This window comes from uncultured Aquimarina sp., from assembly GCF_947500065.1.
Classification (GTDB): Bacteria; Bacteroidota; Bacteroidia; order Flavobacteriales; family Flavobacteriaceae; genus Aquimarina.
On sequence record NZ_CANMQT010000006.1, the window covers coordinates 115,343 to 230,685 of the forward strand.

109 protein-coding genes (2 of these 109 running past the window's edge) are annotated in these 115,343 nt (G+C 32.6%); 79 read left to right on the forward strand and 30 right to left on the reverse strand.

The features are described 5' to 3' along the window. From Q0975_RS17660 to Q0975_RS17805, 30 genes are all read left to right on the forward strand, one after another. Window positions 1-725 carry the 3' portion of a beta-ketoacyl-ACP synthase III gene (locus tag Q0975_RS17660; protein ID WP_299439074.1) on the forward strand. The gene continues 412 nt to the left of window position 1, outside the view, so only the last 725 of its 1,137 coding nucleotides appear in the window; its start codon lies off the left edge, out of view; its stop codon occupies window positions 723-725. Further along, window positions 725-1,180, forward strand: coding sequence for a hypothetical protein (locus Q0975_RS17665; protein ID WP_299439076.1), 456 nt, complete (start codon window positions 725-727; stop codon window positions 1,178-1,180). The genes Q0975_RS17660 and Q0975_RS17665 overlap by 1 nt, the downstream gene beginning before the upstream one ends. A gap of 34 nt (window positions 1,181-1,214) precedes the next feature. After that, window positions 1,215-1,616 (forward strand): hypothetical protein, encoded by a 402-nt coding sequence (locus Q0975_RS17670; RefSeq protein ID WP_299439078.1) that lies wholly within the window; start codon window positions 1,215-1,217, stop codon window positions 1,614-1,616. Then, window positions 1,613-2,611, forward strand: a complete 999-nt coding sequence (locus Q0975_RS17675; protein ID WP_299439080.1) for a BtrH N-terminal domain-containing protein — start codon at window positions 1,613-1,615, stop codon at window positions 2,609-2,611. The genes Q0975_RS17670 and Q0975_RS17675 overlap by 4 nt, the downstream gene beginning before the upstream one ends. A 7-nt stretch (window positions 2,612-2,618) precedes the next feature. Then, on the forward strand, window positions 2,619-3,377 hold the full coding sequence (locus tag Q0975_RS17680) for an ABC transporter ATP-binding protein (protein WP_299439082.1): 759 nt from the start codon (window positions 2,619-2,621) through the stop codon (window positions 3,375-3,377). Beyond that, a complete protein-coding gene (locus Q0975_RS17685) occupies window positions 3,370-4,659 on the forward strand; it encodes an ABC transporter permease (protein ID WP_299439085.1) in 1,290 nt (429 codons plus the stop codon). The genes Q0975_RS17680 and Q0975_RS17685 overlap by 8 nt, the downstream gene beginning before the upstream one ends. Then, window positions 4,637-5,083, forward strand: a complete 447-nt coding sequence (locus tag Q0975_RS17690; protein ID WP_299439087.1) for a thioesterase family protein — start codon at window positions 4,637-4,639, stop codon at window positions 5,081-5,083. The genes Q0975_RS17685 and Q0975_RS17690 overlap by 23 nt, the downstream gene beginning before the upstream one ends. Continuing rightward, window positions 5,080-6,219 carry a beta-ketoacyl synthase N-terminal-like domain-containing protein gene (locus Q0975_RS17695; protein WP_299439089.1) on the forward strand — a complete coding sequence of 380 codons (1,140 nt, stop codon included), beginning with the start codon at window positions 5,080-5,082 and terminating at the stop codon, window positions 6,217-6,219. The genes Q0975_RS17690 and Q0975_RS17695 overlap by 4 nt, the downstream gene beginning before the upstream one ends. Beyond that, window positions 6,216-6,830, forward strand: coding sequence for a 3-oxoacyl-ACP synthase (locus tag Q0975_RS17700; protein ID WP_366889073.1), 615 nt, complete (start codon window positions 6,216-6,218; stop codon window positions 6,828-6,830). The genes Q0975_RS17695 and Q0975_RS17700 overlap by 4 nt, the downstream gene beginning before the upstream one ends. Window positions 6,831-6,832: 2 nt before the next feature. Next, a complete protein-coding gene (locus tag Q0975_RS17705) occupies window positions 6,833-7,090 on the forward strand; it encodes a phosphopantetheine-binding protein (protein WP_299219033.1) in 258 nt (85 codons plus the stop codon). Between the two features lies 1 nt (window position 7,091). After that, complete coding sequence (locus Q0975_RS17710) at window positions 7,092-8,288, forward strand: beta-ketoacyl-[acyl-carrier-protein] synthase family protein (RefSeq protein WP_299439091.1); 1,197 nt, start codon at window positions 7,092-7,094, stop codon at window positions 8,286-8,288. Next, window positions 8,288-9,349: a beta-ketoacyl synthase N-terminal-like domain-containing protein gene (locus tag Q0975_RS17715; protein ID WP_299439093.1), complete on the forward strand. Its 1,062-nt coding sequence runs from the start codon at window positions 8,288-8,290 to the stop codon at window positions 9,347-9,349. Before Q0975_RS17710 ends, Q0975_RS17715 begins: the two co-directional genes overlap by 1 nt. Continuing rightward, window positions 9,343-10,116 (forward strand): polysaccharide deacetylase family protein, encoded by a 774-nt coding sequence (locus tag Q0975_RS17720; protein WP_299439095.1) that lies wholly within the window; start codon window positions 9,343-9,345, stop codon window positions 10,114-10,116. The genes Q0975_RS17715 and Q0975_RS17720 overlap by 7 nt, the downstream gene beginning before the upstream one ends. Beyond that, on the forward strand, window positions 10,109-10,738 hold the full coding sequence (locus Q0975_RS17725) for an outer membrane lipoprotein carrier protein LolA (protein ID WP_299439097.1): 630 nt from the start codon (window positions 10,109-10,111) through the stop codon (window positions 10,736-10,738). Before Q0975_RS17720 ends, Q0975_RS17725 begins: the two co-directional genes overlap by 8 nt. Then, window positions 10,719-11,342 (forward strand): hypothetical protein, encoded by a 624-nt coding sequence (locus tag Q0975_RS17730; RefSeq protein ID WP_299439099.1) that lies wholly within the window; start codon window positions 10,719-10,721, stop codon window positions 11,340-11,342. Before Q0975_RS17725 ends, Q0975_RS17730 begins: the two co-directional genes overlap by 20 nt. Window position 11,343: 1 nt before the next feature. Continuing rightward, complete coding sequence (locus Q0975_RS17735) at window positions 11,344-11,709, forward strand: 3-hydroxyacyl-ACP dehydratase (RefSeq protein WP_299439101.1); 366 nt, start codon at window positions 11,344-11,346, stop codon at window positions 11,707-11,709. 10 nt (window positions 11,710-11,719) lie between these two features. After that, window positions 11,720-12,190 (forward strand): hypothetical protein, encoded by a 471-nt coding sequence (locus Q0975_RS17740; RefSeq protein WP_299439103.1) that lies wholly within the window; start codon window positions 11,720-11,722, stop codon window positions 12,188-12,190. 78 nt (window positions 12,191-12,268) lie between these two features. Beyond that, window positions 12,269-14,755 (forward strand): T9SS type A sorting domain-containing protein, encoded by a 2,487-nt coding sequence (locus tag Q0975_RS17745; protein WP_299439105.1) that lies wholly within the window; start codon window positions 12,269-12,271, stop codon window positions 14,753-14,755. Between the two features lie 78 nt (window positions 14,756-14,833). Further along, window positions 14,834-15,274: a hypothetical protein gene (locus tag Q0975_RS17750; RefSeq protein ID WP_299439107.1), complete on the forward strand. Its 441-nt coding sequence runs from the start codon at window positions 14,834-14,836 to the stop codon at window positions 15,272-15,274. Window positions 15,275-15,331: 57 nt separating this feature from the next. Continuing rightward, window positions 15,332-16,540, forward strand: a complete 1,209-nt coding sequence (locus Q0975_RS17755) for a DUF2062 domain-containing protein (RefSeq protein ID WP_299439109.1) — start codon at window positions 15,332-15,334, stop codon at window positions 16,538-16,540. Further along, window positions 16,533-20,210 (forward strand): 1-acyl-sn-glycerol-3-phosphate acyltransferase, encoded by a 3,678-nt coding sequence (locus Q0975_RS17760; protein WP_299439111.1) that lies wholly within the window; start codon window positions 16,533-16,535, stop codon window positions 20,208-20,210. The genes Q0975_RS17755 and Q0975_RS17760 overlap by 8 nt, the downstream gene beginning before the upstream one ends. 6 nt (window positions 20,211-20,216) lie before the next feature. After that, window positions 20,217-21,758, forward strand: coding sequence for an NAD(P)/FAD-dependent oxidoreductase (locus tag Q0975_RS17765; RefSeq protein WP_299439113.1), 1,542 nt, complete (start codon window positions 20,217-20,219; stop codon window positions 21,756-21,758). Beyond that, entirely contained in the window at window positions 21,758-23,425 is a 1,668-nt protein-coding gene (locus tag Q0975_RS17770) for a C45 family autoproteolytic acyltransferase/hydolase (protein ID WP_299439115.1), read from the forward strand. Before Q0975_RS17765 ends, Q0975_RS17770 begins: the two co-directional genes overlap by 1 nt. A gap of 238 nt (window positions 23,426-23,663) precedes the next feature. Next, on the forward strand, window positions 23,664-24,047 hold the full coding sequence (locus Q0975_RS17775) for a hypothetical protein (protein WP_299439117.1): 384 nt from the start codon (window positions 23,664-23,666) through the stop codon (window positions 24,045-24,047). A gap of 80 nt (window positions 24,048-24,127) precedes the next feature. Next, on the forward strand, window positions 24,128-25,429 hold the full coding sequence (locus tag Q0975_RS17780) for an AMP-binding protein (RefSeq protein WP_299439119.1): 1,302 nt from the start codon (window positions 24,128-24,130) through the stop codon (window positions 25,427-25,429). 141 nt (window positions 25,430-25,570) lie between these two features. After that, window positions 25,571-26,302 (forward strand): hypothetical protein, encoded by a 732-nt coding sequence (locus Q0975_RS17785; RefSeq protein ID WP_299439121.1) that lies wholly within the window; start codon window positions 25,571-25,573, stop codon window positions 26,300-26,302. Between the two features lie 409 nt (window positions 26,303-26,711). Beyond that, window positions 26,712-27,152, forward strand: a complete 441-nt coding sequence (locus Q0975_RS17790) for a hypothetical protein (protein WP_299439123.1) — start codon at window positions 26,712-26,714, stop codon at window positions 27,150-27,152. Window positions 27,153-27,275: 123 nt separating this feature from the next. Continuing rightward, window positions 27,276-27,698 (forward strand): hypothetical protein, encoded by a 423-nt coding sequence (locus Q0975_RS17795; RefSeq protein ID WP_299439125.1) that lies wholly within the window; start codon window positions 27,276-27,278, stop codon window positions 27,696-27,698. A 611-nt stretch (window positions 27,699-28,309) separates the two neighbouring features. Then, the gene (locus tag Q0975_RS17800; protein ID WP_299439127.1) at window positions 28,310-29,116 is read left to right on the forward strand and encodes a sensor histidine kinase; all 807 of its coding nucleotides are present in this window, start codon (window positions 28,310-28,312) and stop codon (window positions 29,114-29,116) included. After that, a complete protein-coding gene (locus Q0975_RS17805) occupies window positions 29,113-29,781 on the forward strand; it encodes a response regulator transcription factor (protein WP_299439129.1) in 669 nt (222 codons plus the stop codon). Before Q0975_RS17800 ends, Q0975_RS17805 begins: the two co-directional genes overlap by 4 nt. 78 nt (window positions 29,782-29,859) lie before the next feature. Here the strand turns inward: Q0975_RS17805 and Q0975_RS17810 are convergent, their stop codons facing one another. The 4 genes from Q0975_RS17810 to Q0975_RS17825 are packed head-to-tail and all read right to left on the reverse strand — an operon-like array spanning window position 29,860 to window position 33,309. Further along, window positions 29,860-31,041: a class I SAM-dependent methyltransferase gene (locus Q0975_RS17810; RefSeq protein WP_299439131.1), complete on the reverse strand. Its 1,182-nt coding sequence runs from the start codon at window positions 31,039-31,041 to the stop codon at window positions 29,860-29,862. Between the two features lie 3 nt (window positions 31,042-31,044). Beyond that, the gene (locus tag Q0975_RS17815) at window positions 31,045-32,133 is read right to left on the reverse strand and encodes an AI-2E family transporter (protein ID WP_299439133.1); all 1,089 of its coding nucleotides are present in this window, start codon (window positions 32,131-32,133) and stop codon (window positions 31,045-31,047) included. A gap of 2 nt (window positions 32,134-32,135) precedes the next feature. Then, a complete protein-coding gene (locus tag Q0975_RS17820; protein ID WP_299439135.1) occupies window positions 32,136-32,657 on the reverse strand; it encodes a TrmH family RNA methyltransferase in 522 nt (173 codons plus the stop codon). 4 nt (window positions 32,658-32,661) lie between these two features. Continuing rightward, on the reverse strand, window positions 32,662-33,309 hold the full coding sequence (locus Q0975_RS17825; RefSeq protein ID WP_299439571.1) for a DUF4159 domain-containing protein: 648 nt from the start codon (window positions 33,307-33,309) through the stop codon (window positions 32,662-32,664). A 43-nt stretch (window positions 33,310-33,352) separates the two neighbouring features. Between Q0975_RS17825 and Q0975_RS17830 the strand changes: the two genes are divergently transcribed. From Q0975_RS17830 to Q0975_RS17855, 6 genes are all read left to right on the forward strand, one after another. Next, entirely contained in the window at window positions 33,353-34,072 is a 720-nt protein-coding gene (locus Q0975_RS17830) for a thioredoxin family protein (protein WP_299439137.1), read from the forward strand. A 389-nt stretch (window positions 34,073-34,461) separates the two neighbouring features. Beyond that, window positions 34,462-35,781 carry a dicarboxylate/amino acid:cation symporter gene (locus tag Q0975_RS17835; RefSeq protein WP_299439139.1) on the forward strand — a complete coding sequence of 440 codons (1,320 nt, stop codon included), beginning with the start codon at window positions 34,462-34,464 and terminating at the stop codon, window positions 35,779-35,781. A 298-nt stretch (window positions 35,782-36,079) separates the two neighbouring features. Continuing rightward, window positions 36,080-37,966, forward strand: coding sequence for a DUF885 family protein (locus Q0975_RS17840; RefSeq protein WP_299439141.1), 1,887 nt, complete (start codon window positions 36,080-36,082; stop codon window positions 37,964-37,966). Window positions 37,967-37,972: 6 nt separating this feature from the next. Beyond that, window positions 37,973-38,416 (forward strand): GNAT family N-acetyltransferase, encoded by a 444-nt coding sequence (locus Q0975_RS17845; protein WP_299439143.1) that lies wholly within the window; start codon window positions 37,973-37,975, stop codon window positions 38,414-38,416. Window positions 38,417-38,425: 9 nt separating this feature from the next. Beyond that, complete coding sequence (locus Q0975_RS17850; RefSeq protein ID WP_299439145.1) at window positions 38,426-38,803, forward strand: nuclear transport factor 2 family protein; 378 nt, start codon at window positions 38,426-38,428, stop codon at window positions 38,801-38,803. A 55-nt stretch (window positions 38,804-38,858) separates the two neighbouring features. After that, the gene (locus Q0975_RS17855; RefSeq protein WP_299439147.1) at window positions 38,859-39,596 is read left to right on the forward strand and encodes an N-acetyltransferase; all 738 of its coding nucleotides are present in this window, start codon (window positions 38,859-38,861) and stop codon (window positions 39,594-39,596) included. 107 nt (window positions 39,597-39,703) lie between these two features. On the opposite strand, the gene Q0975_RS17860 is transcribed toward Q0975_RS17855, so the two are convergent. The 4 genes from Q0975_RS17860 to tsaD all read right to left on the reverse strand — a co-directional run bounded on the left by Q0975_RS17860 (window position 39,704) and on the right by tsaD (window position 44,995). Beyond that, window positions 39,704-41,827 carry a lamin tail domain-containing protein gene (locus tag Q0975_RS17860; RefSeq protein ID WP_299439149.1) on the reverse strand — a complete coding sequence of 708 codons (2,124 nt, stop codon included), beginning with the start codon at window positions 41,825-41,827 and terminating at the stop codon, window positions 39,704-39,706. Between the two features lie 156 nt (window positions 41,828-41,983). Further along, window positions 41,984-43,126 carry an esterase-like activity of phytase family protein gene (locus tag Q0975_RS17865; protein ID WP_299439151.1) on the reverse strand — a complete coding sequence of 381 codons (1,143 nt, stop codon included), beginning with the start codon at window positions 43,124-43,126 and terminating at the stop codon, window positions 41,984-41,986. 43 nt (window positions 43,127-43,169) lie between these two features. Continuing rightward, complete coding sequence (locus Q0975_RS17870; RefSeq protein ID WP_299439152.1) at window positions 43,170-43,874, reverse strand: 16S rRNA (uracil(1498)-N(3))-methyltransferase; 705 nt, start codon at window positions 43,872-43,874, stop codon at window positions 43,170-43,172. Between the two features lie 98 nt (window positions 43,875-43,972). Further along, a complete protein-coding gene (gene tsaD, locus Q0975_RS17875; RefSeq protein WP_299439154.1) occupies window positions 43,973-44,995 on the reverse strand; it encodes a tRNA (adenosine(37)-N6)-threonylcarbamoyltransferase complex transferase subunit TsaD in 1,023 nt (340 codons plus the stop codon). Window positions 44,996-45,076: 81 nt separating this feature from the next. On the opposite strand from tsaD, the gene Q0975_RS17880 reads away from it, so the two are divergent. Both Q0975_RS17880 and pfkA read left to right on the forward strand, forming a co-directional pair. Next, on the forward strand, window positions 45,077-49,504 hold the full coding sequence (locus tag Q0975_RS17880) for a translocation/assembly module TamB domain-containing protein (protein WP_299439156.1): 4,428 nt from the start codon (window positions 45,077-45,079) through the stop codon (window positions 49,502-49,504). Window positions 49,505-49,529: 25 nt separating this feature from the next. Further along, a complete protein-coding gene (pfkA, locus tag Q0975_RS17885; protein WP_299439158.1) occupies window positions 49,530-50,516 on the forward strand; it encodes a 6-phosphofructokinase in 987 nt (328 codons plus the stop codon). A 7-nt stretch (window positions 50,517-50,523) separates the two neighbouring features. Here the strand turns inward: pfkA and Q0975_RS17890 are convergent, their stop codons facing one another. Next, entirely contained in the window at window positions 50,524-50,862 is a 339-nt protein-coding gene (locus Q0975_RS17890) for a cupin (protein ID WP_299439159.1), read from the reverse strand. A 116-nt stretch (window positions 50,863-50,978) separates the two neighbouring features. Here Q0975_RS17890 and Q0975_RS17895 point away from each other — a divergent pair, with 116 nt between their 5' ends. The 3 genes from Q0975_RS17895 to Q0975_RS17905 all read left to right on the forward strand — a co-directional run bounded on the left by Q0975_RS17895 (window position 50,979) and on the right by Q0975_RS17905 (window position 54,096). Further along, the gene (locus tag Q0975_RS17895; protein WP_299439161.1) at window positions 50,979-51,296 is read left to right on the forward strand and encodes a 2Fe-2S iron-sulfur cluster-binding protein; all 318 of its coding nucleotides are present in this window, start codon (window positions 50,979-50,981) and stop codon (window positions 51,294-51,296) included. A gap of 98 nt (window positions 51,297-51,394) precedes the next feature. Further along, window positions 51,395-53,644: a nitric-oxide reductase large subunit gene (locus Q0975_RS17900; RefSeq protein WP_299439163.1), complete on the forward strand. Its 2,250-nt coding sequence runs from the start codon at window positions 51,395-51,397 to the stop codon at window positions 53,642-53,644. Beyond that, window positions 53,641-54,096: a hypothetical protein gene (locus Q0975_RS17905; RefSeq protein WP_299439165.1), complete on the forward strand. Its 456-nt coding sequence runs from the start codon at window positions 53,641-53,643 to the stop codon at window positions 54,094-54,096. Before Q0975_RS17900 ends, Q0975_RS17905 begins: the two co-directional genes overlap by 4 nt. A gap of 464 nt (window positions 54,097-54,560) precedes the next feature. On the opposite strand, the gene Q0975_RS17910 is transcribed toward Q0975_RS17905, so the two are convergent. The 3 genes from Q0975_RS17910 to Q0975_RS17920 form a co-directional block, all read right to left on the reverse strand. Beyond that, window positions 54,561-55,121, reverse strand: coding sequence for a hypothetical protein (locus Q0975_RS17910; RefSeq protein ID WP_299439167.1), 561 nt, complete (start codon window positions 55,119-55,121; stop codon window positions 54,561-54,563). 65 nt (window positions 55,122-55,186) lie between these two features. Then, the gene (locus tag Q0975_RS17915; protein WP_299439169.1) at window positions 55,187-55,567 is read right to left on the reverse strand and encodes a RidA family protein; all 381 of its coding nucleotides are present in this window, start codon (window positions 55,565-55,567) and stop codon (window positions 55,187-55,189) included. 44 nt (window positions 55,568-55,611) lie between these two features. Continuing rightward, a complete protein-coding gene (locus Q0975_RS17920) occupies window positions 55,612-58,386 on the reverse strand; it encodes a putative LPS assembly protein LptD (protein WP_299439171.1) in 2,775 nt (924 codons plus the stop codon). 199 nt (window positions 58,387-58,585) lie between these two features. On the opposite strand from Q0975_RS17920, the gene Q0975_RS17925 reads away from it, so the two are divergent. The 10 genes from Q0975_RS17925 (at window position 58,586) to Q0975_RS17970 (ending at window position 69,291) form a co-directional block, all read left to right on the forward strand. Next, window positions 58,586-59,719 carry an N-acetylmuramoyl-L-alanine amidase gene (locus tag Q0975_RS17925; RefSeq protein ID WP_299439173.1) on the forward strand — a complete coding sequence of 378 codons (1,134 nt, stop codon included), beginning with the start codon at window positions 58,586-58,588 and terminating at the stop codon, window positions 59,717-59,719. Between the two features lie 86 nt (window positions 59,720-59,805). Next, window positions 59,806-60,756 (forward strand): MlaD family protein, encoded by a 951-nt coding sequence (locus Q0975_RS17930; protein ID WP_299439175.1) that lies wholly within the window; start codon window positions 59,806-59,808, stop codon window positions 60,754-60,756. A 13-nt stretch (window positions 60,757-60,769) separates the two neighbouring features. Next, on the forward strand, window positions 60,770-62,095 hold the full coding sequence (locus Q0975_RS17935) for a (Fe-S)-binding protein (protein WP_299439177.1): 1,326 nt from the start codon (window positions 60,770-60,772) through the stop codon (window positions 62,093-62,095). Window positions 62,096-62,168: 73 nt separating this feature from the next. Then, window positions 62,169-62,615, forward strand: a complete 447-nt coding sequence (locus Q0975_RS17940) for a phosphoheptose isomerase (protein WP_299439179.1) — start codon at window positions 62,169-62,171, stop codon at window positions 62,613-62,615. A gap of 64 nt (window positions 62,616-62,679) precedes the next feature. After that, on the forward strand, window positions 62,680-63,471 hold the full coding sequence (locus Q0975_RS17945) for a (Fe-S)-binding protein (RefSeq protein ID WP_299439181.1): 792 nt from the start codon (window positions 62,680-62,682) through the stop codon (window positions 63,469-63,471). Between the two features lie 122 nt (window positions 63,472-63,593). After that, window positions 63,594-64,079 (forward strand): ABC transporter ATPase, encoded by a 486-nt coding sequence (locus Q0975_RS17950; RefSeq protein WP_299439183.1) that lies wholly within the window; start codon window positions 63,594-63,596, stop codon window positions 64,077-64,079. A 136-nt stretch (window positions 64,080-64,215) separates the two neighbouring features. Further along, window positions 64,216-67,098 carry a glycoside hydrolase family 3 N-terminal domain-containing protein gene (locus Q0975_RS17955; RefSeq protein ID WP_299439573.1) on the forward strand — a complete coding sequence of 961 codons (2,883 nt, stop codon included), beginning with the start codon at window positions 64,216-64,218 and terminating at the stop codon, window positions 67,096-67,098. 52 nt (window positions 67,099-67,150) lie between these two features. Continuing rightward, window positions 67,151-68,053 (forward strand): aldo/keto reductase family oxidoreductase, encoded by a 903-nt coding sequence (locus Q0975_RS17960; protein ID WP_299439185.1) that lies wholly within the window; start codon window positions 67,151-67,153, stop codon window positions 68,051-68,053. A gap of 511 nt (window positions 68,054-68,564) precedes the next feature. After that, on the forward strand, window positions 68,565-69,017 hold the full coding sequence (locus Q0975_RS17965; protein WP_299439187.1) for a hypothetical protein: 453 nt from the start codon (window positions 68,565-68,567) through the stop codon (window positions 69,015-69,017). A gap of 142 nt (window positions 69,018-69,159) precedes the next feature. Then, a complete protein-coding gene (locus Q0975_RS17970) occupies window positions 69,160-69,291 on the forward strand; it encodes a hypothetical protein (RefSeq protein ID WP_299439189.1) in 132 nt (43 codons plus the stop codon). A gap of 78 nt (window positions 69,292-69,369) precedes the next feature. Here Q0975_RS17970 and Q0975_RS17975 read toward each other — a convergent pair whose 3' ends face one another. From Q0975_RS17975 to Q0975_RS17990, 4 genes are all read right to left on the reverse strand, one after another. Beyond that, window positions 69,370-69,564 carry a hypothetical protein gene (locus Q0975_RS17975; protein ID WP_299439191.1) on the reverse strand — a complete coding sequence of 65 codons (195 nt, stop codon included), beginning with the start codon at window positions 69,562-69,564 and terminating at the stop codon, window positions 69,370-69,372. Between the two features lie 146 nt (window positions 69,565-69,710). Continuing rightward, window positions 69,711-70,256 (reverse strand): RsmD family RNA methyltransferase, encoded by a 546-nt coding sequence (locus Q0975_RS17980; protein ID WP_299439193.1) that lies wholly within the window; start codon window positions 70,254-70,256, stop codon window positions 69,711-69,713. Window position 70,257: 1 nt separating this feature from the next. After that, window positions 70,258-71,085 (reverse strand): DUF3822 family protein, encoded by an 828-nt coding sequence (locus Q0975_RS17985; RefSeq protein WP_299439195.1) that lies wholly within the window; start codon window positions 71,083-71,085, stop codon window positions 70,258-70,260. Then, window positions 71,060-71,713, reverse strand: coding sequence for a hypothetical protein (locus tag Q0975_RS17990; protein WP_299439197.1), 654 nt, complete (start codon window positions 71,711-71,713; stop codon window positions 71,060-71,062). Before Q0975_RS17990 ends, Q0975_RS17985 begins: the two co-directional genes overlap by 26 nt. A 136-nt stretch (window positions 71,714-71,849) precedes the next feature. Between Q0975_RS17990 and Q0975_RS17995 the strand changes: the two genes are divergently transcribed. The 4 genes from Q0975_RS17995 (at window position 71,850) to Q0975_RS18010 (ending at window position 76,357) form a co-directional block, all read left to right on the forward strand. Beyond that, complete coding sequence (locus Q0975_RS17995) at window positions 71,850-73,277, forward strand: AAA family ATPase (protein ID WP_299439199.1); 1,428 nt, start codon at window positions 71,850-71,852, stop codon at window positions 73,275-73,277. 11 nt (window positions 73,278-73,288) lie between these two features. After that, the gene (locus tag Q0975_RS18000; protein ID WP_299439201.1) at window positions 73,289-73,852 is read left to right on the forward strand and encodes a DUF4126 domain-containing protein; all 564 of its coding nucleotides are present in this window, start codon (window positions 73,289-73,291) and stop codon (window positions 73,850-73,852) included. A gap of 78 nt (window positions 73,853-73,930) precedes the next feature. Beyond that, entirely contained in the window at window positions 73,931-75,775 is a 1,845-nt protein-coding gene (gene kdsB, locus Q0975_RS18005; protein WP_299439575.1) for a 3-deoxy-manno-octulosonate cytidylyltransferase, read from the forward strand. Window positions 75,776-75,799: 24 nt separating this feature from the next. Then, window positions 75,800-76,357: a 1-acyl-sn-glycerol-3-phosphate acyltransferase gene (locus Q0975_RS18010; protein WP_299439203.1), complete on the forward strand. Its 558-nt coding sequence runs from the start codon at window positions 75,800-75,802 to the stop codon at window positions 76,355-76,357. Here the strand turns inward: Q0975_RS18010 and Q0975_RS18015 are convergent. From Q0975_RS18015 to Q0975_RS18040, 6 genes are all read right to left on the reverse strand, one after another. Further along, window positions 76,354-76,860, reverse strand: coding sequence for a hypothetical protein (locus tag Q0975_RS18015; RefSeq protein WP_299439205.1), 507 nt, complete (start codon window positions 76,858-76,860; stop codon window positions 76,354-76,356). The two genes, Q0975_RS18010 and Q0975_RS18015, sit on opposite strands and share 4 nt — an antisense overlap. 102 nt (window positions 76,861-76,962) lie before the next feature. Beyond that, the gene (locus tag Q0975_RS18020) at window positions 76,963-77,688 is read right to left on the reverse strand and encodes a YebC/PmpR family DNA-binding transcriptional regulator (RefSeq protein WP_299439207.1); all 726 of its coding nucleotides are present in this window, start codon (window positions 77,686-77,688) and stop codon (window positions 76,963-76,965) included. Window positions 77,689-77,770: 82 nt separating this feature from the next. Beyond that, window positions 77,771-78,055 (reverse strand): 4a-hydroxytetrahydrobiopterin dehydratase, encoded by a 285-nt coding sequence (locus Q0975_RS18025; protein WP_299439209.1) that lies wholly within the window; start codon window positions 78,053-78,055, stop codon window positions 77,771-77,773. A gap of 42 nt (window positions 78,056-78,097) precedes the next feature. Continuing rightward, window positions 78,098-79,042 (reverse strand): septum formation inhibitor Maf, encoded by a 945-nt coding sequence (locus Q0975_RS18030; protein WP_299439211.1) that lies wholly within the window; start codon window positions 79,040-79,042, stop codon window positions 78,098-78,100. Between the two features lie 41 nt (window positions 79,043-79,083). Beyond that, the gene (locus Q0975_RS18035) at window positions 79,084-79,671 is read right to left on the reverse strand and encodes a Maf-like protein (protein WP_299439213.1); all 588 of its coding nucleotides are present in this window, start codon (window positions 79,669-79,671) and stop codon (window positions 79,084-79,086) included. 3 nt (window positions 79,672-79,674) lie between these two features. Then, window positions 79,675-80,577, reverse strand: a complete 903-nt coding sequence (locus Q0975_RS18040) for a geranylgeranylglycerol-phosphate geranylgeranyltransferase (protein WP_299439215.1) — start codon at window positions 80,575-80,577, stop codon at window positions 79,675-79,677. A 200-nt stretch (window positions 80,578-80,777) separates the two neighbouring features. Here Q0975_RS18040 and Q0975_RS18045 point away from each other — a divergent pair, with 200 nt between their 5' ends. The 10 genes from Q0975_RS18045 (at window position 80,778) to Q0975_RS18090 (ending at window position 92,690) form a co-directional block, all read left to right on the forward strand. After that, a complete protein-coding gene (locus Q0975_RS18045) occupies window positions 80,778-81,965 on the forward strand; it encodes a S41 family peptidase (protein ID WP_299439217.1) in 1,188 nt (395 codons plus the stop codon). Beyond that, on the forward strand, window positions 81,965-83,362 hold the full coding sequence (locus Q0975_RS18050) for a HAMP domain-containing sensor histidine kinase (RefSeq protein WP_299439219.1): 1,398 nt from the start codon (window positions 81,965-81,967) through the stop codon (window positions 83,360-83,362). Before Q0975_RS18045 ends, Q0975_RS18050 begins: the two co-directional genes overlap by 1 nt. Before the next feature lie 2 nt (window positions 83,363-83,364). Continuing rightward, window positions 83,365-84,045 carry a response regulator transcription factor gene (locus Q0975_RS18055; RefSeq protein ID WP_299439221.1) on the forward strand — a complete coding sequence of 227 codons (681 nt, stop codon included), beginning with the start codon at window positions 83,365-83,367 and terminating at the stop codon, window positions 84,043-84,045. A 29-nt stretch (window positions 84,046-84,074) separates the two neighbouring features. Further along, window positions 84,075-85,286, forward strand: coding sequence for a serine hydrolase domain-containing protein (locus Q0975_RS18060; protein ID WP_299439222.1), 1,212 nt, complete (start codon window positions 84,075-84,077; stop codon window positions 85,284-85,286). 52 nt (window positions 85,287-85,338) lie between these two features. Next, window positions 85,339-85,788, forward strand: coding sequence for a hypothetical protein (locus Q0975_RS18065; protein WP_299439224.1), 450 nt, complete (start codon window positions 85,339-85,341; stop codon window positions 85,786-85,788). Between the two features lie 73 nt (window positions 85,789-85,861). After that, entirely contained in the window at window positions 85,862-86,281 is a 420-nt protein-coding gene (locus tag Q0975_RS18070) for a hypothetical protein (RefSeq protein ID WP_299439226.1), read from the forward strand. 11 nt (window positions 86,282-86,292) lie between these two features. Then, entirely contained in the window at window positions 86,293-87,870 is a 1,578-nt protein-coding gene (locus tag Q0975_RS18075; protein ID WP_299439228.1) for a S41 family peptidase, read from the forward strand. A 91-nt stretch (window positions 87,871-87,961) separates the two neighbouring features. Then, window positions 87,962-88,087 (forward strand): hypothetical protein, encoded by a 126-nt coding sequence (locus Q0975_RS18080; RefSeq protein ID WP_299439230.1) that lies wholly within the window; start codon window positions 87,962-87,964, stop codon window positions 88,085-88,087. A gap of 140 nt (window positions 88,088-88,227) precedes the next feature. Beyond that, window positions 88,228-90,795, forward strand: coding sequence for an RICIN domain-containing protein (locus tag Q0975_RS18085; RefSeq protein ID WP_299439232.1), 2,568 nt, complete (start codon window positions 88,228-88,230; stop codon window positions 90,793-90,795). A 206-nt stretch (window positions 90,796-91,001) separates the two neighbouring features. After that, window positions 91,002-92,690, forward strand: coding sequence for a M1 family aminopeptidase (locus Q0975_RS18090; protein ID WP_299439234.1), 1,689 nt, complete (start codon window positions 91,002-91,004; stop codon window positions 92,688-92,690). Here Q0975_RS18090 and rlmH read toward each other — a convergent pair whose 3' ends face one another. Further along, the gene (gene rlmH, locus Q0975_RS18095; protein ID WP_299439236.1) at window positions 92,691-93,164 is read right to left on the reverse strand and encodes a 23S rRNA (pseudouridine(1915)-N(3))-methyltransferase RlmH; all 474 of its coding nucleotides are present in this window, start codon (window positions 93,162-93,164) and stop codon (window positions 92,691-92,693) included. Between the two features lie 152 nt (window positions 93,165-93,316). On the opposite strand from rlmH, the gene nadC reads away from it, so the two are divergent. The 7 genes from nadC (at window position 93,317) to priA (ending at window position 100,176) form a co-directional block, all read left to right on the forward strand. Beyond that, complete coding sequence (nadC, locus tag Q0975_RS18100) at window positions 93,317-94,174, forward strand: carboxylating nicotinate-nucleotide diphosphorylase (protein WP_299439238.1); 858 nt, start codon at window positions 93,317-93,319, stop codon at window positions 94,172-94,174. Between the two features lie 3 nt (window positions 94,175-94,177). Then, complete coding sequence (locus tag Q0975_RS18105; RefSeq protein ID WP_299439240.1) at window positions 94,178-95,095, forward strand: YihY/virulence factor BrkB family protein; 918 nt, start codon at window positions 94,178-94,180, stop codon at window positions 95,093-95,095. Window positions 95,096-95,131: 36 nt separating this feature from the next. Then, a complete protein-coding gene (locus tag Q0975_RS18110) occupies window positions 95,132-95,695 on the forward strand; it encodes a chalcone isomerase family protein (protein ID WP_299439242.1) in 564 nt (187 codons plus the stop codon). Window positions 95,696-95,844: 149 nt separating this feature from the next. Beyond that, a complete protein-coding gene (locus tag Q0975_RS18115; protein ID WP_299439244.1) occupies window positions 95,845-96,408 on the forward strand; it encodes a chalcone isomerase family protein in 564 nt (187 codons plus the stop codon). Between the two features lie 110 nt (window positions 96,409-96,518). Beyond that, window positions 96,519-96,947 (forward strand): DUF2147 domain-containing protein, encoded by a 429-nt coding sequence (locus tag Q0975_RS18120; RefSeq protein ID WP_299439246.1) that lies wholly within the window; start codon window positions 96,519-96,521, stop codon window positions 96,945-96,947. 105 nt (window positions 96,948-97,052) lie between these two features. Continuing rightward, a complete protein-coding gene (locus Q0975_RS18125; protein ID WP_299439247.1) occupies window positions 97,053-97,619 on the forward strand; it encodes a chalcone isomerase family protein in 567 nt (188 codons plus the stop codon). A gap of 103 nt (window positions 97,620-97,722) precedes the next feature. Continuing rightward, the gene (priA, locus tag Q0975_RS18130) at window positions 97,723-100,176 is read left to right on the forward strand and encodes a primosomal protein N' (RefSeq protein ID WP_299439577.1); all 2,454 of its coding nucleotides are present in this window, start codon (window positions 97,723-97,725) and stop codon (window positions 100,174-100,176) included. A gap of 100 nt (window positions 100,177-100,276) precedes the next feature. On the opposite strand, the gene Q0975_RS18135 is transcribed toward priA, so the two are convergent. Then, window positions 100,277-100,990, reverse strand: a complete 714-nt coding sequence (locus tag Q0975_RS18135; protein ID WP_299439248.1) for a LytTR family DNA-binding domain-containing protein — start codon at window positions 100,988-100,990, stop codon at window positions 100,277-100,279. A gap of 160 nt (window positions 100,991-101,150) precedes the next feature. On the opposite strand from Q0975_RS18135, the gene rpsF reads away from it, so the two are divergent. The 5 genes from rpsF (at window position 101,151) to Q0975_RS18160 (ending at window position 106,161) form a co-directional block, all read left to right on the forward strand. Continuing rightward, window positions 101,151-101,489 (forward strand): 30S ribosomal protein S6, encoded by a 339-nt coding sequence (rpsF, locus tag Q0975_RS18140; protein ID WP_299439249.1) that lies wholly within the window; start codon window positions 101,151-101,153, stop codon window positions 101,487-101,489. Beyond that, window positions 101,489-101,788 carry a 30S ribosomal protein S18 gene (gene rpsR, locus Q0975_RS18145; protein ID WP_174412104.1) on the forward strand — a complete coding sequence of 100 codons (300 nt, stop codon included), beginning with the start codon at window positions 101,489-101,491 and terminating at the stop codon, window positions 101,786-101,788. The genes rpsF and rpsR overlap by 1 nt, the downstream gene beginning before the upstream one ends. A gap of 16 nt (window positions 101,789-101,804) precedes the next feature. Further along, complete coding sequence (gene rplI / locus Q0975_RS18150; protein ID WP_299439251.1) at window positions 101,805-102,257, forward strand: 50S ribosomal protein L9; 453 nt, start codon at window positions 101,805-101,807, stop codon at window positions 102,255-102,257. Between the two features lie 112 nt (window positions 102,258-102,369). Beyond that, window positions 102,370-105,582, forward strand: a complete 3,213-nt coding sequence (locus Q0975_RS18155; RefSeq protein WP_299439253.1) for a carboxypeptidase regulatory-like domain-containing protein — start codon at window positions 102,370-102,372, stop codon at window positions 105,580-105,582. Window positions 105,583-105,681: 99 nt separating this feature from the next. Beyond that, on the forward strand, window positions 105,682-106,161 hold the full coding sequence (locus Q0975_RS18160) for a DUF6495 family protein (RefSeq protein WP_299439255.1): 480 nt from the start codon (window positions 105,682-105,684) through the stop codon (window positions 106,159-106,161). A 533-nt stretch (window positions 106,162-106,694) separates the two neighbouring features. Here Q0975_RS18160 and Q0975_RS18165 read toward each other — a convergent pair. After that, complete coding sequence (locus Q0975_RS18165; RefSeq protein ID WP_299439257.1) at window positions 106,695-107,936, reverse strand: ABC transporter permease; 1,242 nt, start codon at window positions 107,934-107,936, stop codon at window positions 106,695-106,697. 221 nt (window positions 107,937-108,157) lie between these two features. Here Q0975_RS18165 and hisS point away from each other — a divergent pair, with 221 nt between their 5' ends. Then, window positions 108,158-109,528, forward strand: a complete 1,371-nt coding sequence (gene hisS, locus Q0975_RS18170) for a histidine--tRNA ligase (RefSeq protein ID WP_299439259.1) — start codon at window positions 108,158-108,160, stop codon at window positions 109,526-109,528. Between the two features lie 62 nt (window positions 109,529-109,590). Then, a complete protein-coding gene (locus tag Q0975_RS18175; protein WP_299439261.1) occupies window positions 109,591-110,061 on the forward strand; it encodes a hypothetical protein in 471 nt (156 codons plus the stop codon). A gap of 190 nt (window positions 110,062-110,251) precedes the next feature. Here the strand turns inward: Q0975_RS18175 and Q0975_RS18180 are convergent, their stop codons facing one another. The 5 genes from Q0975_RS18180 to Q0975_RS18200 all read right to left on the reverse strand — a co-directional run. Further along, a complete protein-coding gene (locus Q0975_RS18180; RefSeq protein ID WP_299439263.1) occupies window positions 110,252-110,917 on the reverse strand; it encodes an ion channel in 666 nt (221 codons plus the stop codon). A gap of 9 nt (window positions 110,918-110,926) precedes the next feature. Continuing rightward, window positions 110,927-112,111, reverse strand: a complete 1,185-nt coding sequence (locus tag Q0975_RS18185; RefSeq protein ID WP_299439265.1) for a DUF2235 domain-containing protein — start codon at window positions 112,109-112,111, stop codon at window positions 110,927-110,929. Between the two features lie 37 nt (window positions 112,112-112,148). Further along, complete coding sequence (locus tag Q0975_RS18190) at window positions 112,149-112,814, reverse strand: hypothetical protein (RefSeq protein WP_299439267.1); 666 nt, start codon at window positions 112,812-112,814, stop codon at window positions 112,149-112,151. Window positions 112,815-112,987: 173 nt separating this feature from the next. Next, window positions 112,988-113,689: a DUF3575 domain-containing protein gene (locus tag Q0975_RS18195; RefSeq protein WP_299439269.1), complete on the reverse strand. Its 702-nt coding sequence runs from the start codon at window positions 113,687-113,689 to the stop codon at window positions 112,988-112,990. Between the two features lie 80 nt (window positions 113,690-113,769). After that, window positions 113,770-115,343, reverse strand: the 3' portion of a protein-coding gene (locus Q0975_RS18200; RefSeq protein WP_299439271.1) for an efflux RND transporter permease subunit. Its footprint extends 1,537 nt past the window's final position; the window shows 1,574 of its 3,111 coding nt (coding positions 1,538-3,111); its start codon lies off the right edge, out of view — the gene reads right to left on this strand; it ends in the stop codon at window positions 113,770-113,772.

Genomic DNA, 115,343 nt, shown 5'->3' on the forward strand with positions numbered 1-115,343 from the left:
CAGTTAAATCTGATAGTACTAAAAATGCCGTATGTACAGGAACGGAAAGAGTTTCTACCTGGATGCAGTCTAGAAAATTTGATAAAGAAGTAGAGAATTTGAAATCTTTAGAGGAGCAACCTATTATTGGTTTTAAGAAAGATTTTCTACGTTGGATGTTGTCTGATGGAGGAGGAGCATTTTTATTAGAAAGTGAACCGAAAGGAGAGAGCCCACTTAGGATTGATTGGATGCAAGCGTATTCATATGCCCATGAATTGGAATCTTGTATGTATGCAGGAGGAGATAAAAATGATGATGGAAGCCTTAAACCCTGGAGCGAATATGAACCCGAAGAATGGTTGTCAGAATCTGTTTTTTCGCTAAAACAAGATGTCAAAATATTAGATAAGTACGTGGTGCCGAAAGCAGTTTTAAGTATGAAAGATGCTTTTCAGAAAAACAACCTAAATGAAGAAGAGGTGGATTATTTTTTACCACATATTTCTTCATTTTATTTTGAAGAAAGATTAAATGCCGAAATGAAGAATCAAGGAATTGCAATTCCTAAAAATAAATGGTTTACTAATCTGGAAAAAGTTGGTAATGTTGGTTCGGCATCTATTTATTTAATGATTAATGACCTTAAAAAATCAGGGAAATTAAAAAAAGGAGATAAAGTTTTGGCAATGGTACCGGAAAGTGGTCGTTTTACATATTTTCACATTTTATTTACTGTGTGTTAATGGATAATCAATTAGAAGATAAAATAACAGATATTGATTTCATAAAAAAGCTGATCCCTCAGAAGGATCCTTTTGTAATGATTGATAAATTGTTATACTTTGATTTAGATAAAGTTATTTCTGGATTGACAGTTACATCTGATAATATACTTACTTCTGGTAATTATTTTACGGAAGGAGGCTTGGTAGAAAATATGGCACAGAGTATAGCCTTACATAGAGGATATAGAGGGTATATAAATAAAGGATCAGAAGAAAAACCTAAAACTGGTTTTATTGGATCTATAAAACACGCTACAATACATATTTTACCAAAAGTGGGTACCGAGTTAATAACTACTGTGAAAATCGTTGCAGAAATTATGATGGTGAGCTTAGTCGAAATAGAGGTGAAAGATGTAGAAGGAAACTTAATAGCGTCTTCAGAGATGAAAACGATTATCGTAGATTCTTAATTGTAATAAACCTTAAATTTTATTTTTTTAAAGTATGAAGAAAGAAGACGTACCTCAGGATGAAAGTGGTCTTTCTAAAGCCAATATAAGAGAAGTTGTATATGCGGTTGATAAAGATGGAAAGTACGGTAAGGCATTAAGTTCTGGTTGGGAAGCAAAAACTATTGCGCTTAACGAATCTTTAGAATTAATAGAAGAACAGCTTCAGGAAACTATTCAAAAAATAAAACAAGGAGAACTTAGTCCAATTGCTTATTATATGGAGTTACAGCGAATGGATGTTGTAGTCCTATCAGGTTATGTAGGCTTATGGCAATGGAGAGTGAAAAGGCATTTAAAAGCTAAAACGTTTAAAAAACTAAGCGAAAAAATATTAAAGAAATACGCCGAAGCTTTCGAGATCTCTATAGAAGAACTTAAAAATCCAAAGATTTGAAAATAAACTTTGAACACAATCAATCTGCCCATTGCGAAAATGGAGTGGTTTCTAATTTGTTGAATTATAACGGACTTAAAGTAAGCGAACCAATGGTTTTTGGTATCGCTTCTGGAGTTTTCTTTATATATATACCTTTTGTAAAGGTAAATTTCGCACCAATGTTTAGTTTTAGACCTGTTCCTGGATTTATTTTTTCTAGAGTAAGTAAAAGACTAGGTTTTAAAATTAGACGACATAAGTTTAAATCCACAGAGAAGGCGCAACAGACTTTAGATGCTGAACTAGCTAAAAATAACCCTGTAGGGTTACAAGTGGGGGTATATAACCTAACATATTTTCCTGATGAATATCGTTTTCATTTCAATGCTCATAATTTAGTTGTTTATGGAAAAGAAGGAGATGATTATCTAATAAGTGATCCTGTAATGCCTGATGTAACGACTTTGTCTTCTAAGGAATTAGAAAAAGTACGTTTCGCTAAAGGGCCTTTTGCTCCTAATGGTCATATTTATTATCCTACACAATTACCAAATGATATAGATCTAAAAAAAGCAATTACCAAAGGGATAAAACAAGCGTATAGGCATATGTTAGCACCTGTTCCTGTTGTTGGATTTAGAGGAATTAGGTATGTAGCAAAACGAATTCGTAAGTGGCCTGATAAGATTGGCGTAAAAAAGACAAATCACTACTTAGGTCAATTAGTTCGTATGCAAGAAGAAATAGGAACTGGTGGAGGAGGTTTTCGATTTATTTTTGCGGCATTTTTACAAGAAGCTTCCGTAATTATGGAAAACCCCAGACTCGCTGAGTTGTCTAAAGAAATGACCGTAATCGGTGATCAATGGAGAGATTTTGCAATAGATGCATCAAGACTTTATAAGAACAGAAGTAGAGAGACCGATGCTTATAATAAAATTGCAGATAAGTTAGATGCCATAGCTTTAGCAGAGAGAGATTTCTTCTTAGATCTTAAGAAAGCTGTTAAATAATTACGAGATGGATAAGACTCCTCTGATTGAAATAAAAAGCATTTCTAAACAATACAAAGGAGCTACTTTTCTTTCTTTAGATACTATAAACTTGCAAATAAGCAAAGGAGAAATATATGGACTTCTTGGGCCTAATGGGGCTGGAAAAACTACACTTATATCCATTTTATGTGGACTGATTAAGCCTACTTCTGGAGAGGTATTGGTTTCTGGAAAGAGTTTTAAAACACATGCTAAAGAAATTCAGAAAGCAATTGGGGTAGTGCCACAAGAATATGCTTTATATCCAAAACTTACCGCAAAAGAGAATTTATTATATTTCGGAAGTATGTTCGGAATGACAAAATCCGAACTAAAACCAATTGTTTTATCGCACTTGGATCAATTAGGATTATTACCTTTTGCGGATAAAAAAATTAAAACATTTTCTGGGGGAATGAAAAGAAGAGTAAACCTTATAGCAGGAATACTTCATAATCCAGAACTATTGTTTTTAGATGAACCAACTGTAGGAGTGGATGTACAGTCAAAACAAGCAATTACTAAAAAGCTTAAAGAACTTAATGAGGCCGGCACTACTATAATCTATACGTCTCATCATCTTAGGGAAGCACAGGATTTATGTTCTTTGGTGGGAATTATTGATTCTGGTAAAATTATTGCTGAAAATACTCCTTCTAAGTTAATTTCAAATACTAAAGAAGCAAGAAATTTAGAAGATGTGTTTATAGAGCTTACAGGAAGAGAACTACGTGATTATGCATAGATTTTTAGCTTCCATAAAAAAAGAGTTTTTATTGCTTCTAAGGGATCCTGGAGGGTTGATTATTTTGTTTATAATGCCAATTGTGTTAGTAGTTGCAATTACATTGATTCAGGATGCCACCTTCAAATCAATTTCTAGCAATTCTATCGAAATTCTATTAGTAGATAAAGACAATGGAAAGTTATCGCAAGAAATTCAAAAAAGTTTTTCTGAAATAGAATTTCTAGAGCCAATTTCAGAAGTAGATAATATTCCTTTAACAGAAGAGAAAGCGAGCCTTTTGGTTGCTTCTGGAGATTACCAGCTGGCAGTTGTGATTCCTGAGGGATTGAGTGATGGACTTCAGAAACAAATTGATAAAAATATAACTAAAATTCTTGAAGAATTTGAAGGTTCGGTAGATTCTTTAAAAGTAGAAAATGTTCAAGAGAAACTATCAGGTAAAGTAGTGAAGTTGTATTTTGACCCAATAACACAAGAAACCTTTAGGAGTTCTGTGATATTTGCAGTGGATAAATTGGTGGCAAGTATTGAAACTAAGTCGATTTACGAAGCTTTCGAAAAAGAGTTAGGAGAATCAGAAAGCCTTAAATCTTTTAATCGAGATAATTTTGTAAAGTATGAGCAAATTAATCCTTCTTTATCCGGTGAATCAATTCTTCCTAATTCAGTACAACACAATATTCCGGCTTGGACGCTCTTTGCAATTTTCTTTATGATTTTACCATTATCATTGAATCTTGTTCATGAAAAAGGACAAGGTACATTTGTTCGTTTACAAACAACACCTATCAATTATTCAACAATTATAGCGGGTAAAGCATTTTTATTTCTATTAGTTAGCTTATTGCAGTTTACCTTGATTTTGCTATTAGGGATTTATGTATTTCCAAAATTAGGGTTACCAGTTTTAGACCTGGGTAATAATCTGGGATTGTTATATATTGTAGCCTTATCTTCGGGACTAGCTTCTATTGGCTTAGGAATTTTGTTAGGAACAGTGTTTAATTCACACGAACAAGCAGCTCCTTTTGGAGCCGTATTGGTAGTTTTGTTAGCGGCAATTGGAGGGGTTTGGGTACCTGTATTTGCAATGCCTGATACAATGCAACTCATAGCAAAAGTTTCTCCCATGAACTGGGGGTTAGAAGCTTTTTATGATTGTTTTTTAAGAAAAGGTAGTTTGATAGATATTCTTCCCGAAATTGGTTTGCTTATTGGGTTTTTTATTAGTACTATCGTAATCGCTATATTATACTATGAAAAGAAAAAGGCGGTCTAAAGAAATTATAACAGACATCAAACATGTTCACGAGGTGAGAGTCAGATTTAACGATTGTGATCCTTTAAGTATTGTTTGGCACGGTATATATATAACTTATTTCGAAGAAGGAAGAGAGGCCTTTGGTCGAAGCCATGGGATTTCTTATCTCCATGTGAAAGATAATGATTACGTAACACCGATCGTTAATTCTAATTGTGATCATAAGTTACCGCTTAAATATGGTGATATTGCAACAGTAGAAACAGTGTATGTAGATAGTCCCGCTGCGAAAATGATTTTTAGATATAATGTATATAATCAAAATAAAGAATTAGTTTGTGTAGGTGAGACTACACAGGTGTTTTTAGATATGGATGGTAATATGTCTCTAAGTATTCCGGAGTTCTTTCTGGATTGGAAACGTAAAGTAGGACTACTATGAAAAAAGTCTATTTAGTTGCGGATAATATAATTTCTCCTATTGGATTTTCTACTGAAGAAAATATAGAAAACCTTCGATTAAACCAGACTGGAATCAAAAAAGTAGATGATGATTATATCTGGTCAGAACCATTTTTTGGTGCAGTGGTTAATAATGATAAGCTTTCTAAAGCTTGGGAATCGATTTCGAGTGATTTAGGATATACAAAGTTAGAAAAGATGATGTTACTATCTGTTTCTAAGATGATAGTCGAGAACCCTTCTTTGGATATAGTTAAATGCGGAATTGTTGTTTCTACTACAAAAGGAAATATAAATAACCTGAAAGGTGGTTTAGATAAAAAAGCCTATCTAAGCAGTATTTCCGAAACGATACAAAACTATTTTAAATTAGACCATACACCTATTGTATTATCCAATGCTTGTATTTCTGGAGGATTGGCTTTGGCAGTTGGAAAACGAATGATTCAGTCTGAGCTTTTTGAAGATGTAGTGGTGATAGGAGGTGATTTGCTTTCTGAGTTTACACTTTCTGGGTTCTTTTCGTTTCAAGCGGTAAGTAATGAGCCTTGTAAGCCTTTTTGTAAAAATAGAACGGGTATTAGTTTAGGAGAAGCAGCCGCTAGTGCTTGGTTAAGTTCTAAAAAAGATACTACTAAAAAAGAAATAATCGAGATTACAGGAGATGCGTCAGCTAACGATGCTAATCATATTTCCGGACCTTCACGAACAGGAGAAGGATTGTATATAAGTATAGCAAAAGCATTAAAAGAAGCTGGGTTAGATAGTACTCAGGTTGATTATATTACCGCGCATGGAACTGCTACTCCTTTTAATGACGAAATGGAAGCTATTGCTTTTAATAGAGCTGGGCTACAAAATGTTCCGTTAAATAGTCTAAAAGGATATTATGGGCATACTCTGGGAGCTTCTGCTTTAATAGAAAGTATTGTGGCAAGACATTGCTTGATTAATAATGAGGTATTCACATCTCTAGGCTTCGAAGAATTAGGAGTATCTCAGTCGATCAATGTAATTACTAAGAATGAGAAAAAAGAATTGAATAGGGTTCTGAAAACAGCTTCTGGTTTTGGAGGGTGTAATGTGGCATTGATTATTGAAAAAGTTGCATCGTGATTAAAGAAAAATATTACATATCAGGTTTTTGTTCCATTAAAGAAAAGAAGGTTTTTAAAAATGGGAATCAATTATATGTCGATTCAGAATCTGATAATCTAAAAGATTTTGCAAAAGGAATTTATAAGTACTTGGAATTAAAATACCCGAAATTTCACAAAATGGATGAATTGTGTAAATTGGGTTTTTTAGCTTCAGAAGTGTTGATAAAGGACATGAAAGAAGTGGATCAAGATACTGCGCTGGTATTATCAAATAAATCATCAAGTCTTGATACGGATAGAAAACATCAAGAAAGTATTCAAGATAGGGAAGATTTTTACCCATCTCCGGCAGTGTTTGTATATACGCTTCCTAATATAATTATGGGGGAGATAAGTATTAAAAATAAACTGAAAAGTGAGAATGCCTTTTTTGTTACCGAAAGTTTTGATGCAGAGTTTGTGTCAAGGTATTCTGAAATTTTAATAAATACAGGAAAAGCAAGTAATGTTATTTGTGGTTGGGTAGATTTGGATAATGACAAATATGACGTATTTTTGGCTTTTCTTTCGAAAAAGGGCAAAATAGAGCTAACAAAAGAAGAATTAAATAATTTATACAATCAATAGTTATGGCTGAATTAAGAGAAGAGCTAAAAGAAAAATTAATAGAGCAACTAAGTCTTGAAGATGTAGAAGTAAGTGAAATAGGAGATAATGATCCTCTTTTTGGTGATGGTTTGGGGTTAGATTCTATTGATGCTCTTGAGTTAATTGTATTATTAGAAAAAGACTATGGAATTAAGTTAAAAGATCCTAAGGAAGGTAAAGCTATATTTGAGTCTATTAGTGTTATGGCAGATTATATTTCAAAACATCGTACAAAATAATATGAATAAAGGCATTGCCATTACTGGTATGGGAATAATTTCTTCTATCGGGAATACGGTGGAGGAAAATTTTGATGCTTTAAAGTCAGTATCTCATGGAATTTCCAGAATTGAGATGTTGAAAACTCGTCATAGCGAAGAAATCATGGTTGGTGAGATTAAGAAAACCAATAATGATTTGGAAAAAGTATTGGGTTTAAAACCTTTGCATACTTTTTCTAGAACTGCTATGATTGGAACTATTGCGGCAAAGGAAGCATTACAAAATGCTCAGATTTCTGATGTAAATGAATATAGAACTGGTTTTGTTTCAGGTACCAGTGTAGGTGGAATGGATACTACAGAAAAGTATTACCTTGAGTATGCCGAAAGAGAAGAAAATAGAAGGTTTATTCAGGCGCAACATGCTGGGTTTACTACACTGTCTATTTCTAATTATTTAGGGATTAATGGATACGTTTCTACAATAAGTACAGCGTGTTCTTCTGCAGCAAATGCAATAATGCTCGGAGCTCGTATGATTCAAGCAGGTAAAATTGATAGAATGGTTGTTGGAGGGACAGATGCGTTATCTAAGTTTACTATAAATGGATTTGGGACTTTAATGATTTTATCGGATGCTGAGTGTACTCCTTTTGATGATAACAGAAAAGGATTAAATCTAGGAGAAGCTGCTGCGTATTTAGTACTGGAGAGCGATGCTATTGTGAAGAAAGAAAATAAAAAAGTGTTGGGCCGGGTTGCCGGTTGGGCAAATGCAAATGATGCGTATCATCAAACAGCCTCATCATCTGATGGTGAAGGAGCATATCTAGCTATGAGAAAAGCACTGAAGGTTGCCGATATGACTGCAAAAAATATAGATTATGTAAACGCTCACGGAACTGCAACGCCTAATAATGATTTGTCTGAAGGTGTCGCTATGACTAGAATTTTTGGAGAAGAGAATACTCCGGTTTTTAGTTCAACGAAAGCATTTACAGGACATACTTTAGCTGCAGCAGGTTCAGTAGAAGCGGTATATTCACTTTTGTCCCTTCGGGAAAATTTAATTTTTCCGAACCTGAATTTCAAAACTAAAATGAAAGAGTTTTCTTTAGTGCCACAAACTGAATTGGTTGCCAAAGAAGTAAATACTATTTTATCAAATTCTTTTGGTTTTGGAGGCAATTGTTCCACTTTAATCTTTACAAAATAATGAGCGATTGTTTTATTAATGGTATTGCCAGTATTTCGGCACAACCTACGACCGATCCAGATACCTTTTTAGAGGATATAATTTCTCACAAGGAAGCTATATTCAGATCTCATGATCCTAACTATAAAGAATATATAAAGCCTGCGGCTATGAGACGTATGTCTAAATCTGTAAAAATGGGAGTTACTACTGCTTCCATGGCTCTTAATAATTCTGGAGTAGAAATGCCTGATGCTATTATTACAGGCACAGGAATGGGATGTAAACAGGATTCTGAGAAGTTTCTGGAAAACATTCTTAATAATGATGAACAATTTTTAACGCCAACTCTATTTATTCAATCTACACATAATACTGTTGGAGGTCAAGTAGCATTGGGATTAGGATGCAAAGCCTATAACGTTACTTACGTACAGGGAGCGGCTTCGTTTGAAACTTCTGTAATGGATGCTCAGTTGATGTTGTCAGAAGAATCTGAAATAAATATCTTGGTAGGAGGGATCGACGAAATAGCAAAAAATTCTACCCTTTTACATAAATTAGATGGCCAAATTAAGGAAGATGATATTGATGTAATCAAATTGCTAGACTCAGATACTCCAGGTACAGTTGCTAGTGAAGGTGCTACATTTATGGTTTTGGGTGCAGAAACAGATAAAAGCCTAGCTAAAGTTATTAATGTAGAAACGATAAGTGAAGGAACTCCGCTTGAAATAAAAGCGAGTATCGAAAAATTTATTTTAAATCAAGGGTTGTCGGTAGAAGATATAGATGCTGTGGTTTTAGGTAATAATGGAGATGTAGGATATGATAATTATTATAATAATTTGCAATCTTCGATTTTTTCAGATAAAGAACAGCTATGCTATAAACACCTGATAGGTGATTTTCATGTTGCCTCTAGCTTTGGTTTTTGGATTGGTTGCAAAATTTTTGAAACTAATCAAGTGCCTGCTATCTTGAAAGTTAATGATATTAGTGCAAAGAAATATAACAACATACTTTTGTATAATCAATATCTTGGAAAAAATCATAGTATTGCATTGTTACAACGATGCTAATTAGAAAAATAGTTAATATTACATCTACGATTGCTGGTGTTCTTATGATTGCAGCAGTTAGTTTCAATAAACTTCCCTGGTGGAGTTTACTTGTATTAGCTTTTCTTTGGCTATTTATAACTGCTTATGGAGTTGCTAATATACGATCAGGATATTTTCTTAAAAGCTTAAATAATAATCCAAAGTTTACAGAGAAAAAGATAGCAATTACTTTCGATGATGGTCCAGACCCCAATACGCTAAAGATTCTCGAAGTATTAAATACGTATAATGTTAAAGGAACTTTTTTTTGTATTGGAAAACAAATTGAAAAGTATCCAGATATATTACTCAGAATTATAGAAGAAAATCATATAATTGGCAATCACACCTTTACTCATGATAAGCTTATCGATATATATAGTACGGATAAGTTTACTAAAGAAATTGAAGATGCAGATACGATTATAGAAAAAATATCAGGAAAAAAACCACTATTGTTTAGACCTCCTTATGGAATCACGAATCCTAAGATAGCAAGAGCTGTTAAAAAGACTGGACACTCTGTAATAGGATGGAATAAACGATCATTCGACACTACAATTCCTTCAGAAAAAGTAATTCTAAAAAGGATTACAAAAAACCTAAAAGGAGGAGATGTTATACTACTTCATGACACAAAAATAATTACTGTAGCAGTATTGGAACAATTGTTGCTATTTTTGCAAAGTAATAATTTCACAACCGTTACTATAGATGAACTATTTTCAATACAAGCGTATGCTTAGATTTTTATTATTAGGTTGCCTTTTTATAAACCTTTCTTGGTTACATGCTCAAGAAGTGGCGCTTTCTGCTCAAGAAACAGAAACTTTTAAGAATGATGTAAGTGCTAGTGCAAAGCAGTCTAAAACAATTGTTAATACATTTACTCAATTAAAGCATATTGATTTTCTTTCTAATGATATAGAGAGTAGTGGAGATTTATATTTCAAATCACCCAATATCATCAAATGGTCATATACAAAACCATATCAATATAGTGTGATTTTTAAGGATAAGAAATTGTTTATTAATGATGCTGGAAAAAAGAGTGATATTAATTTAGCCTCTAACAAAATATTCAAAAAGTTGAATGATTTGATAGCAAAAAGTGTGAGTGGTGATATGCTAGATGATACTCAATTCTCCATGAGTTTCTTCAAAGGTAATGATGTCTACGTGGCAAAGTTATCTCCAAAAGATGATACATTGAGAGAAATGTTTAAGCAGATTGTTTTAAGTTTTGGATCAAAAAACTATTTAGTATCCAGTGTTAAACTAATTGAACCTTCAGGAGATTATACTCTTATAAATTTTCAAAATACCTCAGTAAATAAACCTATTCCCGATGCGGTATTTGCTCATTAGTATATTGTTTGTTTCTGTTTTAGGTTGTAAGGTCGCAACCGTAGAAAATTTCACAGAATCTAATATTACATTGTCGGATACTGTACAAAATCCATACTTTTCTAATCTAGAAGTAGATTATGTTTATAAAGCAGATATTACAGTTTATGGAAATGAATTTAGCGGGATTCTTATTGCAAAAAAAATAGCAACCCAAAAACATCGTATAGTGTTTACCTCGCAATTTGGGAGTACGTTTTTTGATATTGAATTTGAGAAGGATTCTTATAAGATTAATTCAATTGTAGAACAGCTTGATAGAAAAATTATTCTGAATACCTTAGTTAAAGATTTTTCGTTATTAATTAAAGAAAAAGGAACAGTTGTTGAAAGTTATTATAATGATACTTATAATGTCCTTAAGAATGAAAAAGATAAACGTAGTAATTACTATTTTTATAGCCAACCTGATCAAATATTGCATAAAATAGTTCACGCTACTAAAAGAAAAGAAAAGGTGGTAATACATTTCAATAATATTTCTGATAACCAAATAGCTAGAAATATTAGTATTGATCATAAAAATATTAAACTAAACATAGAATTAAACTTTCTAAAAAAGTAACATGTTAATAGCTGATTTATATAAAATTAACGAAGATTCTGTAAATGATGGCGTACAAACTACATCTATTACATTAAATCCAGATAGTGAGGTGTTTAAAGGACATTTTCCTGGGAATCCAATAACTCCTGGAGTATGTACCTTGCAGATTATCAAGGAACTTACTGAAAAAAGAACAGCATGTTCTTTATTTATGAAGAAAGCCTCTAATGTGAAGTTTATGGCGGTAATTAATCCAGAAAAAACTCCCGACCTGATTATAACCAATGGCTTTACAGATACTGAAGACGAAATTAAAATCAAGAGTACTGTAAAATATGATGATACTATAGCTTTAAAAGTAGTTGTTACTTTTGTTAAATTATAAATCAATTATTATGAAGTTTTTTGCATTATTTATTGGATTAATTTTTATGAATATCAATCCAGTTGATATAAGTGAAGTGCGGAATTCATATAAATACGCAAAAGATTCTAAGGAAAATACGGATAAGTTTTATGAATTAATTCAGAAAACGAACCACCAGAACGATCTTGTGTTATCAGCTTATTATGGTTGTGCATTAACACTAAAAGCTTCTTATGCTGAAAAAAGAGGAGATAAAATATCTTTTTTTAAAAAGGGAAAGAAGTTAATAGAAGCTGCGATAGCATCTGATCCTAGTAATATCGAATTGAGAATGATTCGGTTAAGTGTTCAAAGCAGCGCACCAAGAATTACAAGATATTATAAGCATATAGATGCGGATAAAAGTTTTTTAGTGGAGAATATTGAAAAAGTCTCATCCCCTAAACTAAAGGAGTTTATTAAAGGTTTTATGTCTAGTTCAAATGCTTTTAAAAAATAATTTATTTTGAAATAAAAGTAGGGTTTTCTACTTTTTTGCTGTTTTAGTTATAATGCATTAATTATAACTAACACATACATGAAAAAAACTTCCCTTTTTTTAATAACGGTTTTGAGCTGTTATATCGTTACCGCGCAAGATTGGCGTAATTCACCTTCTAAAGACGACAGTAATTATTTTGAAGTAGTGGATGAAAAGCGTAAAGAATATGAATCTATCAACAAAAGTACCGAAAGAGTTGACAGAAAAAAGATCAAACAATTTGAGCGTTGGGCTTATTTTTGGGAAAGACGTATCAATGAAAACGGTACTTTTCCTAATCCATTAATAACGTATAACGAATGGAATAAGTATCAACAAAATAATCCTGTAGAAAAAAGCGAAAACATGGCTAGTTGGACCCTAATAGGTCCTAAGGTAATTCCAAACTCTGAGACTACTTTTTATGCAGGTATGGGAAGGCTTAATGTCGTTGCTTTTAATCCGACTAATAGTGATGAAATATGGGTAGGTTCTCCTGGTGGAGGTATCTGGAGATCTGATGATGCAGGTGCAAACTGGATTCCTAAAGGGGATGTAATACCAAATCTAGGAGTGTCTGATATTGTTTTTCATCCCACCAATAACGATATAATGTATCTGGCGACTGGGGATTTTGATGGTTTTCAGAACAGGTCTATTGGAGTACTAAAATCTACAGATCATGGAGAATCATGGCAGACCACAGGATTAAATTATGAACTAACAGGAGCTAGAATAATAGCCCATTTGTTGATAGACCCTACTACACCTGATACAATATTTGCGACTACTAATAGCGGGATTTATAAATCAACTGATGCAGGGACAACTTGGAATTTGAAAACAGTAGCTTCAGGTTTTAACGATATCATGTATAAAGAAGGTAGCTCTACCACTTTATTTGCTACTGGTGGTACCTCTACCACTTTTTATATTTCTACTGATAATGGAGAGAATTGGACTGCTTCGTCTTCTGGTTTATCTAACGATGGACGTTTTGATATTGCGACTACAGCGATTGATCCAGAATTTTTGGTAGGAATGAATAATAGAACCGTTTATAAGTCTACTAATGGAGGTACTTCATGGTCCACAATAGCATCACCTTCTTCGTTGAGTACACAAGGAGGTTATAATCAAACATTATTGATAGCCCCAAATAATAAAGATTTGATTATTATCGGTGGAATAGATGGATGGAGAAGTACAGATGGTGGTAGCACTTGGCAAAAATATCTGGATGGATATTGGACACCTGGATCACCATTTTTTTATGTGCATTCTGATCATCATGATCTAGAAATGCTACCAGGTAGTAATTCTATTGTTTTTTCTGCTAATGATGGAGGATTGTTTAAAGGTGATATTACTACAGATGATGTATGGGAAGATTTGTCTTCAGGTTTGTCCATTACTCAATATTACAAAGTAGCGGGAACACCTCAAAACGCAGATTTCTTATTAGCTGGTGCTCAGGACAATGATATTACACATTACAATGGAACCGATTGGATTAATAGAAACTTTGGGACTGATGGAGTTGAAGCATTATGGAATTATAGTAATTCAGATGTAGCTTGGACGTGTAGTCAAGCCGGATATGTAGAAAGAACTACAGATGGATGGGCAACACAAACAACAAGACTTAATACACCAAGTGGTGCAAGATTTGTTTGGCCTTTGGAGATAGATCCAACGGATCCAAATACAATTTATGGAGGATTTGGTAGTCTTCATAGCTCTTCCAATTCAGGAAATATTTGGACGAACCTACGTTCTCCAGGAGGAGCTCCAACTGTAATTACAATTGCACCATCAGATAATCAGGTTATCTATGTAACTGATGGAAATGGTGTGCATACAACTGCAGATGGAGGAACAAATTGGAATACCCTAACTTCACCTACAGTAGGTCTAGTAACCAGTATTGCTGTGAATTCTACAGATCCTACGGAGGTTTATATTTGCTATGGTCGATATAATGATGGTAATAAGATCTTTAAATCAAACGATTCTGGTGCTACTTGGACAAACATATCAGGAACGTTACCAAATGTTCCAATGCATAAAATTTTATTCCTAACAGGAGGTGATGGAGATTTATTTCTTGGATCAGATATTGGAGTGTTTCATAGAAATAATTCCAGTACAGATTGGCAGGTTTATGGAGAAGGTTTACCTAATGTGATAGCTAATGATTTAGAAGTTCATTATGGTACAAACAAATTAAGAGTCGCTACTTATGGACGTGGTATATGGGAAATCTCAATTGACCCTAATGAACTTGGAATAGGAGAGTTTGAAGACAGTAATGTGTTGACTGTGTTTCCTAATCCATCAAATGGAAGGTTTACCATAAAATTGGCAGACTTTAATAGCGAATCTGATATTACTATTTATAATATCATAGGAGGAGTTGTAAAAAGCTTTAAAACAAAAGAAACGACTACAACTGTTGATTTATCGTCATATAGCGCTGGGATTTATCTAGTTGATTTGAAAAATGATAATAAGAAAATAGTGAAGAGAATTATTGTAAAGTAATCAAAGAAATAGTTTTAAACCGGTAGAGATTATTTATTTTCTGTGCCGGTTTTTTTTATTAAATTGAAATAAACAAAAATGAAATATGCATCCTTAATGATTACTTTTTTGCTATTATGTACATTCTTGTCCTGTAAAGAAGAAATTATACTAGTGTCTTCAGTCAAAGAAATAACAATACCAGGAAGATCAGATGAAAATCAATTTGTACAATATAAATTACAATTTGAAGTAGCCAAAGATGGTCAAAATATTCAAATAGAAGATATTACCTTTCCTATGTTGGATATCAAAAAAGAAAAATTAAGGTTTGATATAATGGCTGTAAGCTCTAATTTGATTATTACGAACATTATAGAAAAGGGCACCTATATTTTGAATATTAGGCCAGATGATGAGCTTCAAAATCAAATGATTACCGCTAAGAATGATGAAATTATTATTTCTATAGTCAGAAATAATAAAGCAGAACAAATCAAAATTTCATCGTTTGTTGAAAAAACAAAAAGAATTAGGTAGTATTTCTAGCTGTTTAATCATATCATATGCTATTTTTGCAACGGAAAAAATAGCGCTGTGACTACATCTACATTACATGATCATCGTTTTGAAACACTGAATTGTTGTGTTTTTATACCGACATATAATAACCAGAAGACTCTTGATAGAGTAATAAAAGGTGTTCTGGAATATACCGATCGCATTATTATTATTAATGATGGTGCAACAGATGATACAGCTACGATTTTAGAGAAATATCAAGGAGAACTTACTATTATAACTTTTTCTGAGAACAAAGGAAAAGGAATGGCATTGCGAGAAGGGTTTAAGCAAGCTAATCTTCTAGGATATGAGTATATGATAACCATAGATAGTGATGGACAACATTTTCCTAGCGACCTCCCTATTTTTTTAGATGAACTCGAGAAAAAAGATATTGATTCGTCATTGTTATTAATTGGTTCCAGAAATATGGATGATCCATCTGTACCTGGTAAAAGTAGTTTTGGGAATAAATTTTCTAATTTTTGGTATTATATAGAAACAGGTATCAAACTTAAAGATACGCAATCTGGTTATAGATTATATCCAATAAAAGAGATTAGCGAACTAAAATTATTTACAACTAAGTTTGAGTTAGAGATAGAAGTGATTGTTAAGCTTGCTTGGAGGAATGTAGAAGTTAGAAATATACCTGTTGCAGTATTATATGACGAAACAGAGAGAGTTTCGCATTTTAGACCTTTTAAAGATTTTACGCGTATAAGTATATTAAATACTTGGTTAGTAACACTTACTTTATTTTTTTATCTACCAAAACGACTTATTAGTAGAATAAAAAAAAAAGGATTTAAGAAGTATTGGAGAGAGAACGTATTAAGAAGTGATGACCCTCCTATAAAAAAGGCGAGTGCTATTGCGCTTGGCCTTTTTATTGGAATTTCGCCACTTTGGGGATTTCATACTATTTTGGTGCTTTCTTTGGCCGTGTTATTTAAACTTAATAGAGCTATTGCTTTTTTGTTTTCTAATATTAGTCTTCCTCCTTTTATTCCTTTTGTTATTTATGGCAGCTATCAGATTGGCGCAATGGCAATGGGAAAAGAAATGGATGCTACTTTGAATATAGAAGATATAAAATCGGGTACTGATATCTTTAAAAGTTTTGGACAATATGTTTTAGGGAGTTTTATTTTGGCAACATTGGTATCATTGATTTCGGGATTCGTTTCGTATTTGTATTTTAGCTCTCGTAAATCCAAAAGGAGTGCAATAGATGCATAATTTTTTTCTTTCATTATATCAATATATAAAACAGAATAGATTAATCGCCTGGCCAATAATTATTGGTTGTATTGCCGTATTTGCATTTTTGGCAAGTCGCATTGGTTTCGAGGAAGATATTACCCGATTAATTCCTAATAGTGATAAATCAGAGATTACACAAAAAGTACTAAAAACAGTTTCTTTTTCTGATAAGATTGTAGTAAATATAGCTAATAAAGACGGAGATCCCGATGCTCTTACAGAATATGCTGCTGCCTACATAGATTCTATAAATACACATATTCCAAAGTATGTAAAAAAAATACAAGGTAAAGTTACAGATGATAATGTAATGGAGTTGTATGATTTTGTATACAAACACCTTCCATTTTTTCTAACAGAAGCCGATTACAAAGGTATTGAACGTAAAATCAATCCAGATTCTATTGCTAAAATTATCGAGAATAATTATAAAACCTTGATTTCTCCGGCAGGTCTGGTAACCAAAAAGTATATTGTAAAGGATCCTTTAGCATTAACACCACAAGGACTTAAGAAACTTGCTCAACTTCAGTTAGGAGATAATTATGACCTATATAATGGTTTTTTAATAACCAAAGATCGAAAGAATTTATTGTTATTCCTTACACCTGCATTAGCGACTAATGAAACAGGAGAGAATACGCTGTTTATTGAAGAATTAAAAAAAATCACTTCACACTTAAACGAAAAGTATTCTGAACAAGCAGAAGCTACTTTATTTGGAGCTACGTTGTATGCAGTAGCGAATGCTAAACAAATAAAACAAGATATACAGCTTACAGTAAGTATTGCCATGAGTATCTTATTGTTAATTTTGATTTTCTTCTATCGAAAACTAACCGTACCACTGATTATTTTTGCACCTACTGTGTTTGGAGCGATTGTGGCCATTGCTTTGTTATATTTAATTAAAGGAAAAATCTCTGCTATATCTTTAGGTATTGGTTCTGTGTTATTAGGAATTACATTGGATTATTCTTTGCATATCCTTACACACTTTAGAAACAATAATAACGTAAAAGAATTGTATAAAGATGTAGCTATGCCGGTTCTTATGAGTAGCTTGACTACTGCAGTAGCTTTTTTGTGCTTAATTTTTGTGAAGTCAGAAGCGTTAAATGACCTAGGAATTTTTGCTGCAATAAGTGTAGTTGGTGCATCTATTTTCGCGTTGATATTTATTCCCCAAGTATATCGTTTTTCAGAAAGTAAAAAGGCTAAAAGAAAGACATTTATAGATAAGGTTTCTCAAACGGATTTTCATAAGAATAAAATTCTGATTTCAGTTATTACTGTCGTATTTATAGTTGCATTGTTTCTGTTTCATAAAGTTGGATTTAATACAGATTTAAGTACAATGAATTATCAACCGGAGGAATTGGTAGCAGCTGAAGAAGATTTGGATAGAATAAATAATAATAAAGCAAAATCAATCTATCTGGTTTCTTATGGATCTTCTCTAAATGAAGCACTAAACGCGAATAATAAACTATTTGAAACACTAGATCAGAAGAAATCTAATAAAGAACTTATTAATTTTAGCTCTGTTGGAGGAGTAGTGCTATCACAGGAAGCTCAGGTCGAAAAAATAAAACTTTGGAATGAATTCTGGACAAGACAGCGTAAAGATTCCATAACTAACCTGCTAAAAGAAAAAGGAAGTATTATTGGTTTTAAAGAAGAAACATTTACTCAGTTTTATACAACACTAAATACAGAAATTGAACCTATTGTTTTTAATGAATATCAAAATATTAAAGAATTATATCTTGATGAGTTTATAACAACTGAAAAAGGTTTTTCTACAGTAGTTTCAGCGATAAAGGTGGAGCATGAAGAGGCAGATAGAATTAACTCTTCTCTTAGTAAAATAGAGAATACAGTTGTCATTGATAGAAAACAGTTAAACGAGACTTTATTAGGAAATCTTAAGAATGATTTTAATTCATTAATAGGATATTCTCTTGTGGCGGTTGTATTATTGTTATTCTTCTTCTACAGAGACCCAATGTTAACACTGGTAACTGCATTGCCGATTGCAATTACTTGGGTAATAACATTAGGAGTAATGAAAATGTTGGGGATTGATTTTAATATTTTCAATGTAATCATTTCCACTTTCATTTTTGGTTTAGGTGTTGACTACAGCATCTTTATAACCAATGGGCTTATCAAGGAGTTTACCTATGAAGTAAAAGAACTCTCTACATATAAAACATCTATTTTATTGTCAGTAATAACGACCATATTAGGAGTGGGTGTATTGATATTTGCTAAACACCCAGCACTTCGCTCCATATCCATAGTATCTTTAATCGGGATTTTATCCGCAGTTTTGGTTGCATTTACGATTCAACCGATGTTGTTTAGATCGTTTATTACTAATCGCGTTAAAAAAGGGTTAACACCGCTTAGGATACGACAAACACTCTGGTCCATTTTTAGCTTCGGATATTTTATTATTGGCGGATTTATTGTTTCAGTACTGAGCAGTTTGATTATTCCTTGGTTTCCTGTAAGTAAGAAAAAGAAGATGGCTGTTTTTCATAAGGTCACTTCTAAATTAATGGGCTCGGTCTTGTATTCCAATCCTTTCGTGAAAAAACGAGTGTATAATCCGGAAAATGAAGATTTTAGCAAACAATGTATTATCATAGCGAACCATTCTTCATTTTTAGATATCATTTCTATAGGAATGTTATATCCTAAACTGATATACTTAGTAAAGGATTGGGTGTATGATAATCCTGTTTTTGGTAGAGCAGCTAAGTTAGCAGGGTTTTATCCGGTTTCTTCTGGTATAGAGGGAGGAGTGGAGCACTTACGAGAAAAAGTGAATCAAGGGTATTCATTGATAGCGTTTCCAGAAGGAAGTAGAACGGATACTGCTAAGATGAGTAGGTTTCATAAAGGTTCATTTTATCTTGCTCAAGAATTGAATTTAGATATTTTACCGGTGATAATTCACGGAAATACTCAGGTATCTCCAAAAGGCGATTTCATTATCCATGATGGAGCTGTCCAGCTAAAAATTTTACCAAGAATTACTGCTGATAATAAAGAGTTTGGAGATGGGTATAATGAAAGAACAAAGAAGATAAGCGCATATTTTAAAGAACAATATTTTGATTTGCAAAAGGATCTGGAAGGTGTAAATTATTATAACAAAGCCTTACTTAATAATTATAGATATAAAAGTTGTTATAAAGAGATCAAAAAGGATTTTTCGATACATAAAGAGAAATATTATAAAGCAGCAAGTTTCGTAGAACATAGGGATCGTGTTTTACAATACAGTGATGATTATGGGCAATTTTCGTTATATCTAAGTTTTAGAAGACCGTATGTCAAACAAAAAGGTATACTTGTGGATGAAGAAAAACTAGCGGTAGCAAGAAACTGTTATACAGCAATTAGAAACAAAGTAGAATTTGTGTCAAATGAAGATTTGACATCGATAAAATTTGATGTACTTTTGTTAAATACAACCACACCAATACAACCACAACACTTAAAAGAAATACTATCAGAAGATATAAAACGAGTTATCGTATTTTCTGAAAATAAAGAGTTTTCTGAATCCATTAAAACTACTTTTAAAGTAGTTGTTCAGGAATTTGGGTTAACAGTTTTGAATAGAATATAGTAGTAGATGCAAGAGAAGTTCGATGTCATAATTATAGGGAGTGGATTAGGAGGACTGGTTTCTGCAAATATTCTTGCCAAAGAGGGTAAGAAGGTTTGTGTTTTAGAGAAAAATAACCAGTTTGGAGGAAATCTACAGACTTTTGTTAGAGATAAAAGCATATTTGATACCGGTATTCATTACATAGGAGGTCTAGATAAAGGTCAGAACCTATATCAGTACTTTAAGTATCTGGGTATCATGGACGATCTTAAGCTCAAAAGAATGGATATCGACGCTTACGATGTAATTACTTTTGATGATGATGATCTAGAATATCCACACGCACAAGGATATGATAATTTTGTAAAACAGTTGGTTAAGTTTTTCCCAGAAGAAGAGAAAGGTATTAAGGAATATGTAGATAAGGTGAAAGATACTTGCTACAGATTTCCATTATATAATTTAGAAGAAGGAGATCGATATTATGGTGAGGATTTATTGACACTCAAAGCAAAAGATTATATAGATAGTGTGGTAACGGATCCAAAACTAAGAGCAATTTTGGCAGGATCTAATTTATTGTATGCAGGAGATCCTGATAAGACGCCTTTTTATGTACATGCCTTATCCATTAATTCTTATATGGAAAGTGCCTGGAGATGTGTGCAAGGAGGAAGTCAGATTGCTAAGTTATTGGTAAAAAGATTTAGAGCTCTTGGAGGTAAAATTTATAAGTATCAGGAAGTAAATAAATTCAATTTTGAAGAGGATCAATTAATATCTGTTTCTACTACCAAAGGAGATACCTTTATGGCGGATAATTTTGTCTCTAATGTTGATCCAAAGCTAACTTTGCAGATTATAGGAAAAGAACGCTTTAGGAAATTATATTTTAAGAGAATCCAGAATACAGAAAGTATTATATCTTCCTTCAGTTTGTATATTGTTTTCGAAAAAGGAACTTTCCCTTATATCAATAAAAATTATTACCATACGAATACACCAGAAAAAGTATGGACTACGCAAAATTATAAAGAAGAAAATTGGCCGGAAGCATATTTGATTTCTACAAATGAAGATCTTAAAAACCCTGGATACGCAGAGAATTTGACTTCTATAGCGTATATGCGATTTGATGAAATGAAACCTTGGGCGGATACTTTTAATACGGTTGCAGAAAAGAACGATAGAGGAGAGGATTATTCAGCATTTAAGCAGCGTAAAATAGAAGCTTACCTAAAAGAAATAGAGAAAAAGTTTCCTAATATTAGATCTTGTATCAAATCTGTGCATACTTCGACACCTTTGTCATATAGAGATTATATAGGTTGCTATGAAGGCTCAATGTATGGCTTTGCAAAGGATGCAGAAAGCCCAATGAAATCTTTCCTGTCTCCCAGAACTAGGATACCAAATTTATTATTTACCGGTCAAGGTTTAAATATGCACGGTGTATTAGGAGTAACAATAAGTGCTGTAGTTACTTGTGGAGAACTAGTTGGAAAAGAACATTTATTACGGAGCATTAAAGATACCTTGGCAGAAAAAGAACTGTCTGATTCATAATGAAGAATTTTGTTTATCATATATTTTTTCTATTTCTTATTATCTCATCATCTTCTTGTGGAGTAAAGAAATCATTAGCAGCAAGACCTGATATTTCAGGGATTGAAACTGTAGATACGACCAGAACAAAACATAGCGAAACGTTTTTTACATTAAATAATAATCTACTTCGTAAAAATAAGCAAGGGTTATGGGAAATGTATCTGGAAGGAGCACCTTTGGAAAGAGGAATTGCTGCAGGTAGTTTAGGCAGAGAATTGATCAAAATTCAGGAAGATGCTTTTATAGGAAAAATTACAGAATTGATTCCATCAGATGGATATCTTAAGTTTTTAAGCAAAATTGTAGCTTGGTATAATCGCAAGTTACATCTAAATGTTCCAGAAGAATATAAAACAGAAATTTACGGAGTTTCTAGATACGCCTCTAATGATTATAATGATTTTGCAGAACCTTATGTGCGTATGTTATATGCACATGGAGCACATGATATTGGTCATGCATTACAAGATTTAATGTTGGTAGGATGTACATCTTTTGCAGCTTGGGGTGATAAAACAGTAGATGGTAAATTATTAATTGGGCGAAATTTTGATTTTTATGCAGGAGATGATTTTTCTAAGGAGAAATTAATCACTTTTATGAATCCTTCTGAAGGTTATAAATTTATGACTTATGGATGGGCAGGAATGATGGGAGCATTATCAGGAATGAATAGCGAAGGGTTAACAGTTACTATTAATGCCGGTAAATCCAAAATTCCACTCATTGCTAAGACCCCTATTTCAATTCTAACCAGAGAGATATTACAATACGCTTCTACCATCGAAGAGGCTGTAGAAATCGCAAAAAAGAGAGCCGTTTTTGTATCGGAATCTATTATGATTGGTAGTGCCAAAGATAAAAGAGCTGCATTAATAGAAGTTTCTCCAAATAACTTTGGAGTTTATGAAGTACCCAATACAAATCAACTAGTGTGTTCTAATCATTTTCAGAGTGATTCTTATATAGAAGATAAACGTAATCAGAAAGCAATAGATGAAAGTCATTCTTTGTATCGATATCAGAGAATGACAGAGCTTTTGTCAGAAAATGATAAACTGACTCCAGAAAAAGCAGTTGCGATTTTAAGAAACAGGGATGGTTTAGAGGATAAACTTATTGGGTATGGTAATGAAAAAGCACTGAATCAAATGTTGGCACATCACGGTATTGTTTTTCAACCAGAAGAAAGAAAAGTTTGGGTGTCTACAAACCCATATCAGATGGGAGAATTTGTAGCTTATGATTTAGATGAAGTTTTTGAAAAAATAAACGCTCAAAAAGAAGAAGTGGTTATTGCTTCAGAACCTCTGAACGTGCCGGAAGATCCATTTATTCATACTAAAACCTATGCTAATTATGAAGCATTCAGGGTGCTTAGTAGAAAAATTGAAGCTGCTACAGATAATGAAGAAAAAGTATCAGAAGAGGAGCTTTCAAAATTTCAAAATTTAAACCCTAATTATTGGGCAACGTATTTTGTTCTTGGTGAATATTATTACACACAAAAGAATTATAAAAAGGCATTAATAGCTTTTAAACAAGCTATAAAAAGAGAAGTAACCACTGTTCCTGATATGAAAAATATAAAGAAGTATATCAGAAAATGTGAACGAAAAATATAAAATATAGTAAAACTTATATAGACCTGTCAGGTTTTAAAAACCTGACAGGTCTAAACAGAAATACTTTGGAAATATTAGAAAAAGATCATTTTTATCATATTTATAATCGGGAAATAATAAGCAAGATATTTTTCTCGAAGAAAGTAACTATTTCCATTTTTTGAAGCTACTGAAAAAACATATTTTACCAATAGCAAGAATTTATAGTTATTGTTTGCTGAAAAATCATTTTCATTTATTGATTAGGATTAAAGAAGATTCTGAAAACCCTTCACAGAGTTTTTCTAACTTTTTCAATGCATATACAAAAGCTTTTAATAAAAGATATGATAGAGTTGGGAGTTTATTTCAGAGACCTTTTAAAAGAATAAAAATAAAGGATGAAAAATATTTAAAATCGTTAATAGTTTATATTCATCTTAATCCAGAAAGTCATAAATTATCTAATGATTTTGAATCATACTCATATTCTTCATATTACAGCCTGATATCATCAAAAATGACAGGTATAGAAAGAATAAAGGTAATTAAACTTTTTAATGATGTTGAAAATTTTAAATTTGTTCACAATCAAAGAAAATTCATAATTGATGAGCGGATGAATGAATTGATTTTTGAATAATCAGTTTACGTATGTAGACCTGTCAGGTTTTAAAAACCTGACAGGTCTGAAAATAGTAATAAGTATAGGACTTATATAACATGATCAAGAACATAGAAAAAGCTACACCACAAGAAATATCAAACCTTCAGAATGAGAAACTTCAGGAATTGATTGCTTTTGTATCACAACATTCACCATATTATAAAAGATTGTTCGCTGCCCGTGGCATTTCAAAATCAGCTATAAAAAAGGTGGAAGACCTTAAAAAACTTCCGATTACTACCAAAGATGATTTACAAGCATATAATGATGATTTTTTGTGTGTATCTAAATCAGAAATTGTGGATTATGTTACAACATCCGGTACTCTAGGAAAGCCAGTGACCTTTGCGCTTACAGAAAAAGACTTGGAACGATTGGGGTATAACGAAGCGATTTCTTTTGAAACCGCAGGAGTAACTAAAACAGATGTAGTTCAGTTAACAACAACTTTGGATCGTAGATTTATGGCAGGTCTCGCATATTTTCTTGGAACCAGAAAACTAGGAGCAGCCATGGTTCGCGTTGGATCGGGTATACCAGAATTACAATGGGATTCTATAGATCGATTTCAATCAACATATTTAGTAGTTGTACCTTCGTTTTTACTGAAACTAATTTCGTACGCAGAAGCTAACGGAATCGATTACAGAAACTCTTCTGTAAAAGCTGCAATATGTATAGGAGAACCTTTAAGAGATCAGGATTTTAATCTAAATACCTTAGGAAACAAGATCAAAGAGAAGTGGGATATTGATTTATATTCTACCTATGCATCTACAGAAATGAGTACAGCATTTACAGAATGTGAAGAGCATCAAGGCGGACATCATCGTCCTGAATTGATCATTACAGAGATTCTGGATGAAAAAGGTGAGCCTGTAGAAGAAGGTAAAGTAGGAGAATTAGCAATTACCACGCTGGGTATTGAAGCAATGCCTTTGTTGCGATATACTACAGGTGATATGGTACAGGCACATAAAGAAACATGTAATTGTGGGAGAACTACAATGCGTTTAAGTCCAGTTTTGGGTAGAAAAAAGCATATGATTAAGTATAAGGGAACTACCTTATATCCGCAAAGTGTGATAGAAGTCTTAACAAGTTTCGAAGGTTTGGGAATGTATGTGATTGAAGTAGTTATTGGTGATCTGGGAACGGATAAGTTATTAATTCATGTGTCTGATTCATTAAGTGCTTTGCAGCAAAAAGAACTAAGAGAGCACTTTAGAGCAAACTTAAGAGTGGTACCGGATTTAGTACTGAATTCTAAAGCGGCATTAAAAGCTAAGAAATTTCCAGAAATGAGCCGTAAACCGATATCTTTTATAGATTCCAGAGAAACTATTCAGAATTCTTAAAAATAGGTTTTTTATTCGTTTGATTTTCAATTAAAAGAGGTGGTTTTCTTTTAAAGTTGTGAATTTATTACAATTTTTTAAGGGAAATTTTAGTTTTTTTTTAAGTAGCTTTAATGAATACTAATTTAAAACCTTTTTATTATGAAAATCAAACATTTTGCACAGGCTATTATGTTTTTAGGACTTTTGTTATTTGTTTCTTGCAACCAAGAAGAAACAGTTAGCGAAACAATCGAACAATCTACAGAAGATCTCTTTGCTAAGAATTGGCAAGAAGCAGATCTCACCAAATTCTTTACGGGCGAAGAAATGAATTACCCTATTTCTAATCAACAGCTAAAAAACGTACTCAATAATAAAGATGTATATCAAGTACGTTTTGTACCAGGAATTTTAAATAATGAATTACAGGTAAAAGTGATAAGTATTGATGCAAAGGGTGTGGTATTGGCAGAAGAATTGGTAAAACAATCCAAAGACTTAGTATTAGAAAATCAATTAGAAGAATTACGCACTACTAATATTAACAAAGAATCTATAGTAGACCCTATAATTTCCAAACATCTACTACCATTTAATAATGCAGCTAATTACCTAAATTCTTGGAAGCAAAAATCAACTTTAGACATTAATGAAGTAACTTCGTATAATGGAATGCGTATCCGTCATTTTGCTATAGAACCAGTAGTTGTGAAGCATATGATAGCGTTAGAATCAGAAGCAATTAATCTGTCTTGGGGAATCAACCCAGAAAATAAGTTGACAACTGTTTTTGTGCCAGTTTTTGATGGTACTATACAAACTAAGACAGGAGGGAGTAAATCAGCATATGATTTTACGAATCCATGTCCTCCATCTTGTGATCCTAATTAAAATTATGGAAGTTTTATAGTTAGGTGTAATGCATCAAGACCTGACAGTACGCCACGGAGTGCTGTCAGGTTTTTTTTATATTGTTTGTAGGATATTATTCCTCTCCCTGGAAGGAGAGGTTAGGTGAGGATGTGCATATTTCAGGAATTTATTTCAGATTACTTATAAATTAGTTCTTTATTTATTTGATTTTCAATTAAAAAGCAGGTTTCTATTTGGGATTGAATAATTTTTTCACATTTCTTTAATGAGATACGTGGTATTTATCCTAAATTTAGCCTAAACTAATTAAAATCAAATACCAAAAGTGAAAATTTGATAGTGATTTTAGTTATGTTTTTATTTACAAACTGTTACTCCATATTTTGTAAGCTATTTAATCATATTATTAATTTAATTCAAAAACAAAATGAATCCTGATTTACAAAACACAATACCTTGCGAAGAAGCTTCAGAATGGACAGCAGCTTGGAGAAAAAAACATCCGAATGCATGTAATGCTTTTTTAGTTCCTGTAGTAGATTTAATAGAAGTACTAAATGAAATGGGCGTGCTTAGTGATAAGGTTGCTGCAAAAGCCCAAGGAGAAGCTTGTATAAAAGGCTTAAAGATAAGAGCGTATGGGGCAGTGGGTTCTGATAGCCCAGAGAAGAAACCTGAAGAAAAACTACTCGTTGTAGGAACCAAGTATAATAGAAAAACAAAAGTTTATCAGGATATCATTAATGAAGAAATTGATGCTGGAGACGTTAAATTAAATTCTTTTGGAGAGCCCGTTGTTAGTAGTGGGATTTATGATTTTACAGAACCATGTCCTCCTAGCTGTGACCCTAACAGTCCACTTAATTAAAGATTTATTACTATAAGAATTTCTATGATCTATTTATTGATTTGAAATTTATTTATAATTTATTACCCTATATTTTGTAAGTCAACTAATTGTAAATTTCACTAATTTAAACCTTAAAAAAAAATGAATCCGGATAACGAAAACACAATCCCAAAAGACACAGGAGTACAATGGACTGCAAACTGGAGATCTCAGCACCCTAATGCAGTAAATGCATTTTTGATACCTGCAGTAGATTTTGTAGAAGTATTAAATGAAATTGGAGTATTAGACGACGCTGCTGCAGCCCAAGCCCAAACGAATGCAAATAATCTTAATTCTAAAGTGAGAGGGTATTTAGCGATTGATGATAATAACACGGAGAAAATGATTTTTGTAGGAACTGAAAATGTTAATGGAGTCGATAGAGATATCATCGATGGTACTATTGATGGTACTACGCCGACTACATTGAAATCATCGGCTTCAGATATTAACACAAGTGGAGTTTTTGATTTTACAGAACCATGTCCGCCTTCTTGTGATCCCAATAGTCCACTGAATTAGAATTTTATTTTGGGAAATAACTATTTTTTGTGGTTTGGCATTGTTACAAGTATATTTTTAATGCTAAACACGTTTTTGTATTTTAAAAGCTTTATCAAGTTTGATAAAGCTTTTAAAATATTTTCGATTTATTTATTACTTATGTGTTTAGTTCAGGTAATATCAATATTTATCGGAAAGGTTTTACATAAACCAAATCTTTTTTTATCACATTTCTATTTTATATTTCAGTTCATTTTTTTGTCATTATTTTATTATGAATTAATAAAGAGTAAGATTATATTATATATGATTTTTCCAATTTTTTCATATTTAGGGTATCAATACATAGATAGTCCCGAAATGTTTTTTAGATATAATGCGGTTGGAATAGCCATAACTCAGATTTTATTAATCGTTTATTCTATGGTTTATTTTTATCATAGTTTGCAAGGTAAAATAGTATTTATAATAGTAAATATTGGTCTTTTTTTGTATTTGATATCAAGTACATTAATTTTTGCTTCGGGAAATTTGATATTTAGTATTAATATTTCAGAATCAATGAACTATATATTGATTAATTTTAAAAGAATATTATATTTTGTTTTCCAAATCTTAATTTTTATTGAATGGAGAAAGAATTACTACAAGAAGATTCACAGATCATAGTGATTATCTTGATTGCTATTTTGGTCTTATTGCTTATGGCAGTGGCATTGGTGCTTTTCTTTTTCTTTTCTCGTAAGAAAATTATCGCTGCAGAACTAGAAAAAGCTACTTTAGAGATTACATATCAAAAAGATCTGTTACATAGTACCATAGAAACACAAGAAGAAGAACGTAAACGGATTGCGCAAGATTTGCACGATGCCATCAGTGCTAAATTGAATGTGGTAAGTCTTAGTGCCAATGTATTAATAGATGGTAAATTAGAAAAAGAAGAGCAGGAGCAAACGTTACAGCATATATTATCAGTTACCACAAAAACCTTAGAGAGTTCTAGAAGATTGGCTCATAATTTGTTACCGCCAATTTTAGAGAATTTTGGACTTAAGGCTGCTATAGAAGAACTTTGTGATGAGTTTATAAGCAGTAAAAAAGTAACAGTAGATTATGATATTATATACAATGATCTATTGTCTAAAAGTAATGAATTGCATATCTTCAGGATTATTCAGGAACTTTTAAATAATTCGGTAAGACACGGTAAAGCCGAAAATGTAGTATTAAAAATAAATGATGATCATGAACAACTAACTATTAAATATTCGGATAATGGAACAGGGTTCGACGTAGAATCTGTAAATAAAAAGAAGGGAATAGGACTCAGAAATATTGAAAGTAGGGTAGATATACTCGATGGGAAGCTTTCATATCATAGTGAGATCGGTAATGGAGCAACCTTTAATATTAGCACTAAAAAACCTCAACCATGAAAAAAAACATTATAAAACTAGCTATTGCCGATGACGAAACATTATTCAGACAAGGAATTACTTTTATTCTTGATAAAGAGAGTAATATAGAGATTTGCATTCAGGCAGAGAATGGTAATGATTTGATAAAGCAATTAAATCTTACAAGGGATTTACCGGAAGTTATTTTAATGGATCTTAAAATGCCTGATCTAAATGGAGTAGAAACCACTAAGATCATCAAGAAAAAATTTCCGGAAATCAAAATCATAGCGTTAACAAGTTATTACAGTAAGCCATTTATACTTAATATGATGCAACAAGGTTCTGTGGCATATCTTGCTAAAAATGCTACACCGACAGAAGTTATAAATACCATAAATCAAGTAGCGATAAAGGGATTTTACTATGACGATAATGTCATGAGTATTTTGGAAGAAGCTTCCTTGAAAATAAACAAGCAAACTAGAGACGATGAATATTTAACCAAACGAGAGCGAGAGGTTCTTAAATTAATTTGCGAGCAAAAAACTACTACAGAAATCGCAGAACAATTATTTATAAGCCCTAGAACGGTGGAAGGCCATCGTAATAATTTATTGGTAAAAACCGGTTCTAAAAACATCGCTGGTTTAGTTATACACGCGATAGAAAATCAAATTTTCGTTCGTAATGCAGAACTATAAATCTAAGAATATGATCATCTCGTGCAGATGGAACTCGATAATTTTTATAAACTAAAAAGATACGATTGGGCTAAACTTTTACACTTTTTTACAGACTAAAATTGTTTTCTCATCATTGCAGTTGGTGGTGAAAAATAAATAGATATCACCACCATCTTTAATTTTGAATTTTTTACGAATTTCAGAAACAGCTATTGGAAAATTACGGGTAGTAATATTTGCTTTGACAAACTTTTCCCTTTTTAGGATTTGTTTTTGATAAGGTAATACAGAAATTACCTCAAAGCTTCTACCCGGAAATTCAATTTTGTGATCAGCAGTATAGAGATGCGAATGCTGATGGAGTTTTTCTAATCTAAAGGCATTTGTGATGCTATGAAAAGCTCCTGCTTTTAGTATAGCAGCATTCGGTTCGTAGATATATTTTTTAGGTAAGGATAGTTCGGACAGGATATTTTTTTCTTCTTTAAGTAAAAAAGAGAAGGCCTTTGTTTTGTCCTTTACAATATTAACGGCTTTAATAATAGTATCGTTTTGGATGTCTTTTTCTAATATCCATAACAATTCTTTTACTTCATTATTAACTGCAACTACGTGAATTTCTTTTACAAATTGTAACGATTTCAATCCAGAATGAATATCCAGTAATGGAGAAGTTTTAATTAGAATATGCTTGCTTTTAGAAAATAATAAGTCTAAGTTTTTGGGCACATCTGGCAGGCAATCTTCTAAGAAAAAGACTTTACCTTTACTATCGTGTCTTCTGGAAGGATCTATATAAATCCAGTCAACCGTGTCCAAGTTATCTAAAATATTTAATCCATCTCCAATGTGAGTTTCAATAGTGTTAGCATCAAGAATCCGAAAGTTATGCGATGCAATCTCACTCAACTCAGCATTCAGTTCGCAATGAATAATGCGTTTTATTTTTTTAGAAAAATAATAATCATCTATCCCAAAACCCCCAGTAAGATCCACCAATGTATCTCCAGAAATTAGGTCGCTTTTGTACAATGCTGTAGTTACAGATGAAGTTTGTTCTAAGTTTAAAGTAGGTGGGTAATAGATACCTTTTGTTTGGTGCCAAAGAGGTAATTTATTTTTAGCTTTAATTCTTCCATTAATCTGTTGAGCCAATTCCTGAATATTAATATGTTGAAAAGGACTACCGGCTAGTATTAACTTTGCTAAATCTACGTTATCGTCAGATTTCTTAAAGATGTATTCTTGAACCTTTGTATGTAGGATATCAGTATTCAATTGTTACAACTCCTTAGTCAATTGCTTTACAATCTTATACTCAGATAAAAATTCTTTTGCAATAACCTTAATAGCGGTATAAAATGGAACTGCTACAATCAATCCTCCAATTCCGAATAATGCTCCGAAAATAAGTATTGCAAGAAAAATTTCTAAAGGATGAGATTTCACACTATTTCCAAAAATTAGAGGCTGATTCAGGAAATTATCGATCAGTTGAATGACAATGTATCCTATTAAAATATAAGTTAATTTTGGTAAAATCACGGATTGAAAATCGTATCCTAAATTACTAGTTGTAGCTAATATCAACACCAAAGTTCCTCCAAATAGTGGACCCACATAAGGGATTAAATTAAAAATAGCGGCAATTAACGCTACGGCAATGGCATTATGGACTCCGAAAATTAAGAATAAAATAGTATACAAGACAAATAGAATTAGTACCTGAAGTAGCAAACCCACAAAGTAACGAGACAATAAATCTTTGATTTTATTAAAAGCTCTCATAAAACGGGTCTCATCCTCATTTTTGGCAAAAACCATTAAACTCTTTTCTAATAATTTACTGTCTTTTAATAGGAAGAATGAAATGAATAAGACTGAGAAGAGTCCTATAAGTAATGCTCCAAAACCACTTAAAAAAGTATTGATGGCATTAGGTATCGCTTTTAGGTCAAAAAATTGCATCAGATCCGTTTGCTTGATGAGTTCTATAAAGTTTAGTTTCTCGACATTAAAATAGTCACTGATCTCCTGGTTTAAACGATCCAGATCATCACCAACTTCATTAATATCGATAGCTCCTATCAATTGTCCTTGTTCAGTAACAATCGGAACGAATAATAGAAATAAACTAAGGAACAGTCCTATAGTAATAAATAAAGCAAATACTACTGCTATTGTATTGTTAAATTTTAGTCTTTTTTTTAAGAATAGAACTAGTGGTCTTCCCATTAAAGAAATCACTGCGGCAAAAGTGATGTATAGTAAAATGGACTGTATTTTGTATAAGAACCAAAGAAGCACTAGAATACCAACAATGATTGCTATTGCTCTTAGGATACCATAAGCGATTGTTTTTGAATTCATCTTTAAGAAATATTTTTTGATAACTGTTTTGTAATCTCATAGAGTGCAATTCCGGTCGCAGTTGCCACATTCATACTACTATTAGTGCCATACATATTTATGTGAATACTGTTTGTTACTTTAGTTAGTACTTCTTCAGAAACCCCTAAGCTTTCTTCTCCAATAATAAGCGCAATTTTATCTTTAGGTGGAAAAATATGATCCGAAATGGGAATGCTATTTTCGGTAATTTCTAATCCGATGATTTTATATCCTTCGGATTTTAGTTTGTCAATAACCGGTATAATATGATTTTCTTGTATATAGGGAATCATTTCCTGAGTGGATCTGGCGGTACGTTGCATTCGTTTACTAATGACTGTGATATCTTCTCCACAAAAATAAATTCGTTCGATACCAAAACTATCAGCAATCCTAAAAATACTACCAATATTTGCTGGTGAATTAACACGATCACAAATAAGCGTAATAGGAAACTGTTTTTTGGTAAAACCAGTAACCTCATGATGTAGTTGTGTTGCCATCTAATTAATTTTCAAAAGCATATTTAATAATATTGGCTCCCATTTTTAATGCTTTTTGACGAACTTCTTCTGAGTCATTATGGATTTCAGGGTTTTCCCAACCATCACCTAAATCACTTTCAAAAGTGAATAACAATACCAGCCTTCCTTCATGAGTAATTCCTAAAGCTTGTGGACGCGCTCCATCGTGCTCATGTATTTTAGGCAATCCTTGTGGGAATTTGTATTTGGACGAAAAAATGGGGTGAGATGCAGGGAGTTCTGTCAATTCTTTATCAGGAAATATCTTCACCAGTTCTTTTCTAATGTATGGTTCCATTCCATAATTATCATCGATATGTAAAAAACCGCCACTTAAGAGGTAGTTTTGTAAGTTCTCTGCATCTTGTTCTGTGAAAAACACATTACCATGACCTGTCATATGAATGTATGGATATTGAAAAATATCAACACTCTCTGGTTTTACAGTCTTGGGTTTAGGGCTCATTGCGGTACGTATATTTTGGTTACAAAATCGGATTAGATTAGGTAATGCAGTAGGATTACTATACCAATCGCCGCCACCATTGTATTGTAATACTGCGATATCCTGACAGAATACTGCTCCAGAAAATAACAAGAGGCAAATAAAACTTGTAAGCTTTGTGATCATCATCGTCTAAATAATAGATTCTAAAAGTACTAAAATAAACGAGATGATAAGAAACCTTTTGATACTATTAACGGTCACTATTTCGGGATTAGTTAACGCTCAGGGCAATAACAATACAATTGTGATAATGGAACTGTTTACATCACAAGGATGCAGTAGTTGTCCTCCAGCGGATGAATTATTAGATGCTATTAATAAGAGATATGAAAAAGAAAATGTATTTGTCTTATCTTATCACGTAGATTATTGGAATCGATTAGGTTGGAAAGATCCTTTTAGTGCCGAAGCGTTTAGTGATTACCAAAGAGATTATGCCTTACAGTTTAAAAGTAGATCTATTTATACCCCTCAATTAGTAATCAATGGTAGTGAACATTTTACAGGATCTAATAAGACTAAAGCATTGACTGCTATCCGTAATTATTCGAAATCCAAAGCAACCAATACAATTAAGCTTAATAAAGTAAACAAAGAAAATGATAAGATTACTATACAATATGCTGTGGAAGGTTCAACATTTGATCAAATCACTTTTGCGCTAGTTGTATCGAAACGAAGCACAAAAATAGGTAGAGGAGAGAATCGAGACAGAACTCTAAAGAATGCTAATATTGTAGCCAATCGCTTAGTTAAAAAAGACATATCAGAATCAGTTACCTTATCCATTCCTAATTGGATTGATGAAGGTGATAAATTATCAATTATAGCTTATACACAAGAAGCTAATCTACAAACTACTGGAGCAATTAGGCTACCTATCTGATTTTGTATTAATAACGAATTTCAAAACCATGAAAATAGATGAAGAAGTAGTGGTTTGCGATCTTGTTCATGGTATTAGGGCTTGTTTGACCCCAAATCAGAAAGTAATTTGCTGAAGATGCACAATATAATTAATTCTCCTTCTAAATTTAAGCGTGACCATAAAGGTAACGCATTGCATTGCAACTCCTTTCAGTCGAACTGTGAGATTTCCATTGGAATCCCTCACGCGAAAAAAAGAGTCAAATTTCAAAACCAAAGAGAAATCTGTCGCACACTCTTTTCCGTTGGTTAAATCAACAAAAGAAGGTTGATCGCTTTATAGAGAATAATAGCTTGTTATCTGGTTCGCTTGACATATATTTAAGATAAGTAAACATAAGAAACATCATGATAGAATTTAGATCTCTCAATAATTTATCAGTTCACTTAGATCGTCTTATAAAAGGTCGTTTGTGGTTTAAAGTAGTTATCGGTCTTGTACTAGGAGCAGGATTAGGAGTATTACTTAATCCATCTACCGGTTTGTTTTCTGAAGAAATTAGTTTGAGATTAGCGGATTGGCTTGATTTACCAGGACAAATTTTTATGCGTTTGGTTCAAATGATCATGATCCCTTTGATATTTACATCAATCCTTACGGGAATAGTAAGTAACACATCCGATAATCTGAAATCTTTTGGCCTTCGATTATTACTGTATTTTATTTTTACTACTGCTGTTGCTATAGTGATAGGTCTAATTGTTACACTAATTTTCAAACCTGGTCAATATATTTTTAGGCTTGGTGGATTTCCAAATAGCAATGAGAGTCAAAATGGATCTATTGAAGAAACTAAGCTTATTGAGAATGTACCCAATGCAATATCAAACCTTATACCTAATAATCCGCTTGAGTCTATTTTGACGGGAGAGATGTTGGGTGTTGTGATTTTTACGATTCTAATAGGTGTGGCCATTACTCAACTTCGTGACGAGACAGCAAGACCTATCATCCGTTTTTCAGAAGCCATTCAAAAAATTTGTATGATCGTAGTTTCTTGGGCTATGATGTTGGTACCTTATGCCGTATTTGGTTTAATTGCAGCGTTGTTATCCAGAACTGGTGTTGCAATTTTCCTTGGTTTGGGTTTCTATATGGGCGTGGTTATTTTTGGGCTTATTTTATTAATGTTATTCTATTTAGTACTGGTTTGGGCAATCACTAAGAAAAGTCCATCGAAGTTCTTGCAGGCGATTAGGGAACCACAGTTATTGGCTTTTTCTACTGCTAGTTCTGCAGCGGTAATGCCTTTATCGATGAAAACAGCAGATGAGAAATTGGGAGTATCCTCTAATATTAGCGATTTTGTGATCCCAGTTGGGGCAACAATTAATATGGATGGAACAGCATTGTTTCAATGTGTGACAACTTTATTTATGGCACAAGCTTATGGGATTGAATTATCCATAATGAGCTTACTGTTAATCACATTCACGGTTGTAGCTGCTTCTATAGGAACACCTGCTATTCCTGGAGGTGGAGTTATTATTCTTGCATCGGTTCTACAAAGCACTGGAATTCCAATAGATGGCCTTATTGTTATTATTGGCATAGACCGAATACTAGGAATGTTTAGAACTTCAGTTAATGTAACAGGAGATCTTACTGCCTGCTTAATTTTTAACAAGTTTTACGGAGTTACATCAAAGGATAACTCTACTATATAAATCTAAAAAAAAGAGTAATATTTTATTTTTTTGAAATGCATATGTCTAAATTGATGTTATTCATTTTTATCAATACATTACAATGTTGAAATTTAGTATTAAATGATTAAAAAATATTCAAAATAATTAACTGAGACAGAAAGCAGAAAATTTTATTATTATAAATGATAGATTAGTCACTAATTAACCATAAATCCTTCATTCATGATAGCTTACATAAATCATATCGTTTTACTCATATTTGTTATCTTTAGCATAGTATGATAACAATCAATCACATTCACATAAATCACTCATCATGGCAAAAAAACGTAGTTGGAAATTTTGGACCTCAAGAACTGTATTACTCATTTTGGTATTGGGATTACTTTGGTTAGTAAACCTAATTTGGTTTAAACCGTTTAGCATCAATCATTTTTATGATAAAGTATTTTTAGAGTTAGCGTTAGATAGCCCAGAACTTACTACATCCATGGGTATTCCTGTGATTTATGATTGGTCTAAGGATGAATTAGATGATATCTCTGATGCGAAACAATGGGAAACTTTTAATAAAATGAAAGAGGATTATGAGACCTTAAAAAGTTATGATTTTGAAGGTCAATCAGAAGAAAATAAATTAAACACTAAGATATTAGGATTCTATCTGGAAGGTTTAATGGAAGGAGAACGTTTTTTCTACCACGATTATCCGGTAAACCAGATGGGGGGTATACAAAGTTCATTACCTAGTCTTATGGAAAATGCGCATAAACTTAGGGATAAAAGTGACGCAGAGGCTTATGTAACGCGTTTATCAAAATTTGATATTAAGTTTAATCAGTTAATTGAAAACTTAAAATTAGGAGAGGGTAAAGGAATCATTCCACCTAGGTTCGTTATCGATCGCGTATTAGATGAAATGAATGGTTTTATTGGAGAAAAAAAGTCGAGCATAGATACCGTTGTGAATACACAGAAAAAAGTATCTTCTGTGAAATCAAATATTTTGTATGTCAATTTTGAATCTAAAATTGATAAATTAGAAGAGCTATCTCAGGAAGAAAAGGATGCTCTTAAAAAACAAGTAGAAGAAGAAATAGAAACCACGGTTTTTGGATCTTATAAAAAACTAATTACATATTTCGAACAACTTAAAGGTAAGGCTACCGCGGATGATGGAGTATGGAAATTGCCTGATGGAGATGCCTTTTATCGTTATCAGTTAAAACAGCGTACTACTACAGATTTAGATCCTGAAGAAGTACATCAAATAGGGATATCTGAAGTGGCTAGAATAAAAAGTGAAATGAAAGCAATTCTTTCTGCAGAAGGGTATGCTGATTCTACAAAAACGTTAGGAGCTATTATTCAGGAATTAAATAAAGAAGAACGTTTTCTTTTTCCTAATAATGATGAAGGAAGACAAATGGTTATTGATGAGTATGATCGTATACTATCAGAAATTAGTGCAGGTCTGGACGATGCTTTTGATATACGACCAAAAGCAGGTTTAGAGGTGAAACGCGTTCCTGAATTTAAAGAAGAAGGATCAGCAGGAGCATATTACAATAGACCGGCAATGGATGGCTCGCGAGGAGGTGTTTTTTATGCAAACCTTAGAAATGTACACGAATCCGTAAAATTTGGGATGAAAACATTAGCATATCATGAAGGAGTACCAGGTCACCATTTTCAAATTGCCATTCAATCTGAGTTGGAAGGAGTTCCGATTTTCAGAACAATAGGGCTTTTTACATCCTATATAGAAGGTTGGGCGCTGTACTCAGAGCAATTAGCTTGGGAGTTAGGTTTTTATAAAAACGACCCTTTTGGAAATCTTGGTAGATTACAAGCAGAGATGTTCAGAGCTGTAAGGTTGGTTGTAGATACTGGTATTCATCATAAAAAATGGACGCGTCAGCAAGCGATTGATTATATGGTTGAGAATACCGGAATGACTACAACAGAAGTTACTACAGAAATAGAACGATATATCGTTTGGCCAGGACAAGCATGTGCTTATAAAATAGGGATGCTAAAAATATTAGAGCTTAGAGAAAAGGCAAAACAAAAGCTTGGTGATCGTTTTGATTTGAGAGAATTTCATAATGCAGTTTTAAAAAATGGAGCTGTTCCTTTGGATATTCTTGAGGAAATTATTGATGCTTATATTGATCAAACATTGGCAAATAGTGAAAGCTAATACAGTATGAAATATAACATTGATAACGTTGATAAAACAGAGTATCCAGAGATTGTAGATGTTTGGGAAGCTTCGGTTAGAGCTACTCATCATTTTTTAAAGGAAGAAGAGATACTATATTTCAAACCATTGATTTTAAACCAGTATCTAAATGCCGTGGAGTTAAGATGTATTAGGAATGTACACGCAAATATTGTTGGTTTTGTTGGAGTGGCAGAACAGAATTTAGAAATGCTTTTTATTCATCCTGAGTATCGAGGAATGAGAATAGGTAAAACACTATTGCAATATTCAATTAATGAAATGGACGTAACCAAAGTAGATGTAAATGAACAGAATGGACAGGCAGTCGGATTTTATGAGCATTCAGGATTTAAGACGGAGAGGCGTTCTGAATTAGATGCTTCCGGAAAACCGTATCCAATTTTGCATATGGAATTACAAAAATAAATAAGGAATATGAATCTAGAGGAAAATAAGAAGAACGCGATTGCTTTTTATAAAATGGCTTATGAAGGAAGCCCTAAAGAAGCTGTAGAAAGGTACCTTGGTAACGAGTATATACAGCATAATCCAGATGTAGCAGACGGTACGGAAGGTTTTATATCTTATTTTGAAAGGATGCAAAAAGAATATGCAGATAAATCTATTGAGTTTGTACGATGTATTGCTGAAGGAAATTTAGTAGCACTTCATACACATCAGACTTGGCCGGATAATGATGAATATGTTACGATGGATTTTTTCCGATTTGACGAGCATGGAAAGATATGTGAGCATTGGGATGCGATTCAGCAGATACCAAAAAAATCTGCTAACCCTAATACAATGTATTAAAGGTTCTGAATTTATTAGTGTATTCAGTTAGAGAATAATAAATAAAAGATATAATTTGATACAATACCTTGAGTTTTCTGATTTGGATGATCATCTTTTGAAACAATATAGAAGTGCTATAAATAAGGCGTTTCCGAAGGTTATCTTGCACTCTCAAGTCATTAAAGATTACTGGGATAAGCTAGAGAAATATTTTCCTCATACCCAACTTTTTATAGTAGATGAGTATAGAAATCTCATAGGTTTTATGAATGCAATACCGATATACTATGATTTACCATTAACTGAATTACCGGATGAAGGATGGGATTGGCTTGTAAAAAAAGGAATAGAAGATTTTGAAAATAAGATAACACCAAATAGTTTAGGAGGGTTACAGATTGTAGTTATTAAGGAGTATCAAGGCCAAGGATATAGTAAGTTGTTAATTTCTAGGGGTAAACATGCTAAAGAAAATTTGGGGTTTAAGAATTTTATAATCCCTATAAGACCTATTTTAAAGCATACATATCCTGAGATGAAGATGGAGGATTATATAGATTTAAAGGAGCATGATAAGATCTTTGACCCTTGGATTAGAACACATGTAGATAGTGGTGCTCAGGTTATTAAAGTTTGCGAAAATTCTATGAATGTTACGGGTGATGTTCATTTCTGGGAACAATTGCTTCATAAAAAAATAACGGAGTCTGGTAGTTATGAAATAAAAGGAGCTTTGAATTTAGTATCAATAGACATAGAGAATAATTACGGAGAATACGAGGAAGAAAATATTTGGATTCATTATGGGTAATAGCTAAAATCAATTCATATAATTAAATAGTTGTTTTAATACCCATAAATAAAAAGAGCATTATCATTTTGATAATGCTCTTTTTATATTTTTTAATGTATTATAACTTATTGGATTACTAATCTTTTAGAAGCGGATGTACCATCATCTTGATCTAATTTTAGAATATAAATCCCAGTGTTAAGATTTGAAACATTTAAACTATTATTACTCAAAGTCTGGGAAATAACTTGTTTTCCTAGCATATCAAATACGTTAACAGTAACTACTGTATTCGATTTTGGGGTAATATTTACAAAACCTGTATTTGTTGGATTAGGAAATACGTTGAAGTTTTCAGATTCTTCATCAAAAGAGTCAACTGATAGAATACCAGCATTATCATTAACAGCACCTGGTGTTCCTAAATCACCGCTACCAAACGCTGAGGTAGCTGTAGCCCAATTAGTACCATCATCATTAGCGATACTGTTTAAAGCATTTATGGTTAACTCCATACTTGCTCCTGTTGGATCTGGAAAAGTAGCTCCATTATCCCAAATAACCTGATCTATAATAGTTGAACTACACTCGATAATAAGGCCATCAGTACTATTTCCTAAAGAAATATCATTTGCATAAGTGTAATCAGGAGTAATTCCTCCATTAGGTGTTGCAGCATTTGCTATAACCACATATCCCATAGGAGGCACAATTACAGATGATGCTATTACATGAATCTCAGTAGTAGAAGTCTCATCTTTAATAATCCAACTTTGTATATCTATAGGGCTTCCTGTGGTATTGTATAACTCAAAGTACTCTCCGTTAGGATCGTTTCCAGCTGCATCTGGATTTTGCATAATTTCTGTTATAATAATATCTCCAACATTTGAACAAACGGGAGTCTGATACACAATACCAGTTAATGCTACAGTTTGATTAGCAGGACCAGTTGTTGATACAGTAATATCACCAGCGTATGAATTAGCTGCCAATCCAGAAGCTAATCTTATAAAAACTTCTGTGCTATTAACTGTTCCCATAGTTGGTGAGATTGCTACTGAGGATCCAAAGCCAGTTCCTGTCGTAAGTGATACTTCGTAATTAGCAGGAGCCATTACAGTAATATCACTAGTAAGAAATAGACCTTCTATATTAAAGCTATCCTCGGCAGAAGGACCAGCTCCAAAAAAATATGAAAAATCACCTATAAATCCTGAAATTGTAAATTGAGGATCATCAGGCGAAACTGTTCCACTTAAGGCTACTGTTTGATTAGTTGCTCCAGCAGATGATACGGTAACATCTCCAGCATAGGAGTTTGAGGTTAAACTAGCCGCCAAACGCACATATATGGTTGTGGTAGCTACTGTTCCCATACTTGGAGTAACAGCAACTGAAGAACCAAAACCTGTTCCTGTTGTTAAGGATACTTCAAAATTGGCAGGTGCAGTTACAGTAAGATCAGCCGCAAGGTTTGTTCCAGAAACCGTAAATGTATCTTCAGAAGAAGGGCCATTGTTTTCAAAATAATCTAAACCAGAAACAGCGCCACTCACAGAGATTGTTGGAGTACCCATAGCAGATTCTACAAAAGCAGTAGTGTCTAAAGGTAAAATAGCTTCTCCATCTGCGGAATTTGTAGTCCAATTTGCTGGGTTACCAATTAGAGGAAGATAATTAGCAAATAAAGTTTCAGAATTTCTGGATCCGTTATATTCACCACCATCAGGGCTCCCAGAAGCAGTAAAAGTAATAAAAGTACTACCATCCGTTAATCCAGAACCAGTTAAATCTCCTTGATTATTGGTTTCATTTTGTATACCAGCTAAAAAAGTTGTAGGAGTATTTTCATCTGTTCCAATATAAGCAAATAATGCATCTCCGTTACCAGAAAGATTAACTGTACCTGACCCAACTTGGGTAATCGTTCCTATAGAAGCACCATATAAAGCGTTTCCATCACTGTCAGTATCAGTGAAAACAACAATGGTTCCTGCTGCGATAACAGAAGCAGGTGTTACCCACTGAATATTTCCTTCATTAGAATCAACAAATCCTCCCATTCCATCAAGTTCATCATCAGAAAAGTAAATGGTGGAATTAGCAGCAATATCAGCTAATGCTACGATAGCAAAATCATCATCTCCATCGGCATTAAACCCTACAAAAGCGATGTCTCCAGTAGTTTGCCCAAAAGAAGCAAATGAGAATACGATAGTAAAAAGTAAAAAATAAAGTTTTTTCATAATAGTAATTATAATTGAGTGAAATAGTTTTGCAATATACAAAGAAATTAATATGGTAAAACCATAGCTAATAGTAAATTATCATTCTTAATCATAAGTTAACAGTAGTATCCTAATAACACATTTTAATTAACAGATGCTATAAATCTATAAATACTAAGGAACCACCTTAAAAACAATTAATTGATTCAGTTGAGGGAAAAAAGCATTGAAATTATTATCCGAAATCACAACCAGAGATTTAGTGCCATCTGCCAATATAGGTCCAAATGTAATTCCTTCTATATTATCAACTGTGTTATTCGTCAATTGACTACGGATACTATCAAATTCAAACAACAGTGTCTTGGTTGCTTTAGTATAGGTCGTATTAGCGAGAGATGTTGTATTTAGAGTGTTTGTAGCATTTGTAACGTCTACTTTATATATTTTAACAGTATTACCACCATCCAGATAACCGGAAGAGAAAGAACGTTCTATAGTAAGGAATTTGTTGTTATCATATTCCAAAATTTCTACAAGACCATTTATAGTAAATGTAGTTCCTAAAGCGGGTTCACGATCTACTCGATCTAGTTCGTATGCAAATTGACGTTCTGCTAGTCCAGTAATTTTATTGATACGCGTGATACGCACTGGTGATTCTGTATCTGCGATTGTGGGTTCTGGTCCGTCTTCAATTAATGGAAGCTCCGTACCTATCCAATAAGCATTCGTGTCAAAGCTGATGGATAGAGATTCTAAGGTACCATTATGCCTAGGACCAGATAAATCATCTGTAGTATTTGCAGCTAAGTTATCTGGAAGTGTATAGTTTTGTAATTGTACTCCATTGGTTCCAATTTCTAACAAAGCAGGATCGACACCATTAACAATAGAACCTTCACTAGAATATATTATGTTTCCAGTGTTTGCATCAAATCGAATCGCTTCTGGATCCATTTGATTTTCAGTAAAAGAATTACCCATAGCATCTTTGATCTCTACCATCGAAGTAATAGCTGCATTAGTAAAACGATCTTGATTGTATGAAATGTTTGCAGTGTAATAACGAATAGGGTTAGATCCATCACTTATAATATACCAGGTATTGTTTTTATAATCGATACCAGAGAAACCACCTATTGGCACTCCATCAATATTTTGATCTAGAATAACAAAATCATCGATAAATTCAAGAGTACTAATAGTATTAACAGTTGTTATTGGTGGTTCCGGTTCAGTGGCGGTATTATCATTTGAAGAACAACTAGCAAAAAATATAATAACACATATGAAATAGGTTGTTTTTGCTGTCATGTCTTCAGGATTAGTGAGATTATAAAGATACTATTTTATCTCATTATGAGTTTAGAAAAGCAACACTATGCGCTGCAACGATAGCGGCGGTTTCTGTGCGCAGTCTGGTTTCTCCTAAAGTGATTGGCGTATAGCCTATATCTAGAGCTTCTGAAATTTCATTGTTAGAAAAATCTCCCTCTGGACCAATTAGCAAAGTAGTAGCGCTTTTTATATTCAGGATATCTTTTAGTGACTGTTTTTTAGTTTCTTCACAATGGGCAATTAATAGTTGATCTTTATTTTCCTTTTGTATAAATTCAGCAAATGAAATTGCTGGATTCAATTTTGGTAAATAACATTGTAAAGATTGTTTCATAGCACTTTGTATAATACGTTCAAAACGCTCAGGTTTTATTACCTTCCGTTCACTATGATCACATAGTATGGGAGTGATTTGATCAATACCAATTTCCGTAGCTTTTTCTAAAAACCACTCATAGCGATCATTCATTTTTGTAGGAGCAACTGCAAGGTGTAATTTATAATCTTTGGGAGTCTGAAACTCTTTGTGTTCTAGATGTATTATACATTTGTTTGGGCTCGAAAAAGTAATGATTCCTGTAGCTAATAACCCTAACCCATTTGTAATTTGCAATGTGTCATCTTCCTTTTTTCGTAATACCTTAGAGATATGTTTACTTTCTTCTCTTGAGAATTCAAACTCACCAGTAGTTTCCGTGATGTTTTTACTATAGAATAATTGCATGATTTAGTTGATGGTTTTTGGTTTCAAGTTTTAGAGCTTTTATCTTTAAACTGTATGTTATGAACTGCATACGTTGTACCTATTACTCTATGCTATATTCAAAACTTAATTCGGGATTTAGCCACAACACTCATATCGGTAAAATCTTTTTTGAGATATTTTAAATATCCAACGATCCCAATCATTGCTGCATTATCAGTTGTATATTCAAACTTAGGTATAAAAGTCTTCCATCCATACTTTTGCTCACCTTCCTTAAGAGCTTTTCGGATTCCTGAGTTGGCAGAAACTCCACCACCAATTGCAATAGTTTTTATTCCAGTTTCTTTAGAAGCTTTTTTCAACTTGTCAATAAGAATATTAATAATTGTATATTGAATAGAAGCACATATGTCTTCTAGATTTTCTTGTATGAAGGTTGGATTTTCTTTTACCTGTTTTTGAATAAAATATAATACAGCTGTTTTGAATCCACTAAAACTGAAATTTAATCCATCTACACGTGGTTTAGTAAATGGAAATGCTTTAGGGTTTCCAGATTGAGCGTGTTTATCAATTAAAGGTCCACCAGGATACTGTAGTCCTAATATTTTGGCACTTTTATCAAAAGCTTCTCCAACAGCATCATCAATAGTTTCACCAATAACTTCCATATCGAAATGGTCATTAACTTTTACAATTTGGGTATGGCCACCGCTTATCGTTAAAGCTAGGAAAGGAAAATCCGGTTTGTCGAATTCATCTTCATCTATAAAATGTGCCAGAATGTGAGCTTGCATATGATTCACATCAATAAGAGGAATGTTTAAGGCTAGTGATAATGATTTTGCAAATGACGTGCCTACTAATAAAGATCCCATTAAACCAGGACCTCTGGTAAAGGCAATAGCGCTTAGATCAGATTTGTTAATATTAGCTTGTTTTATGGCTTGATCAATTACAGGAACAATGTTTTGCTGGTGCGCTCTGGAAGCTAATTCTGGAACAACACCGCCATATTGTTCATGAATTTTTTGTGTAGCAACAACATTTGATAATACACTACCGTTGCATAATATAGAGGCAGATGTATCATCACAAGAAGATTCAATACCTAAGATGTATATATTTTGTGAGCTCATTATGAGGAAAAGGGCATAGAAATTGTTAATATTGTCAGCAAAGTTAAAACAATAAAACGTATCAAAAAATTCGGGAAAATATTGAAAAGGGTATTGCTTACCCTTATCTCGCTATTTATACTACTAGTGGTACTGTTTTCTATTCCTGCAGTTCAAACATTTTTTGGTAGAAAAATCACAAATTATCTAAACGATGAATATGGAGTAGATATTAATGTGGGTAGAGTAGGATTAACCTATTCTGGTGATGTTAATCTTAAAGAGATTTTTGTAAAAGATCATCATAAGGATACCTTGGTATATGCAAAAAGTATTACAACTTCAATTCTTAATATTCGAGAAATTTCAAAAGGTCAACCAGAACTAGGAGATGTTGCCATAAATGATCTGACATTTAGAATGAAAATGTACAAGGATGAGAGTAGTGATAACCTAATGACTTTTATACGAAAATTTAATACAGGTAAAACAGTTACTTCGACTACTAAATTTCTATTAACCACTGGTAATGTTACTATGGAGAATAGTAAGTATAGTTATATAGATGAAAACCTTAATTCTCCAAGAATTGTTGTATTAAGAGATGTTACCCTAGATGCTGAAAGCTTAAAAGTAGATGGTGAAGATTTTTATATTACCACCAATCTACTATCATTCAAAGATCATAGAGGCCTCAATGTTTCTAATCTTAAAACTGGTTTTTCGATTACACCTACAGAAATGAAATTTCGTGAGTTGTTAATAGAAACGGTTGATTCTAAAATTGAAGGCGAAATTGTATTTTCATATGAGCGAGGAGGACTTGTAGATTTCGAAAACAGTGTAAATATTAATGCAGATTTCGGAAGAGCTACAATTTCAACGAATGATTTGATACCTTTTTATAAAGAATTTGGAAGAGATGAAGATTTGTTACTTAAGAACACCATAGTAAAAGGTACTCTTAATGATTTTGAAATATTAAACTCGGATATTTCTGGACTAGATAGGTCTGTTATTCAGGGAGATATAAGAATAAGAAATGCTGTTACAAATGCGTCTAAATTTAGATTAGATGGTGATTTGAAAAATTTGACTACAAATTACTACGATCTCGTTAATCTGTTACCAGGAATTTTGGGTGAATCATTACCAAAACAATTATATCAATTAGGAAGTGTCAAAGGTGTAGGTACTGCTATTGTAACAACCAAAGATGTTGACGTAGATATGGATTTCTTTTCTCAATTGGGAAAAATCAGTGCTTTCGTTTTATTGGGGGATTTAGATAATGTCAAAAAAGCAATATATAACGGTAATGTGATTTCTGATAATTTTAATGTCGGACAATTATTAGGGAAACCAAGATTAGGAAATGCGAATTTTGATATACACGTAGATGGAAGTGGTTTTACTTTAGAAAATCTAAATACTAAATTAGAAGGAGACATTAGAAAGCTAGAGTTTAATGGGTACTCTTATACAAACCTTAAAGTAATAGGAAATCTAAAAGACCCTGTTTTTGATGGAAAATTGGTTTCGGATGATCCTAATGTAAAATTTAGTTTCAATGGAGTAGCTGATTTATCAGAAGAAATCAATAACTATGATTTTACGGCAAATGTGGATCATATAGATTTAAATAAGCTAAATATTCTAACTAGAGATAGTATATCTGTTTTTAATGGTGATGTGATAATGAAAATGAAAGGAACTGGCGTTAATGATGCTTTTGGTACCATTTCTTTTGAAAAAACCTTGTACAAAAACCAAAATGCAAGTTACTACTTTGATGATTTTGAGATCAATTCTAGTTTTGATAGTCAAAATGTAAGAACCATTACAATGAACAGTCCTGATATCATTGAAGGGAGTGTAAAAGGTGTTTTTAGATTTGAGAACGTATATGATCTGTTTCGTAATTCTATAGGTAGTTTATACACTAATTTTGAACCTACCGAGATAACAGATAATGAATTCATGGAATTCAATTTTAGGATTTACAATAAAATTGTAGACGTGTTTTTTCCTGAAATCCAGTTTGCCCCTAATACATTTATTAAAGGGAAAGTAGAGAGTAACGATTCTGAATTTAAGCTTACATTCAAATCTCCATCCATCAGAGCATTCGATAACCTAATGAAAAAGGTAGATATTCAAGTGGATAATAAAAACCCATTATTTAATACCTACGTAGCAATAGATAGTATAGATTCCAAATATTATGATGTATCTAAGTTTAGTCTGATTAATGTAACGTTGAATGATACCTTGTTTATGCGATCAGAATTTAAAGGAGGTAAAAACAATGTAGATAATTATAACTTAGAGTTTTATCATACTATTAATGAAGATAATAATTCTGTATTAGGATTTAAGAAATCAGATTTTACTTTTAAAGGGTATACCTGGTATGCTAATCCTAATAAAAGTAAGAGTAACAATAAGATTATTTTTGATAATAATTTTCAGAACGTAGATATCCGATCTATTCTATTGAGTCATCAAAATGAACAGATAAGTGTTTCTGGTATTGTGGAAGGAAAAAATAATAAAGATATTAAGGCAACCTTCAAAGATGTAGATCTAAACAAAATTACTCCGTATATAGAAAATCTAAAATTGTCTGGAGTAGTAGATGGAGATCTTTCGGTATTTCAGGATAAAGGTGTCTATTTCCCTAGTTCTACTGTCGTCATTAACGATTTAACGATAAATGATTCAGAGTTAGGTGAGCTTAGACTAAATGCTTCGGGTAATGAGTCGCTGACGCAGTATAAGGTAAATACCAGATTATTGAATAAGGATAATTTAAAAACACTTTCGGCAATTGGATCTATAGATGTATCCGATAATAATCCTGATATGGATATTGATGTGAATTTGGATCAGCTTAATATGTCTGGATTTAGTGAATTAGGAGGGATTGTAATATCAGATCTTAGAGGATTTGTTTCAGGAAATGCTAAAGTGACCGGTAATTATGTGAACCCATCTATTGATGGAGTTTTTACACTTAATGAAGCAGGCTTAAAAGTTCCATATCTAAATGTAGATCTTGATTTTGATGAAGGTTCTAGAATTGTCCTTAATGAGCAACGTTTTAATTTTGATGACGTAGATATAACAGATACAAAGTATAAAACCAGAGGTGTTTTAGGAGGATATATTGGTCATCAACGTTTTTCCAAATGGGAGTTGGGTCTTAAATTAACTGCCAGTGAAAGGTTGTTAGTCCTTGATACTCAGGAAGATGAAGAATCTTTGTATTATGGAACAGGTTTCATAAGCGGAGATGCAACGATCGAAGGTCCTACGGATGGTCTAGTGATTAATGTAAATGCCACAACTGAAGAAGGAACAGAATTTAAAATTCCTTTAAACGAATCCGAATCAATAGGAGATAATTCATATATACATTTTTTGACGCCGGAAGAAAAACAAGCACGACTTGATGGTAAAGAAATTGTTTTAAAGGATATAAAAGGGTTGGAACTTAATTTTGATCTTGATGTAAATGATAATGCTTTAGTAGAGGTTGTCGTGGATAAGAAAACAGGTAGCTCTCTAAAGGGTCGAGGAGCCGGAACACTACTTATTGAGATTAATACGAACGGAAAATTTAATATGTGGGGTGATTTTGTGGCGTATGAGGGGAGCTATAATTTTAGATATGGTGCTTTGGTAGGTAAAGACTTTACAGTTAGATCTGGAGGAAGTATAAACTGGGATGGAAGTCCAACTAGAGCAAAGCTTAATCTTAGCGCAGTATATAAAACGGAAGCTAATCCAGCAGTGTTATTAGAGAATGCCACTATTAATCGAAAAATACCAGTTGAGGTAGTAGTTGATCTAAATGGTGAATTAATACAACCTGATCTTAATTTTAATATAGAATTACCAAATTTGAGCTCTGTGGCCAAAAGTGAGTTAGAATATCAACTAGAAGATCAGGCAACAAAAGAACTTCAGGCATTATCATTAGTTACTCAAGGACAATTTTATAGCGGAAACTTAGATCCAACTTTTATTACAGGGAATCTAGTTGAACGTGCTGCAGGATTAGTAAATGGTATATTCTCTGGGGATGATGATAAATTTAGAGTTGGTGTAAACTATGTTCAAGGTAATAGAAATGTTGATCAGGAAGCTGCTGACCAGTTTGGAGTAACAGTGTCTACGCAGATCAATAATAAAATATTGATTAATGGACGAGTAGGAGTTCCAATAGGAGGTGTCAGCGAATCTGTGGTAACGGGAGATGTTGAAGTAGAATACCTTTTTAATGAAGACGGAACTTTAAAAGGAAAGATTTTTAATCGTCAGAATGAGATTCAATATATAGGAGAATCCCAAGGATATAAGCAGGGGCTTGGGCTATCATACTCTGTCGATTTTAATAATTTTGGCGAACTTTGGGATAAAGTTTTTAAATCTAAAAAGGTTAATGACACGTTGGTTGTAAAAGCAAAAGATACTTCCAAAATAGAGAAACCAGAATTTCTTAATTTTACAGAAAAGAATAAGTAACTTGATTAAATTTCATATACAATAAATGGCTAAACAAATTAGGACTATTGGAGTAATGACATCTGGAGGAGATTCTCCTGGAATGAATGCTGCTATAAGAGCAGTAGCTCGTGCTTGTTCATATTACAATGTTAAGTGTATTGGATTTTATAGAGGTTTTCAGGGAATGATAGAAAATGATTATTGTGAGATGACCGCCCGAAGTGTTCGTAATATTATAAGTTCAGGAGGAACTATTCTTAAATCGGCCCGTTCTGAAGAATTCAGAACACCCGAAGGAAGAAAAAAGGCTGCCGAGAATCTAAAAAAAGCAAAGGTAGATGCCATGATATTGATAGGAGGTGATGGTACCTTTAATGGAGGAAAAATCTTTAGTGAAGAATATGACGTTCCCGTTATAGGAGTTCCCGGAACAATTGATAATGATATAGCAGGTACTAATTTTACAATAGGGTATGATACCGCCTTAAATACCGTAGTAGAAGCTATCGACAAAATCAGAGATACTGCAAGTTCTCATGATCGCTTGTTTTTTATAGAAGTGATGGGACGTGATGCAGGTTTTATTGCATTGAATAGTGGAGTAGGAGCTGGAGCAGAAGAAATCCTTATTCCAGAAGAAGATCTTGGATTAGATAGACTGTTAGAATCTCTAAAACGAAGTAAACGTTCTGGTAAGTCTTCGAGTATTGTGGTAGTTTGTGAGGGTGATAAAATAGGAAAAAACGTATACGAACTCGCGGATTATGTTACCGAGAATTTACCGGATTACGATGTGAGAGTTACTGTTTTAGGCCACATGCAACGTGGAGGTTCTCCGTCTTGTTTTGATAGAACGCTTGCAAGTCGACTTTGTGTTAAGGCAGTAGAATTATTGTTAGATGGAGAAGAGAATGTAATGGTGGGGTTACTAAATAATAAGATTGTAGCTACCAATTTTGATGAAGGATTAAAAGAAGACCATAGTATAAACAAAGAGTTACTGCGCATTTCAGATATACTGTCTGTTTAATAAATTACTATTCATTTACTTTTTGTACCCTTTCCACAGAATCATGTTTAGATAGAGAAAGACGGATAATGCTATTTTCTGATGCAATGAGGTTATGAACGATATTCGGTTCTAAGGAAATCACATCACCTCTCTTAAGAATGTGCACCATATCATATACACCGAAACTAATTTCTCCTTCAAAAACTGCTACAGTTATTGGAAACTTGGTTTTGTGTTTTTTCATCTCTTGTCCTTTTCTAAATACAATTCGAATTTCTTTAGTAGCCTCGTTTTCGATTAGCTTGGTGATTACCGGCTTTTTATCTCCATATGTAATATTCTTTAAGAATGATGTTAACTGCATATCAATTGTGTTTTTAGTTATTCCAAAATTAGGTGCTTTCTTTCTTCTGTTTTATGAGTTAGATCATAAAACAAAAAAGTATCATTATAGTAGCTTCGGGAAATAATTAGAATACTATGTATACGCTATATGTTATTGATACTATTGGAGATCACCATATACTGAAGTTTAAAATATTCGAATATAAAAACCTTATGGAACTATTGATAAATAGATTGTATGATGATATAGGAGCATGCAAAGGTAGAGGGCTTTGTGGTACTTGTCATATCAGAATAAATTCCTCTATAGTGCCATTTAAGTTTCCTGAAGGAATAGAGAAAAGAACATTGTTTAATCAGTTAGAATATTATTCAAATAGTAGACTTGCCTGTCAAGTACTGTTAGATAAGCAATTGGATAATTCACGTATAGAAATTATAGGAGGAGATTAATTTTTAAATATGTTTCCTAACATGATCTGAATCATAAAACTTAGATAATTCGGATGGTAGTTTTGTGTCTAAAATTATTAGAAATCAAAACTAGAACCATGAAAAAAATATGGATAGCATTTACCACTATTGTAGTATTATCTTTTACTGCTTTAATTTGGGTAGGAATAAAAATATATCAAGAAAGACCTCCAATACCAGAGAAAGTATTGGTTAAGGATACAAATGAGGTCTTATTTACAAAAGAAAACATACAAAGAGGACAAAATGTATGGGAATCTATCGGAGGTATGGAAGTGGGATCAATATGGGGACATGGAAGCTATGTTGCTCCAGATTGGTCGGCAGACTGGATTCATAAAGAAGCAGTGTTTTTATTAAATAAATGGTCTGCGCCTTACGGAAAAGAGTATGAAGACTTATCATTAGAAAACCAAGCTTTATTAAAAGGAAGATTGGTGTATCAGGTAAAGACAAATACCTACGATACAATTACCCAAAACGTCACCATAACAGAAGATAGAAAAGAAGCAATTCTTTCAAATTCGAAACATTATAAAGATATTTTTTCAAAAGGTCACGAGAAGTATGCAATACCAAAACAGATGCTTACTGATGAATCTAAATTAGACGATCTAAGTGCATTTCTTTTTTGGACTTCCTGGGCAGCTTCAACTAACAGAATAAATGATGATATTACGTATACTTCTAATTGGCCACACGAACCGTTGATAGATAATACAATAACTGCAGATGCTCAAATATGGTCTGGGTTTTCTATTGTTTTATTGCTGCTGTTTATATCTATTATGGTATGGTACCATATTAGAAGTAGTCACAATGATGAGCAAAATGATCAAGTTCCTGAGACTAATCCTTTACGAGATATTAAGTTATTTCCATCACAGAGAGCAACCCTAAAGTATTTTTTAGTGATTAGTTTTTTGATTGCATTGCAAGTAGTTCTTGGAATTATTACAGTTCATTATAGTGTAGAAGGACAGGCGTTTTTTGGGTTTGAGTTGTCCAAATATCTTCCATACACAATAAGCAGGACCTGGCATACACAATTAGCGATCTTTTGGATTGCTGCAGCTTGGTTATCTACAGGATTATTTATCGCTCCGCTAGTAAGCAATAGAGAATTAAAGTTTCAAAAATTCGGAATCAATTTCCTTTTCATAGCTATAATAATCGTCGTTCTTGGATCTATGGTTGGAGAATGGCTTGGTGTTAAACAGTATTTAGAATTAACAACAAATTTCTTTTTTGGGCATCAAGGATATGAATATATGGATCTTGGGAGGTTTTGGCAGATATTATTAGCAGTTGGTTTAGTACTATGGGTATTTTTAGTAGGCAGGCATATTATTATAGGCATCAGACGAAAAGATAATACAAGAAACCTGTTGATTTTATTTTTGATATCAGTTATAGCTATTGGAGCATTTTTCTTTTCAGGATTAATGTACGGAGAAAATACATCTTTATCTGTAATAAATTATTGGAGATGGTGGCTGGTTCATCTATGGGTAGAAGGTTTTTTTGAAGTATTTGCAACTGTAGTTATAGCATTTCTATTTGTAAAAATGAAACTTATAAAAGAAAAGCCTGCAGGCAGAGTTACTGTGTTGTCTGCGATTATATTTCTTTCGGGAGGAATCATAGGTACATTACATCATTTGTATTTTTCGGGAACACCGGTTCATGCTATTGCTTTTGGTGCAACATTTAGTGCGTTAGAAGTTGTACCACTGACTCTAATTGGTTATGAGATATGGGAAAATTGGAATCTATTAAAAATGAAAAAATGGGTACAGGAGTTTAAATGGCCAATCTATTTCTTTCTTGCGGTGTCATTTTGGAATATGTTAGGAGCAGGAGTATTTGGTTTTCTGATAAACCCGCCAATAGCATTGTATTATATTCAAGGTCTTAACACAACTGCAGTGCATGCGCATACAGCGCTGTTTGGTGTGTATGGTATGCTCGGAATGGGATTAATACTGTTCTCATTGAGAATGATATCCAATTCCATCTGGAATGATAAAGTATTGAAAATTTCATTCTGGTCTTTAAACATTGGTTTATTAGCAATGGTAGTATTTAGTTTGTTACCACAGGGAATCATTCAAACATTAGCATCCATTAAACATGGATATTGGTATGCAAGAAGTGAAGAGTTGTTGTATTCTCCAACGTTTCAAGTTATCAAATGGTTACGGATAATAGGGGATGTTATTTTCTCTGTAGGAATAGGGTATTTTTGTTGGTTTACTATTAAAGAAACTTTAGCTTGTATTGGCAAAAAGGAGACAAAAGAAAGTCTAAAATCAGTAAAGGCATGAAAAAGATAAATAACTATAGTTATGTAGTAACATTCATTTGGATAGGTTTTTTATTAGCTATTAGTTTTATGGAAGCACCTCTTAAGTTTCAGGCAGAGTCGGTAACTACAGCTATTGGTGTAGAAATAGGGAAGATCATCTTTAGGGCATTGAATACTATAGAGCTCATTTTTAGCGTGTTTTTAGTATTACAAATAAGGTATATCTACAAACTAGATAAGAGATTGTTTTTTATGGTATTGTTTCTATTGATAATTGTAGTTGTGCAATCTTTTTGCTTGTTACCAATTTTAGATCGTTATGCTGATATAGTTATTAGTGGAGGATCATCTCCTTCAAACACAGCACATATTGTCTATGTGTTTTTTGAAGTGATAAAATTGTTTTTGCTCTTTTTTGTTGGATTTAGACAGTTGCTTTTGTTTAAAAGAAACATAGAAAGACAGGAATAGATTGATGAAAATGTAGCGTAAAGCTGTAAAATATAAAAGCGAGATTATTGTAACAATATCTCGCTTTTTACGGTTTCAAGTATTTTCGTTCCCAATAGTTTTTGGGTAAACCAGTTCTTTTTCTGGGTACTAGTTCCTGAATTATAATCTTCATATTACCTATGGATTGCATAAGCCGAAGATGCAGGAAGTTCTTTTAAAAAGTTAACAAAAGATGTAAAATCAAATCTGAAATTAAATAGTGAATTTTTCATAATATATAATTTTAATTATTAATTACTATTTAATAATCAATTGCCGTGCCAAAAATAATTAACCTTTGTTAAGTCCTATTTTAAAAGGGGTTGAGGATGTTCTAATTTTGCTTTCAGAAATTTAAGAAGAGAGAATTGGTACAGGAAAAGATGAATACTGTAAAACTAAGTATATGGATTTTATTTACATATTCTATATTCGTTTTTGAGTTAATTCGATAAGTTCTTGATACACTGTTCTCTTATTTCCCATATTTCGTCAAATGAAAAATTTAATTTTTCAGTAGTAATCCAATTTTTAATAAAATCTTGATGATATTTTATCTTGAAACTACCTACTTGATCCGGTTGTATCTTTTTTTCAGTCATAACATCTTTTTTTATCTTTTCGAAATCTGATGTACCTGATGTAGCATCTATTGTTTCACCTTTATATCTTAAATAACAGTGCGCTTCTGGGATATATTTAATATGGTTATTGAGAAAGATGTTTCCTATTTTAGGCGTGTTTATAGAATTCATTTTATAGATACCTATAATTAATTCAACATCTTTAGCTCCATTTAGATCCGCAATTTTTTTTAATAAAGCGTGTTTAGAGCTACAGGTTCCTTTGTTTTCTGAAATAACTAATGTAGAATCTGTTCGATTAGAATTTCTACCATAAGGTATTATCTTGATGTATTCTATCAATTCATTCCAAGACGTTATTCCTTTTTCTATAATTAGTTTTGATAAGTGATCTTCTGAATTAATAATAAAATTACCCATAGCTAAAAATAAAAAAACTCAAGCAAATTTTGCTTGAGTTTCATTATATGATTCGGAATAAGAAGTTATTTAACAGCGATTACTGAAATTTCTACATTTACAAATTTTGGTAATGCTGCAACAGCTACCGTTTCTCTGGCAGGAGCAGTGTCTTCATTAAAATACTTTCCGTATACTTCATTTACAAGGGAGAAATTGTTCATGTCACTTAAGAAAATTGTAGTTTTAATTACATTTTCGAAAGTCATATCAACTTCATCAAGAATGGCTTTAAGATTTTGCATTACCTGTTCTGCTTCAGTCTTAATATCATCCATTACTAAATCTCCAGTGTCGGGATTAATGGCTATTTGACCAGAAGTATAAAGGGTATTTCCGTTAAGAATTGCCTGGTTGTAAGGTCCGATAGGCGCTGGAGCCTTAGAGGTAGTTATAATTTTTTTCATGATATGTGCAAAGTATTATTGTTTATATAAATTTCAAACCTCCGTTATAATTGTCTATCCGGTTCACGTCTTTTATCATATTTAATATCACTAAGAACAGAAGATTTGATACCTATAAAGAAGTTCCAAGATGTTCTATCACTAAATGGTATCCAGTTAAAAGACATTCTCCAGCTATCTAAATTTCGTTGGAACCTTAGATTGGTATAAGTAAATCCAGGATTTACAAGATCATATCCAGAAGATGCTCCAACAGACCATTTGGGAGAAAGTTCTACATCACCAGAGAACATAATAGAGTGTGATGATATTTCGTTTTGTCGAGCATTATTACTATAGTTCACAGTATATGACAAACGTATAGACCATGGGATTTTGTAATTATAGTTTTTGACATCTTTTAGCTCTCGGTCATCATCCTGATCATAATTTTGTTGTTCGCTAAAATCAGTTCCTCCACCAAATAAGTTGTCCGGTCGACCTCCGTTTCTTAGTGTTTGATTATCTAATGGATCATCATTAGATTTTCCTTTTTCAAAGTCTTTACTAGAAAAAGAGTACCCAAAATTAGCACTTGCCCTAGTTAGTCTAAATAAACTACCACCATTATCAATGTTCCATACATCAATCTTACGATTATTATTATCTAATGCATATGGATCTAACTCCGCATTGAAGTTAATATCTAATTTATTTTCAATAATTGGTACATTTCCGGTAATGGATAAAGGGCTAAACTGAAGTGAATCTCCAGCAATGTTGTAAGCGGTTCTAAAATTAAGGTTATTTAATAATTTAACCTTTTTGGTTTCAATGGCAGTAGTGTCTCTACTTTTTACCTTAGCTTCGAGATTATTACTTAACCCAAATGATACACTACTTGAGAACGTGTTACTTGGCTGACCAAAAAAACCACCTTCGAAACGTGAATATTCAACTACTTCGCGTTCATTATCTATTGTACTCGGATCATCGGGTATAATATATTCATCATAGAATTGATTAAAGGCTGGATTAATGCTGTAACTAACCGATGGCCTCATGGTATGACGAATTGCCTGAATTTTGCTATCTTTTTTGAAATTAAAAGTTCCATATACCGTAGTTCCTAAACTAGCAGAAAAGTTGTAAGTTCTAAATGCATCAAACCCCGTAATTGTATCTCGTTCAACTCCTCCCGCACCATCATTGATATCAGGATCATAACGTTGTTCTATAGTTTCAAAAACCCAATTTTCCTGATAACTTGTCCCCATAGTGGCACTTAGGTACTTGAATATCTTAAAGTTAGTACTGATTGGGATAGAGTGCTGCATACCTATTCTGGCATCCTTAAACATTTCAGCAGTAAAAAGATCATCATCAGTAGTTTCAATTCTGTTTTCTCCTCTAAAATTGTATTGCGTATTTATATTTTGGAAAATCCCTTTTTTAACACCTACTTTGGGAGCAAAAGGGAATATCCTAGATACACTGGCATTCACATTTGGTAGCGATAAGTTCACTATCTCAGTGTTGGTATTAGAGTTATGGTTAGCAGCAACACTAAGATTAACTTGAGGATCTCCTTGAAAAGTCTTAGCGTAAGAAATAGAAGAACTAAGCTGGTTATTCAGGAAATTTCCTGTGTTAAGTTGATTTGTTGATTGTTGGAAAAAATCACTACTACCAAAGTTTACAGAGGCGGAAAACCGAGAATTAGGATTTGATTTTGCATCCTGAGAATGTGACCATTGAATATTATAGGTAGTTGCTCTTGAGAAATCAGGGAAACCTCGCTCGCTTGTTAAATTGTTTTCAAACCTAAATCGTACATTACCTCTGTATTTATATCGAACGGAGTATGCAGATTCGGTAAGAAGAGTATAACTCCCATTGGTGTAATAGTCTCCAGTTATTGTTAGGTCAGCATAATCACTAACCGCAAAATAATATCCACCATTCTGCAGAAAATATCCTCTGTTGTTTTCTTCACCATAACTAGGTATAATAAATCCAGAAGTTCTTTTTTCTTGTAAAGGAAAATATCCGAACGGCAATCCAAGAGGTGTAGGAACATCCGCTATATACATATTAACTAGACCTGTAACGATTTTCTTTTTCGGGACTAATTTTATTCTCCTGGCATAAAAGTAATAGTCTGCATTATCCACATCCTCAGCAGTAGTGAACTTTACATTACTCATATATATAACAGAATCATTCACTCTTTTAGAAACCTCACCCTTAACATTCATTTCCCCTTGTTTCGTTCGGGAATTGTATATAAGTGCTTTTTCTGTGTCAAAATTAAAGCGAATTGAATCTGGTTCTACGACATTCTGAGCCTGTTTGAAAATTGGAGTTTGTGTATAATCCCCAACAGAATCCTTTATACCATAGGCATATACCTCATTTTTAGCATTATCCACAATAATAAGGCCTGCGTTAATCTGCATTTCGCCATATATGATTTCAGCCTCATTATAGAGATACATTTTATTTTCTCTACGACTTAGTCTCATATAGTCTGTGGACTTATACTTAACTTTATCTGTCAGTAATTGTGGTGGAGCAACAGCAGTATCTTTCTTAGTGGTATCCTGATCTTTCTCGTTTTCAAGCAATTCAGACTTGGAGTCTATGGAGCTTTTCGGTGAAGAAAGAGTATCTTTTTGCACCGGGACTGGTTTTCCTGTGGTTTTATCAAACTCTTGTGCAGTTGTATAACAAATACAAAATAGTGAAAAACTTAGTGAATAAAGTATGTTACGTACCGTTGTTTGCAATGGTTTAAATCCTATTTTTGTAAAACTATGGCTTAGTTTTTGAAGTGCCAAAATTACATATATTTTTTATGTAGAGATTGTAAATGGTAAAAAAATAAATATTTATATCAAATACAGGACTCTAACGTTATTTTAAATAATACTTGTATTGTAATTTCCAAGATCATAAACATGATGATTTTAGAATTATTATACTAAATACGGAAACAATTTGGTAATGTTTCAAGCTAAGTGATAATTTTGTACAATTATGAAGAAGAAAATAATATATAGCGCTCTTTCGATGTTGTTGGTATTTATACTTTCAGCATTTTCAATGTCTTTTGATAATACCAGTAATAAAAAGAAGTTTGTGGTGGTTTTGGATGCAGGACATGGTGGACATGACCCTGGAAATAGAGGAAATGGATATAAAGAAAAAGATATCGCACTGAAAGTGGTGTTAGCAGTTGGTAAAGCTTTAGAAAAAGATGACCGTTTTAAGGTGGTGTATACCAGAGATACTGATACATTTATAGAATTACACGAGAGAGGAAAAATAGCAAATAAAGCAAAAGCAGACTTGTTTGTGTCAGTTCATTGTAATTCTCATCGTTCTCAAGCGTATGGAACAGAGACATTTGTCTTAGGGTTACACGCTAATGATGAAAACTTTAATGTAGCTAAAAATGAAAACTCTGTTATTTTACTAGAGGATAATTATGAGGCCAATTATGATGGTTTTGACCCGAATTCTCCAGAATCGATTATTGGGTTGATTTTGTCACAAGAAGAATATCTGGATCAGAGTCTTGTCTTAGCAAGTTTTGTTCAGAATAGATTTAATAAAACATTAAAACGAAAAAGCAGAGGAGTAAAACAGGCAGGTTTTGTTGTATTGCATCAAACATACATGCCAAGTGTTCTGATTGAGTTAGGTTTTTTAACAAATAATAAAGAAGGTAAATACCTAAACTCTAAAAAAGGTCAAGAAGAAATGGCAAAATCTATAATTACTTCAATTATAGATTATAAAGAAAGTCTGGATGCAGCGTATTATGTACCGGAACCCGAAATTCCTGAAATTATAAGTAATGACTCTATAACCCAAGTGGTAGGAGAGCAATTGTATGATGGTATAACTTTTAAGGTTCAAATTGCAGCTGGTTCTAATGATATAGAACTTGAACCAAGAAATTTTAATGGATTAGATCAATTATCTAAAATTCAGTTTGATCAATTGTATAAATATTACTTTGGAAGTACGTCTAATTATAATTTAATCAAGGAGTTAAAGGACGTGGCGGTTGGTAAAGGATATGCCTCTTGTTTTGTTGTTGCATTTAAGAATAATGAAATAATTCCTCTTACAGAAGCATTAAAAATAGATACTTCATCGAATTAATCTAAATAAATACTGATAAATCGTTCGTTAATAATCTTTGGAAGTATATTTTTTATTCTAAATTTGTGTCCTAAATATATGCTATTTTGAAATTTACTCGCGAAGTTAAAACAGGAATTTTAGCACTGTCTGCTATAGCACTTTTGATTTTTGGATATAGTTTCTTGAAAGGAAAAAACCTTTTAGAAACTGATCGTACATTTTTTGCTGTATATGATAATGTAGAAGGATTAATGCCCTCTTCTCCGGTTACAATAAACGGATTGGTGGTTGGTAAAGTCGTCTCTATTAATTTTGCAGATACTAAAGGGAATCTTATTGTAGAATTTAATGTTAGTAGTGATTTTTCTTTTTCTAGAAATAGTGTAGCCATGGTGTATGGCGGTGATTTGATCGGAGGTAAGTCGTTAGCTATTAATCCAGTCTATGAACAAGGTTTGGAGGCAAAAGATCGAGATACCTTACCAGGACAAGTAAAAGCAGGATTGCTAGAATTGGTAAATGAACAATTAACACCCCTTCAGTTAAAGTTAGAGGCAGCAATTAAAGATGCTGATACTTTATTAACCTCTGTTAACGGAATTTTATCTATAGATAACAAAAATAATATCAATACGATATTTGCCGACCTAAGCGCGACTATCAAAAACTTCAAAGGAGCATCGGGATCTTTGAAGAATATTTTATCAGGTAATGAAGAAAAACTAAATAGTACGCTTTCTAATCTTGATGAAATGTCTACCAATCTTAATCAATTTTCAGATTCTTTATCCAAAGTGAATATCGGCAAGCTAGTTAATGATCTAGATGGAGTGCTGGCTAATTTTGAGAAAATTTCTAAAGATTTGGAAGTTGGAAAAGGAACGGCCGGTAAATTGTTAAAAGATGATAAACTATACGGTAATTTAGAAAAAGCTAGTAAAGAACTAGAATTACTACTTCAGGATCTTAGGTTGAATCCTACAAGATATGTAAACGTCTCTGTTTTTGGGAAAAAGAATAAGCCATACGTAAAGCCAACGGATACAATAAACTAACTACTACCAGACTATGCAATATATTCCTAATATCATATTTGTAATTGCTTTAATAGCAGGAATTGGATATTTTACTAAAAACATCCGTAAAGTCATTCGAAATATTCGATTGGGTAAGGATGTGGATCGAACAGATAATAAAAAAGAGCGTTTTAATAATATGGCACGTATTGCTTTAGGGCAATCTAAAATGGTGAGAAGACCCGTTTCGGGAATCTTGCATGTTATTGTATATGTAGGGTTTATTATCATTAATATAGAAGTGCTAGAGATTATTATTGATGGTGTTTTAGGAACTCATAGAATATTTAGATTTTTAGGAGGGTTTTATGATTTCTTGATTGGTTCTTTCGAAATACTAGCATTTTTAGTGTTTGTTGGAGTAGTAATATTTTGGATTAGACGTAATGTGATACGATTAAAGCGTTTCTGGAATCCTGAAATGAAAGGCTGGCCTAAAAATGACGGAAATCTGATCCTATATTTCGAAATGGTATTAATGACCTTGTTTTTGGTTATGAATGCTGCGGATTTTCAGTTACAGAGCATGGGAGCAGAACATTATGCACAAGCTGGAGCGTACCCTGTGAGTCAATACATTTCACCATTATTTAGTGGAATGTCAGAAGCAACCTTAATTCTTGTTGAGAGAGGTGCTTGGTGGATCCATATTCTTGGAATATTAGTGTTTCTTAATTATCTGTATTTCTCTAAACACTTACATATTCTTTTAGCGTTTCCAAATACATATTATGGTGATTTAAGACTTAAAGGGCAAATGGATAATCTAGAAGCAGTTACTAAAGAGGTAATGCTAATGATGGATCCTAATGCAGATCCATTTGCAGCTCCTGCAGAAGATGAAGCCGAGGCTGAACCCGAAAAATTTGGAGCATCTGATGTAACAGATTTAAATTGGGTGCAATTGCTTAATTCATATACTTGTACAGAATGTGGACGTTGTACTAGTGAATGTCCTGCAAACCAGACTGGCAAGAAGTTGTCACCTCGTAAAATTATGATGGACACCAGAGATCGTCTTCAGGAAGTAGGAGATAATATTGACAAGAATGGTAGTTTTGTAGATGATGGTAAGCAGTTGTTAAATGACTATATTTCGCCAGAAGAACTATGGGCGTGTACTAGTTGTAATGCTTGTGTAGAAGCTTGCCCGGTTAGTATTAGTCCACTATCAATTATCTTGGATATGAGAAGGTATTTAGTAATGGAACAAAGTGCAGCGCCATCAGACCTTAATAATATGATGTCTAATATAGAAAATAACGGAGCTCCTTGGCCATTTAACCAAATGGATAGATTAAACTGGAGTGAAGAATAACCAAATAATCACTAAAGAATATTAACCATAACTATTAACCATAAACTTTAAAAATTAAGAGAATTTAGAAATTATGAAGAAGGAAGAAGTAGAGAAATTATTGCATGATAAGGTAGAAGAAGGTGAACACATCAGTCCAGTTTTACCAGAAGGAATAAAAAACTATCTTATTGATATTGATGGAACAATTACAGAAGATGTTCCTAATGAAGAGCCAGAAAGAATGGTTACTTGCGAGCCATTTCCAGATGCATTGGTGACATTAAATAAGTGGCATGAAGAAGGGCATATTATATGTTTTTTCACATCAAGGACAGAAGATCATAGAGAAGTTACGGAGACTTGGCTAGATACGCACGGATTTAAATATCATAGTCTTCTAATGGGTAAACCAAGAGGAGGGAACTACCATTGGATCGATAACCACTTAGTAAAAGCTACTCGTTATACCGGTAAATTTACTGAATTAGTGGAAAGAGTAGTTACTATCGAAGTTTTTGACGACGGTAAACACGATTAAATATAGATTTTTGGTTTGAGATTTTTTTTAAACTAAAATCATTACATATAAATAGTATATACATATGAGTGAAGCAGTAAAGGTGCCAACAATGGCAGAGTATATGGCTGAAGGTAAAAGGCCAGAAGTTTTATTTTGGGTAGGATGTGCTGGTAGTTTTGATGACAGAGCCAAGAAGATTACAAAGGCTTTTGTGAAATTACTTCATAGTTCCAAAGTAGACTTTGCTGTATTAGGTACTGAAGAAAGTTGTACAGGTGATCCTGCTAAAAGATCTGGTAATGAATTTTTATTTCAGATGCAAGCAGTTACCAATATAGAGGTAATGAATGCATATGAAATAAAAAAAGTAGTTACAGCTTGCCCTCATTGTTTCAATACATTAAAAAACGAATATCCCGCATTAGGAGGAGATTATGAGGTAATGCACCATACACAATTTCTTAAATCTCTTCTGGATGAAGGAAGGTTGACCGTAGAAGGTGGTAAATTTAAAGGAAAACGGATTACTTTTCATGACCCTTGTTATCTAGGTAGGGCAAATGATGTATATGAAGCACCTAGAGACCTTTTAAGAAAATTAGAAGTAGAGCTTATAGAAATGAAGCGTTGCAAACGTAATGGATTATGCTGTGGAGCAGGGGGAGCTCAGATGTTTAAAGAACCGGAATCAGGTAATAAAGATGTTAATGTAGAAAGAACAGAGGATGCTCTGGAAACAAAACCTGATATCATTGCTGCTGGTTGCCCTTTTTGTAATACTATGATGACTGATGGTGTTAAAAGCAAAGAAAAGGAAGATAGTATTGAAGTGATGGATGTAGCTGAATTAATTGCAAATGCTCAGGATTTATAAAAGAAGTTTTTATAATATTTAGTACAATAATTAAAGAGTTGATATGTTTGTTCATATTAACTCTTTTTTGTTGCAACAATTAGAAATAGTTTTTGTTATTTTAGAAAATAAAAAGAAAGCTGATGTTAGTAGATTTTAATGAACTGTCGGATTCTTCAAGAATTTGGATATATCAAGCCAATAGATCCTTTACTGCAGAGGAGTTGGAGGAGATTAAAGAAAGATTAGAAACCTTTATTACTCAATGGACTGCGCACGGATCAGACCTAAAAGCTGGGTATGAAATAAAATATAAAAGATTTATAACTATTGCACTAGATCAGGATATGAATCAGGCAACTGGTTGTTCCATTGATGCTTCTGTTCGTTTTATTCAGAAGTTGGAAAGTGATTATAATGTAGATTTGATGGATAAGATGAATGTATCCTATAAACAAGGAGAGTTTGTGGCGTATAAATCACTAACCGATTTTAGAAAAATGGCAAAAAACAGATCGGTGTCTCCGAACACAATTGTGTTTAATAATCTGGTTACTAATATTGCTGAATACAAAACAGATTGGGAAGTTCCAGCCAAAGATAGTTGGCATAACCGTTTTTTAAACTAGACTTTTTGTGCGATATACTTTTACAAAATACTTTTCCTGTATAGTTTTTATTTTATCATTATCTACTTTTTCTCAACAATCTGATACTCTAAAAATAGCAGCGGCAATTAATGAAAACCAGTCAGATTCTCTTGCGATAGAGCTAAAGAGTGCTATAGTTCCGTTAAACCCTCTTATTGTTAAAGATGAGTATCAAGCCCAACGATTATGGGTTGATAGCATTTATAATAAAATGACTTTAAAAGAAAAAATCGGTCAACTATTTATGGTAGATGTTTTTTCTTCAAAACCTGAAAAAGAAACAGATAAAATAAAGAAACTGATAGAAGAATTTCACATTGGTGGAATTATTTTTTCTAAAGGAGGCCCGCAACGACAAGCTAAATTAAATAATGAATATCAAGAACTTTCTGCAGTGCCTTTACTTATTGGTATGGATGCAGAATGGGGGTTAGCTATGCGACTGGATTCTACCAAAGCATTTCCTTGGAATATGACATTAGGAGCTATTCAGGATAATAAGTTAGTAGAAGAAACAGGTAGACAAATTGCTCGGCACTGCAAACGATTAGGTGTTCATATTAATTTTGCTCCGGTTGTGGATATAAATACAAATCCTAAAAACCCAATTATAGGAAATCGTTCTTTTGGTGAAGACAAGGATAATGTGACAGAAAAAGCATTAGCTTTTATGCATGGAATGCAAAAAGAAGGTGTATTAGCTAGTGCTAAGCATTTTCCGGGTCACGGAGATACTGATAGTGATTCTCATAAAACATTACCAACTATTAATTTTGATCAAAAAAGAATTGACAGTATAGAGTTGTATCCTTATAGAAAACTGATTGCTGATGGTTTATCTAGTGTTATGGTAGCACATCTTAATATACCTAGTTTGGAATCTAGATCGGGGTATCCATCTTCAATATCAGAGCACGTAGTAACTGATATTTTACAAGACAGCCTCGGTTTTGAAGGATTAATTATTACTGATGCTCTAAATATGAAAGGAGCATCTGATTTTAAGGCTCCGGGAGATATAGATCTTGCAGCTTTCATAGCAGGAAATGATATACTCTTAATATCAGAAGATGTTCCGTTAGCATCTCAGAAAATAGTATCCGCCTACTATGCAGGTGAAATTACGGAGAAACGCTTATCGCGCTCTGTAAAAAAGATTTTATTAGCAAAATATAAAGCAGGGCTCCATAAGTATGAACCTGTAAAAACAGAGTATCTTACCGAAGAACTTAATAGCATTGCTAACGAAGTATTACATCATAAACTGGTTGAGAATTCGCTAACCTTGATCAAGAATGATCGGGCAATTTTACCTGTTAAAAATTTAGACCTCAAAAAAGTGGCTTATGTTTCTCTTGGGGATGATTCTGGTGAAGTTTTTTTGGAAGAATTAAATAAGTATACTAAAGTAGATTGGGTAAAAGGAAATCAATTACCAGAAATATTAGATCAGTTGCGTAACTATAATTATGTAATAGTAGGCTTACATAAATCTGATGCTAATCCCTGGAAAGATTATAAGTTTAAGGATAAAGAATTGGTGTGGTTGTATGAAATAGCTAGGCTTAATAATACAGTCTTAAGTGTTTTTTCTCGCCCTTATGCAATGTTGGATTTGCAGACCACGACTAATTTTGAAGGTATTTTGATGGCATATCAAAATAGTCCAGTAGCTCAACAAAAAGCAGCACAATTACTTTTTGGAGCTATAGAAGCAAAAGGAAAACTGCCAGTGAGTTTGGGAGAAGATTTTCCGATAGGAACAGGGCATCAGACAAGATCTTTAAAACGCCTGACATACGGAATACCTGAAACTGTAGGTATGAATTCTCACAAACTAGAACGTATTGATTCTATAGTAGATATAGCATTAAGAAATAATATGACACCAGGTTTACAGTTAATGGTGGCCAGAAAAGGCAAGGTAATTTTTAATAAAAATTATGGATATCATACCTATGCAAAATCAAGAAAGGTTAAAAGTACTGATATCTATGATCTTGCGTCTTTAACCAAAATTCTTTCTACGTTACCATTAACAATGGAGCTTAAAGATAAAGGTATTTTGTCCTTGGATACCAGAGTAGGAGAGATGTTACCTTCTTTTAAAGATTCTAATAAGAAAGATATTACCATAAGATCCATGCTATCTCATTATGCACGATTAAGGGCTTGGATTCCGTTTTATTTGAAAACACTAGATACAGTTACCTCTAGACCTGATAAGAAGTATTATAGAAACAAGCGTTCTGATGAGTTCAATATTAAAGTAACGGGAAATTTATATTTAAGAAGTGATATGAAAGATTCTCTTATGTTGAGAATTAGAGACAGCGAATTGAGAAATAGGTTGAGTTATAAATATAGTGACCTTCCTTATTATCTAATGAAATCTTTTATAGAAGAACATTATGGAAATAATATGGATGCATTGACACAACAGCATTTTTATAGAGTAATGGGAGCAAGTAATATGGGGTATTTGCCTTTAAATAGATTTGAAAAAAAACAAATTATTCCTACCGAAAACGACCAAGCATATAGAAAAGAAGTTGTGCATGGGTATGTACATGATCAAGGAGCAGCAATGTTTGGAGGTATAGGAGGTCATGCAGGATTATTCGCTAGTGCTAATGATGTTACTAAGGTAATGCAGATGTACCTTAATGGAGGGTATTATGGAGGAAAACAATATATCAACAGTCAGACTATTGAAGAATTTAATACCTGTACATATTGCAATAAAGACGTTAGAAGAGGAGTAGGCTTTGATAAACCTCAATTAGGAGATGTAGGACCGACTTGTGGTTGTATTTCTATGAATAGTTATGGCCATAGTGGTTTTACTGGTACATTTACCTGGGCTGATCCAGATGAAGAGATAATCTATGTATTCCTAAGTAATCGTACGTTTCCGGATTCAGCTAATCGTAAATTAATATCAAATGATATCCGATCGGAGATTCAGAGATTGATATATGAAGCGATAAATTATTAAGTAAAATTATTAAGTAAAATTATATCAGATTAAAATTTATTAATTAAAAAAAATGAATACAAAAGTTTCAGAAAATGGGCCAATCTTTTCGAGAGTTGTAGCTGGATGTATGAATTGGGGAGAATGGGGAGCTAACTTAGAAACAAATCAAGCTCAGCAATTAATAGAAGATTGTCTATCAATAGGTGTAACTACTTTTGATCATGCAGATATTTATGGACATTATACAACAGAAACTTTATTCGGTAATGCTATCAAAGATAAAAGCTCATTGAGAGAACAAATGCAACTAGTCACAAAATGTGGTATTCGTTTGGTAACTCCCAATCGACCTGAAAATCAGATTAAATCATACAAGACCTCTAAAAAATATATAATAGCATCGGTAGAACAGTCACTAAGGAAGTTACAAACAAATTATATAGATATGTTATTGATTCATAGGCCTAGTCCTCTTATGAATCCTTCAGAGATTGCAGAAGCTTTCGAAGAATTAAAATTAAGTGGTAAAGTACTTCATTTTGGAGTATCTAATTTTACTACTTCTCAGTTTGAGATGTTGGACGCTTTTTTTCCGTTACAAACAAATCAAATAGAAATTTCACCACTACAGTTGACACCATTTATTGATGGTTCTTTGGATCAATGCATAAAACATAGGATAAAACCTATGGCATATTCTACGTTGGCTGGTGGAAGGTTTTTCTCAAAAGAACCTAGTGATAAGGTTTTAAGAATTAATAAAGTAGTTCATGATTTAGGAAATAAATACAATGTATCCGCTGATCAGGTGTTGACAGCTTGGCTATTAAAGCATCCTTCCGGAATATTGCCTATTATCGGATCTACTAAAATAAATCGTATTCAGTCTGCTATGGATTCGTTATCACTTCAGATTACAGATGAAGAATGGTTTAAGATCTGGGAAGCTGCGACGGGCAAGGAGGTAGCTTAATTTTTTAATTTAAAATTTACGAAAACACGTTTCCATATCCATTTAGAGCTGTTCTGAAACGATCAAGTATAAGGATGAGTGGGTATTATTAACCTTTGTATGGCGCTAATTCACTTCAATTAAAAATATTTCAAAAAAAAAGGAGAAGTAGAGGTAACAAAAGTAATCTTAAAGACACTAATGTGTAGTAAAAGTCATGTTTGATGATTATGGTAGGCATTTAGTCAAATAGACAATTACTAAGAAATCAATGGCTACGAGTATATAAGGGGTATGTATACCGTAGCCAGATTTTGCTTCAGAAGAGTAGTGATACCTAAAGAAATTGTGAATAACTATGCGTGCATTGTTAATAAATTATGGTTAAACCATTTTTTTATTAATTTTTTTGTGTACATTTATCAAGCTTAACAAATGATCTTTATGTGATTTTATTCAGGAATAAGTAAAATCATAATGTACTAAAAAACAACCGCAAATCGTCATTACTTTAAACCTCACAACCCCTCCAATGAATAACTATAAACTTACGATCATCGGATTGGTGATATCCGGATTCGTTTATTTTTCAGCTATTTTCCTAGAACTAGACCTTTTTGAACAAGTATTGGCATTTTTGTCAAGTATAGAACAGTTTGAGTTTGATGAGTTTATTATCCCTATACTTATATTTTCTGTTTTTTTTGTATTTGATATGCGCAGACGGGTTAAAGAAATCAAATTAGAAAATGCAAAGTTGAAGATTTATAAAGCAATGCTGTCTTCTAGTCATCATATCTTAAATAATTTTATCTACCAGATGGATATATTTAAGATCACTGCAGAAGATACTCCTGGTTTTGATGCTAAGACATTGTCCTTTTATGAAGATATTATAAGCAATACTTCGCATCAGATTTATTCACTTAGTAATCTTTCTAGTATAGATGAATATTCCATACGAACGTCTGTAATGACTGGTTAATAACTATTGTTATAATTCTTTACTCCTTAATTTCTGAATAGTATGACTTCAAAGACATTTTAGATTGTAAATTTAATTTGTTTGTGACTTTAGAATGTAAGTGTATGCTGTTTTTATCGACTTTAGGTTCAAAATAATAGTAATGGAGATTATCGAATATTTAATGGGAAGAGGAGGATTTGCACTATTAGCACTCTTTGCTGTAGTAATTGTATTGTATAATAGGATAAAAGCAAGACGAGCATTTAAGGTTCCTTCTAAGAAGAAAAAATAAGTAATCTATTTATATAAAACAAAAGAGTTATACGGTTAGTATAACTCCTTTGTTTTTAATTAAAAACAGTAACTTTTCTTAGTTAAACTGACATACCTTGTATGATGAAAAAGGAGAGTATCTACAAGAAACATCTCCAGGCCCTAAAAATGGAGACATATTCCAGCAGTCTGCGTTACTATTACATCGTCTGCCTCCAATGTTTCCTCCATTGATTTCTTTTTGTTGTTCTTTGCTTAAAGAAGTCCCTAAATTTTTAATTTCTTTGATCATAATGTGAAAAATTTATAAGTTATATCTCTAATATAAATTCTTCAGGACAGGGAAAGCTAATTTTGTGGAGGTTCGTCAAAAAAATGTGGACGAACGTATGTAAATAATGTTAAAATTTAATTAATCTCTCTTTTTGTATAGAAAAACTACGAGGATTTTTTTTCGAAAAAACTAAAGACTGACCCTCCATATTTACGAGAGTTACTAAAATTAGCAGCATCATCTAGTTTGGTGTGTTTAGAGTGTTCTATGATCAAAACACCATCTTCATTCAGTAAATCGTTTTCAAAAACCAATTCAGCTATTTTAGTGAATTGCTCATTTGTAAAATCATAAGGTGGATCTGCAAAGATGATATCAGATTTTCTTTTTACCTTTTCTAAGTAACGATACACATCACTTTTAATCGTCTCAATATTGAAATCAAGTTCTTTGGCAATACTTTTTATATACCCTACACATCCATAGTTAGTATCCACTGATGTGATTTGTTCCGAACCACGAGAGGCAAATTCGTAGCTTATATTACCGGTTCCCGCAAATAGATCAAGTAAAGTTACTTGAGAAAATACGTAATGATGATTAAGGATGTTAAATAATCCTTCTTTTGCCATGTCTGTTGTAGGTCGTACAGGTAGTTTTTTAGGAGCCTGTAATCGTTTTCCTTTATATTTTCCGGAGATAATTCGCATATCAAAAATGACTTAGTAAAACAAAATGTTGGTGATCATCGATTAGAGGTAAAGTTTCTGAGGTCTTAATTGTATTGTTTCTACTTCCAAAATCTACATGACGTATATATTTATGAGCGATCTTGTAACAAGTACTATCTTTAGAAATGTCACCTAAAAGTATTAGTTGAAATTCTTCAGGATTTAGTCTTAATTGCTCTGCTGTAAACATAATATAATATAGAAAATCTTCATTAGTTTCGTAAATATATGAATTGTTCAATAGTAACTTTCCCTTAGTAACAACTACTATGTCAAAAGATTTAGAATTCATATGTGCAAAAACCCTTGTAGTTTCACTATTTTTCTCTTTTGATAAAATACTATCGATAAGAATGGTTGAAGCATGTTTGTATGTAAATGACCCAAAAGTTTCAAAAAAGTAATTATTGATGTTCGTATATGGGATATAAACTATAGCTATTTCATGCTGATCCAATTCATCATAAGCAATAAAATCATTTTCAAATACTTTGACATTGTATTTTAAATAATCCTTTAGTAGTTCTTTGTCGAATAATGCTTTAGGGACACAGGTATAAAGATCGTTTTGATAAATAACTTCTACAGTGTCAAAATCAAGTTTTAAATGATGGTTGTGATCAAAAATATACTTGATTTTTTCCAGAACTTGTTCTGGTGATAAACTAATTCCAAAATTATCTTGCTCTAGAGAAATTACTTCTTTATCCGAATTTATTATACAAAAAGAAAGTCCATTCAGGCTTACCTGAATGGACAATATATATTTTGCACCAGAAATATTACTCTTCTTTGATGTTTGAGTCATAAGTTTTTGGCCAATTACCAGTGGTGTTTACTTCTTGCATGGAGCCTACTGATAAAAATGGTCCATCAACACCTTCAACAGATACTACTTGCTTTTCTTGATATAATAAATCTTTATCAAGATCATGTAATAAGATATCTTTAGCAACTCTAGCTTCAAAAACACTTATTCTAATTCCATTTTTGTCAATAAAACCAGCATCCAGTTCGAATTTTGCATCTTTACCTGCCACGGGTACGTTAATCATAGTTTTATATCGATCACTTCCTTTGAACAAAGAATCCTTAACCGATGCATAACCAAGCGTATCCACAACAACTGTGTCTCTTGGCTCATCGATTTGAAGTATTTTGTTGAATCTGATAAAACTAGAATCTCTACGCTCTGTAAGCGTAAATTTAGCAGTATCTAAAAAAGTAATTAATTTAGCTGGATCTTTCTCGAATTTCCCAACTACGGTTTTATGAGCTAATTGAGCTTGTCGGATATCCCTTAAGTTTTCAATTGCTTTTGCATAACGCACTTTTTTGACTTTATTGAATCTTACAGGACCCATTACAGAATCGTATACCATGTATCCCAAGGCTGCGATAACTACCCATAGAACTAATTGAATGACAATTTTCATTTTTTAATTTAGCTTTTAGACATTAGTGTATACGCAAATCTACAATTTTTTTTCAATCGTAAAAGTTTATAGCCAAAAAATCATTGCTATCTTTGATTTATTAACAGAATATGGATTTAAGAATTACAAATATTTCATGAGGGAAACAGAATTTTATCAGTTGTTAAAAGAAGATTTTCCTTTTGAACCTACTCTTAGACAGGATATTGTGCTTCATAAGCTTTCAGCTTTTGTCTTGTCAAGCACAAAAGATTCACTTTTTTTATTAAAAGGGTATGCGGGAACAGGAAAAACAACTTTAATAGGAACTTTGGTTAAAAACCTATCAAAAGCGAAATTAAATTCGGTTTTATTAGCTCCAACGGGTCGTGCTGCCAAGGTAATTAGTAATTATTCTGGTAGACAAGCACAAACAATACATAGAAATATTTATTATCCTAAAAAAACTAGTAGCGGAGGTCTTGCGTTTCAATTAAAACAAAACAAAAGTAGAAACACCATCTTTATAGTAGACGAAGCTTCCATGATACCAGATACACCAAGTGATAGCAAATTATTTGAGAATGGTTCTTTGTTAGATGACTTAATGATGTATGTGTATTCTGGGCATAATTGCAAAATTCTTTTTATAGGAGATACAGCACAGTTACCACCCGTGAAACTGGAGGTAAGTCCTGCTTTGGATCCTGATAATTTATCGATGGGATTTAATAAAGAAGTAACCCAAATTGAATTAGATGAAGTAGTAAGACAAGCAGAGGATAGTGGTATTCTTATGAATGCTACATCACTTAGAGAAATGCTGAATGATGGGTTTTATGAATCTTTTCAGTTTGATATTGAGGCATATCCGGATGTAATAAGATTGATTGATGGTCATGATATTATGGATGCTTTAAATGATTCATATGCCAGTTCTGGACATGAGGAGTCAGTAATTATACTGAGATCTAACAAAAGAGCTAATATTTATAACCAACAGATTCGATCTAGGATACTTTTTCAGGAAGAAGAACTTTCTGCAGGAGATTATGTGATGGTAGTAAAGAATAATTATTTCTGGTTGGATAACAAAAGTGAAGCAGGATTTATTGCTAATGGAGATATTATCAAAATTCTTGAAATTTATGCAATAAAGGAGTTGTATGGCTTTCGGTTTGCAGAAGTGAAAGTAGCTATGGTGGATTATCCTGATCAGAAACCATTAGAAACTGTTTTAATTTTAGATACGCTAACTTCAGAAACTCCATCTTTATCCTATGAGGAATCTAATAAGTTGTACCAGGAGGTAATGAAGGATTTTGAAGATGAAAAATCGAAGTACAAAAAATTTCTTGGAGTTAAAAATAATAAGTTTTTTAATGGATTACAGGTGAAATTCTCTTATGCGGTTACCTGTCATAAATCACAAGGAGGGCAGTGGGATACCGTTTTTATAGAGCAACCATATCTTCCTGATGGAATTAATAAAGATTATTTACGGTGGTTGTATACAGCAGTCACTAGAGCTAAGGAAAAATTGTATCTTATAGGATTTAAGGATGAATTTTTTATTGAGAATTAAATTATTTACGAATGCAAGAAACAATTTTAAGCATATGTTTGGGAATTGGATTAGCGGCTTCTGTTGGTTTTAGAGTGTTTTTACCTTTATTAGCGGTTAGTTTGGCTGGTCATTATGGAGTTATTCCTTTAAATTCTAGTTGGGAATGGGTAGGGAGTAACATAGCTTTAATCGTTCTATCTATAGCGACAGTTGTCGAGATTTTAGCTTATTACATCCCATGGTTTGATAATTTACTCGATACTATAGCAATTCCTCTTGCAGCAATAGCCGGAACAGCAGTTATGGTATCAACTGTTGCTAATTTGAGTCCTGTAGTAACTTGGGCTCTTGCTATTATCGCTGGTGGAGGAACGGCAACAACTGTGAAGAGTACAATGGGAGCGTCTAGGCTAACATCTACAGCAACTACGGGAGGATTAGCAAATCCTGTTATCGCTACTGTAGAAACAGGAACAGCTTCTATTATGTCTGCGGTGTCGATTTTTATAGCACCTCTAGCAATTATTTTAGTAATACTGTTGTTCTTTGGTTTAAGAAAAGTTTATAAAAAACTATTCACTCGCTCCACTTGAAAATCGATTTAAAAAAGTTATTTTTGACCCTGCAAAAAGCAAGCAATTTTGAATAAAACTAAGCTAAAAACCATCGCAATGATTCCTGCGAGATATGCTGCATCCCGATTTCCTGGTAAATTAATGCAGGATCTTGAGGGAAAAACAGTTATTTTAAGGACATACGAAGCTGCTATAAGTACATCATTATTTAGTGAGGTATATGTAGTTACTGATAGTGAGATTATATTTAATGAAATTACCTCTCATGGTGGTAAGGCTATCATGAGTATTAAAGAACATGATTGTGGTAGTGATAGGATAGCAGAGGCTGTAGAACATATGGATATTGATATTGTTGTCAATGTTCAAGGTGATGAGCCTTTTACCGAAAGAGAAAGCTTAGAAAAAGTTTTACAGGTATTTCAAGAAGAAGATGCAGATCGAATTGATCTGGCAAGTCTAATGACTCCAATGAATGATTGGGATGACATAGTGAACCCCAATAGTGTAAAGGTGATTATAGACAAAGATAATTATGCCTTATACTTTTCGCGTTCTCCTATTCCTTATCCAAGAGATAAAGAAATAAACCATACATATTTTAAGCATAAAGGAATCTATGCATTTAGAAAACAAGCTTTATTAGATTTTTATCGCCTACCGATGAAGACACTAGAAGCTTCAGAAAAAATAGAATGTATTAGATATCTAGAATATGGTAAGAATATAAAAATGATTGAAACACATCATGAAGGTGTGGAAATAGATACCCCGGAAGATTTAGAAAAAGCAAAACAATTAATTAATAAACAAAATCTTTTGAACATTACATCTACGGTTACTCCTGAGATTAAAGAGTCCCATCATAGGAATTTTCCTATGGTACCAAGAGTGGTTTTTGGTAAAGGATCTTTTAATCAAATAGGACAAATCCTCTCTCCGGAACGAAAAAACGGAGCCCCTTTTATTTATCTTATTGATGATGTTTTTGAAAATAATAAAACGTTTATTGAAGATAGAATACACTTGTCAGGTAATGATAGAATAGTGTATGTGTCTACAGAAGAAGAACCAAAGACTTCTCAGGTAGACCAATTAGTTTCAGAGTTTAAGAGTACTTACAGTTTTACACCAAGCGGTATTATTGGTATTGGTGGAGGATCTATAATGGATCTTGCAAAAGCAGTAGCTATTATGATGAATAATGCTGGCAGTGCTGCAGATTACCAAGGCTGGGATCTGGTTGATAATAAGTCAGTATATCATGTGGGAATCCCCACAATTTCTGGAACAGGAGCAGAGGTGTCAAGAACAACAGTATTGACAGGTCCTGAAAAAAAATTAGGTATCAATTCTGATTTTACACCTTTTGATCAAGTAATTCTGGATCCAGAATTAATAAAAGATGTCCCTAAAGATCAATGGTTTTATACAGGTATGGATTGTTATATTCATTGTATAGAATCCTTAAAAGGTACATATCTCAATGCATTTAGCCAGAGTTATGGCGAAAAAGCATATGACCTTTGTAAGGAAATCTTTTTAGAAAATACATTAGATAAAGATGAAGCAGACGGAAAACTAATGATGGCTTCCTGGCATGGTGGAATGAGTATAGCTTATTCTCAAGTAGGAGTGGCACATGCAATGAGTTATGGATTAGCATATGTTTTAGGAACAAAGCACGGAATAGGTAACTGTATTGTGTTTGATAAGCTTGGGGATTACTATCCAGAAGGTGTAGCGCTTTTTAAGAAAATGAAAGAAGTTCATAATATAGAACTACCAACTGGAGTTTGTGCCGATGCAACCGAAGAGCAGTTAGGTATTATGGCTTCTGTAGCATTAAGTTTAGCGCCTTTATGGGAAAATGCTTTAGGTAGCGATTGGCAGGAACAGATAAATGCTGATAAACTCAAGGAAATTTATCGTACATTATAATTGATCTTTAGAAATCTAATTACTATGGAAAAACTAGCATCTTTTATATTTTATAAAATAATGAAATGGAAGATGATAGGTGATTTCAACAGTGATACTATAAAAAAATGTGTTGTCATTGCAGTTCCGCATACTAGTTGGCATGATTTTTATTTAGGGTTATTGATTAGAAGGGTAAATAGAGTAAAGATCAGTTTTATGGGAAAAAAAGAGCTTTTTAAATGGCCACTTGGTTGGTATTTTAAAAAAGTTGGAGGAATTCCGTTAGATCGAACTTCTGGTCAGAATAAGGTAGAAGCTATTGCAAAAGAATTTGAGAAGCGTGATGAATTAAGATTAACCCTAGCTCCTGAAGGTACTAGGAAAAAGGTGTCTACCTGGAAAACGGGGTTTTATTATATTGCTAAAGCTGCTAACGTGCCTATCATTATGGTAGCTTTTGATTTTGGAAAGAAAAGAGTAGTAATTTCTTCTCCATTTTACCCTACGGACGATATTGATAAAGATTTACAGTTTATGTATGGTTTTTTTAAGGGTGTAAAAGGAAAGATTCCAGAATATAGTTTCGAACCTGATGCTTAAAATTTCTGAGTGTTTTCTTTTTTAATTATTTCTTTTTTAGGTTTTTCTTCTTCTAAGGCTCCTCCTCCAAAAAGTAGTTCAGTGCTAGAAAATGTAGTTCCGAAAGTTTTTGCCGCCAAATAAACCTGTGATATAGCACTTTCCACTTGTTCTGTGCTCAACTCTTTTAATGGATGCACGTATGCCGACCAAAGGATTCCGTTGGAGATTGCGTATTTTACATCTAATGCAGAATGGAAATTGGCTGTCATGGAATCTAATAATAAATCTTTATCAAGATTGCTGGATTCCGTAATCGGAGCTATAATTCGCATTCTATTATTTTTTGCATCCGTAATACATAGCATAGGCGTTTCTTTATAGACAAATTGCCAGTTTCCGGCTATTCCTCCTAACGTATCCGCCTTTCTGGTAATAATCTCTCCAAGAGTTTCATTATTCATGTGTTGAGCCTGAGAAAACAATCCCAAGCTAAGAAATACCCAAAAGATCCACTGCTTCATAATTATGTTAATTTTTAATTGAGTCGAAAGGATTGTTTAAACATAACAAAAAAGACTGCCTTTAATAGACAGTCTTTTCATAAAGTATTGTTATACTTTTATTTACTCTTCAGCAGAGGATTCTTCCATAGTGTGATATACATTTTGTACATCATCATCTTCTTCTATTTTTTCTAGAAGTTTTTCTACGTCAGCAGCTTGTTCTGTTGTTAATTTTTTAGTGACTTGTGGGATGCGTTCAAAACCAGAAGATAGGATTTCTATCTCACGGGTTTCCAGTTCTTTTTGGATAGCACCAAAACTTCCGAACGGGGCATAAATTAAAATCCCATCTTCATCCTGAAAAACTTCTTCTGCTCCAAAATCAATGAATTCAAGTTCTAATTCTTCAGGATCAAGCCCTTCTCCATTAATTCTAAAATTACAGGTATGGTCAAACATAAATTCTACTGATCCGGATGTTCCTAAATTCCCATCACATTTATTAAAATAAGATCGAATATTAGCAACTGTTCTGTTGTTATTGTCAGTGGCAGTTTCTACCAAAATAGCAATACCGTGTGGAGCATATCCTTCAAAAAGTACTTCTTTATAGTCGCTTTGATCTTTATCAGAAGCTTTTTTAATAGCACGTTCTACATTGTCTTTAGGCATGTTTACAGATTTCGCATTCTGTATTACCGCTCTTAGACGTGAGTTTGAAGCTGGATCGGGCCCACCTTCTTTTACAGCCATTACGATATCTTTACCAATACGAGTAAATGCTTTGGACATTGCTGACCAACGTTTCATTTTACGTGCCTTTCTGAACTCAAAAGCTCTTCCCATAATCTAATTTTAAAATCTGAATACAAACATAAGTAGAAACCAAATGTTTCACAAGTGAAGATTCATTTCTACTTTATATTTTTTATTCTTCATCTACAATTCCATCAATTGCCTTGGCAAGTTTAAAATCCTGTTCAGTAACACCATCAGCATCATGTGTTGATAAACTAATATTTACAACATTATAAACATTAGACCAATCCGGATGATGGTTTAAGGCTTCTGCTTCAAAAGCGATACGGGACATTGCTGAAAAGGCATCTTTAAAGTTTTCGAATTCGAAAGAAGTATGAATTGCGTTATCTTCATATTCCCAACCATCCATTTTTTCTAGTCGAGAGGCAATTTCAGTTTCAGTTAATTTCATAGTACTATTGTTTATTTATTAAAATTCGTTTTTAATGTGATCTTAAAGCCCTAATTCTTGTCGTAAGACTTCATCTTTATTATTGTTTTTTCCCCAATAAGCAGATTTGATACGCTGAAGTTTTGTGGCTTTAGTAGTCAATTCTTTTGCATTAGCACCAAAACCACTTTTAAACGTTTCTGTCCAGCTTTCTATTTCATAAGGGAAGGAATTGTTAAAAGTAATACTGATGCTTCTGTTTAATTCGGGATATTTTATCTCATATGTATTAGAGTTGACATTCTTTTGTATAGAAGCTTTTGCAGCATATGCTTTGATTTCCTTATGTTTAAGTCTACAGTATTCAAAAGAGGGAATAATTTTTAGATCTCCTTGAGGCAAATTATCAGGATCAATTCTGATTTTTGCCCATAATTCATTCTCAAGAATATCCTTGTCTAATGTAATATTCTGATCTGCCTCTCTCTGAAAATAGGAGTGAGATATAATATCATATTTTTCTCGATTATTTAGTTGAGCATATACGTGCCCACACCATTCTTGCATAGAGCTGGATACTTTTATTGCATGTTGGTTATCAGCAACAGGATAAAAAGTACTTTGCATAATAGAATATGGGTAGATACCAGTGTTAAACTTTTTAGTTGCATTTAGTTTTAAAACAGGAACGTTATCCGTATTTTGATAATCAGCTTTGACTTGTTCTTTTGGTAAAAAATCTTCAGTTACATAAATAAGTATAGCTTTTCCTTCTCTTATTTCTCCATACCTGGCTTGTTCTAACTGATAAGATGTGATTTCTGCATTACCGGCATACCAGTATTTTTTAAAGCTTTCTGAAAGTTCTTTTACTGGTTTTAAAGCTGATGCTGTATTTTCGATAATTACTTTTTCAGCATTTTTGTTCTTTTCATCTGCTTTGATATTACTGCAAGCAATAATTACCAAAGCACCTAATATTCCGAATAGGAGCAATGACTTTTTCATAATATTTTTTTTATGCTTTAATATAGCAAATTACGATAAAGCTATGATTCTGCAAGTTCTATTAACGTTTCATAAACAAGTTGAACAGGCAATCCCATAACATTAAAATAACTACCTTCTATATGAGTGATGCCGATATATCCAATCCATTCTTGTATACCATACGCACCTGCCTTATCCATAGGGGAAAATGTATCTACATAGTAATCTATTTCTTTAGAGGTAAGTGATTTAAAGGTAACTTTCGTGGTTTGATTTATGATTTTAGTAGTACTTGCTGTCTTAAAACATACAGATGTAATTACTTCATGAGTTTCTCCAGACAATGAAGCTATCATACTCTTAGCATCTTGGATACTTTTGGGCTTTCCGATTGCTTTGCTGTGATGCCAAACAATCGTATCGCTTGTAACCAAAATATCATTTGATTTAAGTTGTGTAAACTCATCTGCTTTTAGCTTAGCTAAGAAATCCGATATTTCAGAAGCGTTAAGATGATCCGGATATATTTCTTCTACCTCTTTTAGTTGAATGGTAAAGTCTAAATCTAAATCCTTGAAGAATTGTTGTCTTCGTGGTGATCCTGAGGCTAGAATAAGGTTATGGTCCTTTAGTAATTTCTTAAGCATATCTTATTTTAGAATATATTGATATAATAATAAAGAAAGTGAAGCTATAAATAAAACTAGTTTTAGAATAAAACTTAAAGTTTTAAAGTCTTTATTGTTTTCTGCACTCCAACTTTTAAACATAAAATACAAAAGCGGAGCCACAAGAAGAGCCAAAACTAGTACTACGGCTGTGGAATTACTGAATAGATATGTATAAACATAATAGATGATCAATCCAATTGGAATTATTGTTAACCCACTAACAAGCTTTACTGTACGATCTTTACCTAAGGCAATAGGAATTGTTTGTAAACCAGCATTATGATCTCTATCCATCATTAGGCAATCTTTGATAATTTCTCTAATCGTAATAATTACGAAAGCGAAGATGGAATAGTCAACTATAATCAAAAAGATAACTTTTTGAGAAGCTCTGTTCTGTTCAGTGATAGCAGGTAGTAAGTCAAAAATCGTAACTGAAATTAAACCTAAAGCCATTAAAAAGGCAATTAAAATATTTTTGAGAACCAAAATCTCTTTTAAATATGTCGAGTAAATATAAAATATACCGGATACCACAATAAAAAGAGAAGCTAACTTTGGTTTTCCAATCATATTTGAAAGATAAAAACCAATACCAACTCCAATAACATTAAAAATTATAAAAAGACGGTTCATGATCTTTTCAGAAATAACAGTCTCTGTCGTTTCTTTTTGAGTACTATATTCTTTGTTCTGAATATGAATCATAACATTTGCTGCTGCCACTAAAGAGATTGTAGAAATTATCAAAAGTGAAATCCCGAATCCATTTAAAGTAATATCAACGTCAAAAGGCTCAAAAAGGCCATATTTAATACATAGCTGCGCTAGTGCTATAAGAATTAGATTATCGAATTTAATTAGCTTTAAATATGCTTGCATAAATGATTACTTTGATTAGTCCGCAAATGTAGTAATTAATCTTTTTTATACCTGTATTAACTTAACTCCTTAATTCTGTTGTTTTATTGGGGTATAGCCCTTTGTTAACGTTAATGGTGGGTTAACGGTATTGAATTTTTCGATTTCATAAAAAGTATGCTATAAATTTGATCTCATCAACAATCAAAAAACGAATAGTAATGCTAAGAATCATCATCATTTTATTTGTAGTGTCCAGTTCTTTTGGACAAACAAAGTATCAGAAAGACTTTGATCATTATTGGAAAACAGTAGATCAATATTTTGGATACTTTGATGTTCAGAAGACAAATTGGGATGAAGTACGTAGGATTTATCAACCTTCTGTAGATACAATTCAAAATGATGATGATTTTATTCGTCTTTTAGAAAAAACAAATAATGAACTTTATAACGGTCATGTAAGTTTAAATAAAAACTTGGCTTCATCTAGTAGATTACTGCCAACAGGTACTGATATTTGGGTGTCTTATAAAAACAATCGTTTTATAGTGTCTGCTATTAGAGAAGGGTTTCCTGCAGAAAAATCAGGCTTATCATTAGGGATGCAAATAACTGGATATAATGGAGTTTCTATTTCTGAAGGTATAAAAGCGTTTTTACCTAAAAGCGTTAAAAAACACACCAATATAATGTATGAATATGCAGCCAATCTTTTAATAGCTGGAACTCATAATACAAAAAGGAGATTGAATGTTAATGACTCATTAACATTCAATCTGGAAAATGTAACTAATAATGGTTCAACAAAACTTGTAGAAGGAGAGGTTATAGATCATAATATTGGATATATAAAAATCAATAATTCTCTAGGTGATAATAATACGATTCAGATTTTCGATAAAGTTTTAGATAGCTTGCAGAATACCAACGGAATCATTTTGGATCTTAGAGATACACCTAGTGGAGGGAATACAACTGTGGCAAGAGCTATCATGGGACGTTTTATCACAAAAGAATCACCATATCAGAGACATCGTTTTTTCTATGAAGAAAAAATGTATGGTATAAAAAGAAATACAATAGAGTTGGTTTCTCCAAGAGGAGGAAATTATTACAAATCGTTGGTCATTCTTTGTGGTAAATGGACGGGTAGTATGGGAGAAGGAATTACTATTGGGTTTGATGGGATGAATAGAGCAGAAATAGTAGGAACGGATATGGCGGATTTACTGGGTGCGATTTATAATTTTACACTACAAGATACTAGAATTGGGTTTCAGATCCCTGTAGAAAAGTTATATCATGTAAATGGAACACCGAGAGAGGATTTTAGACCAAAACATTATATCTTAGATACCCAAGATCAATTGCAGAAAGCAATTGAAATTATTAAAGAATCTTTATAATGAAGCAGAAAGTAAATACACTCATCATCACATCTATTATAGCTTTAATAGCACTATGTGCGATACAAGCATATTTGATATATAATACCTATCAGTTAAAGAAAGATCTTTTTATTAGAGAAACTAAGAAAGCCATTAGTAATATTGATAATACCAAAGAAATGGATTCATTGGCAGAGGCTTGGTATACGCATCTTAGTGAAAGTCTTATTGAATACAAAAAGAATAATATTCGTAAAAAAGAAGCTCTCAATAGGTTTAAACCTATAACGGATTCTCTTAATCATTTGTTTATATCGTATTATAAAAAAGAAATAGCTAGTCGTAACTTAGAATATGATATACAATACAAAAAAGATATTAAAAGTATTGTGATTTTTGAGGAAGAAGAAATGGACTCTATTTTTTCTGCAGCGGATGGTGAAAATGTCTATGCTTTTGGAGAAAAATTTTCCAAAAAAGATGAAGTTGTTATGAGTAAAGCTCGATGGTTTACAGATTTAGATTATGAGAATGATATTAATGGAGGAGTTATCGATGTATCTCTGGATATAGAGGTAAGAACTATAGATTACATCAATATTATTGGGTGGAAACGAATAGTATTTAGACAAATGGCCACTTTATTTATCGTATCAGTATTATTGTTTCTTTTTGTGGTGAGTTTATTATTCTACTCCATTAGAAATCTAATTCGTCAGAAAAAGTTAGCAGATATAAAAACTGATTTCATTAATAATATTACTCACGAGCTTAAAACCCCGATGGCAACCTTAGGAATTGCATCCAAAAGTTTAAGAAAAAGCGAGATACAAAACTCTCCAGAAGCCTTTGATAATACGTTAGATATACTGGATCGTCAGAATAATAGATTACAAAAACTGGTGGATCAAGTAGTTACCAATAGTTTGGGATCAGAAGAAATAACACTTAAAAAAGAAGAGGTGTTAGACGATACTTATTTTCAGAATGTTCTTAAAGATTTCGAATTATCCGTTCAGGATAAAAATGTGAGTATTACATCAAAAATTGAATTTAGAGAGGTGCATTTGAGTATCGATAAATTTATGTTTACTACTGCGTTATTAAATGTTTTAGACAATGCTGTTAAGTATGGTAAAGAAAAAGTAGAAATAGTTTTCAGAACCTATTTAAGAGACGATCAATATGAGATATCTATTCATGATAATGGGATAGGAATTCATGAGAAGGAACAACGTAAAATTTTTGAAAAATTCTATCGAATTAGCAAGGGAGATGTTCATGATGTAAAAGGATTAGGATTAGGGCTGTTTTATACAAGTCAGATTGTTAAAGCACATCAAGGAACTGTTACTTTAGAAAGCAAACCAGATTTAGGAACCACATTTACTATAACGCTACCTATAAACGAATAATTATGCAGTATATATTATTAGCAGAAGATGATTTTGATTTCGGAAGTATCTTAAAACAATATTTAGAACTTCATGGATATAAAGTGATTTGGGCTCAAGATGGCAAGGAGGCGCTGCAAGTTTTTTCTCAAGAACAATTTGATATCTGTGTTTTTGATGTAATGATGCCTAAGATGGATGGTTTTACGCTAGCAGAAAAGGTGATAGAGTTAAACCCTGAAATTCCTTTTATTTTTCTTACTGCCAAAAAAATGAAAGAAGATAAAATCCGCGGATTAAAACTGGGAGCAGATGATTACATCGTGAAACCTTTTGAAGCAGATATTCTGGTGTTAAGACTTCAGAATATTCTAAAACGTTCACAGAGAGTTCAAACCATAAGAGAAGAAATTATAGCAATAGGTGATTATAAATTTGATCCAATCAATCACTGCTTAAAGCTACATGAAGAAAAGCAAAAGTTGACAGAGAAAGAAACTGTATTAATTCAATATCTGTACGATCATAAAAACACAATGATAAAACGAGATAATTTGCTAAAAGACGTATGGGGAAATGACGATTTCTTTTCCGGTAGAAGTATGGATGTGTTTATAAGTAGATTAAGAAAATATTTTAAACAAGATAAAAATATAACGATAGAAAGTGTAAGAGGAGTAGGGCTTACTTTTAATTTAGAATAAATAGTATACATCAATCAAAATCAAATCATATGAGAACAGTAATCAAAGCACTTATCTTTTTTGTAGGATATAGTGTCATTAGTCAAACAAACATTCAAAAATTAGAGCACAAATTAGATTCTATTTATAAAAACAGTAGTATTAGTGGCTTCGGTGTTTCGGTTATCACGCCAGACGAAATACTTTTTGAAAAAGGATTTGGATATGCGGATAAAGCGGTAGAAAAAGGATATACAGTAAATACAATACAAAATATAGGATCTGTTTCTAAGACGTTTATAGGAATAGCACTTATGAAAGCTATTGAACAAGGTAAACTATCCGAAGATACGCCGATTAACGATATTCTTCCATTTAAAGTAGAGCATCCTAAATTTCCGGAAACACCAATTTTGGTAAAACATTTAGCAACACATACTTCTTCAATTTTGGATACAGAAGCGTATGAAAAAAGTTATGTTTTAGAACCAGATAGTACGTTGGATTTAGAAAGTTATACAAAAGAAGAGCAAAAGGAATATAAGGCGATGTCTGCTAATAAGAAATACAGTCTTAAAGATTTTCTTTACAATCATCTAAATCCTGAAGGATTGTGGTATTCTAAGAAAAATTACAAAAAACAAAAACCAGGAGAACGCTATGAGTATTCAAATGTCGGTTCTGCTTTACTTGCTTTTGTAATTGAATTAGCAACCGAAACTCCATTTGAAGAATATACGAAAAAATTCATTTTTGATAAGTTGAATATGAATAATACAGGCTGGTCGTATGCTTCAATTGATGCATCTAAGCACTCCAAAACGTATACAGAAACAGGAAACGAAATACCTAAGTATAGTTTGATAACGTATCCAGATGGAGGAATTAGAAGCAGTGTTAAGGATCTTACATTATATCTGCAAGAATTAATGAAAGGACATTATGGTTCCGGTAAAATCCTGGAGAAGGAATCATTCACAGAAATGATGTCACCTAAAATATCCAAAGCACAGTTTAATACTAAGAAAGAAATAAAAGATAACTACGGCTTTTTTTGGGAGGTATCTCCAAAAGGAAAAATGGGGCATAATGGATCTGATCCAGGGATTCTTACACTTATGTACTTTAATAAAAACGAAAAAGTAGGAGCTATATTTTTTATGAATACTTCTGTAGAGGGAGATAAGGAATTAATCAAATCTGTCCAGAACATATGGAGGTCAATAAAAAAGTATAAAAAAGACTATATCAATACGATATAAAATATTTCAATCATCAACCTGTCCGCCTCGGGCGGATCAAAAAACAAATATCATGAGAACATTAGTAGTATTAATAGTAAGTTTAATTTTTGGTTTATCTATAGCCAAAGCACAAACAACAGAAACAGAGTCAACAAAATCTTCATCAGAGTTTTCGATTACATACGACTCAGATACGCCTAACAAAAAATACTATAGATCTTTTACTGTGTTAGACATGGATGATGATTATAGAATAAAAGTTAGATTTATGAAATCCTTAAAATCTAATGTAAAATCATATTTAATAGATCAGTTTGGAGAAGAAAAAATGAAGATAAAAGAAGACACATTTCTTTGGGTTGAAATGGTAGACGAAGAAGAGATGTATGAGATAAAATTAAAAGGAAACAAATTGCGAATCAATGTTAGTAAGGAATTAGCATCTGATAAACTAATTAAAAGGTTCAAACAAGTTGGAGAAGAATTAAAAAAAATAACTTCTAAATCGGAAGAGATTTAAAATCAAAATAATTACAAACATCAATCAATAATCTGTCCACCTAAGGTGGATCATTAATCAAAAAACGAGTATTATGAAAACAATCATTTTTATGGTATGTGTAGCGTTAGCTATGCCTACTGTACACGCACAAACAAGTTCTAATTCTAAAGTAACAGTTAACTATTCCAGCGATGATACGGGCGATAAGGGATATAAAATAAATATTTCGATTTCCAATACGGATGATATTTATAGCTTAAAGGCAAGTTTCCCATCTCATAAAACAGATGATGTGAAAAGGTTTTTAAATGATCATCTGGATACAGAAATGTCTAAAAACTATGGGTACTATACTTGGAACCATGACAACAAAGGAGAAGACGGGTATAAGGTTAAATTGAGAAAAGGAAAATTATCTGTCTTTTTGGATAAAGAATCGGTATCTATTGATCTTGTAGATGACTTGATAGATGTTTTTAGTGATCTAAGAGAGTTAATTAAAAACAAATAACAAGTATTCTTATGAATAAAGTAATCGCTTGGATGGTGTTTTTTATGTGCGTCATTTCGATCAATGCCCAACAGACTCAAAAGAATTTTCTTACTACTAAACAAATATCAGATTTATATAATTTGATGATTACTGAAATAGAATACCTCGACGCAGAGGCTATAATGGTAAGAAATAAAACAAAAGAGGTGGATTGGGATGAATATAAAGAATATCATAAAAAACAGTTTATTAAAGCTGATAGTTATGAAAGTTTGAGAAAGCATTTTTTTGATTTTGGAAAAGGTTTCACGAGTGGACATTCTTATTTTAAGTTTAAGTATCCGATAAAAAAAACGAATAAAGGAAAACAAGAGAGTTCTATTAAAATAGGATTTACATACCCAGAAATGTGCTTCTTCGATTTAGAATCAAAAAAAACGATATCAAAAATTAATGGTACAGCAATTAAAGATGTTTTTGAAAAGTTTGTGAATTATGAAACTAGAGCAAATGGAATAGTAGCTTGTCAGTTTGGTTTTAAATATAGATTCGAAAATAGTTTTCTAAAAATAGATGGAGAATTACCTAAACAAATACTATTTGAAGATGGTAGTAAAAAGGAGGTGACTTACTCTGTGAGTAATACAGATGAGACATCATATGATCGTTATAGAAAACGTATTGAGGTAGATAAATACCAAGATTGGGAATTGATACAGAAAGGATATAAAACTGCTTTGTTCAAGAAGAATAATATAGCTTTAATCAAAATAAAAAACTTTGCGTTTAAGAGAAGTAATAGTGATTTACGATGTGCTATAGATGCAGGTGATTCAACTGTTTGTTCAGATATTACAAAACTGAGAAATGGTTTGAAATCTATTGAAAATAGCGTGAACTATCTAATTTTTGATGTTCAGAGTAACCCTGGTGGGAATGAAAACTCATCGTTTCTGGCAGAATTTTGTCCATTAGAATTTAAAGACCTTAGAGTACAATACAAAAAAACTCCTGTTCTTGAGGACAATGATCTTAGGGCAGAGTTGTCATATGGTTTTGAAGGTGCAAATAGATGGTTTGATGAAATCATACAAAATGGGGTTTATGAAAAAACAGAAAATGGAAGTTTTTTACCTGCAAGAGGAGATTTCTGTCGAGGTGGAAATAATTGTGAATTGGAGTATATTCAGCCTAATAAAACTGCTAAACGTAAGTTTAAAAAAATAATCGTTTTAGCTAATGAAAGAACTGCTAGTTCTGCAGATGATTTTGTGTATAGAATGAAAGAATACGGTAACGCAATCATTGTGGGTCAACCACAATCTGCGGATCTTACTTTCGCTTTAATAGGTGTTGTGTTTTATTTAGATAATAAAGGAGATATAAAGAGAATGTATATAGGTAATAATCAAAGGGATTATGATGTTCCTGGTGTTGAACTTTTTCAATTTTCAATACCATATTCTCGAACCGTTGATATAAATGGCGAAATGCTTCAAGGAAATCCTCTTAAACTTGATCTGTTGGTTGAAATTACTAAAGATAATTTTGAAAATCGTGAACGTAATGTGCTAAATAGAGCTATTGAGAAGTTTACTGCTAAATAGAGGAATCATATTATTCTAAAAATAGAAAATGAGTCTTATCCATGACGATAAGACTCATTTTTTTTATAGCAAACTTCTATATAGTTACTCAATGAAAAATAATCGAATTATTCGATTAGAGAATGTCAATATAAATAGAGCGCTCATGTCTATTGCCTTTGTAGAAGATTTAATAGATGCGTTTAGCGATTTACGAGAAATTGTAAAAAATAAGTAATCTTTAAGGGGAATTTTCTTAAGAGCACAGGATATAACAATTGTATTCTGTGCTTTTTGTCTTTAGGTATTTTAGAAGCCAAAAGTTAAAATATTTTAAGATATACGCGTTATGAATAGACTAACTTAAAACCTAACAAAATGAAAAATTTTATTCTTTTCGTTTTTGTGTTTTTTTGCACTCAAATCTATGCGCAACGATCACAAAAACCTTGGACAAACAACCCTGATTATAAACAAGATCTTATAAAATCTCAAAAGGAAAGCTTGAATTTGAAGCATCTAGCCAGGTATTTTGAGAAAATTAATCAAAATAATAAGGTCGATGTAAAAACAACAGAAAAACGATCATCATTACCTGAAGGTATTTCTTTCGTTAATGGATTGAATCTTGCCTGGATTCAATATGGAAGAGATATTGGTGTTGATCCGTTTTCTTCCAGTAATCAGTATCATCCGGAAATGAATAAGTTCAATGAAGCTATGGATTTTGTAAAGAATCAGGGAGGTAATGTTATCAGATGGTGGTATCATACCAATGGTTCTACGAATCCAGTTTTTGATACAAATCAAACAGTTAAGCCCAATCCCTCTTTCTTTCATGAAGATGTAAAGAAGATATTAGATCTTGCTCAAAGCAAAGGTCTTAAAGTACAGATTTGTCTTTGGTCTTTTGATATGTTGAAAGATCAATGGGCGGTAGATGCCGCTGCAAATAAAAAGTTGCTTACTCAGGACTATTATATGAACGCTTATATTAATAATGCGTTGCTTCCCTTAGTCAATTTTATTGGTGACCATCCCGCATTATATGCTTGGGAAATTTTTAATGAACCCGAAGGGATGACAAATCAATATGCTGGGCATTGGGAAGGATTTAAAGAAAGAATTACCATTCCTGATATTCAGAAATTTATTAATGTGACTGCTGGAGCTATTAGAAGAGCCCAGCCAAATATCAAAATAACCAATGGCGCTTTAGGTTTTTTGACTAACGTAGAAGATGCAGAAAAAGGATTCTGGAATGCCTATTCTGATACGAATCTTAAGTTTCAGGGAAATGATGATCAAGGGTATTTAGATTTTTATAATATACATTACTATAACTGGGCACGTTCAAAAGGGTCGCCTTTTCACAATAATTATGATGCAAACAAAGTAGATAAAGAAGCGGTCATAGGAGAATATTATCCTGATGACTTATATTTTAATCAGCAAGGTGGAGATAATGATCATAATCTATCTACAATACAAGCTGAAGATTTAGGAACTTCGATACTGGACAATAATTGGGCAGGTTCACTTGTGTGGTCCTGGACAGATAGAAGTTCATCTAGTGAAAGAAATAGAATTGCTACTATTATCAAAAACGTTAGCGATAATGAAGGCCCTGTGATTGTGGAAGAAGTGTCATTTAATAATGCTTCCAGAACTATAACATCACAAGATTCATATGCTTTTGAAATAAACTATACCGCTGCAATCGATCGAGAGATTGTAGTAGAATTTTGGGCTTCGGATAGGTGGTTGGGAGAAAAGAAGGAACGTGTCTCTTCTGGCACAGGAACTCAGAATGTCACTGTAAATCTCCTAAACCCTCCACAACCAGGATCGGGATATTTTTATAAAGCTTATATAAGACCAGTTGGTACTACCTGGCAGGAAGCAATTTATAGAACAGAGTTTACGGATGTCACCGTAATAGATGAAATAAATGATGAGGTAGCTTTTATTAATCCTGCCTTAGGTATAGAGTCCCAGAGTTCATATACTTTTGATATAGCGTATTCTGCTAAATTAAATCGAGAAATTGTAGTAGAGTTTTGGGCTTCAGACAGGTGGTTAGGAGAAAAAATGGAAACTGTTTTTTCGGGTAATGGAACGAAAACAATCAAAGTAGATTTACCCAGTCCTCCACAACCAGGATCAGGATATTTTTACAAGGTACACATTCGACCTGTAGGGACAACATGGCAAGAAGCCATCGATAGAGATGAATTTACAGGTGTAACGGTATTGAGTAACCAGTTAATAGCTAATGGTACATATTATATGGAATCAACTCAATCTAATCAGCGTGTTGTATGTAGATGGAGAGAAGGGCATAGTGCCAAAATGCTTAATCCAAGAAATAGCAATGATCAAAGATGGATATTTAATCATATTGCTAATAATGTTTACACTATAAGGAATAAAGATACTAATAGATACCTTGAAGTACGAGATGCTGCTTGTAGTAATGGTGCAGATGTAATGTCATGGTATAGTGCTAATGATGATCATCAAAAATGGAAAGTCCAAGCAAATGGTAATAATTTTGCTATTATACCGATGCATTGTCAACAAAAGGCACTAGATAGAGCTGGAGGGTTTACTAATGCGAATATACAATTGTGGGATTTTAATCCATCGAATAACAATCAAAAGTGGGAAATCATTCCTTCTGAAAGGAATCCAATAAGCTTTTCGAAAACAGAAAAACAAGCGGGAAGAGAAATCTTAATGTATCCAAATCCAGCAAATGAGTCTGTCTCTATTTCTGGTCTGGAAACGGGCGATAACATTATGGTATATGACCTCTTAGGAAAAATTATAAAGCAATCTGTGGCGTCACAAAGTGAAGAAATGATAGTAATCTCAGATTTAGAAGCTGGGTATTATAATATTTCTATTGTAGGTAAAGAACAAATCACCTTATTAAAAGAATAGATTAAGCATTATGATAATCGGATGATGAGTCTTATTGATGATAATAAGACTTATCATTTGATATGAGCATGTTATTATAGATAAAGAATATGTGTTTACAGACCTTATTGAAGAGTTGATCAAGGATTGACCAAATAAATAATAATTAATCTGCAACAGATACAGATGGTAAAAAGTCTATTATTTAATCAATCAATTTATTAATCATGAAAAAAATAATCTTTTTACTATTCGTATGTTTTAGTTTATTGTCTTGTTCAAAAAAAGATAAAAGCAAAGTAATATATAGTATATCAAATGCTATCACAGACAGTGTTCCTCTTATCAAAATCAGTATGAAGTTTCAACCTGATGATGGGGAGATTACAAAACTTAGGTTTCAGGATAAAGCTTGGGGAGAGGAAGAACTTTATAACAGTATTCAAAAAATGAAACTTTTAAATACTAAAGGTACAGTCGTTAAGAATAAAGACAGCAACTGGATCCAAATTACCCACCCTAAAGGAGTAAAGGAGCTTCATTTTGAGTATTTTCTTAAACAAGATATTACGGATGATGAAGCAGCTCAAAATAGGTATCGACCAATAATATATAAGGATTACTTCCATATTTTTTCGCATAATATGTTTATGCTTCCTGATCATTTTGTTTCAGAAACAGCAGATGAATTTGATATTGTTTTGGATTGGAATAATTTCCCTGAAAATTATACAATTCACAATAGTTTTGGAAGCGAAAAGAGAAAACAGCAAATAGAAGATGTTACGGAAGAAGAGTTTCATTCGGCAATATTTGTGGGCGGTGATTTTAGAATTCATAAAAATGAAATCGAGAATAATCAATTAGTGTTTGCTACAAGAGGAAATTGGATACCTTTTAAAGATTCTACCGTATCAGATTTGTTGTATAGAACTGTAAAAGCGCAGCGTAATTTCTGGAAGGATCATTCGCAAAAATATTTTACAGTGACTATGATGCCTTTTCCTCAGAAAGAAGGAAGTAGCTTTGGAGGAACAGGACTCACCAATTCATTTGCAACATCAGTTTCTAATAATGATCAATCGTCTATTGAGCAATTACGATATTTATTTAATCATGAATTGATGCATAATTGGATTGGTCATGCCATAAAAAACGAAAATGAAGAAGAACAGTATTGGTTTAGCGAAGGTTTTACAGATTATTATACACAAAAAAATATAGCAAAAAATAAAATCCTAAAATTTGACGAAGAGAATTTTATTGAAGAGATGAATGTTACAATCAAAAATTTATTCTCATCTCCGGTAGCAGATAAACCAAATGATGAGATTACCTATGATAATTTTTGGTCTGATAGAAATTATGAAAAACTTCCTTATTACAGAGGTACTGTATTTGCTTTTCTTCTGGATTTAAGAATTAAAAAAGATTCAGATAATAAGCATAGTCTTGACGATGTAATGAGAGATCTTTTTACACAATCAAAAAAAGACAAAAAACTTAATTCAAAAATGTTTGTAGAAACGGTGAATAAATTTACTGAGACTAACATTGATGATTTTTTTAAAGAACATATTATCGAGGGACAATTATTTGATTTAAAAACTGTTTTTAGTGATTTCGATTTAGAGTATAGTTCAAAAGCTACAATTTTTGATCAAGGTTTTTCTTACGATAAAGAAGCTCGAATAGTTACCCAGGTAGATCCTAATTCGGAAGCATATGCAGCAGGTTTAAGAGCTGATGATGTATTGGGAGGTTGGAGTATATATTATGGAAATATCGACAAAGAAATAGAACTTAAAGTAAATAGAGAAGGAACACAGGAAACAATTACATATTTACCGATAAAAGAAATAGATCTTCCACAATTATTGATTAACGAAGATAATGTAAAAAAGATCAATTTGTAGTTATCGATGATGATAAGGTTCATTTTTTAGAATTGTGAAACCTCTATATAATTGTTCTATAAAAAATAAGCGAATCATTTGATGAGAGAATGTCATTTTGGATAGCGAAAGTTTACCATTCGCCCGATTATACACATCCGGACTAAACCCATAAGGGCCGCCAATAACAAATATTAATTGTTTGATACCGCTATTCATATGTTTTTGTAAAAGTTCGGAAAAACCAACAGAATCATATTGTTTGCCATTTTCATCTAATAATATCAAAATATCAGAGGAGGTAGTTTTATCTAAAATTAACTTCCCTTCTTTGTCTTTTTGTTGTGCTTCGCTTAGATTTTTGGCATTCTTTATATCTGGAATGATTTCAAAAGTAAATTTGATATAAAATCCTAGCCTTTTAATATATTCAGCAATAAGATTTTCTAATTGTTTATGATCTGTTTTGCCGACTGCTATTAATTTGATATTCATGATTTGATTTCAATTTCTATGTTATAACAAAGATTCAAATTCTTTTTAGTATCAAGATGTAATACTAATAAGTGCATTAAGATGCGCTAATCACTAAATATTCTAACGCTATAACCATCTTTTTTTTACTTTAGCAAAAATAACCATTCGATATGATTACGAAAGCTCAATTTGATAACGAAATTGAATTAATAATAACTAATGCTATTCGAGAAGATGTAGGTGATGGCGATCATAGCTCATTAGCTTGTATTCCTAATTCTGCAACTGGCAAAGCTAAATTGTTAGTAAAGGACGAAGGAATTTTAGCGGGAGTAGAATTTGCTAAAAAAGTATTCAATTATGTCGATCCAGAAATGCAAGTTGAGGTAATGATCGAAGATGGATCCAAAGTAAAATATGGAGATATTGCTTTTTATGTTTCAGGAAGTTCACAATCAATCCTTAAGGCAGAAAGATTAGTACTCAATGCTATGCAAAGAATGAGTGCTATTGCTACAAAAACGAATCAATTCGTGCAGTTATTAGAAGGGACAGGAACTAAAATTCTGGATACAAGAAAAACAACTCCAGGAATTAGAGCTTTAGAGAAATGGGCTGTGAAAATCGGTGGAGGAGAGAATCATAGATTTGCATTATACGATATGATAATGCTTAAGGATAATCATATTGATTTTGCAGGCGGTATTACCAAAGCAATAGAAAAAACAAATAAATACCTCTCAGATAATAATAGAGATCTTAAGATTATTGTAGAGGCTCGTGATCTTAATGAGATTAAAGAAATATTGAAAACACCAGGTGTGTACAGAATATTGATAGATAATTTTAATTATGAAGATACCAGAAAAGCAGTAGAACTTATTGGAGATACCTGTCTTACTGAATCTAGTGGTGGAATAAATGAAAAAACCATTCGCAAATATGCAGAATGCGGAGTTAATTATATTAGCAGTGGCGCTTTAACACATTCTGTTTATAACCTAGATTTGAGTTTGAAAGCCGTATAACATATGTCAAAAGCAGTTGAAGATAAGCTCAGTAAGATTCCGATTATAAATATTCTGGTTAAAATCGGAAAGAAAATTATTCTTCCTGGCTTTGAAGGACTATCTCTGTATGACTTAATCGAAATTTATACTATAGGTATTGTAAAAGGAACATTCTCCGCTAGAGCCAGTGCTATTTCATGGAGTTTTTTTTTATCACTGTTCCCTTTTCTTCTTTTTTTATTAAATCTAATTCCTATTATACATATAGAAGGCTTTCAGGAGAATTTCTTTGAATTTATAACTTCTGCACTACCAAATCAATCCAAATTATTCTTTGAAGAAATATACAGTGATATTTCGGCTAATCCGAGAACAGGGTTGTTATCTACGGTTTTTGTACTCTCCTTGTTTTTAATGACAAATGGTATTAATGCAGTGTTTTCAGGATTTGAGTACTCTTATCACGTTACGCTTAATAGAAATTTTGTAAAACAATACATAGTAGCTTTAGGGGTTTCTTTAATTGTGGCATCGTTATTGTTAATCACGGTAATAGTAACACTATATTTTAGTTATTTATTAGAAGATTTAAAAGAGATGGGAGTCATGGATAATACTGTTTTTTGGTTACAGTTTGGCAAATATGGCTTATTCGTTTTAATGATTTTTTTGGTAATAGCAACTTTGTTTTATTTTGGTACCACAGAAGGAAAGATGAATAGATTTTTCTCGCCAGGTGCAATTATGACTACAGTACTTATCATGGTAACTACATATTTGTTTGGAATATATATAGATAATTTTTCGAACTATAATAAACTATATGGTTCTATTGGAGCAATGCTAATATTAATGGTGTATATCTGGCTTAACGCAAATTTACTGTTATTAGGTTTTGAATTAAACGCTTCACTTATAAAATTGAAGAAGAATTTTTAATATTTTAGCATCATACAAACATTTAATTTAACAAAAATGAAAAAATTAAGCTTATTATTTATTCTTTTAGTAACTGTAGGAACTACTCAGGCACAGGTTAAAGTTGGAGATGCTACATTACCAAACACGGTAACTTTTAGTGGAGAAGATCTGACAATTAATGGAGCAGGAATGAGAGAGAAGTTCTTTTTTGATATTTATGCTGGAGGATTATATCTTAAGAAAAAAAGTGCCAGTGCTAGTTCAATTGCTGAAGCAGATGAAACAATGGCAATAAAATTACATATATTATCTGGTATGATGTCCAGAAGTAAAATGATAACTGCATTGAGAGATGGATTTAAAAAATCTACAAAAGGAAATACAGCTTCTTTGGATAAAAGAATAGATACATTTATTGGATTTATCAAAGATGAAATTGAAGAAGGACAGATTTATGATATTGTGTATGAACAAAATAAAGGAAGTGTAATTTACAAAGACGGAGTAGAGAAGGGACATGTAGAAGGATTAGACTTTAAAAAAGCATTATTTAACATATGGATTGGAGATAATCCTGCAGATAAAGGGTTGAAAAATGAAATGCTAGGTTCTTTTTAGGATAAAAAGCATTATTTTAGCGGTGAAATGCACAATTTTAACGTTTTTTTTCGGTTCTTGCTATGCATGCATAGTAAATTTTTATTACTTTTGCAGTAAAATGAAAGAAAATTAATATTAATACACCCCAAAATAAAACTTTAACAAAGATGAAAAAAATTACTTTACTAATTGTAGCACTGATTTCTTTAACTACTACTACAGCTCAAATTAGAGTAGGAAAAGCAGTGTTACCTTATGAAGAAAATTTCGGTGAAACGGATCTTAAGTTAAACGGAGCGGGGATGCGTGAAATGTTATGGATCGATTTATACGCCGGAGGACTTTATCTGCAAAAAAAGAGCAAAGACCCGAGAGCAATTCTTGATGCAAATGAAACAATGGCTATAAAATTAAATATAGTATCAGGTTTTGTGACGCAAAAGAAAATGATCAAAGCCGTTCGAGATGGTTTTAAAAAAGCCACTTTTGGTAATACAACAGCGTTAGATGAAAGAATCAATAAGTTTATTAAATTCTTTAATGAACCTATTGTTAAAAATGACATTTTTGATATTGTATATATAAAAGATAAAGGAGTTACAGCTTTCAAGAACGGAAAAGAGCTTGGAGTTGTAGAAGGACGAGATTTTAAATATGCATTATTCAAAATATGGTTAGGTGATGAACCAGCTAGTGAAGGAATTAAAAACGGAATGTTAGGATTACAGTAATTCCTTTTTTTCGAAAAATTAAAAAAACAAAAGCTATCTAACTTCAGATAGCTTTTTTGTTATCATCATATTTTTTATATTGAACCATAAGTTTAAAACCCCTAATCAGGATGAATATATCTAAAATTCTTACCATAGCATTAATATTAGTAACCATTTTCACTAATGCGCAAAGCGAAATTATTGGCAAATGGAAAACTATTGACGATAATACAGGAGAGCCCAGATCCATCGTAGAAATTTATAAGAAAGGGAACAAGATATATGGTAAAATTGATCGAATTTTAAAAGAATCAGACCGAAAAAAACTATGCGAAGAATGCGAAGGAGATGATTATAATAAACCAATAGAAGGAATGGTTATTCTTAAAGGTTTACAAAAAGATGGAGATGAATATGAAGACGGAACGATAATGGATCCTGAAAATGGAAAAATCTATAAATGTAAAATCTGGATTGATGAAAATGACCCAAACATATTGAATGTTAGAGGGTATATAGCATTTTTATTTAGAACTCAGAAATGGGTTAAAGCCTGATGTTTTAAGGCAAAATTTTCTTTTAAGGAAAATTTTAACATTTCCAGTTGTTAGTTTTTTGGAAATTATAGAACTAAGTACTTATAATTTTTAAAAAACTAAACCATGAAAAAAATAATTACCCTATCTATCTTATTAGTTGTTTCAACTATCGCAAATGCTCAAATTAGAGTAGGAGATGCAGTCGTTCCTTATAAAGTAACTTTTGAAGGAGAAGAACTTACCCTTAACGGAGCTGGTGTTCGAAAAGTCTTAGGAGTTGAAACTTATTCAGGAGGATTGTATACCGTAAATAAGTACTCTGATGATAGAAAAGTTTTAGATGCAGATGAAAGTATGTCTATTCGATTAGTTATCAATTCTAAAAAAGTAACTAATAAGAGAATGAAGAAAGTGTTTAGAAAAGGTTTTGATGATGCTATGTTTGGTAACACAAAAAATCTTGATGAAAGAATTGACAAGTTTTTAGAGCTATTTGGTAGCAGTACTAATATCAATGACTTTTTTGACTTAGTATATATCAAAGGAAAAGGAATAAGAACCTTTAAAAATGGTGAAGAAGTAGGCTATATAGAAGGTAGAGATTTTAAATATGCGTTATTTAAAATTTGGTTAGGAGATGAACCAGCTTGCAAGTTGATTAAAGGAGGAATGCTTGGACAAAACGGATAAATAAAAGTTTACCCCAAAATAAATAAAAGCCTGATCAATTGATCAGGCTTTTATTTTATAAAATATGGTTAAAGGTGTATTTTTGTTAGAATCAAAAGTATCAATGACGTATTTTATAGATGTAATTCTTCCTATTCCTCTTGATAAAGAGTTTACCTATAGTATCAATAAAAGTGAAGCTGCTTTCCTAAAACCTGGAATGCGAGTGGCTGTACAATTTGGTAAAAGTAAGGTGTATGCTGCATTGGTTACAAACATACATCAAACAGCTCCTCTGGTTTATGAAGCAAAAGAGATAGAGCATATCTTGGATGAAACTCCTATAGTGACTACTTATCAGTTAGAACTCTGGTCTTGGATCTCTCAGTATTATATGTGTTCTAAAGGAGAAGTGATGAGAGCAGCGTTACCAAGCGCTTTTTTATTAGAGAGTGAAACTATTATTTTAAGAAATGATAAAGCTTCTATCGATGAAAGTTTGTTAAAAGATGATGAGTTTTTACTTTATGAGGCATTGCAACATCAAAGCTTACTTCGTATACAAGAAGTAATGGATATCATTGGAAAAAAAAGTGTACTCCCTCTTATTAAGCGATTAATAGAGAAACAAGTTATTACAGTACAGGAAGAAATCTATGAGCAATACAAACCGAAACTTGTAAGGTATGTGAAGTTGCGATCAGAGTATACAAAAGAAGAAGCTTTACAATCTTTATTAGATTCTTTGACACGAGCCCCCAAGCAAAGAGATGTTTTGATGCACCTTTTTATGTTGCAAGCTAAAGGTAATAAGACAATTAAAGTTGGTGAACTGGTAAAAGCTGCTAATAGCAACGCAGCAGTTATTAAAGTATTAGTAGATAAAAATATATTAGAGGAATACCATATAAAGACGGATAGAATTCAATTTGAAGGAGGTTCTGTAAGTTCTACTAAAGAATTAAATACATACCAAGAACAAGCGTTATCTGAGATTAAAGAAAATCTATCAAAAAAGGATGTCTGTCTGTTTCATGGAGTTACCTCTTCAGGAAAAACCGAAGTATATGTGAAATTAATAGAAGAACAATTTCATAAAGGGAAGCAGGTGCTATATTTATTACCAGAGATAGCTCTGACTACTCAATTAATTACTAGGTTGCAAGAGTATTTTGGTGAAAAATTAACAGTATATCATTCTAAATATTCTGTAAATGAAAGGGTAGAAGCCTGGAATAACGTAAAAGATGTAAAATCTAAAGCTCAGATTATTATTGGAGCTAGATCCTCAATTTTTCTTCCCTTTACTAATCTAGGTTTAATTATTATAGATGAAGAGCATGAGAGTTCTTTTAAGCAATATGATCCCGCACCTAGATATCATGCTAGAGATACGGCTGTTGTGCTGTCTAATATGTTTAAGGCAAAAGTAGTTTTAGGATCCGCTACACCAGGGTTAGAGTCGTATTATAATGCTGAGCAAGGAAAATATGGTTTGGTGGAGCTAACTAGGCGATATGGCGATGTATTGATGCCAGATATTAATTTAGTAGATCTAAAAACTAAATATAAAAAAAAGGAAATGAAAGGGCATTTTAGCGATACGCTATTAACAGCCATTCAAGAAGCTCTTAAGGAAGGAGAACAGGTTATTTTATTTCAAAACAGAAGGGGGTATTCTCCAGTAGTAGAATGTAATACTTGTGGGCATTCGCCACAATGTCCTAACTGTGATGTGAGTCTAACGTATCATAACTTTCGCAATCAGTTACGATGTCATTATTGTGGATATCATATAGCGATGTTACAAAAATGTATGGCTTGTGATAGTCATGAGTTGTCTACTAAAGGCTTTGGAACAGAGCAGGTAGAGAATGAACTTAGGGAATTGTTTCCTGATCATAATATTGGTAGAATGGATCAGGATACTACAAGGGGGAAACATGGATATGAGAAAATCATTAACAAGTTTGAAGAAGGAGAAATAGATATTCTTGTTGGGACACAAATGCTGACTAAAGGGCTGGATTTTAGAAATGTAACACTAGTTGGTATTATGAACGCCGATAATCTTCTTAATTTTCCTGATTTCAGAGCTCATGAACGAAGTTTTCAGTTAATGCAGCAAGTTGCAGGTAGAGCAGGTAGAACTCGTAAGAGAGGGAAGGTGTTGATCCAAACATATAATCCGTTTCATCAAATTCTTCAGCAAGTATCTGTTAATGATTACGCAGGTATGTATAAGGATCAGATAGAAGAGCGATATCAATATAAATACCCACCTTTTTATAGGGTTATTAAGATCACAGGTCGCCACAAGGATTATAACAAAGTTAACGAAGCTACAATGTGGTTAGCAAAATCTCTGGCAATGACTTTTAAAGAAAATGTCTTGGGACCTGAGTTCCCGCCTATCTCTAGAATACGAAATCAGTATAATAAGAATATCTTAATAAAAATACCACAAGGGCAATCCTTGAAGAAGACGAAAGAAGCTATCAAGAAAATACAGAGCTCTTTTAAAAGCATTAAGAATTTCTCGGGTGTTCGGCTTATTATTAATGTGGATAATTATTAAGGAAATTCTGATTAGGGGATAGTCAATAAATATTATTTCTTTTGAAACAAAAAAGTTCCACTTCAAAGAAGTGGAACTTAATTTATATAGGTATTCTTTTTTAGCTGCTTAATGCTTCTATTAAAGAGTGTTTTTTATGTCTACTTAATGGAATCTTTTCATCAGCAATCTCTATGTTACGACTATTGTAGCGTTCCACTTTATCGAGATTTACAATATAGGATTTATGAATTCTAAGAAAACGATCACTTGGTAGTTCCGCTTCAAAAGATTTCATAGTTGCCAATACTACTATTGGATCACCATCTTCCATTATTAATTTTACGTAATCACCTAAAGCCTCTACATATTTTAATTGGCTTAAGAATATTTTACGTTTTTTGAGATTACTTTTTACAAAAATATAATCATCATCTTCTATAGAGGCTTGTTCAGAATTTAAACGAGACATACTTAATGCTTTTTCTACAGCAGCATTAAATCGATCTTTTTTAAGAGGTTTTCTTAAATAATCAATTGCGTCATAATCAAAAGCTTTAAAAGCATATTTGGTCTTTCCAGTAACAAAAATGATATGAGGTTTATTTTCAAGATCATCTAAAAGGTCAAATCCCGTAAGGATAGGCATTTCAATATCTAAAAATAATAAATCAACCGGAGTATCTAATAATCCGTTTTTTGTCTCAATAGCATTGTTCCATTCAGCCACTAATTCTAGGGATGAATGTTCATCTATTAATTTAACAATAGCCAGTCTTTGTAAACGAGAATCGTCTACTACCGCACATTTTAATTGAGATTGTTCCACTTGCATAGGTTAATATTCTATACAATATTAATGAATATATATTATTTCCACAAACATTTTACGCTTTTTATCGATAAAAGATGTGTTTCGTCGAAGTGTTTTTTAGTTTGAAAATCAAAAAAATAGTGTTACTTTTGCAGCCAATTTAATTAAAAATAGATTTTTTATGAATCATTATGAAACTGTTTTCATCTTGAATCCCGTTTTATCTGAAGAACAGATAAAGGAAACAGTTAAGAAATACGAAGACATTCTTGTTTCTAACGGCGCCAAGATGATATCCAAAGAAGACTGGGGGCTTAAAAAGCTTGCATATGCAATCCAGCACAAAAAAAGTGGTTTTTATCACTTATTTGAGTACACTGTACCAGGAGAAGCTATCAACACTGTAGAGGTTGAGTTCAGAAGAGACGAAAGAATAATGCGTTACCTTACTGTTCGTTTAGATAAGTATGCAATTGCTTGGGCTGAGAAGAGAAGAAATAGAAACAAACAAAAAGCTTAATTATGTCATCTATAGAACAACAAGCTAAAGGAAAAAAAGATGGAGAGATCAGATATCTTACTCCATTAAATATAGATACTTCAAAAACAAAGAAGTATTGTCGTTTCAAAAAATCAGGTATTAAGTATATTGATTATAAAGATCCTGATTTCTTAATGGCATTCGTAAATGAGCAAGGTAAATTGTTACCTCGTCGTTTAACTGGAACTTCTTTGAAATATCAACGTAAAGTAAGTGTAGCTGTAAAGAGAGCTAGACACTTAGCATTAATGCCATACGTTGGTGATTTACTAAAATAAAATTCGTCGTAACATTATGGAACTTATATTAAAGAAAGACGTTGAGAATCTAGGATTCGCAGACGATGTAGTAGAAGTGAAGAACGGTTATGGACGTAACTTTTTAATTCCTGGAGGTCTTGCTGTATTGGCAACTCCATCTGCTAAGAAAGTATTAGAAGAAACGTTAAAACAACGTGCTTTTAAAGAGAAGAAAGAAATCGAAGATGCTGAGAAAATAGCTAAGAAAATAGCTGGATTCGAAATCAAGATTGCTGCTAAGGTAGGATCTGGAGATAAATTATTCGGTTCTGTTTCTAATGCAGACGTTGCTGGAGCTCTAGCAAAAGAAGGTGTTGAATTAGAAAAGAAATTCATTACTGTTCCTGGAGGAACAATCAAACGTTTAGGTCAGTATGAGGCATCTGTTCGTCTACATAGAGCAGTGATTACTCCAGTTACTTTTGAAATAGTAGCTCAGGCTAAATAATTTGATGATCTGATAACCAGTTAATAACTGGTTTATAAGAATATAAGAAACCGCTCATTTGAGCGGTTTTTTTTGTTTAATTTCATAGGAACTCACACAAAAACATCGATCAATGAAAAAAAATCTTCTCACATTGGTTTTAGCATTATTTGCAATAACCATGCACGCACAGGTTACAACTTCTAATATTTCGGGTTTAGTATACGATAATACTAGTCAACTGTTACCAGGAGCAAATGTAACGGCAGTACACTCTCCAACAGGAACTACGTATGGAGGAACTACTAATTTCGATGGACGTTTTGATCTTATTAATTTAAGAGTTGGGGGTCCATATAGAGTAACAATAAGTTATCTAGGTTTTAAGAAAAAACTATATGACAATGTTTTTTTACAATTAGGACAGACCTATAATATAGATATCATCATGGTAGAAGATGATAATCAGCTAGAGGAAGTTGTTATTACTGCCAGTAAGAATGATACGTTTAGTAGTGAAAGAACAGGAGCCGAAACTAGTATTGGTAATAGAGAATTGAAATCATTACCCACTATTACGCGTTCTGCTGCTGATTTTTATCGTTTAGAACCTACTGCATCAAGTAATGGATCTTTTGGTGGAAGAAATGATCAATTCAATAATTTTAGTTTAGATGGATCCATTTTCAATAATCCTTTTGGATTAGATGCAGCAACTCCAGGTGGCCAAGCAAATGCACAACCAATATCATTAGATGCAATTGATCAAATTCAGGTTTCTACAGCGCCTTATGATGTGACTCAAGCAGGATTTACAGGTGCTTCAGTCAATGCTGTGACCAAAAGTGGTACTAATGAGTGGAAAGGTACTGTTTATGGCTTTTATCGTAATCAGGATTTGACAGGAGATAAGGTTGGAGATGATAATATTATTGTTCCTGACCTCACACAAGCGCAATATGGGGTAAGTGTAGGTGGTCCAATAATCAAAAACAAACTATTTATTTTTGGGAATTTCGAAATTGATGATCGAGAAGACCTAGGTTCTAATTTCGTGGCATCAAGACCTGGATTAACTGGTGCAAATGTTTCTAGAGTTTCTGCAGAAGATTTAGACTATGTTTCGCAACAACTTAGTTTATTGGGTTATGAAACTGGACCTTATGAAGGGTATACGCATGATACAGAATCTACCAAAGGAATTTTAAAATTAGATTGGAATATTAGTAATAATCATCGAATGGCTTTGATTTATAATTTTCTCGATGCCTCTCGTGATTTGCCTGCTAATCCGGAGGCAGCGGGTCGTAGAGGACCGGATCTAACGACACTACAATTTAAAAATGCTGGATATACAATTAATAATAAGATTAGTTCTTTTTTGGTAGAATTGAATTCTAATTTTTCAGGAAATATTTCCAATAAATTTCAGGCAGGTTATACTTTTTTTGACGATAGTAGGGATCCTTTCTCAGTTCCAGCACCACCAATTAATATTTTACAAGATGGTGTTAGGTATATCGTTGGAGGACACGAGCCTTTTTCAATAAATAATAGATTAGAACAAAAGGTGTATCAAGTCACTAATAACCTAAATATAGTTACAGGTAAGCATACAATCACTTTAGGAGGGAGTTTTGAACGATTCGAGTTTGATAATTCCTTTAATTTAGGTGTATATAGTTTTTTTAATGCAGATGGTGAGGTAGGTTTTTTTGCAGCTGATTTTGATAGGGTTCGTCAAGACTTTTCCGATCCTAATGATAATAGTTTTGAGCGAGCTATTAACAATGGTGTTATTGCAGGAGCCTTAGCCAACGCTCAAATGGTTTTTGATACAAATAATGCTACAGATAATTGGGCATTGGCAGAAACAAACGTTGGACAGCTAGCATTCTATGCACAAGATAAGTGGAGAATGAACGATAGGTTTACGCTTACTTATGGTATTCGTATCGATCAACCTTTATTTTTTGATACGGAAGATAAAATTGCCGAAAACATTGAAAGAGCTGCTGGAGGAACGTTTCCTGATGGTAATTATCAACCGGGAATTACGTACTTTGATGAAAATGGAAGTGCAGTACAGTTAAATAGCTTAGATCTTCCAACAAGAAAATTACTGATTTCTCCTAGATTAGGCTTTAATTATGATGTAAAAGGCGATAAAACAATACAGATTAGAGGAGGTACAGGTATCTTCACAGGTCGTTTACCTTTTGTGTGGATAGGGAATCAAGTGGCAAACCCTAATTTTTTCTTTTATACAACGACGGCTCCTGATTTTCGGTTTCCACAAGTATTCAGGAATAGCTTAGGAATTGATTATAAGTTTAAAAATGGGATGATAGCGTCTACAGACATCATATATACTGAAGATATTAATGCACAAATGGTAAGAGATTATGGTTTAGGAACTCCAACGGGTGTTCTTAATGGAGGATCTGATGATAGACCTATATATTTAGCCTCGGATAGAGCGGTAAATGAATTTGGAGGTCCTACTAGTGCGTATGTTTTTACCAATACCAATGTTGGATATTCATTTAACTGGTCGTTTAAATTACAGAAGAATTTTAAAAATGGATTATTTGCAAGTATCGCTTATAATTTTTTAGAAGCGGAAGATGCGAGTTCATTGGATGCCGAAATTTCAAGTGATGCGTTTAATAGAAATCCTGCTTTAGGCAATGTAAATCAAGCGGTAAGCGCCACCTCTCGTTATGGAGATAAGCATAGAATTGTAGGGCAAATTAATAAATCATTTAGTTATGGGAAAAATAAACAATGGAGAACGTCTCTAGGAGCTTTTTATGAGTACGCACAGGGTAGAAGGTTTAATTATACTTACGCAGGAGATATTAATAGCGATGGATCGAACCTGAATGATTTAATTTATATTCCAACAGAATCCGAGTTAGCTACCTATGATTTTAGTGGTACCATAGCAGAACAAGCTGATCAAAGAGCTGGTTTGGAAGCTTATATCCAACAGGATGAGTATTTGAATGAACGTAGAGGAAGTTATGCGGAGAAATATGCAATTTTAAGCCCATGGAGAGGTCGTTGGGATGTGAAACTATTACAGGATTATGATTTTAAAATAGGAGATAAGACCAATACGATTCAACTAAGTGTCGATGTATTGAATTTTGGAAACTTGTTAAACTCCGATTGGGGAGTAATCGAAATTCCTGTAAATGATCAACCAATTGGTGTTACTGTAGATGCTAGTAATACGCCAACCTATTCTTTTGATACTTCTCAAACAAGTACGTTTACGAATGATTTTAGTTTAGATTCCAGATGGCAGGCACAAGTAGGACTTCGGTATATTTTTAACTAAAATATTAGATCTAATAGTAGATTTTATAAATCCGTTCTTAATTTATTAGGAGCGGATTTTTAATTATTACTATTTTTGCAGCCAATTTTATTAGAAAAGATGAAATATCGTAGGCTTACCAAAGAACAATTAGAGGAATTACACCAGGAGTTTATTAATTTTTTAGCGACTCAATCTATTACAGCAGATGAATGGAGTGCTATTAAAAAGAATAAACCTGAAGTAGCAGAAGAAGAATTAGATGTATTTAGTGATTTGGTTTGGGAAGGAGTGTTAAGTAACGCACAGTTCTTAGAGCATTTCTCTAAGGATCAAATACATCTTTTTCATCTGGGCGAAACAGAAATGCATTTAATAGCGATTAAGGTAAATGCTCCAGATATTGATATTACTACGCAAGAAGGATACAATTGGTTACGAGATAATCTACTAGATGATCAGGTAGCTTTCTATAATGCTAATAAAGAATATAGTGAGGATGCTAATATGGATAAGTTTAAGCTTATTTTACAAGGTGCAAATATCACCAAAGGTGAATTGTATGAATATTTTGCGAAACTTGTAGAGAATAATAAGTAATCCTAATCTTTTATTTTCTAGTTTTATTTAATAACTGTTTCAATCCTTTATCTGATAGGATATGGCCATTGAAGGAGTACGAACCTTTTGTTAAGGTGTATTTTATTTGGCAATTTCGGTTATATTTTTTTCTAAATAAAATATTAAACATATTTAAAGGAATATGCCTGTATTTTACTTTTCGAGATTTTATTTCTTTTAATTCGATTCTTTTAATAGTTATCCCTAAGATATTTTTAATCATCAAGTTTTGGTTTTTTAATTCAACTTGATGGACACTAAAAAGTTGTAGTAACAAAAGAACAATAACAATAGTAAAATTTGCCAAATTTGAGTTTAAAAAAACAAATTCTTTCAATAGAAACATCTTTATTAATAAGAGTATAAATGTGCCTGTTAGATTTAATAGAATAAACCTTCGAGTTAAAAAGTAAATATCTTTTTCGAAAATCATTTGGATGTATTACAATCTTAGTAATCATATTATTTATAACTTGACTACTGACTACTGACTACTGACTACTGACTACTGACTACTCATATCTCAATGATTCTATAGGGTCTTGTCGAGCAGCTTTAACAGCTGGATAGGATCCTGATACAACTGCAGTTAAAAAGGAAGTAATTACCGCTGCTAAAATAGCTAACCACGGAATGCTAAATTCAAAACCAGAAACAGATACTATGATTGCTCCAATAGTTATCCCTAAGATAATTCCCACTAAGCCACCAATTTGACCTATAATAACTGTTTCCATAAAGAATTGACTGGAAATGGTATTCTTTTTTGCTCCCAATGCTTTACGTACACCAATCTCTCTTGTCCGTTCGGTAACAGAAACCAACATAATATTCATTAGAGCAATAGAGGAACCAAAAATGGTAATGATACTTATAATCCATGCTGCCCAGTAGAGATAGCCTGTGATACTTGAAATTCTGTTAATGAGATCTTCGCTTCGTTCTAATCCAAAATCATTTTCTTCCACAGGGTTTAGGCCTCTGATCTTTCTAAATGTAATAATCGCTTCGTCCTGAGCACCTTCTATAAATTGCTTATCATCAACTTTTACGCTAATATTATAATTGATATTAGGCAAGGTATAAATAGAACGCGCAACTTGTAAGGGTATGAGTACTTTAAGATCTTGATTGTCTCTAAATGTTGCTCCTTTACTTTCTAAAACACCAATAACTTTAAACTTAACACCTCTAATGCTTATAATTTTGTTAACAGGATCTGTATCTTTAAATATATTCTTTTTGAAATCAGATCCAATTAGGCATACATTATTATTGTTTTCGATATCAAAAAAAGTAAAACTTCTTCCAAATTCTACTTCAGTACCTGTATTTTCAAGATAATTTTCATTTACACCTACTACAGATGCTTCTGGGTCGGTTTTTTCATTTTCAAATTTTACTTCAGCATTTCGGGTACCTGTAAACGATACAGAGGTTTTCGAAAAAGGGTATTGAAATTTTTCTTTAAATTGTTTTACGTTACGGTAACTAATAATAGGATTTATTTTTTCTCTTTCTCCGCTACCACCACGTCTAGTAGTGAATTCATACCGTTGAATATTAAAGGTGTTAGCACCCATAGAGGCAAAATCACCAGTAATGGTTTTTTCCAGAGCCCCCAGAAATGTTAGGATACCAACTAACGCGGTAATACCAATAGCTATAATCAAAACAGTAAGAATAGTTCGTAAAAGCTGACCTTTTATAGAATCTAAAGCTATACGGATATTCTCTCGAAAAAGTGAAAACATAGTGGGTGAATTAGTATCATTTTAAGTATAAGACTACAAAACGAGCTTAAAGTTACTCAAAAAAGTAAATTTTATAGTCATATGTAAAACTCTTTATGCTTTTAGTGTATAATTTTAATGCTTTTTTAGATATTTACATCCTTTAAGAATTGATAATTGTTGGTGGTTGTTTAGGTAATAAAATATCTTTCAACGACCTAAATATATAGAATAACGCATACATGGCACAGAAACCATCCATACCAAAAGGAACACGAGATTTTTCTCCAATAGAAGTAGCAAAAAGAAACTACATAATGAATACAATCAAAGAACAATTCCAGTTGTTTGGTTTTCATCCTATAGAGACTCCAAGTTTTGAGAATAGCGATACTTTAATGGGGAAATATGGAGAAGAAGGGGATCGATTGATATTTAAGATATTGAATAGCGGGGATTATCTTAGTAAAGTAGATGATGCGTTGTATACAGCAAAAGAAAGCGCAAAAATGACATCTAAGATTAGTGAAAAAGCACTGCGCTATGATCTTACGGTACCTTTTGCACGGTATGTAGTACAACATCAAAATGAAATTGATTTTCCGTTTAAACGTTATCAAATACAACCGGTTTGGAGGGCTGATCGTCCACAAAAGGGTAGATTTAGAGAGTTTTATCAATGTGATGCAGATGTGGTAGGGAGTAAATCTTTATGGCAAGAAGTTGATTTTATTCAACTGTACGATAAAGTGTTTAGTAAATTAGGATTGGAAGGTGTTACGATTAAAATGAATAATCGTAAGATTCTATCAGGTATTGCAGAAGTTATAGGCGCAAGTGATAAGTTGATTGATTTTACTGTTGCCTTAGATAAATTAGATAAGATAGGAGAAGAAGGAGTTAAAAAAGAAATGTTGACCAAAGGAATATCCGAGTCAGCAATCGATAAAGTAAAACCTCTTTTTAATTTTACAGGAACTACTTCGGAAAAAATAAATAAGCTAAAAGAATTATTAGCTTCTTCTGAAGAAGGAACAAAAGGAGTAGAAGAATTAGAATTTATTATCAATACAATTAATGAAATTCCTTTAGATAAAACCTCTCTTGATTTAGATGTTACCCTAGCTCGTGGTTTAAACTATTATACTGGCGCGATTTTTGAAGTTTCTGCACCAGAAGATGTAAAGATGGGATCGATCGGAGGAGGAGGTCGTTATGATGATCTTACGGGGATTTTTGGATTAAAAGATGTGAGTGGTGTTGGTATTTCTTTTGGACTTGATAGGATATATTTGGTGTTAGAAGAATTGGGGTTATTTCCTGAAACGGTAGCTCCGTCTACAAAAGTATTATTTATTAATTTTGGAGAATCGGAAGCTTTGTATAGTCTAAAAACGATACATCAGCTTAGAAATAGAGGAATAATTGCAGAGTTGTACCCGGATAATGCAAAAATGAATAAGCAAATGAAATATGCTAATAAAAGAGAAATTCCTTTTGTGATTCTTGCAGGTGACTCAGAAATGAAAAACGAGAGTTATACAGTTAAAAATATGGAAACTGGTACTCAGGAAACTTTAAATTTAGAAGAATTAAAAGCGCTTTTACAATAAACAAAGCTATATTGAATCAAACTAAAAATGAATATTATTTAACTACCCTTAAAATTGTAATTATGAAAAATATCTTATTGAGTTCGTTTTTATGCCTCTTATTGGTGTCAGCGGTATCTTGTAAAAAAGATCCTAAAGCTGATAAAGTTGAAGTTATAGAAGAAGTTGCAGACTCAACTGATGTTGTTGAGGTTGTAGAAGAAAAGAAACCGGTTGTAAAGAAGAAAAAGAAACCGAAGAAAAAGAAACCGAAAACAGAAATTATAAAAGTTCCTCCTGGTGCTCCAACTTTTGAGAGTACAGCTGCTAGGAAATATGTTAGAGATTATGAAGCTTATGTTGCAAAATATAAGAAAGCTGTTGAGTCTAAGGCTGATATGGAAGCATTCATAAAATTAAGTGAATCCAGTAATAGCCTTACCGCACAATATAGAAAATTGGTTGCTACGCTTCCTGCAGGAGAAATTGAAAAAATGAGCCAGTATATGCAGAAAAAGACAAAGCAAATTGATGCATTAAGTAGACAGATGTAAGTTAAAATAATATCCTAAAAGTTTAAAACCACCTTAGAATTTCTCTAAGGTGGTTTTTGTCTTTAGTGAATAGGTTGTACATCCGGAAGACTTTAAAAAAGGCGCTTTTAAATTTTCGAACCTAGGTACATAGATTTAGAAAAAAATCAATTTTTCTTTTAAAAAAAAGAAACACGCTCATATAAGGAGTTTAGTTATTGTCTTTTTTATTTACATATTTTCCAACTATGATAGCAGTTAGAATCACTAAATAGAACTGTCCCATCATTCCAATTAAAATAGCTGCCTTTTGAGACAAAGAAGTTACTGGCACGATCTCACCATAACCAATGGTCATTAAGGTAATGTAGCTATAATACATTAATCGTTCTGTAAACGATTGGGACTGATCAATAGTAACATTTAGCCCTTCAAAAGAACCTGGATAAACCATTTCTATGCTTAAACAAATAAAAAAACTGATTAGACCTAATGAAATATAGCCACTAATTAGCCCAAAAATAACGTTCTTGTTAACAATTTTGGTTTGCCAAATCTGCTTAACAATTTCAAATGTAACAATGGTATAAAACAAAAAAGAGACTCCCATATTAAGGAAAGGTCGAAGTGTATCATCTTTATTTTCTATGATATCTGCACTAAAAACAATTCCAGACACTAGTAGTAATACAATGAAAAACCACATTAATTTTTTTTTCTTGGAAATCAATAAAACACCAGCTATTAAGTTTACAAGAAATAGTAGGGGGGATATAACATCCTCAAAAAAGTTTCCGGGAACAAGTAAAGACCCAAAAAGAATCGCTATCTGGCTAAATAAAAAAAGTTCAAAACGGTATGGGTATAATTTTTTCATCATGCTAAATTATTCGATCACTATAAAACAATCGGAATCTGTATTATAAGTATATCCTCCGATTTGATTTTTCTCAAAACATTCGCTAAAAAGCTTAATGAGATTGATCTCATATGTTTGTAAAGATACCTGTAAACGATCTAATACGGATTTATGAATTTTTAATTTTTCCTTTTTATATCCATTTTTCGAAACTAAAAAAGATAATTTACGACTGCTTCTGGGATAAAACAATCGAACAAAACCTTTTGCTGGATTATTCGTCTTATCAAAGCGATCTTCGTACACTTTTACATCAGGACGAAGCAATTGATAAGGTTCTAATTGTTTAATCATCCAGTTTAGGGAGACTCCGCTAATATTTGTATTTCTGGAACCACCTCCCACATCAGAATGCGCTCCAAAAAACCAGACTTCATTAGCAATTTCTTCTGGCTTGACTTCAGGGCAGGTAGATACCATGCGTTCTTGTGTTAGTAATACAGGTGTAAATATAGAACTGCGATTGTCATTAATCGATAATGCGTGTACAGCTTTTTTTACATTACACAATTGATCAAAATAATTGTTTTTAGGAGCATAATATTCCTCATCATATTTTGGCACCCCTAATGCAGCTACTGTATCCCATAATCCCATAAATTCGATTTTGTAATCATCAGGGTTTATGGTTTTTCCTGTTATTTCAAAAATATCCTTTCTCCGGTTTTCTAATGTCTTTTTAGTTTTATGAGCTTCAAAAATCTTTTTGATAAATTTTAAACGCTTTTCTTTAGGGATATCTTTTACATCTATAATTCCAGCAACGTAAATCAAACCTGCTAAAACCCTTGAAGCATAGGCACCACGGCTAAATCCGAAAATATAGATTTCATCCTTTCTTTGATGATCATAATGTTCTGCTAAATACAGGTATCCTTTGCATACTTCACGTTTCATTCCTGAACCTGTAATCATCCCAAGTATATCTGCTCCATTTCCAACTCCTCTTAGATATACAGTGCTTACGTTTGGAGAATCTTGAAGGGTTGTTAGGTTATGAAGTTTAGATATATTCGTATAACTCCCCTCATTATTATGAGTGCCATCCAGAAATACCGCTAGTTTTTTAGGCGCTTTTCCGTTGTATATTGGATTGTGAACAATAGGGGTTTTAATAGCGCAACTAGTGCAAGCAAAATAAAGAAGTAGCATCAATGAGTTTATGTAAATGGATTTACCTAACTGCACATTAATTATTTTTAAATTGATCAGAAATTACCTTAGCAAAGGCATTTAGAACTTGGTCAGCGGCATCAGGATCCACAACATCCAAAAGACATACATTGACTAATTGTCTATCTTTTTCCAAAGCTAAATCATAGGTTGTAGACTCTAAAATATACGTAGTAGATGTAACTTTTGAATCCATAGATGTATCAAAATCCAACTTATCCAAATCTGGCAAATCTTTTAAATTATCATAATCTTCTATTGTAAAAGAACCTTTTCTTTTATTATCTATTTGAATTTTTCCTCGCTCCGGCTTCGAAGAACTATTGGTTTCGATAGTCTGCTTTAATGATGTTATTAATAAGCCTTCTATTTTTTTTTCTTTGAACATTCTTAGAATTTGCTCAACTTCTTCTGCAGTTCGTTGTTCTTTATCTTTAATATTAGGGAATACCTTATGCATTTCAATGGCATCAATATGTTGTCCTTGCAGTTTTGATACAATGGCTTTTTCATAAGATTTCTGAATGGAAGGATCAGGGCTTTTTGCAGCTACCAAAATCCTCTTGCTTTTTACTGCTTGAAAATCTTCTGATTTCCAAGAATCAATCAATTTGATTGTAGAACAACTCCAGGTAACCATTCCAAGTAATGTTACTATTAGAAGATGTTTTGTTTTTTTCATTACATATAAATTTAGTTAATCAGTTTTATTAGTTTTTTATTAAGAAAAGGTTTTCTAGTCCTGTAATAAATCTCTAACGGTCTAAATTTAAATTTGAGCTTGTTCTCCAGTACATACTACTGATAAAAAATAATCCAAAACGGTTGTAATATGGTTTTCTTATCATTAAATTTTTAAAATGAGTACCCCAATTTTATTCCATATCGAAATGCAGGAAGTACAATAGTTGTATCCTGATTTCCATTTATCCGAAAATCAAGATTAAGTCCATCGAAAATAGCATATTCAGAAAGAGCATCGGATACATCATCATAAAATTCATCTGGTACGGGCTGCTTTTCCACAAGTTTAATCTTATTAGTGCTTACGCCAGGTCCTGCAATCAAAAAATCGATAAAGAAACGTTCCCAGATCATTAATTTATAACCTATTTCCAATCCACCAGCAAATGTTATTATGTTGGCATCAATTTCGATAGCACTGTCTATTTGATTAGTATCTGTATAAATACCTGAAATTTCATCAGTAAAATTCTGATATTTAGCATAAGCTCCAACGTAAAACCCCGATAGTCCATTACTGGACTTCTGTGTATACCACCTAAATTCTGGTAAAACCTTTATTCCCTTAAAACTAAACTCGTCGATAGAAATCTGATCTCTATTAATTCCCGGAATTTTAAATATTCCTGAACCGGTTTTTAATCCAACCGAAACTCCAACACTCATTTTATCACTAACTGCTCGTTCATATTGAACCTGAACAGTGCCAAAAATTGGTAAAAGAGGGTCTATAGTAATATGATTTTTTTCCTGTGCTCTTGTCATAATACTGATTACAAGAAAACAAATGACTATCAAAATTTTATTTTGCATTATACTGCGGTTTTTTAGTATGGTTCATTAGGTATGTTAAACCTAAATGTTAGTCATTTAATAAATTTTTAAGCACCCTTTTACTTCAATAATGTGTCATCAAACTCATATCCTTTATAATCTATCTTATACAATACACTATAAAAAGCAGGAATAAATAGTAAGGTAATTACGGTACCAAATAATAGTCCAATCATAATAGTTACCGCCATAGGTTCCCACATTTCTCCTCCACCAAGATACAATGGGATAAGGCCTAAAACAGTGGTGAATGTTGCTAAAAGAATTGGTCGAAAACGTTGAATACAAGCCGCAATAATCGCATCTTGAGGCTTTCGTTTCAATTCGCTTTCTTCTATTTCTATCCTGTCTATTAATACAATGGCATTGTTTATTACGATTCCAGCTAAAGAGATTACACCTAAGAAGGCCATAAAACCAAAAGGAACTCCAAAAATTAATAAACCTATCACCATACCAATCACACCAAGAGGAATGGTCGTAACAATCATTGTCATTTTTCTAAAAGAATTAAATTGAATAATTAATAACATAACAATAATAAAAGCCGAAAGCGGTAAATATTTTGCTACAGCCCCCATGTTTTCTGCACTATTCTCGGCATCTCCACCTAATGTATAGGTGTATTCTTTTCCCCATTTTGATTCTTGTTCTTTTAACCACGGAGTTACTACTGCGGTCACTTCTGAAGCATTTCCATCCTCAGTTAATTCACTGGATATATTGATGGTCCTTGTAAGGTTTAGTCGTTTTATTTTAGAATATTGCCACTGCGGAAGGATATTCGCTACTTGTAATAAGGGAACACTTTTTCCAGAGTTTTGCCCATAAATATTAAGTGTTTCCAAAGAAGCTAGAGATTGCTGTTTACCTTGATTACTGGTCATTACAATTGGAATAGATTTATCATCTTCTCTAAACTCTCCTGCCTGAAAACCATCTAACACAGTTCGTAATGATATGGCAACATCTTGATTGGTAATTCCTGCAGATTGCGCCTTATTTTGATCAATATCAATTACGAATTTTTTTCCTTTAGGACCCCAATCATCCTTAATATTTTTAGTTCCTGAAACACTAAAGAGTTTTGCTTTTATTTCTTCGGCAATACTGGCTAATTTATCTGGATTATCACCAGATACCTTAATTTCTATTGGAGTTCCTCCACCACCTGATCCCAACAATCCAACTTTTATATCCGCATTAGGAAAAGTATCAAAACAAAAAGCATCCAGTTGCTTTACCATATCATTATTCACTAAAAAGGAGGAAGTATTAACTAGAATATGAGCGTAATTAGAATTGGGTTCATCAGCATTATATCCCAAATCATAGGATGATGGCCCTTCACCAATATACGAAGACCAATCTACGATACCATCTATTTTTTCTTCAGTAACTTTTAGATTATTAGTTATAAATTCTTCGATAGCTAATATGGTTTCAGTAGTACTTTCAATTTTTGTTCCTTGAGGTAAATTAATATCTATCGTAATCATATTACGATCACTATCCGGAAAAAATACAAACGCCAATTTTGTGAACCCATAAAGTGATAAAAAGAATAACACTACAATACTTACCAAAACAGATTTTTTCCATGCCAAAGCAATTAGGATAAGATCTTTATATT

Excerpts from the sequence above, each read along its gene's own strand:
- Q0975_RS17665 (WP_299439076.1), top strand. The coding sequence starts at position 725 with ATGGATAATCAATTAGAAGATAAAATAACAGATATTGATTTCATAAAA.
- Q0975_RS17670 (WP_299439078.1), top strand. The coding sequence starts at position 1,215 with ATGAAGAAAGAAGACGTACCTCAGGATGAAAGTGGTCTTTCTAAAGCC.
- Q0975_RS17680 (WP_299439082.1), top strand. The coding sequence starts at position 2,619 with ATGGATAAGACTCCTCTGATTGAAATAAAAAGCATTTCTAAACAATAC.
- Q0975_RS17685 (WP_299439085.1), top strand. The coding sequence starts at position 3,370 with ATGCATAGATTTTTAGCTTCCATAAAAAAAGAGTTTTTATTGCTTCTA.
- Q0975_RS17690 (WP_299439087.1), top strand. The coding sequence starts at position 4,637 with ATGAAAAGAAAAAGGCGGTCTAAAGAAATTATAACAGACATCAAACAT.
- Q0975_RS17695 (WP_299439089.1), top strand. The coding sequence starts at position 5,080 with ATGAAAAAAGTCTATTTAGTTGCGGATAATATAATTTCTCCTATTGGA.
- Q0975_RS17705 (WP_299219033.1), top strand. The coding sequence starts at position 6,833 with ATGGCTGAATTAAGAGAAGAGCTAAAAGAAAAATTAATAGAGCAACTA.
- Q0975_RS17710 (WP_299439091.1), top strand. The coding sequence starts at position 7,092 with ATGAATAAAGGCATTGCCATTACTGGTATGGGAATAATTTCTTCTATC.
- Q0975_RS17715 (WP_299439093.1), top strand. The coding sequence starts at position 8,288 with ATGAGCGATTGTTTTATTAATGGTATTGCCAGTATTTCGGCACAACCT.
- Q0975_RS17720 (WP_299439095.1), top strand. The coding sequence starts at position 9,343 with ATGCTAATTAGAAAAATAGTTAATATTACATCTACGATTGCTGGTGTT.
- Q0975_RS17725 (WP_299439097.1), top strand. The coding sequence starts at position 10,109 with ATGCTTAGATTTTTATTATTAGGTTGCCTTTTTATAAACCTTTCTTGG.
- Q0975_RS17730 (WP_299439099.1), top strand. The coding sequence starts at position 10,719 with ATGCGGTATTTGCTCATTAGTATATTGTTTGTTTCTGTTTTAGGTTGT.
- Q0975_RS17735 (WP_299439101.1), top strand. The coding sequence starts at position 11,344 with ATGTTAATAGCTGATTTATATAAAATTAACGAAGATTCTGTAAATGAT.
- Q0975_RS17740 (WP_299439103.1), top strand. The coding sequence starts at position 11,720 with ATGAAGTTTTTTGCATTATTTATTGGATTAATTTTTATGAATATCAAT.
- Q0975_RS17745 (WP_299439105.1), top strand. The coding sequence starts at position 12,269 with ATGAAAAAAACTTCCCTTTTTTTAATAACGGTTTTGAGCTGTTATATC.
- Q0975_RS17750 (WP_299439107.1), top strand. The coding sequence starts at position 14,834 with ATGAAATATGCATCCTTAATGATTACTTTTTTGCTATTATGTACATTC.
- Q0975_RS17760 (WP_299439111.1), top strand. The coding sequence starts at position 16,533 with ATGCATAATTTTTTTCTTTCATTATATCAATATATAAAACAGAATAGA.
- Q0975_RS17765 (WP_299439113.1), top strand. The coding sequence starts at position 20,217 with ATGCAAGAGAAGTTCGATGTCATAATTATAGGGAGTGGATTAGGAGGA.
- Q0975_RS17770 (WP_299439115.1), top strand. The coding sequence starts at position 21,758 with ATGAAGAATTTTGTTTATCATATATTTTTTCTATTTCTTATTATCTCA.
- Q0975_RS17780 (WP_299439119.1), top strand. The coding sequence starts at position 24,128 with ATGATCAAGAACATAGAAAAAGCTACACCACAAGAAATATCAAACCTT.
- Q0975_RS17785 (WP_299439121.1), top strand. The coding sequence starts at position 25,571 with ATGAAAATCAAACATTTTGCACAGGCTATTATGTTTTTAGGACTTTTG.
- Q0975_RS17790 (WP_299439123.1), top strand. The coding sequence starts at position 26,712 with ATGAATCCTGATTTACAAAACACAATACCTTGCGAAGAAGCTTCAGAA.
- Q0975_RS17795 (WP_299439125.1), top strand. The coding sequence starts at position 27,276 with ATGAATCCGGATAACGAAAACACAATCCCAAAAGACACAGGAGTACAA.
- Q0975_RS17800 (WP_299439127.1), top strand. The coding sequence starts at position 28,310 with ATGGAGAAAGAATTACTACAAGAAGATTCACAGATCATAGTGATTATC.
- Q0975_RS17805 (WP_299439129.1), top strand. The coding sequence starts at position 29,113 with ATGAAAAAAAACATTATAAAACTAGCTATTGCCGATGACGAAACATTA.
- Q0975_RS17815 (WP_299439133.1), bottom strand. The coding sequence starts at position 32,133 with ATGAATTCAAAAACAATCGCTTATGGTATCCTAAGAGCAATAGCAATC.
- Q0975_RS17820 (WP_299439135.1), bottom strand. The coding sequence starts at position 32,657 with ATGGCAACACAACTACATCATGAGGTTACTGGTTTTACCAAAAAACAG.
- Q0975_RS17825 (WP_299439571.1), bottom strand. The coding sequence starts at position 33,309 with ATGATCACAAAGCTTACAAGTTTTATTTGCCTCTTGTTATTTTCTGGA.
- Q0975_RS17830 (WP_299439137.1), top strand. The coding sequence starts at position 33,353 with ATGATAAGAAACCTTTTGATACTATTAACGGTCACTATTTCGGGATTA.
- Q0975_RS17835 (WP_299439139.1), top strand. The coding sequence starts at position 34,462 with ATGATAGAATTTAGATCTCTCAATAATTTATCAGTTCACTTAGATCGT.
- Q0975_RS17840 (WP_299439141.1), top strand. The coding sequence starts at position 36,080 with ATGGCAAAAAAACGTAGTTGGAAATTTTGGACCTCAAGAACTGTATTA.
- Q0975_RS17845 (WP_299439143.1), top strand. The coding sequence starts at position 37,973 with ATGAAATATAACATTGATAACGTTGATAAAACAGAGTATCCAGAGATT.
- Q0975_RS17850 (WP_299439145.1), top strand. The coding sequence starts at position 38,426 with ATGAATCTAGAGGAAAATAAGAAGAACGCGATTGCTTTTTATAAAATG.
- Q0975_RS17860 (WP_299439149.1), bottom strand. The coding sequence starts at position 41,827 with ATGAAAAAACTTTATTTTTTACTTTTTACTATCGTATTCTCATTTGCT.
- Q0975_RS17865 (WP_299439151.1), bottom strand. The coding sequence starts at position 43,126 with ATGACAGCAAAAACAACCTATTTCATATGTGTTATTATATTTTTTGCT.
- Q0975_RS17870 (WP_299439152.1), bottom strand. The coding sequence starts at position 43,874 with ATGCAATTATTCTATAGTAAAAACATCACGGAAACTACTGGTGAGTTT.
- tsaD (WP_299439154.1), bottom strand. The coding sequence starts at position 44,995 with ATGAGCTCACAAAATATATACATCTTAGGTATTGAATCTTCTTGTGAT.
- pfkA (WP_299439158.1), top strand. The coding sequence starts at position 49,530 with ATGGCTAAACAAATTAGGACTATTGGAGTAATGACATCTGGAGGAGAT.
- Q0975_RS17890 (WP_299439159.1), bottom strand. The coding sequence starts at position 50,862 with ATGCAGTTAACATCATTCTTAAAGAATATTACATATGGAGATAAAAAG.
- Q0975_RS17895 (WP_299439161.1), top strand. The coding sequence starts at position 50,979 with ATGTATACGCTATATGTTATTGATACTATTGGAGATCACCATATACTG.
- Q0975_RS17900 (WP_299439163.1), top strand. The coding sequence starts at position 51,395 with ATGAAAAAAATATGGATAGCATTTACCACTATTGTAGTATTATCTTTT.
- Q0975_RS17905 (WP_299439165.1), top strand. The coding sequence starts at position 53,641 with ATGAAAAAGATAAATAACTATAGTTATGTAGTAACATTCATTTGGATA.
- Q0975_RS17910 (WP_299439167.1), bottom strand. The coding sequence starts at position 55,121 with ATGGGTAATTTTATTATTAATTCAGAAGATCACTTATCAAAACTAATT.
- Q0975_RS17915 (WP_299439169.1), bottom strand. The coding sequence starts at position 55,567 with ATGAAAAAAATTATAACTACCTCTAAGGCTCCAGCGCCTATCGGACCT.
- Q0975_RS17925 (WP_299439173.1), top strand. The coding sequence starts at position 58,586 with ATGAAGAAGAAAATAATATATAGCGCTCTTTCGATGTTGTTGGTATTT.
- Q0975_RS17935 (WP_299439177.1), top strand. The coding sequence starts at position 60,770 with ATGCAATATATTCCTAATATCATATTTGTAATTGCTTTAATAGCAGGA.
- Q0975_RS17940 (WP_299439179.1), top strand. The coding sequence starts at position 62,169 with ATGAAGAAGGAAGAAGTAGAGAAATTATTGCATGATAAGGTAGAAGAA.
- Q0975_RS17945 (WP_299439181.1), top strand. The coding sequence starts at position 62,680 with ATGAGTGAAGCAGTAAAGGTGCCAACAATGGCAGAGTATATGGCTGAA.
- Q0975_RS17950 (WP_299439183.1), top strand. The coding sequence starts at position 63,594 with ATGTTAGTAGATTTTAATGAACTGTCGGATTCTTCAAGAATTTGGATA.
- Q0975_RS17960 (WP_299439185.1), top strand. The coding sequence starts at position 67,151 with ATGAATACAAAAGTTTCAGAAAATGGGCCAATCTTTTCGAGAGTTGTA.
- Q0975_RS17965 (WP_299439187.1), top strand. The coding sequence starts at position 68,565 with ATGAATAACTATAAACTTACGATCATCGGATTGGTGATATCCGGATTC.
- Q0975_RS17970 (WP_299439189.1), top strand. The coding sequence starts at position 69,160 with ATGGAGATTATCGAATATTTAATGGGAAGAGGAGGATTTGCACTATTA.
- Q0975_RS17975 (WP_299439191.1), bottom strand. The coding sequence starts at position 69,564 with ATGATCAAAGAAATTAAAAATTTAGGGACTTCTTTAAGCAAAGAACAA.
- Q0975_RS17980 (WP_299439193.1), bottom strand. The coding sequence starts at position 70,256 with ATGCGAATTATCTCCGGAAAATATAAAGGAAAACGATTACAGGCTCCT.
- Q0975_RS17985 (WP_299439195.1), bottom strand. The coding sequence starts at position 71,085 with ATGACTCAAACATCAAAGAAGAGTAATATTTCTGGTGCAAAATATATA.
- Q0975_RS17990 (WP_299439197.1), bottom strand. The coding sequence starts at position 71,713 with ATGAAAATTGTCATTCAATTAGTTCTATGGGTAGTTATCGCAGCCTTG.
- Q0975_RS17995 (WP_299439199.1), top strand. The coding sequence starts at position 71,850 with ATGAGGGAAACAGAATTTTATCAGTTGTTAAAAGAAGATTTTCCTTTT.
- Q0975_RS18000 (WP_299439201.1), top strand. The coding sequence starts at position 73,289 with ATGCAAGAAACAATTTTAAGCATATGTTTGGGAATTGGATTAGCGGCT.
- kdsB (WP_299439575.1), top strand. The coding sequence starts at position 73,931 with ATGATTCCTGCGAGATATGCTGCATCCCGATTTCCTGGTAAATTAATG.
- Q0975_RS18010 (WP_299439203.1), top strand. The coding sequence starts at position 75,800 with ATGGAAAAACTAGCATCTTTTATATTTTATAAAATAATGAAATGGAAG.
- Q0975_RS18015 (WP_299439205.1), bottom strand. The coding sequence starts at position 76,860 with ATGAAGCAGTGGATCTTTTGGGTATTTCTTAGCTTGGGATTGTTTTCT.
- Q0975_RS18020 (WP_299439207.1), bottom strand. The coding sequence starts at position 77,688 with ATGGGAAGAGCTTTTGAGTTCAGAAAGGCACGTAAAATGAAACGTTGG.
- Q0975_RS18025 (WP_299439209.1), bottom strand. The coding sequence starts at position 78,055 with ATGAAATTAACTGAAACTGAAATTGCCTCTCGACTAGAAAAAATGGAT.
- Q0975_RS18030 (WP_299439211.1), bottom strand. The coding sequence starts at position 79,042 with ATGAAAAAGTCATTGCTCCTATTCGGAATATTAGGTGCTTTGGTAATT.
- Q0975_RS18035 (WP_299439213.1), bottom strand. The coding sequence starts at position 79,671 with ATGCTTAAGAAATTACTAAAGGACCATAACCTTATTCTAGCCTCAGGA.
- Q0975_RS18040 (WP_299439215.1), bottom strand. The coding sequence starts at position 80,577 with ATGCAAGCATATTTAAAGCTAATTAAATTCGATAATCTAATTCTTATA.
- Q0975_RS18045 (WP_299439217.1), top strand. The coding sequence starts at position 80,778 with ATGCTAAGAATCATCATCATTTTATTTGTAGTGTCCAGTTCTTTTGGA.
- Q0975_RS18050 (WP_299439219.1), top strand. The coding sequence starts at position 81,965 with ATGAAGCAGAAAGTAAATACACTCATCATCACATCTATTATAGCTTTA.
- Q0975_RS18055 (WP_299439221.1), top strand. The coding sequence starts at position 83,365 with ATGCAGTATATATTATTAGCAGAAGATGATTTTGATTTCGGAAGTATC.
- Q0975_RS18060 (WP_299439222.1), top strand. The coding sequence starts at position 84,075 with ATGAGAACAGTAATCAAAGCACTTATCTTTTTTGTAGGATATAGTGTC.
- Q0975_RS18065 (WP_299439224.1), top strand. The coding sequence starts at position 85,339 with ATGAGAACATTAGTAGTATTAATAGTAAGTTTAATTTTTGGTTTATCT.
- Q0975_RS18070 (WP_299439226.1), top strand. The coding sequence starts at position 85,862 with ATGAAAACAATCATTTTTATGGTATGTGTAGCGTTAGCTATGCCTACT.
- Q0975_RS18075 (WP_299439228.1), top strand. The coding sequence starts at position 86,293 with ATGAATAAAGTAATCGCTTGGATGGTGTTTTTTATGTGCGTCATTTCG.
- Q0975_RS18080 (WP_299439230.1), top strand. The coding sequence starts at position 87,962 with ATGAAAAATAATCGAATTATTCGATTAGAGAATGTCAATATAAATAGA.
- Q0975_RS18085 (WP_299439232.1), top strand. The coding sequence starts at position 88,228 with ATGAAAAATTTTATTCTTTTCGTTTTTGTGTTTTTTTGCACTCAAATC.
- Q0975_RS18090 (WP_299439234.1), top strand. The coding sequence starts at position 91,002 with ATGAAAAAAATAATCTTTTTACTATTCGTATGTTTTAGTTTATTGTCT.
- rlmH (WP_299439236.1), bottom strand. The coding sequence starts at position 93,164 with ATGAATATCAAATTAATAGCAGTCGGCAAAACAGATCATAAACAATTA.
- nadC (WP_299439238.1), top strand. The coding sequence starts at position 93,317 with ATGATTACGAAAGCTCAATTTGATAACGAAATTGAATTAATAATAACT.
- Q0975_RS18105 (WP_299439240.1), top strand. The coding sequence starts at position 94,178 with ATGTCAAAAGCAGTTGAAGATAAGCTCAGTAAGATTCCGATTATAAAT.
- Q0975_RS18110 (WP_299439242.1), top strand. The coding sequence starts at position 95,132 with ATGAAAAAATTAAGCTTATTATTTATTCTTTTAGTAACTGTAGGAACT.
- Q0975_RS18115 (WP_299439244.1), top strand. The coding sequence starts at position 95,845 with ATGAAAAAAATTACTTTACTAATTGTAGCACTGATTTCTTTAACTACT.
- Q0975_RS18120 (WP_299439246.1), top strand. The coding sequence starts at position 96,519 with ATGAATATATCTAAAATTCTTACCATAGCATTAATATTAGTAACCATT.
- Q0975_RS18125 (WP_299439247.1), top strand. The coding sequence starts at position 97,053 with ATGAAAAAAATAATTACCCTATCTATCTTATTAGTTGTTTCAACTATC.
- priA (WP_299439577.1), top strand. The coding sequence starts at position 97,723 with ATGACGTATTTTATAGATGTAATTCTTCCTATTCCTCTTGATAAAGAG.
- Q0975_RS18135 (WP_299439248.1), bottom strand. The coding sequence starts at position 100,990 with ATGCAAGTGGAACAATCTCAATTAAAATGTGCGGTAGTAGACGATTCT.
- rpsF (WP_299439249.1), top strand. The coding sequence starts at position 101,151 with ATGAATCATTATGAAACTGTTTTCATCTTGAATCCCGTTTTATCTGAA.
- rplI (WP_299439251.1), top strand. The coding sequence starts at position 101,805 with ATGGAACTTATATTAAAGAAAGACGTTGAGAATCTAGGATTCGCAGAC.
- Q0975_RS18155 (WP_299439253.1), top strand. The coding sequence starts at position 102,370 with ATGAAAAAAAATCTTCTCACATTGGTTTTAGCATTATTTGCAATAACC.
- Q0975_RS18160 (WP_299439255.1), top strand. The coding sequence starts at position 105,682 with ATGAAATATCGTAGGCTTACCAAAGAACAATTAGAGGAATTACACCAG.
- Q0975_RS18165 (WP_299439257.1), bottom strand. The coding sequence starts at position 107,936 with ATGTTTTCACTTTTTCGAGAGAATATCCGTATAGCTTTAGATTCTATA.
- hisS (WP_299439259.1), top strand. The coding sequence starts at position 108,158 with ATGGCACAGAAACCATCCATACCAAAAGGAACACGAGATTTTTCTCCA.
- Q0975_RS18175 (WP_299439261.1), top strand. The coding sequence starts at position 109,591 with ATGAAAAATATCTTATTGAGTTCGTTTTTATGCCTCTTATTGGTGTCA.
- Q0975_RS18180 (WP_299439263.1), bottom strand. The coding sequence starts at position 110,917 with ATGAAAAAATTATACCCATACCGTTTTGAACTTTTTTTATTTAGCCAG.
- Q0975_RS18185 (WP_299439265.1), bottom strand. The coding sequence starts at position 112,111 with ATGCTACTTCTTTATTTTGCTTGCACTAGTTGCGCTATTAAAACCCCT.
- Q0975_RS18190 (WP_299439267.1), bottom strand. The coding sequence starts at position 112,814 with ATGAAAAAAACAAAACATCTTCTAATAGTAACATTACTTGGAATGGTT.
- Q0975_RS18195 (WP_299439269.1), bottom strand. The coding sequence starts at position 113,689 with ATGCAAAATAAAATTTTGATAGTCATTTGTTTTCTTGTAATCAGTATT.